Consider the following 115343-nt stretch of genomic DNA (forward strand, 5'->3'; position numbering starts at 1 on the left):
TTCCACATCATTAGCACCTGTTAAGAGAAAGTCTCGGTATACCTGTAAAACAAAATCGCTACCTAAATCCTTCCACAAGTTGCAATCTTGATAACTCGTGTAATTGGTCTTTTCCCAAACGTGCTCGTTTGGTGCGCCCAAATCGTGAGGTGTTGCACCTTGAACTTTCCGGACTGCCATTGGACTTTCTGCACCAATAGTGTAATAGTATCCAATGACACGGGGAGTACTGTCACTTTTGGGAATTGCTCGTGCAAAAGCCCGCATCACTGCCTTTTCTAATTCTGGAAACAGTATCAGTAGGGCAAAAGAACCGTACAGCCGTACATCTAAACTTTCATACCACCGATAGTCCAAACATTCGAGTACGGCAAACTGTCCGATCGGGTCGTTTTTTGAGGCGGAACTCCAGAGAGTTCCACCACTTGTGAGATCGTAAAGCTCGTTGAAAAGAGCCATTTTGAACCAATCGGGCAAGTCTTGACGCTCAATAATAGGCGTTTGCCATGCGTGAATTTGTGCTTGCCAAGTTTCATATTCTACTAAGGCAGTCGATGCGATCGCCCAAGCATTATCACCGTTAAGACCAAAATAATCCGTATATCTGCGGTAAGATATAATTCCCTCTGCAAATTCTGTTACAGGAAAATCCCAAGCTAGGACGAAAGGAAGTTTTAGAATTTCCCCTGGTTGAAGAGTGAACCGAAGAGCAAGGGCAACCCCAAGCTGTTCGCCCTCAGCGATCGGAGTTTCATCTGTGGAATTAGACAAAGAACCATTTTGAGCAAAGCTTTGCCATATTTCCTCACCCGTCCCCGTTGGATTCCAGCGAGTGTTGTAATACGCTTCTACCTTTGGATGTTTTTGAGTGGCGATACACCACTGTCCATCACCTTCCTGTAAAGATTTACCACTATTCACCCGACTCATCAAACAACCGATATATTCACCCTGTTCTACAAGTTGGTTAAAGTTACCTTGACTTTCATACAAACGCGAGCGATACTCGTAAACTGGACTGCCATCATCCCTCACCCTGACTTCTGGAGATTTTAGGGCGTTGGTAAACCAACCCACCATATTTTGCCAACTCAACATTATGCTGAGCGTAATCGATGCATTTGTGGGATTTTGTGCAGTCCAGACGAACACTGCTACCGGATAACTTGTTTCCTTGTAGTTATGAGCCCAAATAGGAGAGAATTGCTCGCAAGTTAGTTGTGCTTGAAACACTCCTTCATAAACAAACCAACTGCGGGGATATAACGCGTGATAGCTTCCTGTTGAGTGAATTTGGGATTTGGGATTTGGGATTTGGGATTTGGGATTTTCTCCACCTTCTCCACTTGCTGGGTACCACTGCCAAGCTGAAAGACTGCCATCCTCTGGTGCTTGCGTACACAAGGCATAAGCTTTTGAGGAAGAATTATCTGACTCGAACAAGCTAAATTGACAGGCGGGAATATATTTGAATACGTGTTCGCCACCATCAATGTGCCACAGATTGAAATCTCCTCGTGAGGAGCGACCAATACACCCTGCACCAAAGCCACCAAGAGGCATTCCGTGCCATGGACCATCGTCAATATTGCTTGCGTAGCGGACTCTGTATGGAGTATCCCAGCCTAAACCAATGGGACGGCTCCAAACGCAGGAAGGAATGACGGAAAAAGGCTTGTTACTCATTGGTCAATTATACGGCGTTTGGTGCATGGGAGTGAAACAAAAGTTTTTGCGCTGCACATAGCCCGACAGAGGGACAAAGAAGACTTGGAGAACAAGGGAGACAAGGAAGCAGTCTTAATAACTCATCACTAATCTAAAATCCACACATCCAAAATCCACGCATTCAATTAATCTCGTTCCATATCAAAAATCACTTGTAATTCAGCATCTGGCATGAGCCGACGCAAGACTGCCAAGTGACCGTCAGCATCACTGCGGCTGCGGAATCGACCTACAATAGTTTGTTGTGTGGGAGAAACCAAACGAATAACGATCCAAGGTGCTAGCGCTGTGCGGTAACCTTTAGTTTGTCGATTCAACACTTTAAACCTCCTTAATTGATTGCGTTAAATAAAAACGGTAATTGTTACACCAGTTTGAAAAAAGAATGAAATCGTATAGTTGGATGAGATCTCGCCTTAGTGAAGTTTTCTCATGTCTGTTGGTTTGTTTTGAAGAAAGACCTTCCTACAGGACTGGACTCACCACTCGCCTGCGATGGGAAACCCGTTTGCTGTACTGGCTTCTCCTAGCAGCTTTCGGTAAAATCTAAAATCCAAAATGGTATGTTTTTGCGGACAAGCAAGCTTTAGCTCATCATGTACGAAACACAAAATTATTCCCTATGCCTTGCCTGCTGGAGTGTTGACCCACTACAAGCACGTCTGTGTTAACGCATCTATACACACCTTCGCTAACAGTAAGACGAAAGCATTTCGTGTCGCTACATTGTCAAAAAGCGATAAGCCGTAGGCTTAACGGCTGAAGCCGAATCGCCTGACACGCAGAGATTCCAGTTTACGTTATTGGAATAACTAGTTCGAGTTGCAGAACCTGAGTTCACGGTGAGATGCAATTCGCTGAAATAAAACCTGAAAAAAAGGCAGATATCAACATACAGGTGTGACCTTTCGGTGACTACCTTTTTGTTATTTTGCTTACACTTTACGTGGAAGTCATTAAGTTAACGTAAAACACTATAGTTGAATTGCTAAAGTGTTAATAAAAATGAACTAACTGAAGAACTGAAACAAAAGACAACTTTGAAGTCAAAGCTTGCAATAGCTTTTATAAAAGCTCTGCTGGAAATAAACTTCGATTTCGTCTCTAGGCTTTAAATTCTTCTACGGTCAAGTCCAAAATTCAAATTTCAAAATTACAAAATAGAATCTTTGAATGGATTGTCTTGAATTTTGAGCTTTTCCAAGGCGGTGACGAGTCACTATCTATGACTCGAAAGGTTCAATCAACCAAAAGTTAAGTATTGATTGACGAAATGCAAACATGATATATGTATGGCAATCTGCAAATCCAGTCGCTCCAGCTAACTTATTAACACCATTCTAAACCGAGATGTTTGCGAAAGGCAGAGGGGTCTCAACCCACATTTGCAAAATATCTATCGATGATGTCAAACAAGTCAATTGATTCAAAAAGCCAGTAAATCTAGCACTTAGAGCCTGTTGAACAGTCTCAGTTGCAGATATTACAGCCTCAATTTTATTTGTGAAATTTTGTGTTGCTGATTCCAAAATTTTGCAGTGGAGTCTGCCACTACCGCGTTCATCACTCATATTCATACGATGCTACCCGAGTATCTAAATTTCTCACTTACATTTACATTCGTTAAAAACGAGAACAGGAAAGAAGGAACATTTATAACAAAAAATTGTCATTGGTGCTAGTTAATTTCCACAAAGTTATTGATGTAGAAAGAAAAAACCCAGGTTCATCACCTGGGTTACGAACAACACAAAGGCGTAGCGGTTGGCACTGGAGTAGTATTAAAACCGATCGCAAACCAAAAAGAGGAGCTTCTAGCCTTGTGTGATGCGTTTGTTGGTGCAAGAACGTATTAACACTCACAATACTAACCTAAAAATTCGTCTGGTTGCCAAAATGCCAAAAGAAATTTGTTGAAAAAAAGAAAGAGTTACCAATAAAAGAAAGGGGTTTCTCCCCACACCCCCATATCTGATGGAAGGCTTATAAAATAAGAGAAAGGGTCACGAGATTTAAACAGGGAGTGAGGGGAGAAACCCCACACTTTTACAATTAAATTACACCCATTTAATAATAAAAATAAAGAGTTTTAGATAGGGTATGGGGGGAGAAACCCCACACTTTTATATGTAAAACAAACTTATTTTAAATCCAGCAAACCATCTTCTTTTAACTTTGGATTAAAACGAATTTGTGCTTGCAAACCACGTGCTTCTAGAAGGGTTGAGATTTCAGCCTCTACTCGCCGTGCCACATTTTTGATAATTTTAGTTTGCGTCAACTCATCATTTAGAGGATTTTCATAATGAGTTTTCTCTTCAGGCGTCATAACCGCTCTTACATCAATTGGATTCGTCCATTTCTCCTTGTTGTCTGTATTACCCGAGGGGATACAGCCATTTTCCGCGATCCAAGCCTTCTCGATATTTTCCAGCAGAGTTCGACTTGGACGTTCGATGGTTTGGGCTTTTACCCAATAGCAGTTCTGGGGTTGCCTGACTAAATGCTGTCTCAGACTGAGATAAACATCACGGGAATATCCTACAAATTGCAGCACGTGTTCTCGGTCGTAAATTGCATACACTCCGATTTTGCCTTGCAACTGTTCGGGTAGTTGACCGCAATCGTCTATATAGGGAATATATTCCAAACTCTTTAAAGAAGGAATATTTGTTTCATCTGCCATAAGTCAATCTCAACAAGGTTGATTCCTAAGACTATTATCTGATACCCCGTTTACCTCCTGAGAGAAATCGCTCAGAAGGCACCGCCTTACTTATGAGATAGACGGTAAGGCAGAGGAATATGTCGATTTTAGCGATCGCTGCACGATCCGTCGTTACATAGGAATTTAGCTACCATGAGAAATATATGTTTGCATTATGTCGCTCATGAACTTTTGTAGTGATAATGTTGTCGGGGTATCCCCAGAAATTATGGCAGCGCTCGTGGAATGCAATCATGGAGTTGCTATGCCTTATGGTAACGACGATCGCACTCTATACTTAAATAATCTATTTTCCGAATTATTTGAGACAGAGGTACTGGTATTTCCTGTAGCCACAGGTACGGCTGCCAATGCACTTGCTCTATCAGTTATGTCAGAACCTTATGGAGCAATTTACTGCCACCATCAATCTCATATTCATTGTGATGAGTGCGGTGCTCCTGAATTTTTTACGAGTGGAGCAAAATTACTAACCCTGCAAGGAGAAAATGGCAAAATAAACCCCAAAGATTTAGCAAGTGCGATCGCTCGTGCTGGTATCGGTGTAGTACATCACGTTCAACCTGCCGCTGTCAGCTTGTCTCAAGCAAGTGAAGCCGGTACGGTATACAGTATTCAAGAAGTCGAGCAAATTGCTCAAGTGGCGCACTCTCGCGGGTTGACACTTCACATGGACGGTGCGCGTTTTGCTAACGCCGTTGTCACCTTAGGATGTACTCCCGCAGATATAACTTGGCGTGCTGGAGTTGATGTGTTGTCCTTCGGTGCAACCAAAAATGGAGCCATGGCAGCAGAAGCCGTTGTCTTTTTCAATCGCGATTTAGCTCATAGCTTTAGCTACCGTCGCAAGCGTAGCGGACATCTATTTTCTAAAATGCAGTTTTTGTCCGTGCAGTTAGAAGCTTACATCAGAAATGATTTGTGGTTGAGGAATGCTGCACGTGCCAATCAGATGGCAAAGGATTTAGCCGCAAAGTTAACAGCACTGTCAAAAATTATGACTCTTTGTCATCCTGTGGAAGCCAATGAGATATTTGTTCAAATGCCAGAGCAAGTTATTGTCAATCTTTTAGCGGATGGCTTTAAATTTTATCGTTGGGATGGTGAAGATTCCAAAACAGTAAGATTGGTAACTGCTTTTAGTACAACAGAAGAGGATATTGCAGCGCTGGTTGATGCGGCTCGGAAGTACTTACAAAAATGCCAGCCCGAAAACGTTGCTGGTTGATGCGGCTCGAAAGTACTGTGTTCATTGACAAAAATGCCAGCCCGAAAACCTTGTTCCCTGTTTGTGTCTGGGAATACATCGCTTGAGGCTCAGCCTCGACTGAATTGTAGGGAGGCTCCGGCTCCTGTAGTGCATTCCCAGGTAGAGTTTGGGAACGAGGAAGCAGTAAGTATCAGCACCTTCTCCCAAATCGCGATTTTCATAACAACGTTAAATCTATCTAACCCGAAACAAAACGTAGTAGCCCATCTAGGTTAATTTGTTGGGTAGAAATTAATCGGTCAATGAGTCTGTGATTCTTTCCCCCCTGCTCATAAATTCCGCTTAGACGTGCGCGTGCAGCAGAATCATCTCCTTCAGTTATATACACAGTAATTTTAAAGAGGGCTGTCTCAAAGCTGTGCTGTTCATGGGGGAACGAGGTTGCACCAGCGCAGGTCAAGTGACGGGTGGTATGGTTGTTGCGATCCAAACTCTTATGTAATGATGAAGCTTTTGTCTCAAATACTTAATGGTATGGTTATTTCCGCTGTGGTGTACTAGATTTTTAGTTTCTCTACAGGGTGTTGTAATTTTTAATACAAAATAATTGCACCAAGTTCATGATTGCCAATCCCTATAAAATTTTGCAAGAATCTATAATATATTGTCTCCCTAACCAGAAAGCTGCACACTGCTCAGGTTAAACTCTCACCCCAGATAGGATTATTTGTCGTACCTTGCAACGAACACCTTCGACTGCCAGTCTAAAGCCCTCAATCTCTCAACAGCTATAAAGCTTACGGTTTTCCGACCAATTTGTAGTAGTACTAAAGCACTGCTTATTTATATGTTGTTATAATATAGATGTCCGCTCAGTAGCGGGGCACTACCGTTCCTACTTCCAAATGTGTTTGCCAAAGTTAGAGTCAGTATTTTGCTCTAGCGCGACTCTTTGCCATAATGTTGATGGCTTACAAAATTTAGCTCTCCGATTGGAATTTCTAGTAGAGCCACAACTCTCCCAAAAATGGCAGGGATTGAGAGCCTACAAGAACCGAGGAGGTTAAATGAAAAGTTTTTTTAAAAAATTTTTCATTTAGTTCTCAATATTGGCAATGGAGATGCTATATTAGTAAGCCTAGTAGTGTGTGTAAATATTTAGATATTCTTTCTGGAACTGACTGTGGCGAATACAAAGTCTGCTCTCAAGCGTGCCAAAATCGCAGAACGCAACCGACTGCGTAATAAATCTTATAAATCAGCAGTGAAGACGCTGATGAAAAAATATTTTGCTGCTGTTGACACCTATGCAGCTAATCCGACGGCGGAACAGAAGCAAGAAGTTCTCAAGCATATGTCGGAAGCCTACAGCAAAATAGACAAAGCTGTAAAGCGTGGTGTTCTCCATCCTAACAATGGAGCGAGAAAAAAATCCAAACTAGCGCAAAGGCTGAAAGCTAACTCACAACCCGCAGCAGCTGTACAGTAGTCAAGAGGTCATAAGTCAAGAAGTCATGAGTCATTGGTCAAAAGGTCATTAGTCTTTACAAATGACACTCGTACAAATGACGCTCGTACATCGAACAAATGACAAAGGACAAACAATGCAGCTGATTGACACCCACGTTCACATTAACTTTGACGTTTTTCAGTCCGATATAGAAGCAGTGCGCGAACGATGGCAAGCAGCTGGTGTAGTACATCTGATACATTCGTGTGTAGAGCCATCGGAGTTCTCCGGTATCCAAGCCATAGCTCATCGCTTTCCCGAGGTCAGTTATGCTGTGGGATTGCATCCTCTAGATGCAGAACAGTGGAATGAGAAAACATCCGTTGAGATTTTCTCATGGGCTCGTTCTGATTCCAAAGTGGTAGCGATTGGGGAAACCGGGCTGGATTTTTACAAGGCAACGAACTACGAGCAACAGTTGATAGCTTTTGAGACTCAGTTGGAAATTGCAACGGAACTCAAATTGCCGGTGATTGTCCACTGTCGGGATGCAGCGTCCGAACTCAAACAGGTGCTGCAAAAATGGAAAAACATTAAAGGAGATAGTGTTCGGGGAGTCATGCACTGTTGGGGTGGAAACCCAGAAGAAACGCAATGGTTTCTTGATTTGGGTTTCTACATTAGCTTTAGTGGAACGGTTACCTTCAAAAACGCGAAACAGATACAGGAATCTGCCGCAATGGTGAGGAGCGATCGCCTGCTAGTGGAAACAGATTGTCCCTTCCTTGCTCCCGTTCCCAAACGGGGCGAAAGGCGCAACGAGCCTGCTTACGTCCGGTATGTAGCGGAGCAAGTCGCCAAATTACGAGGGGAAACACTTTCAGAGATCGCCTCTCTAACCACCCGCAATGCCTGTGAATTGTTTGGCTTAACACTATAAAGGTTACCTTGGCTTTGAACAACGCAACGAAGAATGGCAACGCCAAAAGTAGCGGAGGGCAAAAAATGTGTTAATATTAATTCCTCCAAAATCACTTTGCGTGCGTCATAATGATTAAAGAAGCAACAAATCAATTACAATTACACAAGTTGCTTCATTATTCACACTTACCATCCTTCATATCTCTACAAGCGGATGCTCCGATTCAATGACAAACCCTTTCTGATAAGGCTAACCTATCTTTTTTCTGAATAAGCGGCTATAGAAATACCTATTGTTAAATGAAAATTGCCCAGGGCTCGACACCCGCCAAAACAACGCTATACCAATAGCAATCGGGCTCAGTAGATTCTTATCTACTGAGCACTAAATGCCATTGTCCCATTGTTGTTGAAGATATTCTGTTTCGGAAAAACCCGGAGCGTAAAAACTTGGCTTTAGTAAAAAGACGCGCTTTTTGGAGGGGGAAGTGAGAAAAGCCAAACAGCTTAAAAAAATTTACACTATTCATCTTGTCGAAATGAAGATAAGCACAGGCGTTGATTTGGCAGCTTTTCCCCAAAAGGGGCAAATACGCTCCTGCCAAACTGTGACTTTCCGGCTCTAATTGCTCCATTTGCCCGCATCTACAAGAGTTGCAGGTGGTATGAGGAGAAGTTCCCACACACGTAATTGAAGTAAAAATTAGTTGACAAAGGTAGAGGCATGACTAACGAATCAATGATGGAACCCGCCTTTATGCTACCCGACTTGATAGAAATTCAGCGAGCTAGTTTTCGCTGGTTTCTAGAAGAAGGGTTGATAGAAGAACTCAACTCTTTTAGTCCTATTACAGACTATACAGGCAAACTAGAGCTGCACTTTTTAGGTCATAACTACAAGCTCAAAGAGCCCAAGTACAGTGTTGAAGAAGCAAAACGGCGGGATAGTACCTACGCAGTACAAATGTATGTACCAACCCGTTTGATTAACAAAGAAACCGGAGAAATCAAAGAGCAAGAAGTCTTTATCGGAGATTTGCCTTTGATGACAGACAGAGGTACCTTCATTATTAACGGTGCCGAACGAGTCATTGTAAACCAGATAGTCAGAAGCCCTGGGGTTTACTACAAATCAGAAATTGATAAAAACGGTCGCCGTACCTACTCAGCTAGCTTAATCCCCAATAGAGGCGCATGGCTGAAATTTGAAACAGACCGTAATGACTTGGTGTGGGTAAGAATCGATAAAACCCGCAAACTGTCAGCGCAGGTCCTTCTCAAAGCTTTGGGATTATCAGACAACGAAATTTTTGACGCCTTGCGTCACCCAGAGTACTTCCAAAAAACCATTGAAAAAGAAGGGCAATTCTCAGAAGAAGAAGCCTTGATGGAGTTGTATCGCAAACTCCGACCCGGAGAACCACCCACAGTATTGGGGGGACAACAGTTATTAGATTCGCGCTTTTTTGATGCCAAACGCTATGACCTGGGTCGAGTAGGACGCTACAAGCTCAATAAGAAATTGGGTTTGCAAGTCCCAGAACCCATACGCGTTCTGACACCCCAAGATATTTTGGCGGCGGTTGATTACTTAATTAACTTGGAGTTTGACATTGGTAGTACCGATGATATCGACCATTTAGGTAACCGTCGGGTAAGAAGCGTGGGCGAATTGCTGCAAAACCAAGTGCGGGTGGGTTTAAACCGCTTGGAGAGGATTATTCGGGAAAGAATGACCGTATCGGATGCAGAATCACTGACACCCGCTTCTTTGGTGAACCCCAAACCCTTAGTAGCAGCCATTAAAGAATTCTTTGGCTCCTCGCAATTGTCTCAGTTCATGGATCAAACCAACCCTCTGGCGGAACTGACCCACAAGCGGCGTTTGTCAGCCTTGGGTCCTGGCGGTTTGACTCGCGAACGTGCGGGCTTTGCGGTGCGAGACATTCACCCATCACACTACGGACGCATTTGTCCGGTGGAAACGCCAGAAGGTCCAAACGCTGGTTTGATTGGTTCTTTGGCAACCCATGCTCGCGTTAACTTGTACGGTTTCTTAGAAACTCCTTTCCGAAGAGTAGAGAACGGTAAGGTACGGTTCGATCTGCCGGCGGTATACATGACAGCCGATGAAGAAGACGATCTCAGGGTGGCTGCAGGTGACCTCCCCCTTGATGAAAATGGCAACATTCTAGGACCCACCGTCACGGTACGCTACCGTCAGGAATTTTCTTCCACCACACCAGAGCAAGTAGACTACGTAGCCGTTTCCCCCGTACAGATTGTGTCGGTTGCTACGAGTATGATTCCGTTCCTAGAGCACGATGACGCAAACCGCGCTCTGATGGGATCGAACATGCAACGCCAAGCAGTACCATTGCTCAAACCAGAACGACCGCTGGTAGGAACGGGTTTGGAAGCTCAGGGCGCGAGAGACTCAGGTATGGTGATCGTCTCCCGCACTGATGGTGAAGTGGTTTATGTTGATGCCAATAAAATTCGGGTGCGGGTCAGCGATCCCTCTCAACTGGCAGCGATCGGTCACCGCCAGAGCAACAACAGTTCCAAAGGATTGGAAATAGAGTACACAATTTCCAAGTACCAGCGTTCCAACCAAGATACTTGTCTCAACCAGAAACCTCTGGTTTATATGGGGGAAAGAGTTGTCGCGGGTCAGGTTTTGGCTGACGGTTCTTCCACCGAAGGTGGTGAATTGGCGCTCGGACAAAATATTGTCGTTGCATATATGCCTTGGGAAGGATACAACTACGAAGACGCCATTTTGATTTCCGAGCGACTGGTGCAGGATGATATTTATACCTCAATTCACATTGAAAAATATGAAATTGAGGCAAGACAAACCAAACTCGGTCCGGAAGAAATCACTCGCGAAATTCCCAACGTTGGTGAAGATGCGTTGCGTCAGTTAGACGAACAGGGGATCATTCGCATTGGGGCGTGGGTGGAATCTGGAGACATCTTAGTTGGGAAAGTGACTCCGAAAGGGGAATCAGACCAGCCTCCGGAAGAAAAACTCCTGCGGGCAATCTTCGGGGAAAAAGCACGGGATGTGAGAGATAACTCCCTGCGAGTTCCCAACGGGGAAAAGGGACGTGTTGTAGACGTGCGCTTGTTCACTCGCGAACAAGGGGATGAGTTACCACCAGGGGCAAATATGGTGGTGCGAGTGTACGTCGCTCAAAAGCGGAAAATCCAAGTGGGCGACAAAATGGCGGGACGCCACGGAAATAAAGGAATTATTTCCAAAATTCTGCCCGTAGAAGATATGCCTTACTTGCCAGATGGTTCTCCTGTAGATATTGTTCTCAACCCTCTTGGCGTACCCAGCCGGATGAACGTCGGACAAGTGTTTGAGTGTCTGTTGGGTTGGGCGGGTCACAATTTGGGTGTGAGGTTTAAGCTGACTCCTTTTGATGAAATGTACGGAGAAGAATCATCCCGCAGCATCGTTCATGGCAAGTTACAAGAAGCACGGGACGAAACAGGGAAAACTTGGGTTTACAACCCAGACAATCCGGGCAAAATCACCGTGTACGACGGTCGGACTGGCGAACCTTTTGACAGACCGATCACCATAGGCGTGGCTTACATGCTCAAGCTGGTTCACTTAGTAGACGACAAGATTCACGCCCGCTCCACTGGACCTTACTCCTTGGTGACACAACAGCCTCTGGGTGGTAAAGCACAGCAAGGCGGTCAGCGATTTGGAGAAATGGAGGTGTGGGCATTGGAAGCGTTTGGTGCGGCTTACACCTTGCAAGAATTGCTGACTGTGAAGTCAGATGACATGCAGGGACGAAATGAAGCATTGAACGCGATCGTTAAAGGAAAAGCAATTCCGCGACCCGGTACACCAGAATCCTTCAAAGTTTTGATGCGAGAGCTGCAATCGCTGGGATTGGACATTGCCGTTCACAAAGTGGAAACACAAACAGATGGCAGTTCCTTGGATGTGGAAGTTGACTTAATGGCAGACCAAGGAAACCGTCGCACACCCCCACGTCCAACCTACGAATCTCTCTCCCGCGATTCAATGGACGACGAAGAGTAAAAATTATGAACGATGAATGATGAATGATGAAATATTCAATTCATAATTCATCATTCATCATTCATAACTCTCAATTCATAATTCATAATTTATAATTCATCATTCAAATGAGAGCAGCACAAAACAATCAGTTTGACTATGTTAAAATTGGGTTGGCTTCCCCCGAACGGATTCGAGCTTGGGGTGAAAGAACTCTACCTAACGGTCAAGTCGTAGGTGAAGTGACCAAGCCAGAGACAATAAATTACCGGACTTTAAAGCCAGAGATGGATGGCTTGTTCTGCGAGCGAATTTTTGGTCCGGCGAAAGATTGGGAATGTCACTGCGGAAAATATAAGAGAGTCCGTCACCGTGGAATCGTGTGCGAACGTTGCGGTGTAGAAGTTACTGAATCTCGCGTGCGCCGCCACCGCATGGGCTATATTAAGCTCGCTGCTCCAGTCGCTCACGTTTGGTATCTTAAAGGGATTCCCAGCTATATCGCTATCCTGCTAGATATGCCTTTGCGGGATGTAGAACAAATTGTTTATTTCAACTCCTACGTTGTTCTCAATCAAGGGAATGCAGAAACTTTAAGTTACAAACAACTTCTAAGTGAAGACCAGTGGTTGGAAATAGAAGACCAAATTTATGCTGAAGATTCTACCCTCTCTGGGGTAGAGGTAGGTATTGGTGCGGAAGCGCTTTTGCGGTTGCTTGCGGATATTAACTTAGAGCAAGAAGCGGAATCTTTGCGAGAAGAAATTACTACAGCTAAAGGACAAAAGCGAGCAAAGTTAATTAAGCGCTTAAGGGTTATTGACAACTTTATTGCAACTGGTTCTAAACCAGAATGGATGGTCATGACGGTGATCCCCGTGATCCCTCCAGACTTGCGCCCAATGGTACAGCTTGATGGTGGACGATTTGCAACCAGCGACTTGAACGACCTTTATCGTCGAGTTATCAACCGCAACAACCGTCTCGCTCGTTTGCAGGAAATTTTAGCTCCAGAAATTATTGTTCGGAACGAAAAGCGAATGCTGCAAGAAGCAGTGGATGCTTTGATTGATAACGGTCGTCGGGGACGCACCGTTGTTGGAGCAAATAACAGACCGCTAAAATCTCTATCCGACATTATTGAAGGTAAGCAAGGTCGTTTCCGTCAAAACTTGTTGGGTAAACGGGTTGACTACTCCGGACGTTCGGTCATTGTGGTAGGACCAAAACTCCACATTCACCAGTGCGGTTTGCCTAGAGAAATGGCAATTGAGTTATTCCAACCGTTTGTTATCCATCGACTGATTAAGAGCGGTATGGTGAATAACATCAAAGCTGCGAAAAAGCTAATTTCTCGTTCCGATCCCAGCGTTTGGGATGTTTTGGAAGAAGTGATTGAAGGACACCCCGTCTTGCTTAACCGTGCGCCAACACTACACCGTTTGGGTATCCAAGCGTTTGAACCAATTTTGGTGGAAGGAAGGGCGATTCAATTGCACCCACTTGTGTGTCCGGCGTTTAATGCTGACTTTGATGGTGACCAAATGGCGGTACACGTACCATTGTCTTTGGAATCTCAAGCAGAAGCGCGGCTACTGATGTTGGCATCTAATAACGTTTTGTCACCAGCGACTGGTAAGCCAATTATTACACCCAGCCAAGACATGGTTTTGGGAGCGTATTACTTAACAGCAGAAAATCCCAACGCCAAAAAAGGCGCAGGACGCTACTTTGCTTCTTTAGATGATGTCATTATGGCTTACGACCAGAAGCAAGTGGAACTGCACGCTTATATCTATGTAAGGTTTGATGGCGAAGTAGAGTCTGGTGAAGCAGATACAGAACCAGTAGAAGTGACAACGAACGAAGATGGAACTCGCACGTTAATGTATAAGTTCCGCCGCGTCCGAGAAGATGCTCAAGGTGAGATGATTTCTCAGTATATTCGGACAACTCCAGGTCGCGTTATTTACAATAAAGCGATTCAAGAAGCACTGGCAAGCTAAGAAAATGATGAATTATGAATGCTGAATGATGAAAAAATTATGAATGATAAAACCTGAATTCATAATTCAAACTTCATAAATTCAAACTTCATAATTCATAATTCATAATTCATAATTCATAATTCATTGACTATGACAGAAAAAATGATTTTCCGGAACCGCGTAGTTGACAAGGGTCAACTGAGAAACCTGATTTCTTGGGCTTTCATTAACTACGGTACGGCGCGGACGGCAATGATGGCGGACAAATTAAAGGATTTGGGTTTCCGCTATGCAACAAAAGCAGGGGTTTCCATTAGTGTTGATGATTTGATGGTTCCACCTTCTAAAAAAGAACTTTTGGAAGCTGCAGAAGCAGAAATTCGAGCCACTGAAGAACGCTATCAACGGGGTGAAATTACGGAAGTAGAACGGTTCCAAAAAGTAATTGATACTTGGAACGGTACGAGTGAAGCGCTTAAAGATGAAGTCGTCAACTACTTTAAGAAAACAAACCCCCTCAACTCTGTATACATGATGGCATTCTCTGGAGCACGGGGTAATATTTCCCAGGTGCGCCAATTGGTGGGAATGCGGGGATTGATGGCTGATCCTCAAGGGGAAATTATTGACCAGCCTATTAAAACAAATTTCCGTGAAGGGCTGACCGTAACAGAATACATTATTTCTTCTTACGGTGCGAGAAAAGGACTGGTAGATACAGCACTGCGGACGGCGGACTCTGGTTATCTTACCCGCCGTCTGGTGGACGTATCTCAGGATGTGATTATTCGGGAAATTGATTGCGGTACTACTAGAGGAATTCCTCTGGTGGCGATGAAAGAAGGTGGTAAAACCTTAATTTCCCTGTCAACACGCTTGTTTGGACGGGTTCTAAACGAGGATGTTATCCATCCCACCACAGGTGAAGTCATTGCGACCCGGAATACTTCTATTTCTGAAGAATTGGCGAAGAAGATAGAAAAATCTGGCATTACCGAAGTTATGGTGCGATCGCCACTCACCTGTGAAGCAGCAAGATCTGTTTGCCAACACTGCTATGGCTGGAGTTTGGCTCATGGAGAATGGGTCGATTTGGGTGAAGCTGTAGGTATTATTGCAGCACAGAGTATCGGTGAACCGGGTACTCAGCTGACAATGCGTACATTCCACACAGGTGGTGTATTCTCAGGTGAAGTTGCAAAACAAGTCCGTGCTGAAAGCGAAGGTACTGTTCGCTACTCCAAGAAATTGCGTCTCAGACCCTACCGCACCCGCCACGGAGAAGACGCCCAGTATGTAGAAATGAATGGCAACATTTCTTTGGAAATAGCAACTGGGGACCAGAAGGAAAACGCCTCCTCTACAGACATCGCTGTTACCCAAGGTTCAACTCTGTACGTAGTTGATGGACAGAAAGTTAAGAAAGGTCAATTGCTAGCAGAAGTCGCTCTTGGTGGACGCACAACTCGTGCAAACACAGAAAAAGCGGTGAAAGATGTGGCTTCTGACTTGGCTGGAGAAGTGAAGTTCGCTGACGTTGTTCCAGAACAAAAAACCGACCGTCAAGGTAATACCACTACAACAGCCGCAAGAGGTGGTTTGGTTTGGATTCTGTCAGGCGAAGTTTATAACTTACCTCCTGGTGCGGAGCTGGTTGTCAACAACGGCGACACTATAGAAAGCAATGGGGTTTTAGGAGAAACCAAGTTAACCACATTGCACGGTGGTGTGGTGCGGTTACCCGAAGCAACCCCTGGTAAGGGAACGCGGGAAATTGAGATTATCACTGCTTCGGTGGTGTTAGATAACGCAACAGTCACCGCTCAAACCAGCCAAGGTCGTAACAACTATTTAGTGAAAACTGGCAATAACCAGGAATTTCACCTGCGAGCCACCCCAGGAACTAAAGTTCAAAACGGTCAAGTAGTAGCGGAGTTAATTGACGATCGCTATCACACCAGGACTGGTGGCTTGCTGAAGTACGCGGGTGTCGAAGTTCAGAAAAAGGGTAAGGCGAAGCAAGGTTACGAAGTCGTACAGGGCGGTACTTTGCTGTGGATTCCTGAAGAAACCCACGAGGTGAACAAAGATATCTCCTTGCTAATGGTGGAAGACGGTCAGTTTGTAGAAGCTGGTACGGAAGTTGTGAAAGACATCTTCTGCCAAAACAGCGGTGTGATAGAAGTGACCCAGAAAAATGACATCTTGAGGGAAGTTGTCATCAAACCAGGAGAATTTCTCATGGTAGACGACCCAGAAGCAGTCATGGGTAAAGACGGTACTTTCGTTCAACCTGGTGAGGAATTACTAGGACAGGTGAAGAACGAGTTGCGGTATATCGAGTACGTAGAATCACCAGAAGGACCAGCACTTTTAAGCCGTCCGGTTGTTGAGTTCCCCGTACCAGACAACCCAGATGTGCCAGCGACTACATCAGTGAGCCAGCAAACAGGGCGTTCCATTCAACTGCGAGCCGTACAGCGTTTGCCTTACAAAGACTCCGAGCGCGTCAAGACCGTGGAAGGTGTAGAATTACTCCGCACTCAACTCGTGTTGGAAATCGAGACCGAAGGAGAACAAGACCATAACGCCTCCCCCCTTGCAGCAGATATTGAATTACTGAACGATCCCGACAATCCAGAGATTCAGCGCTTGCAATTGGTCATTCTGGAATCCTTAGTTATCCGTCGCGACATCACGGCTGATGCTACCCAAGGTAGTACCACGACAGCGCTGGAGGTAGAAGATGGACAAACCATCGCCCAGGGAGCTGTCGTTGCACGTACCCAAATCTTATGTAAAGAAGGTGGTATGGTGCGGGGCGTACAAAAAGGAACGGAAACCGTTCGCCGTTGTTTGATCCTGCGTCACAGCGATTTGGTGAAAATTAATAACATCACCACTGTGCCAAAAGTAAAACCCGGTGATTTAATCGTCGAAGGTGCAGAAATTGCTCCTGGAGTCTTTGCTGAAGAATCCGGACAAGTTATACAGGTGAAGAAAGTAGCGGCAGATGAAGCAGCAGCAACAGCAGGCGAAGCCTCCCTTGCAGCTCCTACTTCCTATACTGTGACTATCCGTGTTGGTCGTCCTTACCGAGTCAGTGCTGGTGCGGTGTTGCAGGTGGATGACGGTGGATTGGTACAGCGCGGTGATAACTTGGTGCTGTTGGTGTTTGAACGAGCTAAAACTGGAGACATCATCCAAGGTTTGCCGAGGATTGAGGAACTTCTGGAAGCTCGCAAACCAAAAGAAGCGTGTGTTTTAGCACGTCGTTCTGGAGAACTCAAGGTAGTTTACGGTGATGGCGATGAAGCGATCGCTGTTAAAATCATTGAGTCCAATGGTGTTGTCACAGATTATCCAATTGGACCCGGACAAAACTTGATTCTCTCAGATGGACAAACAGTCGCTGCGGGACAAGCAATTACTGACGGTCCATCAAATCCTCACGAAATTCTAGAAATTTTCTTTAATCTCGGTTCTGAGGATGGAATTTATGCTTGTGCAAGTCTCGCCTTGCAAAAAGTGCAGACGTTCTTAGTGAACGAAGTGCAGTCGGTTTATCAATCCCAAGGTATTGATATTGCTGACAAACACATTGAAGTGATTGTCCGCCAGATGACATCCAAAGTACGGGTAGATGATGGTGGAGATACGACAATGCTTCCTGGAGAATTGGTGGAATTGCGCCAAATCGAGCAGGTCAACGAAGCTATGGCAATTACTGGCGGTGCAAGAGCACAGTATACGCCCGTGTTGCTAGGTATCACCAAAGCATCTTTGAACACCGACAGCTTTATTTCAGCTGCATCCTTCCAAGAAACAACAAGGGTCTTGACCGAAGCAGCCATTGAAGGTAAATCTGACTGGCTGCGAGGTTTGAAAGAAAACGTGATTATCGGACGTCTGATTCCTGCCGGTACTGGGTTCAATGCTTATGAGGAAACAGGTACAATTGAGGACTACTCTACTGATATGAGTAGTGGAGTCTTGGATGAAGTTGACGATCCACTCGATATGGTTTTGGACGATCGCACAGCCCGTGCGTATCAACTCGAACCTCCATCCACGTTAGGAGGAGATGGATTCAGACGGACTCCCGATAAGGACATTTTGGATGACGATGATTTGTTGCTGACAAATGCAACTGCGATCGATCCTGAAGATGACCTCGTGGAAGAAGACGACGATTACGGCAATGATGACGAAGATGAGGATGAAGATTTGTACTAGATAAATTGCCATTGGAATAAAATTCTAAGGTTCCAAAAGAAAGCCCGCGCCTGCGGGCTTTCTTTTCTCCCGAACCGCTACAAGAGCGTAGCTTAACCCTCTTTTATCACTTTCGCGAGAGAATAATCTAGAATACTCACAGCGTAAGAGTTTGTCCCAAAAATCTTGATTTCAGACATTTTGTTAGAAAATAAACGCTCAAATGCTCGCCCTGTCTAGAGTAAAAAATTTGGCTCTTATTTTTCTTTTCCTAGAGTGACAGAAGCTGTTAGGTAGCGTTCGCAAAGCGTGCCGGAGGCAATCGTCCCTCATGGATGTAAGAAACCTTGTGATTTCTTAGGAGAGGGTTAATAAGGGGAGATGAGAGGAGCGTATGTAGTAGACATTTAAGTAATCTATATACACCTATTGTTAGTTATATTGATTGAAATTACCAACCTTGTTCTTGGATAACTTGTGCAATCTCAGCTTCCAATATTTGAAAAGCGGGTAAAGCTCTTAAGGGAGAAAAATCATTTATAAGTTCTGCTAGTCGGTAAACGCGTTCGTGAACTGAAAATTGCTTTAGTCTCCGACCTGTCAATCCACTAGCTTCGTACAAAAGTTTATGAAGAATGTCTTTTGGATTAGGTAGTTGTTCAAGTGTTGCAATAAGTGGTAATTGTAATGGCTGATTCCCACGAGGATTTCCTGCGGCATTTCGTATTGCGATTTCATCAAATTGCTAACAATACTGTTGGGCTTTCAGCAGCATTGGCAACAGAAAGTACAGTTCGAGGCAAGTTCATTGCTAATCGATGTAACGGTTTCCCTTTAATACCATCTTGATGTAACTTAATGACAGTTTTACCTTTGTCATCTTCAGTTGAAATAAAGGATGAAGTTCGTCTGCCCTTAATAGCAGATTTACGCCATTCAATATTATGAGGAAACAGTAAATTTTTTTTGGCATCACTAAGGTTAATATGAACTAACTCTTCTCTCAAGATTTCTAACGATCCAAAAGAACGAAGACTATCATCTGTTCGATAGGCAAGTATAATAGTGTAGCGAAGAAACGTAATACTAGCTTCTGCCCTTTGTCCTAAATCGTCGATCCCTTCATAAGGCACAATCATTTCTGCCTCAAAGGACATTTCATTCACATATTCATCACCAACGCGATGAAATAAGCTACGTACATCGGCTGTTTTACCTCCTTCATCGCGTACTGATAAAGCAGCTTCAATCAAAGGACAATCAGCTATTGCACTCAAAAACCGAATAGCATCAAATAAATTAGATTTACCAACGCCATTAGCACCTGCTACACAAGTAAATGGTCCGAAACGAACATCGACATCTACTAAATTCTTAAATCCAGAAACTTTTAATCGAGTTAACATAATCTCCCTCTCTTGAAACTGAAACTGGTTGCAAGAGTTGACCTAAATATTTTTCCGCCAGCTACTTTAACACTAGCAATTTGTTGGTTGGTCTTGGTGCTACGGCATATCCTCCCAGCACTATTTCTTTTTAGGAGGGAGAGAATTGCGTTGATTTGATTTATTATCTGGATAAAGTTGTTGGCGTCCGTTGCGAATAATTCGTAACATTTCTTGAAGTTGCTGCTCGATATTTTCTAAAACGTTATCAGCGTACTCGTCAGCACCTTGTTCGATCGCTTCAGCTTCTGCAACTGCAGCCCGTCGCATTTCCTCAATTTCTTGCTGACAAGCGCGTCGTTTGCGATCGATTTCCGCAAGCGTCTCTTGCATCATCGCCTCACACTCTTGTTGTACTTGTTGCCGCAGTTGTTGGGCTTCTCGTTCTGCTTGTCGCAAAATGTCGCTTTCATCCAAAATTTGCGCTCTTTTGGCTTGGGCAGCGTCAACAATTTGTTGTCCGTATTCTTCTGCCTGTAGGAGGATTTCTTCCTTTTCTTGAAGGACATTAGCTGCTTCCTGAAAAGCTTCAGGCAAAGAAAGCCTAATGAAATCGAGCCTGTCGAGCAACTTGTCCTCATCCACCAACGTGCATCGCGTTAGCGGAATATTAAAACCTGAAAGAATCATTTCTTCGAGGCGGTTAAGTTCCTGCTGAAGATCTACGCTTCCTGTTGGCGTAGTATCTCCGTCGTAGGAGATTCCATTGGGGTACTCTTCCGAGAGGGGATTGCCTCCGTTGTGATTTGGGTCGATATTTGGTTGTTTTGGGCGTAGCATTGGTAAATATCAAGGGCAACGTGCGGGGGAACAAGATGATTTATAGAGCCGCCAAACCTAGCAATCTCTTTTACAACACTACTACTTAAAAAACTATACTCATTAGATGTTGCTAGAAAAACTGTTTCTATTTGGTGAGAAAGGGTTTTATTAGTATGAGCCATCTGAAGCTCTACCTCAAAGTCGGAAATGGCTCTCAAACCCCGAAGAAGGACTTGCGCTTCCCGCATTTGGGCATATTTGACGGTCAGACCATCAAAAGCATCGACTTCGACGTTAGTTAAATGTTGTGTTGCAAGACGAATCTGTTCCAAGCGTTTTTGGACGGTAAACAAAGGGGTTTTGTTAGGATTCCGCAATACAGCGACAACAACCCGTTCAAACAACCGACAACCGCGTTGGATAATGTCAAGATGTCCTAGAGTAACAGGGTCGAAGCTTCCGGGATAGATGGCAATCACGATGGCAGCTGCCTCAACGTTGATGAGGTGATTATATCTGACATATTTTGAATTTTGAATTTTTAATTGCTTGTGTACCTTCATGAACCCACGGCAACTTAAAATCTACGCTGTGGGTTGCCCAGAAGTTTTCTATGCCTGCATTTTAAATTAAATATAAAATCAAAAAGCATTTCTATGCCTGCAGGTTTCAACAACAACTCTTTTCAAACCACACTTTTATTCTCTTGCCTTTTATGTACTTTTGTATGATACCGGACTTTTTCACTTTACCCTTGGCATTTCAATTTACTTCACCAGGCCCCATTCTAGTAAAGATAGGACCACTGGTTATCCGTTGGTATGGCTTTTTGATTGCTTCAGCCGTTTTGATTGGCGTTAGCCTTTCTCAGTACTTGGCAAAGCGTCGCGATGTCAATCCCGATTTGCTTAGCGATTTATCAATCTGGTTGGTACTTGGGGCAATTCCTGCCGCAAGATTATACTACGTTTTGTTCGAGTGGTCGGAGTACGCTCAGCATCCAGAACGCATCATTGCCATTTGGCAAGGGGGTATTGCCATTCATGGAGCCATTATTGGTGGTGTCATAGCAGCGTTAATCTTTGCCAAACTCAAGCGAGTACCTTTTTGGCAATTAGCAGATTTAGTTGCTCCTTCATTGATTCTCGGTCAGGCCATTGGACGTTGGGGAAATTTCTTTAACTCAGAAGCTTTTGGCAGCCCTACCAATCTGCCTTGGAAACTCTACATTCCAGCAGAACGCCGTCCTCCAGAATTAGCCGAATTTAAATACTTCCATCCTACCTTCTTATATGAATCTTTATGGGATTTAGCAGTATTCGCTTTACTGATAACATTGTTTTTTCGGAGTTTATCAGGCAAACCTTCTCTAAAAATCGGTACGCTATCTTTGGTTTATTTAGCAGGATATAGTTTGGGGCGTTTTTGGATAGAAGGTCTTCGGACGGATAGTTTGATGTTCGGTCCATTGCGAATCGCACAAATCGTCAGTCTGCTTGGAATTATTTTTGGGTTAGCTGGGTTAGCTTGGCTTTACATAGCTAAACGGCGTCTACCAGATGTCGTTACGCCTGACCTGTGACCAAAAATAAAAAATGCCCCAGAGTATTCTCTAGGGCTTAACCAGGGTGCATCTACCAATACATTCTTCTAAGCTAGGGGGGTACATCCGGAAAGCTACGGAAAAATGCCAAGATTTTTTTTAGAAACTCGATCGCGTGCTTGTTTATGCGTGAATCTACTATCCTTTTTAAGGAAGAAAAAAAACTTATGCCCGTAGAACCAGCAGTGTATATTGTAGGCGCGGGTCCTGGAGATCCTGAATTGCTCACGGTTAAAGCACAAAAATTGCTTTCATCCGCTGATGCCATCTTATTTGCAGATTCTTTAGTACCGCAACAAATGCTACAACTTTGTCGAGATGATGCCGAGATTATTCGCACTGCAAATAAAACTTTAGAAGAAATTTTACCAATTATGGTAGAACGGGTGCGATCGCAAAAATCTGTCGTGCGACTTCATTCCGGCGATCCCAGTCTCTACAGCGCAATTCACGAACAAATGAATCTTTTGGCAGAAGCAAACATTCCTTTTGAAGTCATACCGGGTATCAGCGCTTTTCAAGCAGCCGCCGCCAAACTCAAATTAGAACTGACGGTTCCCGGTTTAGTCCAAACAATTATACTGACGCGTATCAGCGGACGTACAGAAGTGCCTGCGACAGAAGAACTTGCAACTCTCGCCGCCCATCAAGCGAGCCTTTGCCTGTACCTAAGTGCGCGTCATGTTGAACAAGCCCAAGCCAAGTTACTAGAACACTATTCAGTAGAAACACCCGTGGCCATTTGCTATCGTTTGGGATGGTCTGATGAGAGAATTGTGGTTGTACCCCTCAATCAAATGGCAGAGTGTACTCATAAAGAAAAACTTATCCGTACTACCCTTTACGTCATCAGCCCTGCCTTATCGCAAACAACAGGACGTTCTCGTTTATATCATCCCGAACACAGCCATTTATTTCGACATTCATAGAATTAAGCAATTCCCAATCCAAAATCCACGCATCCAAAATTTACCTATGCCGCTTATCAAAGTTCAAACTTCTGTATCAACTCCCCCAAAAGCTGAAATTGAAACTCTGCTCAAAAATTTATCAGCTAAGTTAGCGAAACATACAGGTAAACCAGAATCCTATGTCATGACAGCTTTTGAAACCGAAATTCCTATGACTTTTGGTGGAACAACCGATCCCGTTTGTTACGTAGAAATAAAGAGTATCGGAACAATGCTGCCACAACAAACTAAGGAAATGAGTCAAGATTTTTGCCAGGAAATCGATCGAGCATTGGGTGTGCCTCAAAATCGAATATACATAGAGTTTGCTGATTCTAGGGCTGCAATGTGGGGCTGGAATGGTACGACCTTTGGCTAGGGAATTGAATGTTCCTAGTTCTTTGAAACTTCTGCCATGAACTCTGACATCTGTACGGCAATCTCTCGCACTCCTTCAAGAATCCAACGCTTGACTTGTTGCTTGTCTTCCGAACCCGTATAGTACTGAAGAGCTTGGTTAGCAGATTGTATTCCGGCATCAAAATGCTCTGCTTCTGCAACAATGTGGCGGCTGAACCAGTAGTAAGCCGGAATTACTTTGCCATCAATCTCCACTTTTGTTTCTTGTAAATATCTCGTTAGCTCGGGACGCTTTGTGCGAAAAAACTCTTCTAAAACACGGTTTTCATCTTCTCCCAAGACTTCAGTTCCCAAATGAAAGCCAATCGCACGAAACAGATGTGCTTCATCCACAACCATGTTAATACCGCCACTACGATGAACCTTACCGATCGCATCATTGGTAGGTTCGTGTTGATATATAAGTCTGCTAAGAGCTAACATATCATAGTCGAAAAATTGTGCCATACCTTTGAGTGTTGCTAGAGCTAAAGCTCGATGGGTATGCGGTTCAGGTGCTTCGCGATCGCCAAACTCATCAATTGCACCAAAAAACATACCTGCTCCTATTTCAACACTTCGATCGGCAAACACTCCGACTTCATTAGAGGTGTTGAATAAATCTTTGCGAACAGCAATATATCCAGCCAAACAAGTTTGACACGGTGCAAAAGCAGCGGAGTATTGAAAAAATCGACCCATAAGCCGTAGAAGAGCTTCGCCACTTGTGGCTTCTTCAAGGAGTTTTTTAAAAGTCAGCGATGTATATTCTTCAGCAATAGTTTTACAAACTTCATCCCTTTCAATAGTGATAGTTGTTGCGGGTTGATTCAGCGTGTTAATCATGATGCTTAAACTCCTTGAATTGATAAAAAACACGGATGACTTGTGCGGTTGTCTTAAGCTTTTGTAACAGAGAGAGACAAGGTATCTGTTTCAACCTTCAAACTATTTCTTGTTTCAACAAAGACATCATTCTTAAACACTTTTGCTTCCAAGCAACTCAAAGCTTTGTGGCGAATGTGGTGATTGATAAATTGCAAACTTAGAATATTTAACGAAAGATACTTGGCTCCTGCTACAATTCCCATACACTGTGGCGAACCGCACATACAGATAAAAGGTTGATCCATCTCCCACTCCGTACTGGGATAGAAAAAGTTGACTTCTTCATAAGGTTCAATATCTCTTGCTGCGACACATTCCAAAGTTTTAGTGTTTACAATCAGATTGGGATTGCAAGAGTGATTGAGCTTGCCCAGGATTGGCTCTTCAATGTGTGCCTCTACATCAATTTGGACGCTTGTATAGGTAGGTTTTTTCACGATTTTATAGTTTGTTATTCTATGGAAGACTTCACCTTTCCTCACTTTTGAGGTTGTAATTATTCCAGTCCCTTTAGCTGTAGTATTAACTTCAAATTTTTCCATGATGTATCTGTTCTCTTGACTTTTGTTCATGAGGATTTGGTGCTTTAACCCAATCAATTAAGCCGAGCAGTATTTATTGAAATTGGAGTACAACTTGACAGTGTCAAGTCAATTTCTGCTAACTGTTTTGAATCAACAATTGCATAATTATTTCCAAAAAACTCTATTGGGTTGAATCAAAGATCTTGATGACTCAGTGTTATCCGAACACAGTGAAATTACAGTTACATAGTGAATATAAAAAAAATCTAAAATACAAACTCTGTAATGTCAATAGTAATTCAACGTATTTTGTTTTTGAATAGAAATAGTGACAAACACTGTATAAAATAGATAAAATCATAAATTTAAAATAAAGATGCGTAATTTTACAGAGTAACTCAAACCCAAACTTCTTCACAAGTATTGTTAGGTAAGACTTTTATTAAAGTCACGTAAAAACACTGATTCAATTCTTAAAATTAGTTAGAAATTTTGATTTCCCGGATTTTTACTGAGGAAAATTATTGAACAATAAGAAAAAGTCATATTTTCAGCATTTGTACGGTTATTTAAAAATGAAAAAATAGGTTATTTCAATGATTTAACTATTACAATCAAGTTATGTACAATGCATACTCAGCCAATTGTGGGTGCAAACAACAATAAATTGTCATACCAACTTCCCCGAAGTCTGAGTGTCTTTGAAACTTGGAGCTTTGGTCTGACTTCTCACATTGGATGGATTAGTGTAGCACCCGGTTTGTGTACAGCACTTGGAGCAAATGCAATAATCCTCTGTCTGCCTGGTGTGATTGTAGGCATTCTACTGAACTTGCAAGTGCAGCGTTTGGGTAAGTATTGGAAAGATATGTCAGGAGGAACACCTAACTACGCAGCACGGTTACTTAAGAACTATTCAGGGTTAGGTCGGTATGTAGCACTGGGATACTTTGTAGGATGGGTATCAGTTCCAGTGGTGTACGCGATTATGCTGACTGACTTGATAAAGGTAAATCTCGAACCATTTGGAATCGCGTGTCCGGAAATGGCGCTGAAAATTGGTTTCACCTGCGTTGTTTTTGTGGTTGCCTTCAGTGGTACTCGTGCTTTAGCAATATTGCATTTGTTTTTAGTTGTGCCTTCAATCGTGTCTCTACTTGCTTTTTGCTTGCAAGGTTTGTGGTGGTTGTCTCTCTCAGATGGCAGTTCCAGTTTTCTTCACGTTATAGAGACGAAAGGGAGTACGTCTGTACAATTTGTTGACTGGGCAAAGTGGTATTTCATTGCAACTTGGAATATCTACAGCTGTGAAACGACAGCTTCGTTTGTTGCTGACAGCGAATCCCCCAAAGACACTTTACGGTTTTTGACGTTTGCTTCTTGGCTCATGCCACTCATCTTTTTAGGATGCAATTGGATACTAGCTCAGCCAACAACAGTCACAGAACAAGACAACGCCTATTTGAGCCTTTTAGCAGTATCCCAGCCATTTTGGGGTCAGTTTGCTTCTATTTTAGTCACGCTGCTCATAACTTTTTCAAGCCTTCTCGCTTCCGCTAGCGCTGTTTGCATCTTACCCCGAATTTTGTACCAACTCTCTCTTGACGGACACATATCACCTGTATTTGCTGTTGTTTCAAAAAGAGGTGTTTTGGCTCCTGCATTGGTATTTACTTTTTTATGCAGTGTCTTGAATTTAGTTTGGGGAGATTTCACCAGAATTGTCGTGATTACAAATACGGGTTACCTAGCATCCATTACGGCATTTCATCTGGGGTTGTGGCTGTGTCGGGATAGACCAGAAGTACGATGGGCTTGGTTATCGCTATTGTTTTTTATTTTAGAAGCGATCGTCCTAACGGTTGGGGGCTTGGCTTGGAGTTGGCAAGATTTTCTCATCGGATTGTTATTACCCATCATTATTTTAGTTTTTGATACTGCAATCCGTCGCATTAGACTTGCGCCTTTCCACCCGCGCTGGTGGGCTTTGCGTAACAACAGTCAACCTACTGCTTTTTTCAAGGATTTTGTTGCCGTTCAAGTCATTATCTTACTGTTACTAACCTGTAGTGGTACCACAATTGGTTGGTTCATCAGTACTCATCTCGATAAAACTTTTTACACAGAGAGTACTAATTTATTAATTGTTTTACTGGCAACAGTTGCTTTTATTGCAGTTGCTATTGCTTGCTGGACGACATTACCACAAATTGCATCCATTGCTGAAGCCCGTGAAGTAGCAGAAAGACGATTTATCACGGCTCTCGATACTGTTCCCGATACGGTTCTTGTCTTAGATCGAAATGGTGTTATTACTCAAGCTAATCCTGCGGCTGAAACTTTATTAGGAACGATCGTCAATCAACTAATAGGGCGTTATCTAGATGAATTTCTCTCTGATTTGGATAATCTCCCTGCTTCTTGGCAAAGTACTAGCGAACATAGCCTAAAAAATTCTCCCCATCGAATCGTGGAAGCCACTGTTTCGCAACGCACCAATCACCAAAATCAAGAATATATTGTCTTTTTACGAGATATTAGCGATCGCAAACTTGCTGAAGACACGTTACGGCATTCGGAAGCCACCTTAAGACAGCAAGCCACTGAATTAGAACAAACCCTCAAAGAATTACAAAATACACAATCGCAATTAATTCAATCTGAAAAAATGTCCAGTCTCGGTCAACTTGTTGCCGGTGTTGCCCATGAAATCAATAACCCTGTAAATTTTATTTATGGAAATTTAGTTCATCTTGAAAATTATACTCAAGATTTATTAAAATTAGTCCAACTTTACCAACAGGAATATCCCAATTCAACTCTAGATATTCTTAAGTTTATTGCTGATATTGATTTAGATTTTTTGCAAGAAGATGTACCGAAAACTCTCAATTCAATGAAAGTAGGAGCACAACGCATTCGTGAAATTGTTCTGACTTTACGCAATTTCTCTCGTTTGGATGAAGCCGAGATGAAACCTGTTGATATTCATGAAGGAATTGAAAGTACTTTACTGATTTTACAAAATTCTTTAAAAGAAAAATCAGCACAATCAGAAATTGAAGTTCTCAAAGAATATGATAAATTACCGCCAATAGAATGCTATGCAGGACAATTAAATCAAGTTTTTATGAATATTTTGGCAAATGCCGTTGATGCTTTGCGCCAGCAGGAAGCGGAATGGTTACAACTGAAGAATGAAAAATACTTCAGTCTCATTACTATCCAGACACGTCTCGAACAGAATTCTCATGTCACGATCCGCATTAAAGACAACGGACCGGGAATGTCCCCAGATGTGAAAAACCGATTGTTCGATCCTTTCTTTACAACCAAACCAGTTGGCAAAGGAACTGGTTTGGGGTTATCAATTTGTTATCAAATTGTTGTGGAAAAGCATGGCGGTAAGTTAGAGTGCATCTCTCAACCGGGACAAGGGACAGAATTTTTGATTGAAATTCCTATTAAACAACGAGTGGCGATCGGTAAATAGTGTGTTTTTTCTTGACCGCTAGATAGAAGAGATTACCGCTTTTCCTCTACTATTGTTTAATATCCAGGCTCCTAACTTGGATATACTACGTGGTACTAGGTCATTATGGCAAAATCTAAGAAGACCGCTCATCAAATCAATCTCAGAGATTCACAATACTACCTTAACCGGGAGTTAAGCTGGCTGGAGTTTAATAAAAGGGTGTTACATGAAGCCTGTGACCCACGCACGCCTCTTATAGAACGTCTAAAGTTTCTGGCAATCTTTAGCTCTAATTTGGATGAGTTCTTTATGGTGCGCGTTGCTGCACTTAAGGAACAAGTAGAGGCAAAAATTAGCTTGGTGACTTTTGATGGTCGTACACCTCAACAGCAGCTTGAGGAGATTAGTATGGCTTTACGTCCATTAATTGCTCAGCAACACGAACATTTTGAAAAAAGCTTGCGACCCCAGTTGGTCGAACACGGAATCCATATTTTAGATTACATAAATCTCTCGGAAAGGCAAAAAAATTATTTAGACAAGTACTACGAAGAACAAATTTTTCCCGTTGTCACTCCTTTGGCTGTCGATCCGAGTCATCCTTTCCCTTATATCTCCAATCTCAGCCTCAATCTGGCTGTTGTGCTTAAAAATCCGGAAACAGAAGAGGAGTTGTTTGCTAGAGTTAAAGTCCCTACTGTTTTACCGAGATTTTTGCCTTTGCCACTTGAATTGGGAGTTCAAGATTCAGAAAAACCTGCTATTTGGACTGGTGTACCCCTAGAACAAGCAATTGCTCACAATTTAGAGTCTTTATTTCCTGGAATGAACATTCAGGAATATCATATGTTTCGCATCACTCGTGATGCAGATTTGGAATTGGAAGAAGATGAAGCTGATGATTTATTACTTGCCATTGAACACGAGCTGAGAAAGCGACGTGTTGGGGGTTCTCCTTTAAGGTTAGAAATACACTCTCAGACTCCTGAATCAGTCAGAAAAAGATTGCTAGAGGATTTGGAATTAACGGAAAACGATGTCTATCAAGTTGACGGTTTGATGGGGCTAAAAGATTTAATGTTCTTTATGTCAATCCCAGTCCCAGAACTGAAAGATTTACCGTGGAAGTCTGTAGTTCCTCTCCGCTTGCAACGGATTAAGGAGCCAATTATAAACTCCAACCTGCGAGAACTAGAGGAAGGAAAAGATTTTTTTTCAGTTATTCAAGAAAAGGATTTGCTCGTACATCATCCATATCAATCCTTTTCATCAACCGTTGTGCGGTTTATTACTAGTGCGGCATATGACCCCAATGTGTTGGCAATTAAGATGACTCTCTATCGGACATCTTTTGACTCGCCTATCCTCAATGCCTTAATTGCTGCTGCTGAAAATGGCAAGCAAGTTTCTGTACTGGTAGAACTTAAGGCGCGATTTGATGAAGAGAACAATATTAAGTGGGCAAAGCGTCTGGAAAGTGTTGGAGTTCACGTTGTTTATGGTTTGGTAGGTTTGAAGACTCACTGCAAAACTGTTATGGTCGTGCGGCGCGAACAAGATCGCATTCGTCGCTACGTACATATTGGAACTGGTAACTATAATCCAAAAACAGCACGACTGTATACAGACTTGGGATTATTTAGCTGTAATGAGGATTTAGGCGCTGATGTTACAGATGTTTTTAATTTTTTGACAGGATACTCTCGGCAAAAGTCTTACCGACTGCTGTTGGTGGCTCCCGTGAATATGCGCGATCGCTTTATTTCTTTGGTTCATCGAGAAATTGAAAACGTTCAGAACGGTCTGAGCGGGCGCATTGTTGCTAAGATGAACTCTCTTGTCGATCCTGAAATCATTTCGGTATTATACCAAGCATCTCGTGCAGGCGTACAAATTGACTTAATTGTCAGAGGTATGTGCTGTTTGCGTCCTGGTTTGAAAGATATTAGTGAAAATATTCGCGTAATCAGTATTGTAGGCCGTTTTCTCGAACACTCTCGCGTATATTATTTCTACAATAATGGACAGGAAGAGATTTATATTGGTAGTGCCGACTGGATGCCTCGTAACTTAGACCGCAGAGTAGAAGTCATTACTCCTATCTTAGATCCAGATATTGCTAAAGATTTGCAGGAAATTTTGGGAATTATGCTTGCAGATAATCGTCAAGCTTGGGAATTACAACAAGATGGTAGCTATATCCAAAGACACCCTGCTGAAGATTGTCCGGATGCTAGTTCGCAAAAAATTCTTATGAATATGGCTTCAAGCATCAACGCAAGTACTCCAAATACTGTAAGTACGAATACGAAGAAAATTTCATCCCAACTTGACAATTAGCTCACAATATTTTGATAGTTAACTGCTTATTGTTCCCGGTAGAACTCTCTTTTTTGAGATATTACTATACATATCATTGGAACTGAGAAATTATTCAACCATTGGATAGAGTGAGTTCAGCCGCCTGTTCTCATAAACTATAAAAGTTATCCTAATATTATCTCTAGTTCCGTAGGATGTTAATGTTGTCCTGTGAGTCTTCTACCTTAAGAGTTATCGTGGTCGATGACCACGAATTAACTCGCTTAACCTTGAAATTAGCGTTTTCTTGCCAAGAAAATATCCAAGTAGTGGGTTTAGCTAGCAATGGTCAAGAAGCCATAGAATTGGTTGAACGTACTCACCCGGATGTGATCGTTCTAGATTTACAAATGCCAATTATGGATGGTTGGGATGCATCTCGTCAGATTAAAGCTATTGCCCCAAATACCCAAATCATTGCTTACTCCTCTGTTGAGGATGTCAAGCTTCAAGATACCAAAGAAATTGGTAGCCTGGATGCTTTCTGTAAAAAAGACGTACCTACAACAGAATTGATTGCTTTAGTAAGACAATTAGGTATGAAATCTGAAAACCACTCAGTAGCCGGTTAAATGATGCCGTATGCGTAACTTGGGAGATCGGCAACTCAATTGGACTTGGGTTAGAACAAAATGTTATTACTTGAGTGCGTCAGTAGAATTGCAGCTTGACAATTCCTATTGACGCCGAATTTGCTTTTGGCGACCTACAGTCCTCAAATTATTTCTGTATCGGGAAACGTGCGTCTAAACTCATCAATTAGATCATCCATTTCTTCTAGCGCTTGATTGACATCTACTCTTAAAGTTCCCAGATTGGGTTTTTCCAAAAGATTTAGCAGATACTCGCGTTTAGCGCTGACTAGGGCTACCCTTTCTTTAAGTGTTTGTGCATCCATCGTTGTATTTTTATCTTAAAACAATATTCTTACTTTTAAACTTAGCGTAAAAACGCAAACTTTTAAACCATCTCATGAAGGTTTCCCAGACTCAGGCAAAACATCTTGGGTCATTGCGTGAGATTTTATAGTTATTTTGCTTGTGAATAGCGACTAAATAGTAGTACAAAAGAAATACTAGGAATTTGTACTATACGGAAATCATGTTACGCCAATTTTCTTTGGGAACGCTTGGGTTAACTGTCGGTGGGGTTTTAACAATAATCGGCTTTGTGGCTTATGCCGCAGACAATGCCACACTCAATCTAGTCGGCTTTTTTTATGGGATTCCTCTTCTTTTAGGAGGACTAGCTCTCAAAGCTAACGAAATTTCACCTGTGCCTTTTAGTCAACCGACAACACCAGAAGTATTGGCATTACGAGAGCAACAAGCCACTTCTACTCAAACTAAAATTCGCAAAGACTTGACTCGATATTGCTACGGTCAAGATGCTCATTTCGATAAATCTTTAGAATTTTTGGGTCTTGGTTCTTCAGATGAAGATAGACCGGAAATATCAGGACTGAGAGAAACAGAAATTAATGGAGCTTATGCCCTCATTTTGGAATTTAATTCACCTTCGGTGCCAATTGATATCTGGCAAAAAAAGCAGGAAAAAATGACCAATTATTTTGGCCCTGGTGTGGAAGTTACAGTCACACAACCAGATTCAAATCAAATTGAGTTGTCTTTAGTTGTCAATTCAAAGGGTTAGTGGTTAGTTGATAGTAGTTAGTTGTTAACAACTAACTACTATCAACTCTCAAAAATCATTTTTCCAATCTAACAGCATACCATTGTAAGTATTGACCTTGCCCAACATCTAGTTCACAGCTTGTATCTATTAAATATTTTGCCCGCTCTTCAGATGAATTTAAGGCTCGCAGATCGGGCGTTAAATCTTCAATTTTAATATTGTGTAAAACATTTTTTAGCTTTTCAAGTAATTCTAGCGCAGTCAAAAATTGCTCTGGTTGATTTGTTTCTAAAACCACAAAATAATCTTGACTATACATTAATGAGTCTGGCATATAAGCTAATGTTGTAAGGTTTACTGTAATTTTACATTCTGCAGGCATCCTCTCGCGAATATCCTGACTAGTCCATTACGGGAAAATAAAAGCTTGAGAGCTTAGTAATTGGACATCAGAGTATGGGAATTATAAAAGAAGCATCTTCAGTTTGCCAGTCAAAGCACGGTGGAGCGGTAGAGTGTAATGACCATCCTGCCACAACCGTGTTGTCTATTTTATAAAATGCTTTATGGAATGCAACTCATGTCGGGCATAAGCCAATTTTCTATCTCCAACGACCCCCCTTTGATTCTTGTTGCTGACGATGATAAGACCATTCGGATGCTGTTACGTGAAGTGATGGAAACAGAAGGCTATCGTGTGGTCGATGTTTCTAACGGCAAACAGTGTCTGGAGACATTCACAGCCGTCAAACCAGACCTCATTTTGTTAGATGCTGTTATGCCAGTGATGGATGGCTTTAGTTGTTGCAAGCAATTAACTCAGTTGTCCAGAACTCTTTTTGCTTCGAGTCTTGTTCATTCTATGCCAGGATTCTCTTTTGGGAATAGTACGATTTCAAGATTGTGCGATCGCATTCCTATTTTAATGATTACAGGTTTAGAAGATTCGGAATCAGTAGACCGGGCTTTTGAGGCAGGAGCAAGCGATTATGTAACCAAACCAATTAATTGGGCAGTGCTGCGCCAACGAGTTAAAAGGCTGTTACAACAAGCACAACTTTACAAACAGTTAGAGGCAGTGACCCAAGCTTTACAAGAACTTGCTAATGTTGATGGGTTAACTGGAGTTGCAAATCGCCGTCGTTTTGACCAATATTTAAACGCTCAGTGGTTGAACTCGGTAGAGGAACAATTGCCGTTATCTTTGATATTGTGTGATATAGATTATTTTAAACTTTACAACGATAAGTACGGTCACATTGCTGGAGACATTTGTTTGCAAAAAGTTGCAAATGTCCTAAGTCGTACAGTTGAGAAAAATCAGGATTTGGTAGCGCGTTACGGTGGTGAAGAATTTGCCGTGATTATGCCTAACACCCATGTAACTCGTGCAGTTCACGTTGCTGCTGCCATGCAAGCAGGTGTTAGAGAACTTGAAATTGAGCACCTTGAATCCACAGTCAGCCACTTCATTACCCTAAGTGTAGGAGTAGCCATGACTGTTCCCAAGTTTGAAGTGTCTCCAACAACCTTAATTATGGTAGCAGATAAGGCTCTTTACCAAGCAAAAGCAGAGGGGCGCAATCGCATAATTCTCAAGCAGTTAAATCATTGAGCGGTTGGGTGGGCAATGCCCACCAGCTCCAAATGAAGACTTTAAGCACGTTCAGCCCCTAATTGCCCGTTCTGAACAACAAAAGTTGTTAAGGTACTAATTGTTGTATTTTGTTCTCGAATTGTAGAAACAACCCGGTAGTCTGCTTGCCAAGTATTTTGTGTGAGGGAACAACGAACGTAGCCTCGGTTTTTACCATCAAAGAATTTAGTGTGAGGGTTGTCTGATAAAGCGGCTGCAACTGAGGGAATAAAGACTTCGGGAAAATCAGAGGAAATAGATACAGCCAGTCAACGATATCCACACTCGTTGACTGGCTGTATCCTTAAATAAGTTGGGAATTTAGCGGCCCCTAAAGCCGATGACGGGATTTGAACCCGTGACCTGCTGATTACGAATCAGCTGCTCTACCGCTGAGCCACATCGGCGTACATAATACAAGATTATAACAGTATTTACATCATGGTAGACCCCAATAGTAAAAATCGCATGAAAGCCGAGCAATACGCCCGCCTAAAAGCAGAAGCTGCAGCGCCCTACCGAGGGTTGCGAATGTTTATTTACACTGCTTGTGCTGCTTCTGGTTTTATTGGTATGTTCGTCTTTCTAGCACAGTTATTAGCTGGACGGGATGTTGAAAGCGCTTTGCCTAATTTAGCACTTCAAATAGGAATAGTTACCTTGATGTTTTTTCTTTGGCGCTGGGAACAACGCCGTCAAAAGTAGGGGTACACTTTATAACCATTATGAGTATTAAGTTTTGACCTTTTTTCCTCTTTTTGGGTCTTGACGTATATAAACTATTTCACATAGGGCTTAACAATTATATACATTAGACAATAAAAAGACAGAAATAATTAAAAAAATATTAGGAAATCTGGAAATCGAAAAAATTCTGAGACACTAGTATTTAATTAAACGGGGTCAGCCTATATAAAGACCCTGAATATAAACAGACAGTCACAAAGGGGTCAATCAAAGTTTTAAAGACCCTGTTTTTAAGAAAACATAACAAACACCAAGTGCCAGAACTGACAAACTGCTAGTTCTGGCACTTTTTAAGTTGGTAGGTAGTTAGTAGTTCGCTACCGCTCGTTAACCTTTCCTAAGGAGTTCTAACCAGATATGGAGAAGGTATTGCTTGGAGGCTACCTCTACTAACGAGTGCTTGGTAAACAAAAGCTGCTACCTCTGCTCTAGTTGCTTGACGGTTGGGGTTGAGTTGCTTTACGGAAGGGTAATTAACCACAAGTTGTTTTGTAGTTGCTGCTGCTACGGAGCTTGTAGCATAGTTGGGAATCTGGGATGCATCACTGTAGACAGATAACACATTTTGGCTATCTGCAGATAGCCCCAACCCACTTGCTAAGGACACGAGTGCTTGCACTCGCGGAATTTGTTGTTCTGGTTTAAAACTCTTGTCAGGATAGCCAGATACAAAACCACCTTGGTACGCAGATTGAATCACTTGGTAAGCCCAAAAATTGCGGCTTACATCATTGAAACTAGAGGTTTCACGTTTGGGGCTTGGTGCAAATGCTTTACTAATAATGGCAGCAAATTGGGCGCGAGTAACTGGTTCATTGGGTTTAAACGAACCATCGGGGAACCCAGCAATAATATTCTTAGCGGCTAGTGCTTCAATATATGTTTTTGCCCAATAACCTGCAGGCACATCTCTGAAAGTTGTTGCGATACCACCACTCGATGGTGCTTCAACTGTGGCTGCGACAAACTCAACTTTACCAGAAATTCGCTTGACGTCAATATCATTACCAACGGCAACGATCGTGTTGCTTGTGGTGGCATTAAGTACGTCAAAGAACTTTTTAATATCCTTTTGACCGTTGTTACGGATTATATTCTTACCGGGATTTTCTGCTGTTCCTAAATCTGGTTGTGCATTTTGAATGACAACTAGACCGTGATCTCGGTTATCTTGAATAACGTTACTGCGAAGTACTGGTTTAGAAGATCCGTTAACTACGACACCACCATTATTTTGAATAATCTGGTTATCAGTAATTAAAGGTGATGCTAAATCGCTCACTGCAACACCAAAACCGGTATTCTGAAATAAGTTATTGCGAACCTCTCCTTGGGCAGATTTAGCTACAGAAACTCCATTGCCTTTATTTTGAATAAAAACGTTATTTTCAATTTTTGGATTGGCTTTACCTGTAACAAAAACGCCCTCACGCACGCTGTTGGTAAAAGTAGAGTTACTGACTACTGCATTGGATGTTTCAATCCAAACTCCAGTACCACGGTTTTCTGGATTGGTCACTGTAACTCCACCGATCGCACTCTCGTTTTGGGCAAGGATTGCTATATTCTGACGTGCAAACGTGGGACTGATAAAATTACCACTACCTACAATTAATATTCCTTGACCTTTAGTAGATTCGTCTCCGCGTAGGGTTACACCCTGTCCGATGGCGAGTGGAAAGACTTCTCCACTTTCTTGACTGTAGGTACCGGGAGCGAGTTGAATAACTGTACCTGGTTTGGCTTGCTTGAGAGCATAGGTGATGGTTTTGTAAGCCTTTGCTTCTGAACTCCCAGCATCAGAACTATCTTGACCTGTTTCTGGATTAACGTAAAGAGTGTTTGCGCCAACAGGGACTTGTGCTGTCGTCATGGTCGCATTCACTTTTTGAGGAACTTCTCCTGCATTTACCTCTTTTTCTAGAAGCATAAGTCCACCAGTAACTGCTAACAAAGCACTGAATCCTACTGGTAAAGCGCGAATGTGAAAGTTTTTTGATTGCGGAATTTTAAATCCCTGGTGTGTCATCTTGATTTGTGGTTTTAAATGTACAAAATTAGGTTTAACTGAAGGCTTAAGTGTCATGGATAAAAAATGAAAAAGTTGTTCGCACTTCATACTTCATCCTTCATACTTCGTCCTTTCAACTCAATCCGGTTATTTACAAGCTTTTTAGCTGTGAAACTTATGGAAAACTATAGCCGAAGACATATGCCTTGGCAGCTGGGTTCCCTGGAAAAAGAAAGGATTTTTATCGTTAAGTTTTGTACAATTCAAGTCCCATATAACTACTGATGACAGTTTTTTTAGTCATCTCGGGCAAACTGCGTATGCAAGGTTAAATGAGAACCATTACTGAGACTTGGTGTTTGAGATCCCTCAAGCTTCCCAACTTCCTAAAGCAGTCTGAGATCTTGAGGGCTTCCAAATAACAAAATATTCAACGTTTTCTTGTAAGATGTTGCTTATAGCTTCGCCCTATAGCAAGCCTAATGATTTACAAACACCTCTTCCTTTTCTTCCTTGTCTCCCTTGTTTAGCTCTCAAATAGGATTGCTATATAAACCGAATGGGGATGACACCCTAAAAAAAGGATAATTGATTTCTGGGTAAATCCTTAGTTAAAAAAGCTGCAACTAATTTTACTAAAATTGCGTCAAAAAAAGCAGGGTGTATTATGTATTTGGGCTAACGATGTACCAATTATTTTCACTACACTACACGTCAATTTGTTTTGTCAGCTTCTGTGTGTTACTCTCATCTACTCTGGCTTCTTCAGGGCAAGATCCCCAAAAAGTTCGCAAGTATTTGACGGAACCTGTAAAAGTTAACTTATTAATTCTCGATAAAATACTTAACAGTCGAGTCGGTAATGCAGTCCTCGACCAGATCTCTCAAGTGATTTACACACCTTCTAGTAAGGCTAACAGACAAGCTTTGCGTTCTGCTTTGATTCTTTCTGCAAGTAACGATAAAAAAATTACGTTAATAGAAATTATTCAAAATTATCCAACATCGGAGGTTGAAGTTGATGGCGATAAGCTGGGTACAGCTTGTGCTTCGCGATCGCCTTGCACTTGCCCATCCTCAACTTCAAATTTTACAGGGAAATCTCCCAGATTTTCTCAAGTTTTAACTGGCAAACCTTCAGTATTAACCAGTTATCAGATCGCTATGAATAAAAAATTAATATATGAATGTTACTGATAACTGATAATTGATTCACTGTGTTCAATACGCTAGTGTTTCTAGCGTCTCGCGTAAATAACGCTGTACCTGTTCTTCGAGGCGAAGTTTTTGTACTTGAGTACCGCGCTCTAACAACCAGCGTTGAAAACCAGAACTAGCGGCGATCGCGCTTTTGAGACTGTTCCATATATTTGCGTCGCCGGAAAATTGGCGATCGCTCGTTGCGTGAATCCGAACCATAGTTGTTCATCCTCATGATTAATTGCACAATTGCAGGTTCTCTCCACAAGAGATAAGCCTGAAACCTGATAATTCTACTGTCTAGTTTCCAACATAATCTTTTCCAACAGTTAATTCTGTTTCATTGGTTACTAAAACTTACACCCAACTCACGGAAATTTTACCGTATGGTTTAACAATATTTATTCTTTTTCAAAGATTAAAACATCAACTTGTAGAAACTTCCTTCTGCTGTCTGCCTTCTACACAATTGCCTGACAAACAAATATAGAGTTAAGAGTTTTTAACAAACAACTCCTAACTCTAAATTTTGTACCCACTATCTTGTTTTAGAAAGGGTACGACGTTTAGTCACCATCTGGTAGGCTTCGATGATATCACTTTCTGCCCAATCAGTATATTTATCTATACCGACACCGCATTCGTAACCAGAATTGACTTCGCGTGCATCTTCTTTCATCCGCTTGAGGGAGTCAAGAGTATCTTCATGGATTACCTTTCCATTCCGACGTACACGCACTTTGCAGTTCCGTATAAGTTTGCCAGACTGTACGTAACAACCAGCAACAGAACCGCGACCGACAGGGAAGACAGCACGCACTTCGGCTTGACCGAGGTGTTCTTCTACCAACTCTGGTTCCAAGAGACCTTCTAGAGCACCTTGAATGTCTTCCAGAAGTTTGTAGATAATGTCATATTCCCGTACATCGACACCCGCTTCATCAGCAGCGTGTCTTGCTCCACTTGCGTAGGTTGTGTTGAAACCTACAATAACGGCTCCGCTGGCTGCAGCCAAGTCGATATCCGTTTGAGTGATTTCACCCGCAGATGCTAACAACAAACGAATTTGCACTTCGTTTTGTGGAATTTGTCTGAGCGATCCCACAATAGCTTCTACCGAACCCTGTACGTCTCCTTTCAAGATCAAGTTGAGTTCTTTTAACTCGCCCTCTTGAGCTTGAGCCGACAGACTTGTAAGGGTAACGCGACCCTGCATGAGGCGGGATTGACGTTGTTTTTCAGCACGGTCAGCAGCAATAGATCGTGCTTGTTTCTCGTTATCAAAGACCTCAAACTCATCACCCGCCGCAGGTACTTCACTTAAGCCAAGTACCTCAACAGCAAAAGATGGATTGGCTGCTTCGACTCTTGCGCCTCTGTCATCCACCATGGCTCGGACTTTACCGAACACAGAACCTGCGACTAACAGGTCACCCACGTGCAATGTACCATTTTGAATCAGTAGAGTAGCAACGGGTCCTTTGGCTTTGTCTAGATGTGCTTCAATGACAGTTCCTCTCGCCATCCGCTCTGGGTTAGCAGATAGTTCTTCGATTTCTGCTACTAGCAGAATCATCTCAAGTAGCGTATCGAGGTTTTCACCTTTGATAGCGCTGACTGGAACCATAATCGTATCACCGCCCCATTCTTCTGGAACTAGAGCGTATTCTGTTAATTCTTGCTTCACCCGGTCAGCTTGAGCTTCCGGTTTGTCAATTTTGTTGATAGCAACCACAATGGGCACTTCAGCTGCCTTAGCATGGCTGATAGCTTCCACAGTTTGCGGACGGACGCCATCATCTGCAGCCACCACCAAGATGGCAATATCAGTGACACGCGCTCCTCTTGCCCGCATTGCTGTAAATGCTTCGTGACCGGGAGTGTCAAGAAAGACGATTTGCTGCTCTTTGCCATCGTGTTCCACATCTACGTGGTAAGCGCCAATGTGCTGAGTAATACCACCCGCTTCGCCGGCAGCCACCTTTGTTTTGCGAATCGAGTCGAGCAGGGTTGTTTTGCCGTGGTCTACGTGACCCATGATTGTCACCACTGGCGGACGTCGCTGGAGTTTTTCCAGGTCTTCGACATCAATCATTTCAGTGACTTTACGGGCTTCCGCTTCTGGTTCGGCTGTTGTAATTTCCGTGCCCAACTCGTTGGCAACCTGTGTAATTGTGGGAATATCAAGGCTTTGGGTAATGCTAACTGCTATACCCTTCATAAACAGGATTTTTACAATCTCTGTATCAGCAACTGCTAAACCTTCTGCCAGTTCTTGTACGGTCATCGGACCGGTAACTGTGAATATTTCGGGGCGCTCCCGCTTTTGCTCTGTCTGGCGGCGATTTTGCTGCTGCTCTGCGCGATTGCTAGCGGGCTTTTTCCCTCTAGAGACTGGAGTTACAACAGCAAGTGCCGGTTGTGCCGCTTTAGCTGCCTTGGGTTTGGGTGGACGGGCAATAGAAAGACTAACTTGAATGGCGGCGGGTATTTCCAGTCCTTCTTCATCAAGTAGATCGTCTTCTAACAAATCCTCATCATCGACAATCGGCTTGAGGCGTTTTCCTTTGGTAACGCCCTTACCCGGTTTAGCCGCTTCTTTGAGTTCGTCGATATCTTCTTCCTGCCACTTCTTACCCTTGGCTTGGCGTGGCGGTGTTGGTCGCTTGAGTTCGATCACTTCAGCGACAACTACATCATCATCGTCCTCTTCAGCAGTAACTGCTGTTTTGGTTGAGCCAGGGATTTGTTTTGGTGGAGTCGCAAGTGTTGCTGCGGCAGGATGGTCGGCAGACGGGCGCATTGGTCTGCTAGGTCTTGGAGTATCTGCGCCTGCGGGTACTGGTCCTGATGGTTTACCCGCACCGCGTTCCGATCTCACAGGTGGGGCAGGACGCGAGGGTTTCTGTGGCGGTGCCGCTGTTGAGTCCCCTGTGGGTGGTTTGTTGGCTCTCTCTCTTTGAGGTTTTGCCTGGTCGTGTTTGGCAGCTTGTTCTTGCTTTCCAGGTCGATTGCGATCGCGTTCGGGATCGCGTTCTGGTTTAGCTTGGTCGCGATCGCGCTTCAGAATCGGCTTTTCACTTACATTTGCTTGGGGAGAAGTGCCAGTGTTTGGTTTTTCTCCTGCCGGTCTTGTAGGTGGTGCCGTCAGTTGCGGTTTTTGAGGTCTTTCTGGTTTTACCTTAGACCCTTGAGTAGGTGCAACCGATTTTTCTGGTTTTGCTGCCGTTGTTTTTTCCGCCGGTTTTTCTGTATCTTGTGTCTTATCAGCCGCATCTGTCACAACAAGTTCTTGAGCGGTCTCAGACTGATTCCGGGGTACAGGTTTGCTTGGTGCCGTCGGCTTCATGGGTGAGACTGGGGTAGCGAAGGGCTTAGGGGGGGAAGGAGGATTGACTTCAGAAGAAGCAAGTTTTATGTTGGTAGCAACTGACGCCTCGGAGGCGTTTGACGTCTGGTTTATCAAGTCTTTAGGTTTACGTATCTCCAAGATTTGTTGATTATTAGGTGCAGCAGGTCTGTTTCGGGAGCCAGCTTGTAGTGAATTTATTCTATTATGGCTATTTCCACCATTATCCTTTCTTTGCGGCACAGTTGTTGCCGCTAATTTTTCTGCTTGAGTCCGAATGCGCTCTGCTTCTGACTCTGTAATTGTACTGCTATGGCTTTTGACCGCGATGTTGAGCTGGTCGCAAATTGCTAATAGCTCTTTATTATCCAAATTCAATTCCTTTGATAACTCGTAAATTCTAACTTTGCCGTTGTTCATCCACTCTTCCCCTTTAATTTACAGTTTTAGCGGATGGTTGCCTGGTTTGTGACATCTCCATCCTTTTGATTACTGTTTTTTGGTTGCAGTTGCTATTTTTGCCGATGCCTCCAATCAGGAAAGAGAGATGTTCCCTTGTTAATGCTGGCATCCCCACCAGAATTGATGGTTGACGCCAAACCGCGCTTGGGCGCTACCAGGTTGCCATTCTGTTTTTTGTTTTTTTGCTTTTTCTGAGTCTTCCACAACACAACTAAGTAAAACTTGTTGGGAGTGCAGCTTCGCCCCTTTTTGTAAAATCTAGAGCAATGCTAACGACACCCTTTTACTATTCTGGCACTACATGAGCGATTCTAGAGGATGTATTGACAGCACAAATTATTCGGCTGCCTGCACTTTTCCTCTGAAATCACTGCTACGAGTTAGTTTCAAGCTATTATGCATTTTCTTACAGATTTTTCAAGCGGGGTTAGTGGTTGGTGGTTGTTGGTGATTGGTTAATACTTCAATCGCCACTAACAACTAACCATCTTTACTAAAAAATCTGTAACTTCTTCAAGCATAAGCTCAATTCTCAGGTTGATTTTGCTGATTTCCTTGGGATAGACGCTGCCATAATAGTTGATACAGTGGTTCTGGCACTGATGCGTGTAGAGCACGCCCTAATTTATTTTTTTTTTGTGCTGTTGCGACACAGCTTTGGCTGGGACAAATATAGGCAGAACGGCCCATGCCCTCATCCAATTGTACCTGTCCGGAAGGAAACACGCGGACAATCCGCCAGAACTCTTGCTTTAAACCTACTTGACGGCAACTAATACAACGTCGGTAGTTTGGTTTCATCGTAACAAAAGATATCAGATATTACCTGAAGTGCAATTGGCATACACTTGATAACTCGTTGCTTTACTTAGCATCTCTTTTGTCAAAATTGTCATCATCATCATCAAAATCTTCATCCTCCTCTAGTTCAGATTCTTCCAAATCTTCGTCGAGTTCGTCTTCGTCGAGTTCATCTTCGTCAAGTTCGTCTTCATCGAGTTCGTCTTCGTCGAGTTCGTTTAAGAGTTTGTTATTGTCAAGTTCTTCCTCGAGCTCATCCTCATATTCATCTTCCTCGGCTGCTTCTAGAGCAGCTAATTCCGCAGCGTATTTTGCCCTAGCAGCTGCAAACTTAGCATCCTCTCCTGCATGGTCGTACTTAGCTTTGTCTTTGATATCAATTTTCCAACCCGTTAGTTTTGCAGCCAAACGAACATTTTGTCCTTCTTTCCCAATCGCCAAACTTAATTGATCCTCAGCGACTAATACATGAGTTTGCCTAGTTTCTGGATCCATCAGGCGAACTTCATCAACTCTTGCTGGACTCAAGGCGTTAGCGATGTAAGTTGCGGGATCGGGCGACCAACGAATTACGTCTATCTTTTCCCCACGCAATTCGTTTACAACAACTTGAATGCGCGATCCCCGTGCTCCAATACACGCTCCTACTGGGTCTACATCGCGATCTAGTGTATCAACAGCAATCTTTGTGCGAGGTCCTACGTGACGGGAAGGAGGATTTGCTTCCCTGGCTACAGCAACAATTCTGACCACTTCATCTTCAATTTCTGGAACTTCATTGGCAAAAAGTTCAACGACCAAACCAGCATCAGCTCGAGAAACTAGTAACTGAGGACCGCGTTGCTGTCCTTGAGACACTTTTTTCAAATGAACTTTAAAGGTAGCATTTGCTCGGTAATTATCGTTTGGCAATTGTTCCCGCTTGGGTAGTTCCGCTTCTACCTCTGGCTGACCCAGGCTACTTCTAACTGCCATAATGACTGATTGTCTTTCAAAACGCAGGACTCTGGCTTGCAGTACCTCTCCTTCTAATTCTTGAAATTCTTCCTGCACCATCTGTCGCTGTTGATCCCGCAGTTTTTGCGCCAAAACTTGTTTGGTTTGCATTGCTGCCATGCGACCAAATTCTCCTTGGTCGGGTGTTACATCTAGCACCACTTCTTGACCGAGTTGTGCTTCATCACCTCCCATTTCTTGAACTTGCTGTAAGGCAATTTCGTGGTCAGAATTGGAGACGGCTTCTACAATAGTTTTTGTAGCAACAACGCGAAATCCTTCATCTTCCACGTCGAGTTGCACGTCAAAATTGTCAAAATAATCATCATCAAACTGTTTGCGTTCTAAATTTTGAGCGCGACGATAACGCTCGTACCCTTTTAATAGTGCTTCTCTAATAGCTGATTGAACGGCGATACGAGGTAAATTCCGCTCGCGACTTATATTTTCTATTAAATCTTTTAATCCAGGTAATGTAACCATTGACATAAGCAAATCTCCTATATTCTTATGGCAGCACGCACGGAATGCGTGGATTCTAGATTTTGGATTTTTGGATGCTTTCCAAAACCCTAAACCTAAAATTTAAAATCTAAACTCTAAACTCTGTTAGTGGCGTTCATCCAGTTGCACCCTAACAACTAGGGCGCGAGGAATTTCAACTACACGACCTTTTTGGTTGATGTAAACTGCTGTTTCATCCCGGCGAACTAACTGACCATTCCACTCTTGCTGTCCTTCATGAGGTGGAGAAGTTCGGACAATGACAGGAAATCCTTTAAAAGAAATAAATTCCCGGTCGGTCTCAAGTTGTCGTGAAATTCCCGGACTGGAAACTTCCAATACGTAGGCGTCAGGAATGATTTTTGCCGCATCCAGAGTGGCTTCTAAAGCACGGCTCATCCGTTCACAATCATCTAACCCCGTGTCTTGGGTAGGATTGCGGATGTCTACCCGCAAAACGGGTGGGCGTTGATTGGTGTGAAACACAGCTCCAACAACTTCTAAACCAATTTGTTCTGCTACTGGTGTCGCCAATTCTATAACTTGTGGGACTAGAGGGTGAGTCATGCGGCTATTCCAACAAAAAAAGTGGGTCAAAACCCACTTCCTGCGATAGGGATATCTTCCAAGAAGTCTTAGGGCGAACTTACAACTTAAGTTCGCCCTTAACCTTAGTCTAGCGCATTTTTTTTTAGGTAAGATGCAAAAACTTTTTTCAAACCCATCTTTCCTCTCAAAGCTAGGCTAGGTGATACTAGCTTTTTGAGTTCCAATCGGTTCGACTGTTCTGAGGCTCATCAACAAGCAGCAACTTTATGTGCCTCAAGGCTACTATTATACACTTTTCCGGTTTATTTTGTTTTAAGAAAACTGTTATAAGAATTTATGTAAAGAAATTAACGTTTTTCTTTGGGTGAGAGCATGGCAGCTGGTTGAGAGCTAACCTGTTGAGCTGATGGTTTTGTTCTCAGTTGTCTGGTTTGCTGCAAAATTTGCATCATCTCCTCTTCTGACATTTGCTGGACGTAATTCAGTTTGACTTCTTCTAGAAAATCGAGCACGAGGGACTGAAGTTCTGAGAGGATATGTTTGTTTTGCAATTCAGTCCCAAGAGCTTTGGTAAAGCTCTGTACCAATTGACCAGAAAGTTTTGCCCCTACTGGATCTTCGGTGGCGCTGACTACTGCACTGTAAAGATTAGTCGCGATCTGGGTCGCTAATTGTTCGCTCAATTGAAGCTGTATCTGTCCTATTCCAGGAAATTTTTGCAAATCCCTATAGATGGGTGCTTGTCTGAAAGCACTATCTATGGTGTGCCGTAAGATGGCGATCGTTTCCGGTTGTATCTTTGGTAAGACTTGGTAAATAATGGTTTGAACAAAAATGGTTCCAATGGCTTCAATTTCATTAACATTGTTAATATCGATGTAAGGACGCAAACTCTCATTTTGCTGCAACCACCTTTTGAGTTCGCCTCTGTGAATAGACCCTTGAATTTGGTTGATAACTCGCACAACAACAATTTCTGTAATTTCTTCAGCAAAATTGGCTATGATTCCTTGATGTATTTGCTGGCGAAGAGGTTGAAGATTTAATAATTTGGCTTGGTCTAGACGAATAAGTACGGGGATAATTCTTAAAGAACGCAACAACGGTAATAGTAAGAATAAGTCGTACCAGCGCCAAAGAATTGCATTGAACCAACTAAAACCAGGGTGACTTCGCTTGATGTAGTAGCTACGTGCTAGCAATTCAACAGCAAATATCACGATGAAAGGTAAGTCAAGCAGCCAAAAATTATCGATAAATTCGCTATCTTCTCCTATCCGGCGGTAGTAATTGGTAGCAATTAACGGTCTAATGGCTTTATTGAAAAACCTAATTTCTTGAGTCCAATTGCGTTTTGATAAGTATGCTTGACTCCAAAAAGTCGCAAAAGCCTTTTTTGACGATTCTAAGTTGACGCGATCGCGCATTCGATTTTTGATTTTTTCTAACGTCCCACTCTTACCTGCTCCAGCAAAAGGATTGCTATCCACCATCTCATTGCTTAAATTGCGAAGTTTGGCTAGTGTTGTTTCGACTTGTGACGAGCTCAATCCTGTTTGACTCACTTGTTCTATAAGTGCGTCTACTGTTTTTAAGTACTCAACTGTTTCGCGATGGGGTTCAATCCCTTTAATGGGATCGTATATGTGGGTTATTTCAGGAAGCTTTTGTATATACAAATTTCGCCAAGGAACATAGCTTAAATCAAATAAGACTAAGAGTAAATTTGCTGAGGCTAGAAGTGCCATCAACCTTTCAAACCATAAATTACGTGCTGATATAGCCATTTGCAGAATAAAAGATTAAGTATGAAGTTTAGGGATTATCCAACCTTAGATAGATGACAAAATATCTGAGTTCAGTATTTATACAATGCACCCATTATAAATTAAACTAATCAAAAATCATCAATAACTCGGATATTAAAGACGTTAAAGAAACATTAATTCATTAATTAACGTCATAGCCAAGCTGATTTGATTGTGAGGAGTTTTGTCTATGTGGTGTATGTTGGGAAAATCAGGTGTTACCATTGCTACAGCGTGTTTGATAACAACTAGCATAGTCGTAACAGATACGGCGTTTGCCGCCCTAAGGTATACACCTCAGCAATTCCGTTCGGTCCTGAGGGGTTTGGGCTACAACATCAAGGTATCAAACGCGCCTTTGACTGATGCGGATACCAAAAAAGTCATTCTTGAATTTCAAAAAGGGTATAAGTTAAAACCTGCTGACGGCGTAGCAGGAGAGAAAACTCAAGATTTTGCAGCAACGACCGTTGAAATTTTGCAGAAAAACTTGAATTTAGTAGTTAAGCCCAACCCTCTGTTACCAAAAAATCAATATTACGGTCCGAGGACGGAAGCAGTCGTAAAGCTGTATCAAAAAAAAGCTGGTTTGCAAGAAACTGGAATCGCTAATTTAGCACTCAGGCAAAGACTTGACCAAGAAGCAAAGGACATCTTAAACAAAACAGCACCGACGCCAACAGCCGAACCAACACCAACAACTGAACCGACACCGACAACTTCACCCACATCCAAACCAAAACCGACAAGAAAACCTACTTCCACTCCAAGAACTTCACCAAAGCCAAAGCCAACTTCTACACCTGAGGCATCACCTACAGAAACACCAATACCAGAAGCTACACAAACACCAACACCAACACCGACTTCTACACCCACTCCGTAGGTAAAAAATGAAAAGTCAAAAGTCAAAATTCTTTGCTCTTTTGACTTTTGCCTTTTAACTGTTCAACTGAGTTGGATTGGGTTCCTCTAAAGGTCTACCTTTAGGAGTAGGAAGAATTGGGCGACCGTTATCATATGGCATGGGGATGTATTGAACGCTTGGGCGTCCGCCTTGGGGTTGGGGATACAGATCCATGAGATCGTAGATAACAAGAGGTAGCCCAACTGTAATGGGTAGTCCCATTTGTGTTGCTTCCTCCGCAGTAATGGGATAGTCGTGAGTCACCCGCCCGGTTGTCAGTGCGTCGATAATATTTTCAATGTTTTCTGGCTGGATTTTCTGTGTAGGAACAGTGTCCTTTAATAAAGTCCGGACAAAGCGCTGCACCTGCTCGATCGCTTTGCGTGACAGGTCTGCCATAATCACTGTCTGGTCGTCAACTTCTCCTATAGGTTTTTGCTCAACAACTTTAAGAATGCTAGCTGCTGGAAAGTTACCCAGTTGGGGATCGACAGGACCGAGGACTGCGTTGGCATCCATAACAATTTCATCAGCTGCTAGAGCAAGCATTGTACCGCCACTCATAGCGTAATGAGGCACAAAGACAGTGACTTTCGCAGGATGGCGAATTAATGCTCGAGCAATTTGTTCTGTTGCTAAGACCAAGCCACCAGGAGTATGCAAAATTAAGTCAATGGGAACTTCTGGTGGGGTTAGGCGAATTGCTCGCAAAATTTGTTCTGAGTCTTCAATGGTAATGTAGCGCGATACGGGAATCCCTAAAAAGCTGATAGATTCTTGGCGATGAATGAGTAATATGACTCGGCTTTTTCGTTGCTGTTGAAATTGCTGAATGGCACGAATACGACGAAACTCTATCTGACGTCTCTGCCATAAGGGTTGCAGAGAAGAAAGAAGGAGAAAAATCCAGAATAAATCACCTATCCCGAAGCCCATAGGATTGATTATCAAAAACTAAGAGTTACCGTCCTTATTGTGACAATTTTTAGCAATTTACTAGTCTATCTGGAGAATTATACAATTTTGGATTTTGCTTTGGGGAGACGAGGGAAACAGTGAACACGGTAGAAGAAACTTTCTTGTCTCCCTTGTCTCCCTTGTCCCCTGTCGTATCAAGGTATTTGAATTTCAGTAACAAAAGCTTCTAGTACGGGTAAATCTTCTAGTGACAGTGTTTCATCCACAATAACTTCAGTACCAAATGTTTTGATATGGGAATGGACAGCAGATTTAACATCAGCTAGGGCTTCCTCATAAGTATCGCCTTGACCAACTACGATCCCTTTGATGCCAAGGGGATAAGCAATATAACCATCAGAATGTTTTTCTACAATAATTTTTATGTGTTTCATCTTTTTTAATAACAACTTGCTGTAAATACAGAATACGTTAAGCTTGTCGCCAAATTTTAATAGTGTCGTCATCGCTGCCGGTGACGATGGTTTTTCCGTTAGGGCTGAAAGCAATGGATCTCACATAGCTGGTATGCCCTGCAAGTGTCATAACCTCTGCACCCGTACTAACTTGCCAGATTTTGATAGTGCGATCCCAACTTCCACTTGCTAAAAGTTGACCGTTTGGACTAAAAGCAACTGACCACACTGAGTCAGAATGACCAGCTAAGGTTAGAATCTCTTGTTTTGTGTTAACGTTCCAAAGTTTGATTGTATTATCAGCACTGCCACTTGCTATAATTTGCCCATTGGGGCTGAAGGCAACGGAGTTTACAAAGAAAGAATGACCTGTGAAGGTGTGGAGCTCTGTACCCGTACTGACGTGCCATACCTTGAGCGAACAGTCAGCACTACCACTTGCTAAAAGCTGACCATCTTGGCTAAAGGCGATTGACAACACTGAATCGGTATGTCCTATGAAACTGCGGATTTCTACAGTTGTGCCAGCCAGCCACAACTTGATTGTGCCGTCCGCCCCACAACTAGCAAACATTCGCCCAGGTCCCGGTTGATACAAAGAATCTGGAGGGATGGGACTAAAGGTCACTGAATTGACCCAGTTGGAATGACCGGTGAACGTGCGAATTTCTTTGCCCGTGTTTATTTGCCATAACTTAATTGTTTCATCAGAACTGGCACTGGCAAGCAACTGCCCATCAGGGCTAAAAGCAACTGCATTCACCATATTGGAATGACCCGAAAACCAACGACCAAAAGTACGTATGAGTTTTCCGTTGCTCAACTGCCACAATTTCACTGTGTGATCGTTACTTCCACTGGCGATCGCTTGACCATCAGGACTAATAGCAACAGCGTGAACCATACTGGTATGTCCGTTAATAGTACAGACGCACTGCCATTGCAAAGAAGTTTCTGAAGAAGGGGGAGCAGGAGTAGGGGCAAATAAGTGCCTGCCAGTAAAGACTTGAGGTGTAGGGCGTTGAGAGTGAAGGTTGGAGGAAAGCAAAGGTGTCGGGGGAAGTTCGTCATCTCCAAAAAGCAAGTCCAGCCATTGTTGCACGGATTGGGGGCGAGAATTGGGTTGTAAATCCATTCCCCGCAAAATTGCTTCATTAACTCTATTGCTGATATTGGGATTATACTGTCGTGGTGATTCTAGAGGAGTTTCATTGCTGATATCAACCGAATTCCTCGGTAAAACGCCTGTTAATGTGTTATACAATGTGGCAGCCAGAGCATATACGTCAATATATTCTCCTCTTGGTGCTTCCAATTCATATTGTTCCGGAGGAGCAAAACCAGGAGTACGGTAGACTGTATGCCTTTGGACTGCATTGGGAATAAATTCTCTGGCAATGCCAAAGTCAATCAGTACGGCTTCATTTTTGTCAGCACGAATCATAATATTGCGTGGTTTGATATCTCTATGTAGCAAACCTTTACTATGAATAACTTTTAATGCATTACCAACTTGTTGGATATATAACAATGCCTCTGTTTCTGATAAAACTCCCAAACGACGGACTCGGTTGCTCAAGTCTTCGCCCTCAATATACTCCATAACTATGCAAGGAAGATTATCTTCATCAAAAATATTTTCTATCTGCACGATATGAGGATGGCGACAAACAGCAAGCCGAACGGCTTCATCACGAAAATCTTGCTTCAATTTCACTTGGTGTGGCTTCCAGGCAGCCTTATTCAAGAGTTCTTCTCTAAGTGTTTTAATAACCCGCAGTTCTTTCTGTTCATTTCTGACGAGGTAGGTTATACCAATTCCTCCTTCGCCTAGTTTCCCTACAATAATATACCGTCCCCCAAACAACTGTTTTCCTGGATTCCAGACCATTCGTAGTAATCGCCAAATTCTGTATTTATTGTGGCACAGTTATAAGATTGAGATTGACTGGGGAACCCCGTTCTTTTTGAGCCAAAACTAATATACAGTGAGGATTTAAAGGTCATATTGTGGCAAACTTTTTTTACATTATCTTTAAAATATCAATCAATTGAAAACTAAGAAAATTTTAAGATTTGATTAATGATAACTTTTGGGGCTGTAGGGCTCCTATTTGTTGGAGCAAAATTATTAGCTGCTCGGATTCTAGGGGAATCTAAAAAAGAGAACTTTTTTAAAATGATTTAAGATAGCTTTACAATGACAGTATCTTATTATACAATATCGTGAGTTTAAAAAATTAAGGAATATTGCCTGTTCTTTCATTTAAGAAAAAACTAACTATAATCCGGAATATTGGAACATTTTTTTGTAGTTATACAGCAGATTTCAACTTGGTGAAGTACAGAAATACCCCACCCCTGCTATGGCACATCCAAGCATCGGGGAAGGAGGGTTGGAAAGGGGTGTACCTTATTTAGATGCAAAGCGCTGGATATGTTTTTTCTTTAATTCTGTTTGTACAAAAATAACATCTGTTCTACATAAAGAAAGACAGAACGCAGCAGGCTGAAAGTAGACGGAGAAAGATATATACTTTTTATTTCACATGTCTGTACTTATGCTTGAACATCTAAATTTGAGACAAAAATTAACAATTTTGCTGCTGATTGTAGTTGTAGTAGGTTTAAGCTTGGGTGGTTTGGGTTTGTCTGCCGTTCTCAAGCACAATGCAAGACAAGAAATAACAGCGACAGCCTTGTTGATTATGGAAACCATGAGTTCTGTCCGTGATTATACAAATCAACAGGTCAATTTAAAGTTAGCTGATAAATTAGAAGTTGATTTTGTACCCCAAAGTGTACCCGCTTACTCAGCAAGAGAAGTTTTTGAAGTTTTGCGAACAAAAGCAGAATATAAAGATTTTTATTACAAGGAAGCAACGCTGAATCCAACAAATTTGCGGGATAAGGCGGATAGTTTTGAAACCAAAGTGGTTGAGCAATTCCGAAAAAACACAAAGTTAAAAGAATTGAATGGATTCCGTGAAATACCAGGAGGAGAGATTTTTTATATTGCTCGCCCGCTAGCAGTTACTGAATCAAAATGTTTGGAGTGTCACAGCACTTCTAATGTTGCACCCAAAACTATGCTTGACCGATATGGTACAGCTAACGGATTTGGGTGGAAGTTGCACGAAATCGTCGGTGCTCAGATGATATCAGTACCGTCAACGAAAGTAATCCAAAAGACACAGCAATCCTCTGTCTGGATTCTCGGAATTGTTTCTACGATGTTTATTGCTGTTATTATCTTGGTGAATATTTTCTTAAATCATCAAATTCTGCGTCCTCTCAAACATATAACTCGCATAGCCGAGGAAGTGAGTACAGGACATATGGATGTTGATTTTAAGGAGGTATCTAATGATGAAATTGGTAAGTTAGCTAAAGCTTTTCATAGAATGAAACTTAGTTTAGAAATGGCAATGAGAAAGCTAAAACAGTTTTACAGTTCTCCAGAAAACTAATTCAAAAATAGGGACTGGAGATAATAGACAATGGGGATTGGGAAATTAATGAGAGATTCCTAGTTTTTTCACCCTAAGGTAACATATTTCACAGAAATGACTAAACTTGAGCGATCGCTATGCTAAAAAATTTAAAATTAAAACAAAAATTTACAATTTTGTTACTTGTGATTCTTGTAGTGGGTGTAAGCTTCAGTGGAATTGCACTTTCTACGGTATTACAACAAAATGCGAAGGAAGAGATTACTGCAAAAGCTTTATCTCTCATTGATACAATGTCTTCAGTGCGCGAGTATACAATTACTCAAATTACTCCAGAACTTACTGATGACTTAACAACTAAGTTTTTGCCACAAACTGTAGCCGCCTATTCAGCAAGAGAAGTTTTTGAAATTTTGCGAAAAAGACCGGAGTACCGTGACTTCTTTTACAAAGAAGCAACACTTAACCCAACAAATCTCCGAGATAAAGCAGATAGTTTTGAAACTCAACTTGTAGAGCGTTTTAGAAAAAATAAAGGTTTAAAAGAGGTAAGCGGATACAGACAGCTACCAGGTGGTGATATTTTTTACATTGCTCGTCCGTTAGCCATTACAAAAGAAAGCTGTCTCGTCTGTCATAGCGCCCCTGAGGCTGCACCCAAAACCATGATTGAACGCTATGGTACTGCAGGTGGATTCAATTGGCATTTAAACGAAATCGTAGCTGCTCAAATAATTTCATTGCCTGCAAGTAGAGTCATTGATAAAGCCAACCAATCTCTTTTCATTATGATAATGCTTGTCTCTACTTTGTTTGTAGCTGTTATCTTTCTAGTCAATTTCTTTTTAAATCGAGAAGTTGTTGTACCTCTCAAGCGTATAACTCGTGTAGCTGAAGAAGTAAGTACCGGGCATATGGATGTTGAGTTTGAACAGCTGACAAATGATGAAATTGGCAATCTTGCTAAAGCTTTCAAACGAATGAAACTCAGTTTAGATATGGCAATGAAAAGAATCAAACGTACCTATGGCAATACGGGGAGTACGTAATTTGGTTGGTGGTTAGTTGAACCACTAACCACGTTCCTTAGCTAAATCAGGCAGAAGCCCCACGTCTGACACGAAGTGCAGCGTGGGATGAATGACTTAAGACAACAAACGCTGTCTAAAAGCAAAAGCTTCTTGTGTGTCGGGAATTTCTTTTGCTAAAAGTTCAACAAATTGATATGGCGAGGTGTTTGGATATTCGGATAGTGTCTCTTCCACTATAAGACTTGCCATGGGTCCAATACGATAAGCAAGTTCTTGCTGACAGCGTTCTAAAAACGCTGGATTGAGAGAAGATTGTGGTTGATATGCACGGGCTTGGGATTGAGGTGTTGGGTACTGTGATGGATAGGAGTTGGATTGCGGTTGAACCTGTGGAAATTGCCGTGAATTTTCCAATGGTTGTTGACTCGGAGGTGAACTGAAATTGGCTTCCGGATGTTGGTTTGGAAACGGCCGATTGGTTGCACCGGGCAAAAATTCATGATTTACCAAAGTAGGAGGCAAATTTCCATGTTGTACTTGCTGTTGTGGTGGTATTTGCGGTGATACTTGGGCTATTCCAAGATGTAATAAGTCTGTAAGAACTTCTCTTGAGTTTTGATAGCGGTATCTTGGGGTATCCGCTACTAGTTTATTAAGAATTTGAGCAAAGGAATTGCTTACACGGACAAATTGATCCCATCTCCACTCCAAAGAGTACTGATCCATTAAAAAAGAAGGATCTTTTCCTGTTAGCAGAACGACTGCGGTGACACCTAAAGCATAAAGATCGCTGCTAGGAGAACACAATCCCAAGCTAATTTGTTCGCGAGGAGCATATCCGACTTTACCCACCAGTGACATTTTGCCAACGAAAGTGTTCTGGCTTGTTCTAGTCGCTTCATTTAAATCGGCTATCTGCTTTCCTACACCAAAATCTATCAGCACTGGTAATTCTTTTCCTTGAGGCAACATAATGTTGTCGGGGGAAATATCTCTATGAATAATGTTATGCGTATGAATATATTCAAGAATGGGCAATAAGTTCCTGAGCCACAGTAGGACTTCACTTTCCGAAAAAACTTGTCCTAGTTGTTGGCGTTCTCGTAACAGTGCTGAATAGGTTTTACCATCAACAAACTCTTGTACCAAGAACAGCCGACCATCACCTTCAAAACAAGCTAAGAATCGAGGGATTTGGGGATGTTCCAATTGATGAAGAATTTTAGCTTCTCTTTTAAATAAATTGCGGCATTTTTCTAGCGCACTTTCTCCCGAACCGGTGGGAGCAAATTCTTTTAATACGCATGGTTCATTGAAACGACGCGTATCAAATGCCAAATAAGTTCTTCCCAATCCACCCTGTCCCAAAAGTTTTTGGATGATGTAGCGATTATCTATAAATGTTCCTGAAGGTATTTCTGGTTTAATGACGGGGGCTTGAGACATGATCCACGCACTCCTACCTAGCTTAAGAATTTTTAATACAATTAGTTTTATTTTTTACATAATTAAGATTCACATGTAAAAACAAGTTTTACTACAAAACCGTAATTTGACGAGACATTTACATAAAAATAGCTTTATTCACTCCAGTTACGGGTATAATATACTACTATTTTTAATGAAACAGACTCATTGCGCTTGGGAACCTCATAAAGAACCTAATTAATTAATCAGTAGAATTTTGAGATAATACGCAAATTCACGATCGAATTTTATCAAGATACAAGGATTGTCAGTAGCGATCGCAATATCTCTTATTTTGTTGCTTCGGGATTGACTAAAACACTGGGTGTTTGTTTGACATGCGCTTCTAGAGGTCTGACTTTTTCCACCAGTTTAATAAACTGATCGTAGCTGGGTACTTTAGCAGCAGGAACATAACCGGCGTCTGATATGATATAGCCTGGTGCTTGCTCCATAGCTTTTTGGATCTGTTGCTGTCGATTGCGCTCTACTGTAGGTGCTAGGAGTACAACTGCAGGAGGAATCCATCGACTCGTATGTAGAATTCTAAACTTAGTTCCACTAAATTGCTGCTTGTAAAGCTCAAAATCTCTCTCAGCGATCGCACCAGCATCTACACTCCCTTCATTAAGCCATTCCAGTACTGTTTTAGGAGTGGGTGCAAAACGGATTTGAGCCAAAGTTAATCCATACAGATCGTAGAGAGGAACATAATATCCTGCAGCCGAACCTACCGATTCTAAGGCAACAGTTTTATTTGCTAAATCTGCTATTGTGTTAATCGGTTTATCATCGCGCACTACCAATAAAGAACGCTGTCTGCTGCTAATTCCCTCCATGGAAAATAAAGGAATGTAAAGATCTTTGCCCATAGCAATTGCTGCTAAACCAGGAGGAGCAAATACAATTTCCCATCTTTGCCGTTGAATTTGCTCGAGAGCTTGCAATTCGTTATAAGCTGGTTCAAGTTCTACAATTGACTGAGTTTGTGCGGCGAGATAGTTTTTGAATTGCTCGTACTTTTCTAATGAAACTGTTTGTTCACCATAACTGACTACTCCGACAGTCAGCCTTTCCGAACTTATGGGTTCCTTCTTTGGACTGCATCCCACTTCAACTAGACCTACAAGCACGGTTAACGAGATTAGTAGAAAGCGCCGCCAGATAGTAGTTTTCATATAAATCACCTGATTTCAGCAGATTCACCCAAAGCTTCAGGAACAACAACCAGCCATTCCCGTTCAAGAGAATCGAGTTGTTGGTTGACGTTTAAAAGCTTACCACCATACATTTTTCCATCGAGCCCGACACCTACACTCATCTCCTGGGTGACTTGGATTGTGTTCACCTGCATAGTTTTTTCTTGAAAGTAAATATAATTTGACTTTGTATCTAGGATCGTAAGTTATATTCATCTAAAATTTTTTAAGAAAAGCGATCGCAGCGAAGCGATTGGTTAATATTATCTACAAAGTCATCTGGTAATTTTTCCCAAGTCATTTTGCAGTCTTGATTAGCTATAGCGATCGTGGCAAGTTATTTTCTCTATTTTGAGAGTTGCTGACGATCGTTAAGTGCTTCTTGTATGATGTTGAAATGGTGGGCGATACCCACCTTACATTCTTATTGAGCTAAACCCTTACAAACTGGAGTCATCATCATCGTCATCATCGTCTGGTGCTAGGTCGGCTTCTGTTAGCCCCTGCTGCGGGATTGCTGCAATAATGGCATCTATGACTTTGGAAACCGGGACAATTTCAATGTCATAGTTGGGATATTTTTGCCCTTTGGGTACGATCGCCCGTTTAAATCCCAGTTTTGCTGCTTCTTTTAACCGCAGTTCCATCTGCGATACAGATCTGACTTGTCCCCCCAAGCCAACTTCTCCAATCAGTACGGTACGGGGGTCTACAATCCGATCTCGGAAACTAGCAACGATTGCTATGGCTATTCCCAAATCAACTGCTGGTTCTTCTACATTCAACCCCCCTGCGGAAGCAACGTAAGAATCTAGTTTCGACATGGGAATCCCTACCCGCTTTTCTAACACTGCTAAGATTTGTACCAAGCGGTTGTAATCTATACCTGTCCCTGCACGACGGGGGGACGGGTAACTCGTAGGGCTGACTAAAGCCTGCAATTCAACGACAATTGGACGCGTTCCTTCGCAAGCCACAACCAAAGCAGTACCGGGGGCGGGGTCGTCACGATTTCCTAAAAATAACTCTGAAGGATTGGGGACTTCTCGCAAACCTGTATCTATCATTTCAAAGATACCGATTTCATGGGTTGCCCCAAAGCGATTTTTTACTGTTCTTAATAATCGATGGGATGCAAATCGATCGCCTTCAAAATACAAAACTGTATCGACTAAGTGTTCCAATACTTTTGGTCCTGCGATCGCACCTTCTTTAGTGACGTGTCCCACAATTAACATTGTAATATCTTCGTGCTTTGCTACTTTCATCAAAGCAGCAGTACACTCTCTTACCTGAGCCACAGAACCGGGTGCAGAAGTCAATGCGGGAAAGAATACTGTTTGAATACTATCAATAATTGCCACATTGGGTCTGAGGGAATCCATTTCCTTCAAAATTTCTTCCAAATCCGTTTCAGGCAATACGTACAGATCGGCGTCTCTAGTTTCTTCAGACGGCTGCGTTACCTGAATCGCCGTTTCTTTAGCTGTTTCGCTATTACCATTTTCGTTGTCATTCTCAGCGCTAACTAAACTAAGGGATTTTGAGACACCCAATCGAGAGGCTCTGAGTTTGACTTGCTGTCCTGACTCTTCTCCAGAGACATAGAGGATGCGGTATCTCTGCGCCAATTCGCTTGATACTTGCAACAGTAGAGTTGATTTTCCAATTCCCGGATCGCCACCTATAAGAACCATCGAACCGGGAACAACACCGCCGCCAAGGACTCTATCGAGTTCTTCATAGCCAGAAGCCCAACGAGTCACTTGGCGATCGCTAATTTGGTCAAATGTTAGAGAAGCACGCGGTTTTGCGGGCTTAGCTGTAGGTTTTGCATTTCCTGCCTGTTGGTGCCATCCACTTATCCCCCGACTTGGTATATCTGTCGATGACTGAATAGCAAGTTGCTCTTCTAAAGAGTTGTAAGTGCCGCAAGCCGGACACTTACCAAACCATTGAGGGGATTCCGAGCCACATTCGCTACAAACGTAATATGTCTTTTGCTTTGGCATTTATTATATCTTATCTTAATTTTTGCTTAAGTTTTTGAGGAAAGTGAAATTGAATAATGGTAGTAGATGCAGGTTTTTTCCATTCAAATTGTGAAATGATATCTTAATACTATGGTACTAAAAATTAAGCATCAAAAATTTTAGTTAAGGAGAGTTGAGAAACTTGGAAAGTCATAAAGAAAAAATTCTGGTAGTAGATGACGAAGCCAGCATTCGTCGGATTTTGGAAACACGCCTTTCCATGATTGGCTATGACGTAGTGACAGCAGGTGATGGAGAAGAAGCGTTGGACACGTTTCGCAAAGCAGATCCAGACCTAGTCGTCCTTGACGTAATGATGCCAAAGCTAGATGGCTACGGGGTATGCCAAGAATTACGCAAGGAATCGGACGTGCCCATTATTATGCTAACCGCCTTGGGAGATGTGGCAGATCGAATCACGGGTTTGGAGTTAGGTGCTGATGATTACGTAGTTAAGCCCTTTTCCCCCAAAGAGTTGGAAGCCCGCATTCGGTCAGTTCTGAGGCGAGTAGACAAAACGGGCGCTTCCGGGATTCCCAGTTCCGGTGTCATTCATGTAGGCAATATTAAAATTGATACGAACAAGCGGCAAGTTTATAAAGGTGACGAACGCATTCGCCTAACAGGTATGGAGTTTAGCTTGCTAGAACTGCTAGTGAGCCGTTCGGGCGAAGCTTTTTCCCGTTCGGAAATTTTGCAAGAAGTATGGGGATACACGCCAGAACGCCATGTGGACACCCGCGTTGTTGACGTGCATATCTCTCGCCTGCGAGCAAAACTAGAAGATGACCCCAGTAACCCAGAATTAATACTGACAGCACGAGGAACTGGTTATTTGTTTCAACGGATAATTGAACCAGGAGAAGAGTAGAGGGACAAGGGAGACAAGGTAGACAAGGTAGAATAACTCACACAACCAATCCCCAATCCTCAATCCCCAATCCCCAATGACAAATGACGTTTTGCGGCGTCTACCTATCGTAGTGGGTGGGTTAGGCGCTGTGCTTCTGTTGATTAATCGGTTACTGACACCAGACATAACTGATTCTCAAGCACGTGCGGATGTACTTGGTGTCATATTAAGTGCTGTATTAATTTTGATCGGTTTACTATGGCAACAAGTTCAACCGCGAACTCCCGATGCGGTTCAACTTGTAGGTGAAGAAGGTTTTGTTTTAGCCCCAGATTTACCGGAAACTGTAAAAACAGAACTAGCTTGGGCATCGCATTTGTTGTTAACTAATACGGTGACGCGATCGCTCGTTATTTATTATGAACGTAAAGTTTTGTTACGCAGGGGAATTTTAGCTGAGAAATCAGACGTAGTACCCGGAGCAATACTCAACAGAGTGCTAGAAAAACAAAAGCCGGTGTATTTGGTAGATTTAAAAGTCTACCCAGGACGAGTTGAATTTGATTATTTACCAGAGAATACTCAAGGTGTCATTTGTCAACCTATTGGTAAAGAAGGAGTCCTTATCTTAGGTGCAAATGCTCCTCGAAGCTACACCAAACAAGATGAAAACTGGATTGCTGGAATAGCAGATAAATTAGCTGTTACGCTTGAAAGTGCTAATGGCTAATAGCTAATAGCTAATTGCTAATTGCTAATGGCAAGGATCGCAATTAGCCATAGCCCTCCCTTGTTCGCCAGTCCCGGTGGTCGTGGGAAACTCCTCCCTTGTTCGCCAGTCCCGGTGGGCGCGGGAAACCCGCCTGCAGCACTGGACTTACCGCCTAGTTTCTCTAGACTCACCATTAGCCATTAACCATTAGCCATTAGCCATTAGCAATTATGACAATTCTTTACGTTTTAATCATTGCCCTAATGCTTGTAGGTATTGCGGGTGCAGTTATTCCTGCTCTTCCTGGAGCAAGCTTAATTTTAATTGGGATTATCATTTGGGGCTTTGTCAGTGGTTCCTTCGCAGCTATAAAAATACCGCTTATTGTTACTGTTATTGTTTTACTTCTAAGTATAGGAGTTGATTTTTTAGCAGGTTACATAGGAGCACAACAAGCAGGTGCTAGCAAATGGGGACAAATTGGAGCAATGGTAGGATTGCTGCTGGGCTTTTTCGGATTATTGCCTGCTTTACCTGTTGGCGGTCCATTATTGGGGATGTTGTTGGGACCTCTTTTAGGAGCAATTATCGGTGAGTACCTTTACAGACATGATGTAGCGATCGCTATTAAAGCCGGGATTGGAATAGTGGTCGGTACAATACTTGGAAATTTGATTCAAGGATTGTTGGCAATTGGAGCTGTTGTGACTTTTCTTGTCACCACTTGGTCGCAGGTTTTTGGTTCTTAAAAAGCTATAAAAAGAAATAAAACCCGCTTCGGCGGGTTTTAATCAATGCCCGAATACCAGGTTTTTAAAAAGCAACCTGTGAAGACAGGCTTCTGATTATCTCATCCAAGACTTGTGGTTGATAAGAGGTTAACAATTGGTTTATGCAGAACCTTAATTAACCAACTTGAGACACTTTTTTACGACGCAAGCCCAACAAACCAGCTACTGCCATTGCACCCAAGCCTAAGGTAGTTGTTGGTTCGGGTACTGCTTTTGTTACTCCTAGCCCAGACAACCGGACACCGTCACCAGTTGAGAATGAAGTCTTTGCCAATGCACTACCAGCTGCACCATAGTTCCTACCGGGGTTGCCTAATTGAATGACAAAGGAGGAGACATTTGTCAATTTTAAGCTCTTGGTAGAAGCATCATCTTTCTTGCCTGCACCTGCAAGCAGGTTATTTACGCTTTGTCCGTTGACTTCTACAATACCAGAAAACAAGTTATCTTCTACATCAAAGAAGTCCAATGATACTTCTTGATAAGCCTTATCCAAAGTAAATAAGAACTTACCAACTTCCAATCGACCATTTTCAATCACTTTACCTGTAGCATCGTAAGCGACGGGACGGAACCAGTACTGATCGGAGATAGGATTTGTTCCCTCATCTTTCAATGTAAACTTGATTTGGTTACCAGGTCCCCAGTTATTCTCGGTAGCGTTTTTATCAACAAATAGACGGCTAAGTCCAAATTCTTTGTTCAATCCATCATCTTTAAAGTCTTGGTTAAAATCTAAGCTTTTTACTGTGTAACCTTGTGTTTGAATGCAGTTCTGATTCGCAACAATACAATTCATGTTTGTTAAGTCAATTTCACCCTCTTGCTGAGGAATTAAAGAAACAGCATGAGCGGCTGGCATTGCAGCAGCTAGACCCATACTCAAACTTGTTCCCAGAATTGTTGCCGCTACTAACTTTAACTTTTGCATAACTTGCTCCCGATTAGATTAGCCCTATTAGTTACGGGCAGCAGTTTTAATTTTTTGCCCGCCTCTTTACATTCACTAATTTAGCTATCTTTTTTTCAATCGGGAAGTCTAAAAATCAGAATTGATAAAATCTTGATTTTGATATTTACGTTCGTCTTTTTATCAGTAAAAATCCCTAATAATTAAAAATGAGTTGAATTTTTAAATTTCCGTTTGAAGTTGATAGTATTACTGAATTTCGTTTCGCATTACGTAAGTAATTTTTTAATAGGTACTTTATGCTTTACCTCAAAAACATAATTTGGTTGAAATCTTGTCTGGTAATAGGATAAAAGAAGTTGAAGCCCAAATAAATTTTGCGATCGCGCCTCTCAATCTCTCAAAATCTTCTTATTTCCTCAAAAAATCGAGCCCAAATTGCTGTGGTTTTCCGATAAAGTGCTAGAAAAATTTGTACTAATCTTTGGTATATTTTTATAAAAGTACTAGTATAAAAATATACTCAGTAAACATGGAAAATTTGAGACCGATCGATCTCGATGGGCGATCTTGCTCTGATAAAACAAATAGTGTTAGTCACAATTTATGTCGAGACGTGCTGTTTGAAGCGTTTTTCTCCAGAGCGCCCCTCCACTCCTACGAGCCTCAACCACCCAATATTTTAAGGCGAACTCGGTAGTCGTAGTAAGGTGGGTACCACCCATCAACACCAATCTACGATGTGGTGGACAGGTAGCATGCTGCTATCAACAAGTGAAGGATTGACTATACCAAATAGATGATTGCTGAATCCAATATTGAATGGAATTGTTGGGTTTCGTTGCGAATGGCACGCTTGTTAAGACACAACCCTTGTCCTGACTGGTTCCCAGTCTGGAGGCTGGGAACGAGACAGAATAAGACTTTAGGTTGGTTTCGTTGCTTAACCCAACCTACCTCTGCTGAATCCAATATTGAAAGGTATTAAGACTCGTTCAAAGACTTTTTCGCTTCTGTTGCGACAGCTTCGATTTCATCCTTTGCCAAAGTTTCTAACACAGATTTGGCATCTGCACTACCCAAACGCCTTAAAGCTTGCGCGAGTCTGTAGCGAACTTGCCAATCTGGATTTGTAACAAACGGAACCAAAAGGGGAACTGCTTGTGGATCGCCTAACTCTCCTAAAGAACCAATTGCAGCCGTAATGACTAGCTCATTATTGGAAGCAAGTGCTTCTTTGAGCAACTCAAAGGCTCTTGGATCGCCTAACTCTCCTAGTGCAGCAATAATGCTCAATTGAACAATCCATTCTTTGGTTGTGCGGTAAACCTGTTGTAAATCTTGAAAAGCTTCCTGTAGCTTAAGCGCACCCAAACAATCTGCTGCAGCTGCTTGTACGTCAGCTTCTGGATCGTTGAAAAGGCGATCGCGCAACACGTTTAAGGTTAAATCTAAATTTTGGTCGCCTAAAGTATCTAATTGACTCACGGCTGAGTAACGCACGCGAGAATTGCTGTCGTTGATAGCAGTTTGAATTAACTCATAACCTACAGTTGGTTCCAATTGACGAACAAGATTTACTGCACGCAAGCGATCGCCCAAATCTTGCGAGCTAAGCATTTGCTTAACAGATTCTGGAGTAGTGCTCATTTTTAGTTATTGGTTATTGGTTACTGGTTATTGGTTAGTGGTTGATGATTAGTGGTTAGTGGTTGACAACTAACAATTAACCACTAACTTTCTTGACTTGCTGCCATTGCTCGGATAATGTCGCCACGAGTAAGAATACCAACGACTTGACCCTCGCTATCAAGTACTGGAAGACGGTGAATGTTGCGATCGTGCATGAGTCTGGCTGCTTCCGTGACAGTTTTGTCAGGAGAAATTGTGATGGGGTTGTGACTCATAACTTCGCCAACTGTTTGCCCTAGTGCTTTATGTAAGTCACGTTCGTAATTTGCGGGATTCTGTAAATAGATAACGCTGTCCAGAAACATTATGTAAGCCGGAGGTGTTACCCCTGTTTCTTGCCACATTAAATCCGTTTCTGAAATAATGCCTACTAATTTCCCGCTATCATCCGTGACGGGTAGTCCGCTGATTCGTCGCTCTGCCAAAATTTGAATAGCTTCCTTTAAAGGAGTTTCAGGTCGCACAACAATTGGGTTATGGCTCATTACATCGGCAACGGTTTTAGGCATTTGCTTGCTGTCACTCTCTATTCATGTCATTGCCATCATTGTATGTAATTGCCGTAGCACTAACCCTCTTCCTATTCACACATTTTAACCAAAAACTCAGGCGAACTCGGCTTCACAAAACGCTTGCAATATATCAATACAGTTTGCGATCGCTCCCAAATGAGCAATTTCATATCCATGGGTATTTTGAGTGGGAAACGCCAAACACGCACCACGGGACACATGACCAAACTTCATTGCAATGGACGCATCGCTGCCAAAACCGGTGATGACTGCTAACTGCACGGGTAGACCGAGTTTTTTGGCGCAGTGGCGTAGTTGTCCGTTGAGTGTTTCATCATAAATTCCATACCCATCTTGGGAAAGGATGACAGGATGTTTCCCATCATCAATTGGGTATTCTGAGGAGAGAGGGCAAATTTCTAAAGCTATCAGAGCATCCAAGCGCTGGTTTTGAGTGAAGAAAAGCGCCCCAATTGCCCCGACTTCTTCCTTTGCTGATGCTACTAGATACACATCAACTGTTGGTTGTTTAATCTTTTCAGCTAGAGCTAGCAAGATGGCAATTGAAGCTTTGTTATCCAAAGTGTAGCTGGCAATGTAGTTGTTTAACCTAATGGGTCGCTTGCGATGCTTGCCAACCACCATTCTAGTTCCCGGTCTAATACCTGCCGTTTCTAGTTCCGCAGTTGTACATTTTGTTTCAATCCAAGCATTTTCCCACTTGAGCGGAGTATCTTCCTGCTGTACCTTCTGTGGCGATTCATGAGAGACGTGGCGGGAACCAAAACTGAGAATACCGCTAATGGTGGCATTGTCGCCGAGGAGATCGACAACTCCTTCACCATAAACCCAAGGAAAGGCTCCGCCCAATTTGCGAACCTCGACTCGACCGTTATCACCAACACTTTTGACAATGGCACCGATTTCATCTTTATGAGCGGTGATAGCGATCGCTCTTGTTGAATCTCGTCCTTGAATTTTAGCGATGATATTGTCAGCACGGTCTTGCCATACTTCAACACCCAACGCTGTAAATTGCTGCATCAAGAACTGATTGATTTCTTCTTCCGCACCACTAGGAGAATGGTGCATGACCAATTCTTCTACGATTGCAAACAGTTTATTGTCATCCCACATACAGTGACCCGCAACTAACGATCGACGATTTGTCAACCCCTACACTAACCTTGCGGAGGTAGGTAAACGGTGAGTGATGTTAATTAGGTGGACGCTTAACCTTTAAGGCTTCAGCTGCTGATATTCCCTCACTTTGAGTTCCAAAGTACCACAAAGTTGCTGCCGCCTCCGCACGAGTGACTGGCTTCTTTGGCTGAAATAGAGTGGTGTACCCAAAGACACGATGGATATTTGATTGTTCGGCACTCTGACGATCTGCCAGAATTGCTCCCAATGCTTTGGGGTCTATTTTCCCTGCATCCTGAAAACCCCAAGTTTGCTTGATAGTTTCTAAATTGGCATTTGGTAAGGATTGGCGTGTATCCAAAGGAACTTTCCACCAAATCAATTGTTCTCGTGTCAGGGGTGCGCCGGGACGAAACAAGACTGCTGTAGTCTCTCCTGATAAAGAACTGGGAATTAATCCAGCTTCGGCTAATCCCTGAATTACTGGGAAATCTGGGTCAGTTCTGGGAACATCACTAAAAGCGGGTTGGGAACCTCCCGAGGCTAAGCGAATTTGTTTGGCTGGATCGCTGGCATACATATTATTGTTAGCAGTGACTAGCCAACGAGCATAATCCCGTCGCGCAATAATTTTATTTGGTTCAAATTGGTTGGTTGCAATACCTTCATTGCTCTTAGCAGCATTTGAGCTTACAGATAAAACGCCCAACTCTGCTAAATCTCGAATATATCTTTGGAATTCTTGAGGTGCTTTGGTTAAATCGCTAAACTCTTGAGGATTAGACGCTGCTGTGGTGTTGGGGGTACTGTTGGTTGGTTCGTCTGTGGTATTTGGTGTGGCTGTTGGTTGTTGCGAGCGCACCGGACCGACAAACTGGGATTCACCTGGTTGTGGAACTTCCGTTGCAGTTGTTTCGGGGGTAGAGGTAGGAGTTGGGGTAGCTTGCGTTATTTCTGTAGAATTTGGTTGGTAGTCAATCAGTATCTCTGTAGAGGTTTGTGGTTGATTGGGTGAGGCATTAGTGATTGTTTTTGGTTGAATGGAAATTTTGAGTGACAGGCGATCGCGCCGCGCCTCAATCAAATTAAATTGCTCGTTTGACTGTTGTACGATTTGCCAGTTGTTTGCTGGAAGTTTTTGAATATAGTAGCTAGCAATGATATTGCTGGGGTCAATGCTTACCCAACGAGTTGATGATGCACCCGGTTTTTCGTTACTAGGTGGTATCACTTCTTGCAAATTGGCATTGGGATATAAAGGGATATCCTTGGGAAAATCAGCAGGTAAGTTAACTGTTGCGCGATCGGTTTGCTGTTGTTGGTTACTGCTTGCTTGTGGAGAACCAAGACTCACCGGGTTACTGCTGAGCTTTGGATCTGCTGCCAAAGACTGCTCAATTTCTTTGGCAGTTGGACTATTAGCACAGGCTGTTAACGCAGCTAGTAGAACAGCCACACCTATCAAAACAACCGGACGTTTACTTTGCAACACGGACAACCATATATGAGCAGATCAATTTCTACAGTAGCGTAGAGTCAACTCAGTTTTCCCAATCCCCAACCCTCAATCTCTTAACGTTATCAGCAACTATCTTAGGTGGTAAACTGAGATCAAACCCGCTCTTTGCCTCTAAAGATGGACAAGGGTAAAGTTCGCTGATAATTCCGTGTAACCAATTTGGGAATGTTGTAGCGAACTACCATGTGCTATATAATACTTAAAAATATCAGTGTGAGTTCTTGTATCAATCAACCAGCGAACGTACATTGAGTATACCTTTGAGCTTGGCAAAACAGATGGTTCAGAGCAATTATTGCCCTCAAAGGAGTGGTATGGATAATTTTTAGGAGAAGATCTGGTCAAAATAAAACTAGGAAGCTAAAAAGAATGTATCTCTTCTTAAAAACCAGTGTGGGATAGGACTATGAAGAATCTAAAATAGATATTAAGTTAGAAAAAACAGAGCAACTATTCCATCGACAACCGCCAGTCAATTTTACGAATACAATTACGCGTCGTCGGTTTGTTACCAGTGCTGAAACACGATTACATGCAACTTTCCCAGGATCGGCCTATTTATTCTGAGGCTCCACTACAGCTGCTACTTTTTGTCGATGGACGCCCAAAGTCCAAACAGCAAGTACAGCGAATCCTTTCATACTTAGAAGAATTACAGGCTGACTATAAGTTTGAACTACAGATCGTAGATGTAGGACAAAAGCCTTACTTGGCGGAACACTTTAAACTGGTAGCAACGCCAGCTCTCATCAAAATCCATCCGGAACCAAGACAAATTTTGGCTGGTAGTAACATTACGGCTCAATTGAAAACTTGGTGGCCTAGGTGGCAAGCTGGTGTAGATGCGTATTTAGAATTACAAAACGATTTCAAGGAAAATACGGAAGACAATAATCTTGTTAAGGATGGTCAGTGTACGATCGGCTCGTTGGCTGTTTCCGAAGAACTTTTACACCTCTCTGATGAAATCTTTCGCTTAAAACAAGAAAAAGAAAAACTAATTGAGCAGTTACAGTTCAAAGACCGAGTGATTGCTATGTTAGCTCACGACCTTCGCAACCCCCTCACTGCAGCTTCCATAGCTATAGATACCTTACAATCTAACTTCAACTTAGAACACGGTACTTTTGACCGCATCACACCAAAAATGACGGTACACTTATTTAAACAAGCTCGCAGCCAAACCAAGATCATAGATAGGATGATTACCGATCTTTTACAAGTTGGTCGCGGTAGTGAAAAGGAATTTTACATTCAACCTCAAAAGATAGATTTGGGCAAACTTTGTTTAGAGGTCCTTGAAGAAGTACGCGATCGCTACACAGCCAAATCTCATGTGCTTACAAAAGACATTCCAAAAGACTTACCCAACGTTTATGCCGATCCAGAACGCATACGGCAAGTGTTGATGAATTTATTAGACAATGCTATTAAGTATACTCCAGAAGGAGGTACTATTGCGGTTTCCGGCTTGCACCGTACCACTCAGAAAGTTCAATTTAGTGTTGGCGATACAGGTCCGGGTATTCCCGAAGAAAATCGAGAACGCATTTTTGAAAATCACTTCCGGTTAGAAAGAGATGAAACCACCGAAGGTTACGGCATTGGTTTGTGTTTGTGTCAGCGCATTATCAGAGCCCATTACGGTCAAATTTGGGTAGATGCTGCTCCTGAAGGTGGAGCATGGTTTCACTTTACATTACCAGTATATCCAAATTAGCTAATAGCTAATAGCTAATAGCTAATTGCTAATTGCTAATAGTGAGACAAGAGAAAGTAGGCGGTGAGTTCAGTGCTGTGGGCGGGTTTCCCGCACCCTGACAACTTCACCATCAGCCATTAGCCATTAGCCATTAGCCCTCCCTTGTTCGCCAGTCCCGGTGGTCGCGGGAAACCCTCCTATGGCGCATTCGCGCCACGCTTTGCTATCAGGGCTGGACTCACCATTAGCCATCAGCTATTAGCCATTAGCTATTAGCCATTAGCCATTAGCCATTAGCCCTTCCTCAAAACCTCAATAATTTGAAGATTGGCTTCGGGAAAGGTAAATGTTTCTAACTCACCTACATTTACCCAACGAACTTCATCACATTCAATAGGTTGCGGAATCCCTGAAAGATGACGACATTCATGAACTGTTAGAGTCACTCGTATGTGAGTGTAGGTGTGGTCAATTGTCAGTAAATGTTTGCCAACTTCAATTTCAATCCCCAGTTCTTCTTGTATTTCGCGCTTGATGCACTCAGAGACTGTCTCGTTTGGCTCGACTTTACCTCCGGGAAATTCCCACAAACCCCCCATAGCTCCCTCTAGACGTCGGCGATCGATTAAAATCTGCCCTAGGTCGTTTTTGATTATGGCAACACCTATAATTTTATGAGGTACGGAAGACTTTGTTTCACTCATCTGTTTTTTAGAGTACACAAAAATACAACAAAACTCGGCAATTATACACGTTTTTGCCGAGTTTGTAATTTACGGAGTTTGCACGGGACAACTCTAGATTTTTGCCATTGTTCCCCAAGCAACTTATAAAATTAACGATTCTCACTGTTCAATTTCTTTTTGGGATTGGTTGTCACTTCATTCCTCGTTACTTTCAGTATTTTGCAGAACCATTTCAAAATTCATTCTTTGTTCTACGTTACGTAAAAAATAACCACTAATCATGGCAGAGGCAAGCAGGCGACCTAAATGTTCGCGGTTAGTCGTGATGGTAACCCCAAAGTGTTCGGAAGGTAAGTTCCCTAATATTCCCATAATGTTACGCTCCATTGCTTGGAAAACTTCTGGAGAAGTAGGTTTGGATAGCTGGGTAACTATATCTGGGCTTAGAGATTTAACATACTGCAATAACAAATTGCCTGTTTCTGACTCACCGTTAAAGAATTCTGAGACTCGGTTAGATGGGTTACTCACTTTTACCTCCTTTAAATACCACAGTTGTGGTCAAAATTACTTAGGTCAAAATTGCCTGTTTGGATATGGACAATGCTTTCGCGTTGTGTACCCCTATCATCTAATGTAACAAAGTAAGTTTTGTTTTGGGAGTCGTTGTAACCGTACTGCGAGTAACGGATTTTTCACCTCAGCCTCGCTAACCAATCACCAGTGACTAATAACGAGAACGAGTCATTAACTTGCTAAGTATTCATTCATACCAACTTTGGATTTACGGAGTTTATTGAGGGCTTCTCTCTCAATTTGCCGCACTCGTTCGCGGCTGATGTTAAGAAGTTCGCCAATTCTGGAGAGTGTTAGCGCTTGTCCGTCATTTAAACCAAACCTTAGGGATAAAACTTCTCTTTGTTGTGGTGTCAGTTCCGCCATAAGACGATCCAAATCGTTAGATAAGGATGACTGGGTAACAAAGTCTTCCGGAGAAGTGCCTGGATCTTCCAACATTTCCCCTAGTTCTGTATCGTAGTTATCACCCAATCGCAAATCTAAGGATAATGGTAACCTTGCTTTTTCGAGATACTCTCGCACTTGTCTTGGAGTTAGTTCTAATTCTTTGGCGAGTTCCGAAGCTGTAGGAGCACGTCCCAATCTTTGGGATAATTGACGCTGTGCTTTCTTGATTTTATTGAGTTTTTCTGTTATGTGAATCGGCAATCTGATGGTACGCCCTTTTTCTGCGATCGCACGAGTAATCGCTTGACGTATCCACCAATAAGCGTAGGTAGAGAACCGATATCCTTTTGTGGGGTCAAATTTTTCTACACCCCGTTGCATTCCTATGCTACCTTCTTGTATTAGGTCAAGTAAATCTACGTTGCGCTTGATATATTTTTTAGCTACGGACACAACCAGTCGCAAATTTGCTTCTACCATCTTGCGTTTCGCTACTTCGCCATCTGCTATGGCTTCGTTCAACTCTGCAGGTTCTAGTTGTGTTGCGCTTGCCCACTCTTCTAGAGATGGTTGACGATTTAATTGAGTCGTTAACGATTCCCTGATTTCATGTAATGCTGTTGAACGCTGTACTTGCTTTCCATAAAATATTTCTTCCTCGTGCGACAGGAGGGGCACTTTGCCAATCTCACGTAAATAAGTCCGCACTAGGTCTGTAGCTGTCTGAGCGGTCTTCATGGCGCTACTCTTGTTTTGATAATTGGGTTTAATAGTGGGGGTTAGATCTGATAGATGCCTTCTAGAAGTCTAATTCCAGTGTTCTTCACCGGATACTAATGCTGTGATTCGCAACTGACGCACAAGGAATGCTTTGCGGCTATTGGTCATCGTATTTTTGTTCTTAACTGCAAAAAGTTACAGTGATTTCACATTTTTTACAAGTATCTACAGTTAGATAAATAGTCCCCTAGCAAACACTTTTTATTTTTTATTATTAATTACTGTAACATTTATGATAACTGCTTGGCTAGCTGTAAGTTTAAATTTCTTTTACCTACAGGTCATTTAAGCCAAATATCCTCCTTCACAGGATTTATAGCCTTATTTAATAAATGTATCTTGAAAAAGAAAAATTTCTAAGATTTTTAAAAAAAATTCAATATTAACTATAAGTATTTCTCTATTAACTTTATTTAATTTTTACTTAAGATCGCGGTTAATGCGGATTAGGGGTTGGGGGTTGGGGATGAGTGGATTGGGTAGGCGTTCTCCCTTGTCCCCCTTGTCCCCTAATCTCTCTTATTCTCCCGCGTCTAGTTCCCAGCTGCGATATTGTAATCTTGAATAACTTTCACGTCCAAAGTTGTACTTTGAAGCGAACGGATTGCAGCGACAGTCGCTTTTGCCCCAGCAATCGTAGTCACGATGGGGATTTTATAAGCTAACGCTGTTCGGCGAATGAGTTTAGCATCACTGTAAGCATCTTCTCCAGATGGCGTGTTAATAATGAGTTGAATTCTGTGGTTTTTGATTGCGTCTAAAACATGAGGGCGTCCTTCGTGTAGTTTTAGCACTAACTCAACGTCTAAACCATTTTCCTCCAAGTAGCTGCGAGTTCCTTGGGTCGCCATAACAGAAAAACCTAAATTAATAAACTCTTGGACAACAGCAACTGCAGCTGCTTTATCGCGATCGTTCATCGAGACAAACACTGTTCCACTTAAGGGTAAACGTTCTCCAGCACCCAGTTCTGCTTTGGCAAACGCACGTCCAAAATCCTTATCGATACCCATGACCTCACCTGTAGAACGCATTTCGGGGCCTAAGATGACATCAGTACCGGGGAATTTATTAAATGGCAAAACAGCTTCTTTAACTGCTATATGATCTGGAATGACTTCTTTAGTAAAACCTAGCTCCTTCAAAGTTTTACCGGACATAATTAAAGATGCTAGCTTTGCCAACGGGACACCTGTTGCTTTGGAAACGAATGGAACAGTACGGGATGCGCGGGGATTGGCTTCAAGGATATAAACCTGAGGCGAATATGTTTGAGAACCAACAATGGCAAACTGGATATTCATTAATCCCACAACATTTAGCGCCTGTGCTAATTGCGTTGTCCAAGCACGAATTTTTTCTAAAACTAATGGTGGTAACGAAATGGAAGGTAAGGTACAAGCAGAATCTCCAGAGTGAATGCCCGCTTGTTCAATGTGTTCCATTACACCGCCTATGACGACTTGCCCCGTATGGTCGGCGATCGCGTCTACATCGACTTCAATGGCATTTTCCAGAAACTTATCAATAAGAATTGGATGTTCTGGCTCTACTTGTACGGCAAAGGTCATGTAACGTTCTAACTCAGTATCGGAATAGACAATTTCCATTGCCCGTCCACCCAACACGTAGCTAGGACGCACAACAACTGGGTAACCAATGCGTTTGGCGACAATCAGCGCATCTTCATAGCTCCGAGCAGTTCCATTTGGAGGTTGGGCAATATCCAAGTCTTTGAGAATCTTTTCAAACTTCTCCCGGTCTTCAGCCATATCAATAGAATCAGGTGAAGTTCCCCAGATTTTTGTGATTGGGGACAAGGGAGAGGGGGTAGATAAGGAAGAGGGGGTAGATAAGGAAGAAGATTCTCCTTTGTCTCCAGTCCCCAGTCCCTGTAGATATTTTTGCAAGGGTACTGATAACTTTAACGGTGTCTGACCGCCAAACTGTACGATCACCCCAACGGGGTTTTCTGCCTCAATAATATTAAGCACATCTTCTCTTGTAAGTGGCTCAAAGTACAGGCGATCGCTTGTATCGTAATCAGTAGAAACGGTTTCTGGATTGGAGTTGACCATGATTGTTTCGTAACCCGCATCTTTTAAGGCAAAGGCTGCGTGACAGCAACAGTAGTCAAACTCAATACCCTGTCCGATGCGGTTGGGACCTCCTCCCAAAATCATCACTTTGGGTTTGGTGGTTGCTTCAACTTCGGTTTCTTCTTCGTAGGTAGAGTAGTGGTATGGAGTAAACGCTTCAAATTCAGCCGCACAAGTGTCTACTGTTTTGTAAACTGGAATAACTCCTAGCTGTTTGCGGTATGTACGCACTTCATCTTCTGTTGTTTTAGTCGCGTAGGCAATTTGGCGATCGCTAAAACCCTGGCGTTTCACCTCAAACATCTGCTCTTTTGTCAATTGCTGTAAAGGAGTCCGTTTGAGGAATTTTTCCACCTCTAGCAATTCCTGCATTTTATCGAGGAACCAGGGGTCAATTCCCGTTAACTCGTAGATTTCCTCAAGAGCCATACCCAACAGCATGGCATGACGGACGGCAAAAATGCGTTCGGGGTTTGGTGTTCGCAGATGGGCGCGAATTTGTTCGCCACTGGGCAATTTTTCTTTCATGTCACAACCCCATCCCCCACGTCCGGTTTCTAGGGAACGCAACGCTTTTTGAAATGATTCATTGAAAGTTCGCCCAATTGCCATTGCTTCCCCTACTGACTTCATTTGTGTTGTCAGTACTGCTTCAGAACCGGGAAACTTTTCAAAGGCGAAACGCGGAATTTTCGTGACTACATAATCAATCGTTGGTTCAAAAGAAGCTGGGGTTTTCTTAGTGATATCGTTGTTGATTTCATCTAAGGTGTAACCGACAGCCAATTTTGCTGCCATTTTAGCGATGGGGAAACCAGTTGCTTTAGAAGCCAGCGCCGAACTTCGGGAAACACGGGGATTCATCTCAATAATAACGACATCCCCATTGATGGGATTGATGGCAAATTGAATGTTGGAACCACCCGTTTCGACTCCAATTTCGCGGATGATTTTAATTGCCATATCCCGCAGGCGCTGGTATTCCTTATCAGTGAGGGTTTGGGCTGGAGCAACGGTGATGGAATCGCCTGTATGGATACCCATTGGATCGAGGTTTTCAATGGAACAGATAATCACAACGTTATCTGCCAAGTCGCGCATGACTTCCAATTCATATTCTTTCCAGCCGAGTAGGGACTGGTCGATCAGAATTTGTGAAACTGGGCTGGCATCAATACCGGCTTGTGCCATTTCTGCAAATTCTTCCTCATTGTAAGCAATACCACCCCCCGTACCACCTAAAGTAAAAGCAGGACGAATAATCAAGGGATACGTACCAATTTTTTTGGCAACCGTTTTGGCTTCTTCTAAAGATGAAGCTGTACCGCTAGGGCATACGTTTACCCCTATCTTGAACATTGCTTCGTTGAACAGTTTTCTGTCTTCAGCTTTCTCAATAGCTGGTAGTTTGGCACCAATTAACTCAACACCGTATCGTTCCAACACGCCATTTTTTGCCAAAGTTACAGCAATATTGAGGGCAGTTTGTCCTCCCATTGTTGGGAGAAGGGCATCGGGACGTTCTTGGATGATGACTTTTTCCACCAACTCTGGTGTTAGCGGTTCGATGTATGTGCGATCGGCTGTTTCTGGATCGGTCATAATCGTGGCAGGATTGGAATTGACCAACACCACTTCATAACCTTCATCGCGTAATGCTTTACAGGCTTGGGTACCAGAGTAGTCAAACTCGCTAGCTTGTCCAATTACGATGGGACCGGACCCTAGCAGCAGAATCTTCCTGATGTCGTCACGGCGGGGCATAGTTGTTGCCTTCAAGTACAGAGAATATAAGACTTGATTATTGTAAGGGTCTTACAGATTTTTATTTTGCCGCTTTTTGTAGGTTTTATGACAGATGGTGGGTAATGGGCATGGGACATTGGGGAAGATGGGCGTCCCCTCTGGGGATGAGGGCTTAGGGTGGACGATGCCCATTTACATTAAATGTGTGCCACCTTACCCACAAGAAGCGGTAATTTTAGAGCGACTAGAGGGCAATTTCCAATTTCCAATCCCAAACTTTTTGCAATTATTTTGCATTTACACTGAAGATTTTTCTCAAAAAAAGAGTGTTTTTTTTTAAAGAGTATCTTCAACCAGAATTTAGACTTTTCTTAACATTGGGAAAAAATCTAAATAAGAATAATTGCTAACTAGCTTAATGAATCTTTTTTGAGATTAAATATTATGTTTTTTTGTAGATTTTCATGAAAAATGGCAGAGAGGTAAATTTTCATCCTCTCTGCCATTTCTTATACTTGTTTAAGAACGAGTATTCGTAGCTTTTTTAAGTCTTGTGTTAGATAGCTCTATATTATGAGTGCTTTAGTTTTGAGCGGGTTGAACAAAACCTAAGGTTAAGCTATCCTTAGCCAGGAAGTGAGCTAGGTGGTAAGCTCTTTCTTCAGTTTTTAACAAGATTTTTTCGTACAAATACCGTGTAGCACGATCGCCCAAACTCTCAGCCTGTGCTGCTTGACGGCGAAGAACACCGATAATTGCTTGCTCTGCCTTCAGGTCATTTTCTACCATTTGACGGCTAGAGAAGACGCCATCAGCTTCAGGCTCAAAGCAGCACAATTCCGCTAATTTGCTAAAGGTTGCAACTGGCACTCCACCCAGTCCATCCAAACGTTCTCCAATATCATGGACGTGTTCTTGCGCTTGACCGTAGCTTTCGTTGAAGAACTCATGCAGCGAGTAAAATTCTGCGCCTTCAACTACGAAATGATGCTTTTGGTACTGCAAGTACAGTGCTTGGAAACTGGCTAACAGGACATTAAACCCTTCACAAACTGGCTCAGTTACACTTTTGTCCAGGAGGACAGGATTGTCATAAACATGACCAAAATTACGTAACACAGTTTGCGTTTCAGACATGGTTTTCCTCGCTTTATGGCAGTCGCAGTTTTTAACTGCTTTGGTCTTTACATATTAACATTTTAAAAATAATAGCAAGCCCTATCAACATCAAAGAATTTTGACCTTTTTATTTAAAGAATCCCAGATGTATCTTATATATTTTTATTTTAGTAGAAAAATGTAATATAAAGCACTGACACTATCAAGAAAAAATGTTATGGAAACACCGACCGAGGAGACAAGGGGATAAGGGACACACGAAAGATAAGGAAGAATAACTCTACCTCAATCCCCAATTTCCAAGACTTATCTCATTTTTTTTCAAAAATTACTGAGAAAAGTTTGCACTTAGGTTATCCTAATGAATAAAGCTTAGCTTCCACAATCAGAAAATAATGGAAGCAAAAGCGTAGTAGTTACTGCAAAACTATTGCACATTTAGGGGGATTGTCTTGAAACCGTTAACTTCGCAACCACATGAGGAAAAGTACAATATAGAGGTCAATAGAGCAGACCGATGGCAGATATATCATCGTTTGCGGGAGTTAGACATTCCCTGTTGGTGTGAGACGAATCAGCCGTTAACAGTTGACATTAACAATGTCACGGCTGCCATTCAAATTTGGAGTGTTGTGCGGCAATCTACAGCCTCACGTCGAGAGTTAGTATCAACTCTAAAAAAGTGCTGGCAAATTCGCTATCGGCAGTCATAGGCGCGGAAACTACTGCTAATAAGTACCATGCTGAAATTAAAGTCTTTGTTGAACAGAGGTAAAAAGATGGGGAAAAGTCACATGACAGAAGTTTCAGAATTCCGTCTGGAGGGGCGGTTTCTAGATTTTGTTATCAAAGATGGCTATAAGCTAAAAGGCTTGCTGTTAGACACTTCTGAAGGTGAATGCTACGTTAAACTAGCCAAACACCTACGCATTGCTTTTGACTTGCGCTTACAAAAGGGGACTTGGCTGCAAATTGTGGGTGAGAAAAAGCACGATTTAAAAACGGGTGAAGTCAAGCTCAAAGCTTACCAAGTGATGGCAGCCCACGTTGAGACAAGGGAACAAGGAAACCAGGGGACAAGGGAAGAATCTATTTCCTTGTCTTCTTCTTTTTCTAAGTCTCCACGTGCTGATATCCCTGCTTCCCCGTCTCATGAAGTTAAAACAAAAAAAGCCACTATACTGGTGTGCCAAAAATCAGACTGCATGAAACGTGGTGGTAAGCAGCTTTGCCAAGCACTAGAAGCCTCTGTAAGTGCGCGTGGTTTGGAATCAGAAGTGACAATTAGAGGCACGGGTTGCATGAAAAATTGCAAAGCAGGACCAAACTTAGTGATGCCAGACAAAACCCGCTACAGTCGGATTCAAGCTGCACAAGTCCCCGCGCTTATGGATAAGCATTTTTCTCCTCAAAATGCAGACAGCGACAACGAAGTTATTTTGCCTGTCGCTAAGTTAGCGGATGCTGATGGTTGTCTACCTACTTCTTAATGCGAATATATACTAATGAATTTTTCGGTATTAATTTTCAACTACTCATCCGTAGTTGTTGCAAAATCTTTGCAGGGTGGGAACATTGTTTGAGACAAACGGGCAAGGTGCAATACCCCTATCATCAAGGCTCATTCTTGTTAGCGATAAGCCTTGATGATAGGGGTATTTAAAATTTTGTATAAAAAAATACTATTATAGCGGTTATCGGCTGAGTGCAGTACACTCACGAAGTCTAAAACCACAAATCAACGTACCGTCAACGCATATAGTACGTTGATATCCTGATGGACCCATAATGATGATATTTCCCTTGACTAATTCCATGCGATAGTCAGGATGTTGTTGCTGCATTTTTTCCAAGTCTTCAACTGTTAGAGAGAAGTAGGCAAAACGAAGGAATTCGTAGTGAAACTGAGTAATTCGGTTAACTGACTTCACCAGACTCAGCATAGAACTGTTGATTCTATGTTACCTGCAAAGGTTTAAGTCCGCTTTTAAATGATGACTTAATGGGATTTGCCAGTCCCAAGCGTCGGGGGAGGAACATGGCTACTTTGTTATAGCGCAACACCGAACCTTTTTAAGAAGTTTAAAAGCAGTGTCGAGGCAAACTACACCCCAAGAGGGAGATTCATCAAACGATGATTACCAATTCTGTATTCGTTCTGAGTAAAAATGGCTTAATACTAAAACCAACAACACCAGCAAGAGCGAGAATTCTTCAAGCACAGGGTAAAACTAAAAAGATGAAATTATTTCCATTTACTCTAATTTTAGAAAAAGAGGTGAATGAAAATGTAGAACCCTATTTAGAACTTCGCTGTGACCCAGGTAGTAAATTTACTGGCATTTCTCTAGTAGATTTAAATAAGAATGAAGTCATCTGGGCAATGGAACTAGAACATCGCGGATTAGCCATTAAAATGGAATTAATTAAACGTGCTGGTGTTCGACGTTCTAGAAGAACCAGAAGACTTCGCTATCGTCAAAAGAGATTTGATCGCAAAAAGCCAGATGGATGGCTAGCACCTAGTTTACGCCATCGGTTGTTAAGCACTCAGACATGGATTAAACGGTTGCTGAAAATAGCACCAATTAAATCAATAGCAATTGAATCGGTTAAATTCGATCTGCAAAAATTGGAAACGCCTGATATCGAAGGGCTCGAATATCAGCAGGGGACATTATGGGGCTACACCTTACGTGAAGCATTGCTTGAGCATTGGGATAGAGAATGCGTTTATTGTGGCAAGACAGATGTCCCCTTACAAATAGAACATATCAACGCACGAAGTAAGGGAGGTAGCGAACGCTTCTCAAACCTGACATTATCATGTGAAAAATGCAATCAGAAAAAGGGGAATAAGCCTGTGGAGCAATTTCTCAAGGATCAACCAGAAATCCTTAAAAAAATTAAATCACATCAGAAAAAATCACTATCAGATGCTGCTGCTGTCAACTCTACTCGAAAAGCTATATTTGAGATGGCACATAAATTCGGATTAAGAGTAATTAGTGGAGACGGTGCATCTACTAAAATGATTCGTATTCAAAGTGGATTACCCAAACTTCATTGGATCGATAGTGCTTGTGTGGGAACATCAGAAATAGTTAAATTGCGAATATGTCAACCATTGCGGGTTACCTGTAAAGGTCACGGCACTAAACAAGTACAAAGAATGAATGCTAAAGGCTTTCCTGCTATAGCCAGCATTAAAAAGAATCCCATTACTGGCAAAAAAGAAGTTAAGTTAGTTAGCACAAATCAGAAATATACTCATGCGACAGCTAGTGATTATGTGATTTGCAATCTGCTAAAAGAGCGCAAACATATTAAAGCAGGAATTTATCGTGCCAGAGTTAAAACTCCAACTCCTAAAGGAGTAGAGGTACTAATTAGCGGTCATCGAATTGCAATTGACCAACAATACGCTAAACTTATTCATCGCTCCGATGGCTATGAATACAGTTTTGCTACGATTGACCAGGATTTACTTCGTTTTAGAGCTATCTAATGGCTTGACATAAAATCCCTCAAAGCCCGATCTTTATTTTATAAGTTCCTCCCATCTTGCTAAAATCATGTCGGTGTAGTTTTGCCGATCGATTGTGTATGCTCCGAGCGCAAAACCATCATTCATTTCCACCAAAGCAGTTTTTCCGGAAGCTAAAACTCCAAAATCAATTGCGTACCCTGCATGGGATTCTCCCGCACTGTCAAGCGCTTGGATCGCGCAGAGCACTTTTTCTGTATCTAATGGAACATCCGCATTACCACGGTAACAATCGCAACTTCTAATTTGCGATCGCACAACGTACACTCGATACTCGCTCACCCAAGACACAACTTCCGAGCACAGTAACTTTTCTTGACGCGACACTCCATAAACTTGCCAAAAATCGTATTCCGATTCCAAGATAAAACCTGTAAAACGTTTGCGACGTGTAGCAGGTTTAACAAATGTCGGAGGATACACACCGTTGCGAAATCCCACTTCTAACTGTTCGAGAGTAGAGATCCATGTACGACGGTGCATGAAGTTGATAAGCGAGGTTGGATAATCGTTGGGTTGTGGTTCTGGGATACCAACCTGTTTTAACGCTCCCAAAACACACGGTATATCGCCAACAACTAAAGATTCGCGATCGAGCGGAAGTTGTCTCCTACGGATACGCTTTTCAGTATAAAACGTAATTGGGATACCTCTTTCCCTCAGTTCCTCAGTGACAAGTTGCTCTTCGTGTCGGAGTCGTCCGTTACCTTGTTCTTGAATGAAAGCTTTGGAAATCAATATTTTTTAACTAAAGATGTTATACAAACCCGATTTTTCCATGATAGCGATCGCACCCAGTTTAAGGAACTTGCCAAATCTTAATGGTCTTATCTTTGCTACCACTCACTATCTTTTTACCATCTTGACTAAAAACCACAGCAAAAACTTCTTGCGAATGACCTTTAAAAGTTTTTATTTCTTGTCCCGTGCTCAAGTTCCAGAGTTTGACAGTTGTGTCATCACTTCCCGTTGCAATTTTTTCGCTATCAGGACTAAACGCAACAGCATTCACATCAGCCGAATGACCTGTGAGAGGAGGACGTAATTCTCTTCCTGTATTCAAATTCCAGACTCTAATGGTTCTGTCATCGCTAACACTTGCTACAATCCTCCGCTCCGGACTAATAGCAACGGCATTTACATCCCCTAAATGTCCGTTTAAAGTTCGTAATAATTGCCCGGTCTTGACATTCCAAATTTTGACTGTTCTATCTGTACTACCACTAGCAATAGTTTGACCATCTGGGCTAATAGCAACAGACAAAACTTCTCCTTCATGTCCTTTTAGAGTGTGAATTTCTTGACCTGTCTTTAAATTCCAAACTTTAATTGTTTTGTCATAGCTACCACTGATAAGAGTTTGGCTGTCTGCACTCATAGCGACAGAATTAACATAACTAGAATGTCCTATAAGTGTGCGAATTTCTTCCCCCTTATTTACATTCCAGATTTTGATTGTATTGTCTTTGCTTCCACTTGCAAGAGTTTGACCGTCAGCACTCAAAGCAACAGAATAAACAAATTCTTTATGCCCTTTTAAAGTACGAATTTCTTTTATCTTGTTTAAATCCCAAATCTTTATAGTCTTGTCATCACTACCACTTGCTAATAATTCTGTCGAATTTTGTTTGTCAAACGGGGCAATATTTATTTTAACAGCCAGAGAATTAATGTCACCTAAATGACCAATTAAAGTTGGTGTATTTCTCTGATTTTGCCAATATAAAAATCCTCCCAAGCCCATTATAAATACGGCAAAACTTCCCAGTAAAGTATGTTTTTTAATCTGTATTTTGGGTTGAATAACTGTACTGGGATAGATAGATAAATTTTTAGGATTTGTTGATATTAAAGTGTCTGCAATCTCTTGTGGAATCGTTTCTAATTTTGGTTTACCGCAGCAATCTTGTAAGACTTCATCTGCCGATTGATAGCGGTTTTCTAGATTTTTTTGTAACAGTTTATCTAGCACGCGCTCCAATTGCGTGGATATAGAAAATCTGAGGTGTTGTTGCCACTGAGCTACCCAACTATATCCATCTTCTATATACAATTGTGATGGGTGAACTCCAGTGAGTAAATAAAAGCACGTGACACCCAAACTAAACAGATCGCTAGCAGGATGTGCAGAGCCATATTTCATTTGTTCCATTGGTGCATAACCATAGGAACCAATAGTTGTTCCTGTTTTTTCTAAAGAATTTTCTGTTAACTGTTTGGCAACACCAAAATCAATCAGTACTAAATTCCCTTTTCTTTTAGGAGAGAGACGGCGGATAATATTTTCTGGTTTAATATCTCGGTGAATGACTTGATGTTCGTGAATGAATTTGAGAATGGGTAGTAATTCACCCAAGACTTCCCAAATCTTCTCTTCACAGAAAAGCCCGTGCTGATTCAATTCTTGCCGTAAAGTTTGCCCTTCAATAAACTGCTGTACCAGGTATAGATAGTTTTCCTGTCTGAAGTAAGCATACAAAGTTGGAATTTGTGGATGTTCTCCTAACTGTTGCAAGCGTCGCGCTTCTTCTTGAAACAGTTCGGTGGCTTTTTGTAAAGCACTGGTTCCTTGAACTTGGGGTGCTAGTTGTTTGACAACACAGTGCTCTTTGAGTTTATCTTCATCTTCAGCCAGAAAAGTTCTGCCAAATCCTCCACCCCCCAACGGCTGAATAACGTGATAACGGTTTCGCAGCAGCGAGATCAGTTTTGTCCCACAATTTTGGCAAAATTCCGCACTATCTGGATTCAAAGGCTTTTCACAACAGAGATTAAAGCAGTAGATCGCCATCGGGTATTAAAGAGCCATTGTTCTTTAATATTATGTTCTTCCGTTCATCGTTATCGCATTTGCGATGCTAATTTATTTTGCGAGTTGCTGTCGGGCTTGGCAACCTTTTTTAAAGTAATTTATAATACATAAAAAATCTAAATTACTTATGACTGTTTATTTTTACAGCACTCGTGAAGAATATGGCTGTTTTTCTAATTTTTCACCTCATGGTTTTGAATTAGATGGTCTCTACTGGTATACGAGCGAACATTATTTTCAAGCACAAAAGTTTGTAGGTACGCCTCATGTGGAACAGATCCGCCTAGTAAAAACACCTAAAGAGGCTGCTAGAATGGGACGAGAGCGGAAGCGCCCTTTGCGTTCGGATTGGGAAACAGTGAAAGATGGCATCATGAAGAAGGCTGTGCTGTGTAAGTTTCAAACACATACTGATATCAGAGAAATTTTGCTTTCTACGGGGGAAGCAGAACTTGTTGAGAACTCACCTATCGATTACTACTGGGGTTGCGGTGCTGATGGTAGCGGTAAAAATATGTTAGGAAAAATCTTAATGGAAGTTCGAGAAATATTGCGTCATAGCGATCGCTAATGGGCTGTTGGTTAATTTCTGTACTGTCGTTCTATAGTCCAATGACAGTCACTGGACTGATAAACCTTAACTCCTTCTAAACCTGCTTGTAGAACGAGCTGATTCACCTCTTCTACAGTTAGTGCTGCATAGAGAGAATCGCGGAATAGTTTTTTCTGGTGTATATCGTATTCTGGACCAACAGTCTCAACCAAAGTGTTTATTGTTATCTCATCATCAGGTCGAACTAAGTCGCGAATAAAGATACCACCGTTAGGTTTTAGAACACGTTGAAGTTCTTTGAAGAAAGGTAACGGGTCGCTTAAATGATGAACGAGACTATTTGATATAACCATATCAAACTGCCCTTCAGCGTAAGGTAAGTTTTTCACGTCCACCAATTCCAAAGAAATTTGCTGTTGCAAAAGTGCCTGCTGAACGTGTTGTGAAGCAATTTGTAACATAGTTTGTGCCAGATCGACAGCGATAATTCTCCATTGCGGACGAATTTGACACATGAGGACGGGAATTCGACCCGGACCGGTACCAGCATCTAGTACTACAGCTTGTTCTGAGGGTCCAAGAGCGATCGCCTCTCGAGCAAACGCAGTGTTGACCTCCAAGAAATTCATGGCATCATACTCCATGGATTCTTCGAGATCGTCCATCACTTCCGGTTCTAGTACTCTATTGATAGTCATTGGTTTGGTGGTTGGTGGTGGCGAACGGGTGATTTTTACCTTCTCTTGATGAAAGATGCAACTTAATTTTGGGAAGACTAAATACATTACCACTATTAACAGAGAGCGGTCGATGTGGAAAGGCGGATGGAATCTTAGCTCAAAAAACACGGTTCCCTTGCAACCACCTGCGGCGTACCTAAAAGCAAGGAAACCTGAGGCAATGACTCAGGATGTTAGCCAAAATTTACAAGAGGAAGTACTGGTTCCACAGGCGCAAGACGACCACTCTTTGGAAGCCTACAGACTTTTGCGTCAAGGAATTCAACAGCAACAAAGTGGTGATTTGCCTGTAGCTATGAAATCCTTACAAGAATCTTTAGCACTTTTTCAAGCAGTTGGAGATTGTGAAAGACAAGCACAGGTACTTTCTTGTTTGGGATTGATAGCTTATACCTTGGGAGACTACAAAAGTGCGATTTCCTACTCCCAACAGTGTTTGGGTGTGGCAAAAGATGTCACGGATTTGCGGATTCACATGCAGGCGTACTCCCATTTGGGCAATGCTTATCGGCATTTGGGGGACAATTATAAAGCAATGGAGAGTCTCCAAGAGTGTTTGAAAATAGCCCAACAACTACAAGACAAGCGCAGTGAGGTTGCAGGGCTGAATAATTTGGGATTGGTTCATAAAGCATTGGGTAACCTTTCACAAGCAATCGAACTCAAGCAGCAAAGTCTGGAAATTGTACGGGAACTCCAGGATCACTGGGGAGAAGAGCAAGTCTTGAAAAATCTTGGCAATGCTTGGTATGCGTTGGGGGATTATGGCAAAGCGATCGCTTACTACGAACAGTGTGTCAGAATCGCCTATTCTCTCAATAACCGCCGCAGTGCAGCGCAAGTGTTAAAAAATTTGGGTAATGCTTGTTATGCAATAGGGGACTATGCCAGAGCTATTGTTTATTATGAAGAACGTTTGCAACTTGCAAGAGACATCAAAGACAAACGCAGTGAAGAACAGTCTCTGGGTAGTTTGGGAGTCGCTTGTGAAGCTTTGGGTGATTATGCTAAAGCCATTACATACTACGAACAACGTTTGGAGATAGCAAGAATTCTTGGCGATCGCCGTAGCGAAGAACAAACCCTTAACAGTCTAAAGACGGCTTGTTATGCTTTGGGTGACTATGCTAAGGCAATGAAATATCAAAATAACTATGAATGATAACTTATAAAGTTTTATTATTGATAATTTTTAATAATTCTAGGGCTTCTTGTGTTTCTACTTGCGGAAATTTTGAGTAAAAATGGCTGACGCTCAAGAAATTTTTTGGTGTTGCTAAGACAATTAAGCGATCGCCCCACAGACGCAGCCAAGGTAGCAATTTTAGGGGTGCTACTGGGGAACAAAACCAAATCTCTGCAGGATTGAGTGCTCTTAAAGACTTTGCGGCTACCGCTATTGTCATACCCGTAGCAATACCATCATCAACCAAAATGAGCCTAGCACCCTTAGGATCGACTTGGGGACAAGCGGATTCTAATCGCACTTGAAGAAAGTGCGCTTGTTCTATGGCAGAATTTAACGCAGCTTCTTTCAACTGCGGAGATGGTATTTTACGAAAGATCCCTTGCTCTTGCCAAAGAACATTGCCTGAAGCGGTCACCGCACCAATTGCTAACTCAGGATTTTCTGGATGGCTAATTTTTTTTGCCACTTCTACCGTTAGCGGACAACCCAATAGACTTGCGATCGGAGATGCAACTGGTATTCCTCCTCTTGGTAAAGCATAAACTATTGTTCTTTGCTTCACCCCAGAGTCAATAGTTTGCTGGGTCACAATGTTGTGAATTTCCCGCGCTAGTTTTTCACCAGCTTGAGTGCGATCGGCAAAAAGTAAATTTTTTTGTGGCATGATTCTTGCCAGCAGATGAAAACGCCAATTGCTTTTATGATGACTGATTTTTGCTCAAGTGTATGGATGCGATAGGATGTTAGTAAGTAACAAAATTCGGATATTGAAAAGCAAAGTTTGTTTGTTTACAGCAGCTTGCATCCGAACAAATCAGATATTTCTATTTTCATGAGTAGCGAACAACAACTTAGCCTCTTTGGCGAATCAGACTTTGAGCAGTCTCAGTTTGACCAAAAAGAGTTAATTCCCACGAGTGTTAAGATTCCAATTCCGCGTGGAATCTACGCCAATGTAACTGAAATAGCACAACATTGCAACCAGTGCCATCGTTGTGATTTAGGTGACACGCGTACCCACGCCGTTGTGGGACGAGGCAATTTGAAAGCACCAATTATGATTGTGGGAGAAGCACCAGGTCAAAACGAAGACGAAACAGGATTGCCATTTGTTGGTAAGGCAGGACAATTACTAGAGAAAATTCTTGCCTCAGTCAAGCTAGATTCTGAAAAAGATGTATACATTTGTAATGTTAATAAATGCCGACCGCCAGGTAATCGCGTTCCAACAACAGAAGAGATGGAAGCTTGTAAACCCTATCTCATGGAGCAAATTCGCCTAGTCGATCCAAAAATCATTCTTTTGACAGGTGCAACTGCTGTCAAAGGAGTCATTGGTGACAAGCGGGGTATTACTCAACTTCGTGGCAAATGGATGGAATGGGATGGGCGTTTGTGTATGCCAATTTTTCACCCCTCCTACTTGTTGCGTAACCAAAGTCGTGAAGTCGGTAGCCCCAAGTGGTTAATGTGGCAAGATATACAAGCAGTCCGCGCCAAGTTTGATGAAATTCAGAATAACAGCTAACGAAAAATCTCCGACATTTTACCTTTCAGGGGCAGGGTTCCGGAATGCTCTCTGCCTCAGAGAACTTGAAATGTGGTACATATCACTGACTAATCGGTTAGAAGTCGGCTAATCTAGAGTAGAGAGATTGTTCTAATTGGTTATCGATAATTTTAAAACATGAAGCTCCCAAACTATGAAAGAGTAATTTACGAGTACAACCCTCTTATTGAGGTTATTGCTCAACTTAGATTTCCGACTATTTTAAGAATTACAAGTCAACAACCTGTAGATTTTCAAGATAGTGTTAGGTTTGATTATCCCATCTTTGAAGCCTCTAGAAACTTACCAATACCAAATGAACTTTCTAATCTTCTTACTCAGTTTAGTTCAAACATTACCAATGACTTGACGTATCATTTCAAATCAGAAGATCTAAGCTGGCAATTATCTATAGATAAAGATTCTATAACTCTTGTTACTACAAAATATGAAAGATATGAAAATTTTATTAAAAAATTCAAAATAGCTGTAGAAATTTTTGAAAAAATATATAATCCATCATTTTATTCAAGAGTAGGATTGAGATATCGTGATTTAATCATTCGCTCAAAACTAAATATTCAAAAAGAATGGGCTGAATTAATACCCAAACATATCGCTTCGGAGCTATACACTCCAGAAATAGCTGACTCTCTTCAAAATTTCATCAAAAATTTACAGATCAAAACTGAATTTGGTCAGGTCAATTTTAATCACGGGCTTGTTATGGTTAGAGATACGGAGAAGGCAGTAGATGAAACAGCTTATTTACTAGATGCAGACTTTTTTACAGAAGGTAAGATAGAGAGAGGTGAGTATCTTTGGAACATACTCAATCAATCTAATCGCACAGCTAGGAATCTCTTTCGCTGGAGTATTACTGATGATTTGTATAGAGCAATGCGACCTCAATCAATATAAACCTACCATGAAAACCTTCAATAGTGGCACTAAGAGCAAGAATATTATTGGGCAAAGGTACGAAGTTATATCAACTCCTACTCAAACTTCTCCAAAGTCAAATTTAGTACTTGATACCCCTACCCTGAAAATTCAAATTTCCATTGAATCCTCTTTTAGTGAGGATTGGTATAGTCAATTAAATCAGAACTCTATTCTTCTAATTAAGTGTTTAACAATACTTCAAACCCTTTTTGCGACTTGTCCCGAAGGATTACAAGAAGCATCCGAAGCACTTGAAACTATGTTGGAATACTATCAGCAAAACCAGGCTTATTTACAACAAACCACTTTGCCTAAAGAATTAGGAGTAGTGACGGGTAGTGTACTGCCAAGTGTTCTTAGACCGCCTTTAGTAATAGATTTTGAATAATTCTTACCATGCCTAAAAGTATGATTTACAGAGCCTCTAATGAAAAAGAGGCTTTTAGGCAAGGGGAGATTTTGACTGGAGTTATACAATTTAAACCAGTTCCAAATGAATTGTCCCCAACCCTTGAAAACACTAAGTTTAAACCTATAGTTCATCCTTACGGGATTATTGTTACTCAAGATTGTGACTTAGATTGGGATTACACTGCTAGGCAAAATCAGGATAAAACTTACAAGTTACTAAATTCTATACTTTTTTGTGAAGTATACACTGCTCAAGAAATTCGCTTTAACAAAACTCTTCAAATAAATTCATCTGAATGGAATTTTGTTAAATCTAATCGGAATCAACAGTATCATTTTTTTGAAAAAGTGCCTTCAGAATTTGAGTATATTCAAGAAGGTTTGCCAGAATTAACAGTTGATTTCAAAAAAGTTTTTGCTATAGACGCTGAATTTTTATATTACCAGATAAATAATAAGATAGCTAAACGGCGTACAGTACTTGAAAGCCCTTATTTAGAACACTTCTCCCATCGTTACCACGACTTTCATGGGCGCATAGCACTGCCTGCACAACATGAAAGTGAGAAAGGAGGATAGAGAGAGCTTTTAGGGTTTAGGTGGAGTTTGTAGCTGAGGTTTAGTTTCTAAATTTCTAGGACGCCCGCGCACGCTACCTGCTGTACAATCGCGCAACCAATTGCTAATCCCTTGAGCAATAACACCGTTACTGCTATCCCTTGGTGGTGTGGGTGGCTGATTTTTTGGATAAGAACCAATTTGAGAAAACATCATCACAAACAGCCAGCTGTTTTCTGCTTTTGTTAAAAACAGCCAGTGGAATTCCTGCAATTGAATTTCTTTTCCATTTACGTACTGTCGCTCTAAAGTTGTAAAAAAAACTTGCTCTACTCCCTCTGACTTAGTTTTCAGTGAATCTCTCGTATATTCATTGGGGTTAAGAGGTAGCGGTTCAAACTCAGGTCTTCCTGCAAGAACGATATAACTGAAAACCTCATTTTTCCTACTAAGACGGCGCGAACGTTGAGAAACGCGATTGGCATAACTAGGTAAATCGCGCAACATTTCTGTAGTTAATATTTCCAAATTTTGATTTGAGCAAAAGTCCTTTTTTGCTTCTACAACTCTTTTCCTCGTTCCGATCTCGCTCTGAGTCATCTGTTTCGCCCTCGTTCCCAGGCTCTGCATGGGAATGCCTGTGGTTGGGCTCTGCCTCATATTCCCCAATATTATTTCTTTATGTTTCACGCGATCGCTAGGGGCTTGACCTCTGGGAATGCGTTCCGAAGCTGAGCATGGAAACGAGAGCGATACCAGCCAGAAGCTACAGCAAAGAAGCCAAAAGCCATAATTTTTCAATTTGACTTCTAACTTCATGAGATTGCTGCCAACTCCTCACAAATTTTTTTCCAAGCCAATTCCGGATTGTCAGATTCAGTAATGGGACGCCCAATCACGAGATAATCGGCTCCTGCTGCGATCGCTTGTGCTGGAGTCAGCGATCGCGCTTGATCTTTTGCAGCTGCCCAAGTTGGACGGACTCCCGGACAAACGAGCAAAAAATCTTTTTCACAAGTTTGTCGCAGCTGTGCAACTTCTTGAGGCGAACAGACAACTCCATCTAAGCCTGTCTCTTGAGCCATCAGCAACATCTCAAGAACATACTCTGGTAATTCTAAGGGAATTTTTAAATCAAATGCTAACTGTCTGGAAGAAATACTTGTTAGTAGTGTAATGGCAATTAACTTCGGTGGTTTTACACCTGCTGACGATGCTCCCACCTGTACTGCTTCAGTTGCAGCTTTCAGAGCTTCCTTACCAGATGTTGCATGAATTGTCAGTAAATCCACCCCATAACGAGAAGCTGCACGGCATGCACCTGCAACAGTGTTCGGAATGTCATGAAATTTTAAATCTAAGAAAATACGCTTTTGCCGAGATTTGAGTAGTTCCAGAATTTTTGGTCCGGTGCTCGTAAACAACTCAAGACCGACTTTCCAAAAACTGACTTGCTCAAGTCTTTCAACAAGCTCTATTGCTGAGCGTTCATCTGGTACATCTAAAGCCACAATGACTCGATCTTCGGCATTCATGTTTCACGGGTAGTGGTTGGTGGGCGGTGGTTAGCGGTTAGTAGAAAAACAACTAACAACTAACCACTAACAATTAAGGTATCAATCGAACAAACTTATTTTTTCCAAGTTGTAAAACACGACCCTGTAATTCACTTTGGTTGGCGATAGTAGCATCGCCATCGGTTATGCGATCGCCATCCAACCGCACTCCGCCTTCCAAAATTTTCCGCTTACCTTCTCCAGTACTTTTGCACAAGCCACTAGCATTCAAGATAAAAGCCAGTTTTGCAGGAAACTGAACTTGTGCCAGGGAAAATTCTGGCATATCTCCAGCTTCAATATCCTTGAGGGCTTGCTCGCCGTGATATTGTTTTACAACTTCTCGTGCCAATAACTTTTGGCGATCGCGCGGACTTTCTGGCAGCTTGTCTACTGGTAAACTAGTCAGCAGTGTAAAATATTCTTCTAGTAGATGGTCGGGAACTTGTTGTAGTTTTTGATACTTTTGAGTTGGGTGTTCTAACAAACCCACATAATTCCCCAAAGACTTAGACATTTTCTGTACGCCATCTGTACCAATTAAAATAGGTAATAGTACCCCATATTGAGGTTTTTGACCAAAATGGCGTTGTAAATCTCGTCCTACAGCAATATTAAACTTTTGATCTGTCCCTCCCAATTCTACATCTGCCTCAAGAGCAACAGAATCATAGCCCTGCATTAGCGGGTAGAGGAACTCATGAAGAAAAATTGGATTCTCTTTTTTATAACGTTCGGCAAATCCTTCTTTTGCCAGCATCTGCCCCACGGTCATAGTAGAGAGTAACTCTAGAATCTTACCTAAATCCAGCTTTGAGAGCCATTCCGAGTTGTAACGTATTTCCAGTCTGCCTGGAGTATCAAAATCTAAAATGGGTCGTACTTGATCCAGGTAAGTCTGGGCATTGTTCTTCACATCTTCTTCTGTAAGCTGGCGGCGCATTTCAGATTTCCCCGTAGGATCGCCAATGCGAGCTGTAAAATCGCCTATAAGAAGGACAGCAGTATGACCCGCATCTTGAAACGCTCGCAGTTTTCGCATTGGTATGCTATGACCGAGATGAATCTCAGCACCGGTAGGATCGATTCCGTATTTGACCCTTAAAGGTCGCTCGGTTGTTGCCAATCGTTTTTCTAAACTTTCGATTTCAGTGGCAGAATCAGTAGGTTGAGGAAAAATTTCCGCAACACCACGATGTAGCCAAGAGAAATCTTGCATCATACTGGGGGATTGACTGTTAACTACGCTTTGCACTATCAAAGTAAGGTTGGTTGTGGTCACTAGCAATTTATATCTATCTTATTTTCTTGTGCCAAACTAACAAACTAATATAATTGCAAAAAATTAACTGCTTTGCTTAATCAAAGAAATTACACTTATATATAAAGTGAGGAAGTGAAATCGCCGTGTCGTCCAGAACTTTTGATAATAAACGCGCTCAACAACAAGGTTCTTCAGGCTTTGAGTTTCTTAAAGGAGTCGGTCAGGTAGCTGGCGGTACTCTACTATCCATCACTATGCTGACCAGTTCTATTGTGGCTGGAGGACTGGTTGGTTTAGCCGTTAGTTTCCGTAATTTGCCTGATGTCAGACAGTTACGTAACTTTTTCCCCTCGGAGACTACTTACATTTATGATATTAAAGGCAAACTTTTGGCCAGCATCCACGGGGAAGCCAACCGCGAAGTTGTGCCTTTAGATAGAATTTCTCCAGAACTCAAGAGAGCCGTTTTAGCGAGTGAAGATAGCGACTTCTACTATCACCACGGTATCAATCCTAAAGGCGTTGGGCGTGCTGTAGTAACCAACTGGAGTGCAGGTGGGGTACGTGAAGGTGGTTCGACCATTACCATGCAATTGGTCAAAAATCTGTTTTTGTCCCGCAAGCGAGCCTTTACCCGAAAAATAGCAGAAGGAGTTCTGGCAATTCGCTTGGAACAAATTCTTCCCAAAGACCAAATTTTGGAGATGTACCTCAATCAAGTCTACTGGGGACACAACAACTATGGGATACAAACAGCAGCCCGCAGTTATTTTAACAAGTCAGCCGAAAGTTTAAACTTGGCTGAGTCAGCCATGATCGCGGGGTTGATTCAAGCCCCAGAAGAGTACAGCCCCTTTGTAAGCATGAACAAAGCTAAATACCAGCAGAAGGAAGTTCTGGGGCGGATGCTTACTTTGGGCTGGATTACGCAGAAAGAGTACGACGATGCCCTAAAACAACCAATAAAACTGGGCAAAATCAGATCGTTCCAGGGTAGTGCTTTGCCATACGTCACCAACGCTGTGGCACAGGAAATAGCGAAGAAATTTGGTCGTGAAGCGCTTCTCAAAGGCGGTATGCGGATTCAAACCACCATTGATGCCGATTTTCAACGCATGGCAGAAGCAACCGTAAGACGCTGGCATGAAAGGTTATCGGGGCAAGGGTTATACAGAAACCAAATTGCTCTCGCTGCAGTTGACCCCCGGACTCATTTTGTGAAAGCTCTCGTAGGTGGTGTCGATTCAAAAACAAGCGAATTCAACCGAGCAACTCAAGCACTGAGGCAACCAGGCTCCTCTTTTAAGCCGTTTGTTTACTATACCGCTTTTGCAACTGGTAGGTACGGTCCAGACTCAACAGTCGTCGATTCTCCAGTCAGTTATCGAGATGGTAGCGGTTGGTATCATCCACGGAACTACGATGGTGGCTATGCTGGGGCAATGTCAATCCGTACCGCCCTCGCTATGTCTCGCAACATTCCTGTTATTAAGGTTGGTAAATCAATAGGGATGAATAGAGTTGTTGAAACTTGCCGCACCTTGGGCATTATGAGTCCGATGGAACCCGTGACTTCTTTACCTTTGGGTGCCATTGGGGTAACACCATTGGAAATGGCAAGCGCCTATGCGACTTTTGCTAATTACGGCTGGCAATCTCCCACAACAGTTATTGCCCGTGTTACAGATAGTAGTGGCAATGTAATACTAGATAACACACCCAAACCACAGCTTGTTTTAGACCCTTGGGCATCTGCAGCCATCGTTGATGTGATGCGAGGAGTAATCACTAACGGTACTGGTAAAAACGCTGCAATAGATCGTCCTGCTGCAGGAAAGACAGGAACAACATCCTCTGAAAAAGATATTTGGTTTGTCGGTACTGTACCTCAGTTAACAACTGCCGTTTGGGTAGGTAGAGACGACAACAGAACCCTAGCTCATGGCGCTACGGGTGGCGTTATGGTTGCTCCCATCTGGCGTGATTTTATGACAAAAGCCCTTAAAGGCGTACCTGTTGAGAACTTTAAGTCACCGTCTCAGTTCCGTCGCCCGAAAGTAAATTAGGGAAAGTATTAGTAGGAACGTGGTTAGTAGTTCGTAGAGTTGAACCACTAACCACGTTCCTAAGATTGCTTTTCCAATTCGGCTTTCATGCGTTGTAGCGTGAAGTTCATTTGATCGAACATTTGTTGCGGCGTAATGCCAAACTGACCTAATTGTGTCTTGAGTTGCTCTACAGTCATTTGTGCCATAAAATCTTCTGATAGCTCAAAGCGTTTCATAAAAACACAGTAGCGATCCATCATGGCTTCCATCTGTTCGATAAACAGTTTTTTGCCTTCACGGTCAAATTTGCCGTAGCTGCTACCCAATTTAATCAGTGCTTGATAATCTTCAAACAACTGCTTTGCTTCTTGCTGAACTATTTCCGAGTCAAAGAATCCCATCTTGCCCACACTCCACTGAGTAATGTCGCTCAGTAGCTTTTGTACTTGCGATCTTTAGTTTTATTCTAATCTAGAGATATCATCTGGAAAACAGCCTTCGGTTTGAGTACGGTTTTCTACCGCAATTTCAACACTTGACCCAAAAGTATGAAGAATAAGGGATAAAGGATAAAAAAATTTTCGTGTACTTCATATTTCATGCTTCATTCTTAAAGCATATTTAAAGGCAAGTTTTTGTTGTGGGTTAAGTTTTAATGCTTGATGTAAATAAACTTTTGCCCTTCATATTAGGTTTTGTTTCAAATGGACAAATCCCAGTAAAGCAAGATAATCGCTATTATTCGGCTTTAACTTGATGGCATCTCGCAATTATTGTACGGCTGATTTCCAGTTAGCTTGTCTAACATAGCTTATTCTACGTTGATAGTGCCGTTTGGCATAATTATTTACATCTGTTTTATCTTCATAGAAAGTCAATTCTGACTCAATATTCTGTTCTCTAACCAACTAAAGGATTTTCTTGAAACAGTAGATTGGATGAGGACGAGCAAAAATATACTAAATCAAGTTCTCTTAGCTGCTGAGTGATTTCATAAGAGACCACTAATGATTTATATTGAGTCTCTGCTAGAGAAGCGATCGCAGGCTCGTAAAAAATGTCTATTTCACTTGCAGGAATTTCTCTGAGTTCTAGCCTTTCAATCCAAAAAATCACCCTAACATAACCAATTTTTCTATCACGTAATGACTTAGACTCAGTCATCAACCCGTTATGACTAACACAATCTTTAAAGTCAGTGCAAGAAGTCTTAAAATTCAGTAGATTCAAGGGAATAATGGATGATAGGATATACAGAAATAAATTCACATTTTTGGAAGACGAGCAATGTTTACAGATTGTGTTTGTAGCAGCACAAACAGTCAGGCGAAAAATATGTAGCTAAGTAAGAATCAACAGAAGTATGTTAAAAAATATAAATATCTCAACACTCCTACCAAGAACCAACGACAAATAAAAAATAACCAAACGTAAAGTGGTACGAGCCCCAAATTCATTGATGCGTGAGGTTTTACTGGTCACTCATCACCAATCACTGTTAAGATAAAAACTATGTTTAATCAGCGCAAGAACAGAAGTATCGCCGCAATACTAGCTTTGTCTGGTACGTTGACAATATCAGGACTACACAAGTTTTATTTAGGTCAACCACTTTGGGGTGTGTTGTATGTACTGCTTTCTTGGACACCTATTCCCAAAGTTGCTTGTGCTATAGAAGGAGTTTGGTACTTAGCTCAAGATGAAGAAACTTTTGACCGCCATTTTAATATGGGTAAAACAGCTATCAAAAGTTCACAGTACGTCCCGGATCGCGTAGGAGCTATTGCAGACGCTTTGAGAGAGTTAGAAAGTTTGCGTCAGGAGGGACTAGTTTCTGAGTATGAATTTGAGCAAAAGCGCCGTCAGTTGCTCGACCAAATGTAAAACGAGAAAAAGCTATGAAAAATTGGCTATCTTGGAATCCGAGGCTGCAAAAACTCCGCACTCAATTGATTAACAACCCCTACCACCGACTGCAATCAGGAGAAGAAATTGCGATCGCAGTGGAATTGGGTATCCGTATAGACGTCAATCAAGCAACTGTCGATGATTGGCTGCGTTTACCGGGATTTTCCATTCATCAAGCAAGATCGCTTGTAGAACTCTCCCGTGGTGGAGTGAAATTTTATTGTGTTGAAGATATTGCAGCGGCTCTCAGTATATCCGTACAGAGACTTGAACCCCTCAGACCCCTTCTTAATTTTATTTATTATGACGAGGAAGCCTTAGCCCTTCCGAGCCACATTGTCAACCCAAATGTAGCAACGGTTGAAACACTGATACAAGTACCTTTTATTGATGTATCTCTCGCGCAAGCCATTGTAGAAAATCGCCTGTCAGCAGGTCTTTTCCGTAATTTAGCTGATTTTCAACAAAGGCTCAATCTACCGGGCTCGGCGATCGCCCAGTTGATGTATTATTTAAGGTTTAGTTAGTTGTGAGTCGTTTGTGGTTTAACAATCAACTAACCACAAATGACTCACGAATTTAAATAAACCCTATGCGGTCAAGAGGCCAAAAGCGAAACACGGCTCTACCTATAATATTCTTTCTAGGCAAAAAACCCCAATAACGGGAATCGTTACTATCATTACGATTATCTCCCATAACAAAAAATTCATCGGCTGGAACTTGTCGCTTTTCCATTGGTAAATTTGGCGGTTCTGCAATATAGTCCTCCTGTAGGGGTTTACCATCAAGATAAACTTTACCACTGGCGATGCTAACGCTCCGTCCTGGGGTACCAATTACGCGCTTAATGAAAGCTTGGTCTTTAGGATAACCCCGACGCTGTAATTCTTCTGGTGGCTGAAAAACTATGATATTGCCCAATTCAGGAGGGTGAAAAAGGTAGGAAATCTTTTCCACAACCAAGCGATCGCCTCTGTACAAGGTTGGTAACATGGAATCTGAAGGAATGTAGCGAGGTTCTGCAACAAAGGTGCGGATGAGAATTGCCAAACACAAAGCGATCGCAATGAGAGTTAGGTTTTCCTGTAAACCCCGCCATACTCGCGATGACGTTGGAGTTTCTTTTGCATTACTTTCCTGATGGGTCATAGAGTTGTATGAAAAATCTAAACAAATACCTTGACTATTGTGACTCTAAAAGCAGCCTTAGAAGCAAGTGGAGTTTTGCCTATAGACGTTGTTCTGGCGGAAAGTTACCCATAGAGTGTTCGGGAAGGTCTTAAAATGCGATTGCTAGGAAGTCTTTAAGGTATCAATCATAACAAAAATTTTTTCTTTAAAAATTTTAAAAAAAGTTATTGCGCTCGCATCAAATATAAAACAAAGATCTAAACTATTTATATTATTTTGCTTCCTCCTCCTAAACAAGAAAGCTAGTTACCGACTGCTATTGCCATGCAATCAGTCGGTTTTTTTTATAAATTTCGATTAATTAAATTTTAAGAAGTGTATATAGCTGCTAGCTGCGGAAAGTCAAATTGTTAGAAGGTATGACAGACGGGGTAGGAGAAGGATTGTGCTGGATTGGAATTAATCTTAACGTATAAAAAAAGACAAAAAATAAAATTATGACTATGATGCTAGTAAACATACCAAAACTGATCCCAAGTAGCAAAAGAAAATTGCGATCGGGTAGCAAAGCACGAGCATTAGTCGTTTTGTCTTTAGCAAGCCATTCTTCATGTGGAATTGGCAACAACAGTTCTAGTTCCCGGTCTGTTTCTGGAACTGGAAGAACATGTGGTAAAGTACTATCTTCAGTCGTTCGATCTTCCACAACCAAATCCTCAAGGAGGACTGGCTGTAACAGTTCAGTTTCCTTTTCAATTTCTTGAAATAGGATGAATAAATCCGTTAATTGTCCTTGCTTAAAGTTTCTATAAATTTGCTGGCGAACTTCCCAAGGAATCGCGACTCCTGGCTTTACTTCTTGGTAACTACTTAAGTCTTCTAAAATTAGAGGTTCTAAAGAAGTTGAAAAAGTGTGCCGTTCTACAAGTGATACAGGTCCCTTTTGCAAGCAAGCGCAAATTTTTTCGATGCTCAGAGCATGCAGTGATTCTGCTAGATAGTAGCAAATGAAATATGGTATGTAGTGCTCGCTTGTACTATCCCACTCGTTGTAGTACAGCCAACCAAACAGCCAATGTTCTGGAGCAACTTGAAGAAGATAAGCCGCCCTATAACCAACAGTTTTTAGCTCGCGGGCATTCCAATATTGATAAACTATCCTTCTGAGGAAAGTTTGTTGAATTTGTAGGGGAACACGATCGCTCGCAAGGAGCTCGTAACCCACATCCATAAAGCTAGTGTATACTAGCAGGTCGAGAGACAAATTCATGCTAGGTAGCATTTGTTCTGCGTGCATACTGCTCGCATCCTAAGTGTATTATTGTAGCTTCATTGATATACAAACCTAGGGCATTCTGATAAACCCCGCCTGCTCAATTGCGTTTTGTCCTTGGTCGGTTAATAAGAGTTTGGTATAAGCTTCTGCAACTTGCTGTTGTTGACTGTTGTTTTGCTTGACAATAACAAATAAACCAGCCGTCAGAGGATAGCTACCATTCTTGAATGCTTCGGTGTTGATTTGGTTGCGTTGGCGCGGACACTGTTCGGGTAGCACTCTTGGTTCGCGGTATGGTGAAATGAGTTTTGTAGGAGTCTGCCCCCCCAGTGGCAAAGGCTTGACACTGCATTGAGGTACAACTGCACGAGCAGAAGCATAATACACGCCGCCAGGAGTTTTGTTGACTTGACGCAGTGCGTCAGTTGTGGAGGAAACATATCTCACGCCAGAGGCAAGTCCTTGCTTGTTGGATTTGCTGTTAGCAGAAAATATGACTGTATCCGTGTCTGATTCCGGTTGGGCAAAAGGTGTGATGGTTAAGTCAGGTCCCCCTACCTGTTTCCAATTATTAAGTTGACCCAGATAAATTTGGCGTAATTGATTAACTGTTAAACCTCGCACTTGAAGTGAAGGATTGACAACCACTGCTATCCCATCCATACCTACTTGATGTTGTTTAAGCATGAAACCACGCTGTTTAGCGGTGTTTTTTTCTTCTGTTGTTAGGGGACGGGAGGACTGAGCGAAGTCTAATTGCCCGTCAAGTAACATCCGAATGCCCGTACTCGAACTGGGTTTACCATCAGTAGGATCTGTGTAGTGCAATTGTAGTTCCAAGCGAGTGTTTTGGATCTGAGAATCTACTAATTGTCGGATAGAAGCCCAAGTTGTACTGCCACCGTATTTAAAAGAACCAATGGGAACATCAGAAACTGTCTGAAAGGTTAATTGACTCGCAGAGTTAGTTTTTATGCTTTGATTGGTAAAAGAACTCGAACTGCTGCCAACCCATAACAAGCGCGGCCAAAGCAGCCACCAGAACAGTCCGCCAATAACGACTATTGTCATAATTTTCCCAACAATCAACCCTTTTAAAAGAAGTGCAACTTCTGGGGTAACTGTAAACTTTCTGCGATTTGTATTGTCCATATTGTGTTGAAGGATTAAGTCAAAGTATCAAATAGATTCAAAGACAAAAATTAATAGGAACCCTATTTTTTTCTACAAAAATCCATTCAGGTAATGTCAGTGTCCTGAACGAAGGAATGAAAAGTTCTCTTTCATTCTTTATTCTGCATAGTTTTGCATTTCAGATGAAAAAGGTTAAGGAATAAGTTTTTTCAAGAAACATTTTTACTTTCCTTATACTCTAAAATGAACGATTTTTATGAGGTGATTAATGCTTGCTTTACAGATATAGATAGTCTGACAAAAATGGAAGAAAACCATTCACAATTTACTCCAAGCAATAAAGGAAATTGTTGGTTAAAAAGAAAATCATTCTTGCAATTGTCTGGATTTTAGGGCTGATACGAGATATTTCATGAACCATTGCTAAGAGAAAAACCTAAATTTAAAAAGTAGTTTTAGTAGGAAAAGCAATTTTTGGTCACTTGATTCATGAGATGTTAATCTTTATGCAGCACAACTTTGTTGGTGCAGCTTTTAAAGTTGCATCGATCGTCTAGAGTAAACGCACTCTTATTGAAGACATGGATTGGGTAGATGCTTTTAGGAAGTGTTTTGTTATCCAGACACTTTTGGGTCCTATAAGTCTATAAGAATATCACATTTTACTTATAAGAAAATATGAATATAAAATTTTTTCTGGTAACTTAACAACTCGATCTATACAGTTAATACCACTTTTTTAAATTGACAATGACTACACACTATGAGGAATGGATCGCGTAAGCATTTTTCTTAATAATTATAGCCGCCTGACTATCGAACTCGTTGGTGAAAAAGGCACTGCTATTATTCAACAGTTTTGCTATACTCTCGGATGTTCTGCACCAGATCCATATGGCATAAAACAGCCTTTAGTTAGGGTTTATTTACCTTCTGGTATAAAAAATCTTGAATATTTTGAGATTTGTTCTTTAAAAAACGACAAAAAATAAATTCTTTCTTCTGATGAGGGCTTGTTTCTGACAGCCCCTCATTATACCTATAATGAGGAAGGGTTGTGACAGGAGAAGCATATGTTTGGATTGGGATGGCCAGAAATCGCAATTATTGGTCTGGTTGCTATTGTCATTTTCGGACCGAAAAAAATTCCAGAGCTGGGTAGCGCACTGGGAAAAACTCTTCGAGGTTTTAAGGAAGAACTGAACAAGCCGAGTGAAGATAGCGATCGCGAACAAGAAAAACAGTAGTTAATTGTCATTGGTCATTTGTCATTTGCGAGCAAGAACAACAACAAATGACAAAGGACAAATGACTACAAACGCGTGTTGACCACTGAAGATGGTACACCCACTTGGGAGTCTACAGTGGAGGAACTGGTATTTTGTTGGGCTAACTCCTCTTTGACAACTCCACGTGCTCTAATTAACCGGATAGCACGACTGACGCTTTCCGGTAAGATAACGACTAAACTGTTGTCGGGAGCTGTTTCCAAAGCTTTGTTAATCGCTTCAGTTTCGCTCAGAATCACTTCGTATTTACAATCGGGGTTAAATTCTTTAATGCCTCGAACGATCAACTCAGCCGCCGAACCCCGTTGGCGTCCCCTCGTATCATCGTCTTCTTTGACAATCATGTAGTCGAAGATTTCTGCAGCGAGTTTGCCCAAGGTTACAAAGTCTTCATCGCGTCGATCTCCCGGTCCCCCAACAACTCCAATGCGATCGCCTGAAGTCCAGTTACGAACAAAAGCACCTAACGCTTGGTAAGAAGCAGGGTTGTGGGCATAATCAACCAAAGCATGGAAATTGCCCAAATTGAATAAATTCATCCGTCCCGGTGTCTGACTAACCGAAGCACGGAAAGAATTCAAGCCCGCACGAATTTGTTCTATAGAAACATTTTGCACAAATGCTGCTAGAGTAGCTGCCAGAGCATTGGCTATCATAAACGGAGCACGTCCGCCCATAGTGAGGGGTATATTTTCGGCCCGTTCAATTCGGTGCGTCCAATCACCTTTCAAAATAGAGATATAACCATTTTCGTAAACGGCAGCAACGCCTCCCTTCTGAATGTGCTTCTTAACCAACTCCGAATCCGGGTTCATGGTAAAGAAGGCAACATTGGCTTTTGTTCTCTCTGCCATTTCAGCGACTCGTGGGTCGTCAGCATTGAGTACGCTGTAACCGTCGGGGTATACTGCTTCGGCAACTATACTCTTAAGATGTGCTAGCTGGTCTAGTGTATCTATGTCACCGATTCCCAAGTGATCCGCAGCAACGTTTAATACAATTCCCACATTAGCAGCTTCAAAAGCGATCCCAGATCTCAGAATACCGCCACGTGCTGTTTCTAGCACTGCCACTTCCACAGTGGGATCGCTAAGAATCAGTTGGGCGCTTTGAGGTCCGGTGTTGTCACCTGCTTCTACTAAGTAATCCCCGATATAAGTTCCATCTGTAGTTGTATAACCAATGACTTTACCAGTTTGTTTAAAAATATGTGCTAACAAACGGGTGGTTGTGGTTTTGCCATTGGTACCCGTTACTGACAGAATAGGGATGCGGCTTGATTTGTCGTTCGGGAACAGCATATCCATGACTGCTCCTGCGACATTGCGGGGTATACCTTGACTCGGAGCAACGTGCATCCGGAAACCGGGTGCGGCGTTAACTTCCACAATCACGCCATCGACTTCTCGCAAGGGACGGCTAATATCTTGTGTAACAATATCAATTCCCGCAACATCTAAACCGATGATTTTCACGACCCTCTGTGCCAGCCAGACGTTTTCTGGATGGATTTCGTCGGTACGGTCTACAGCGATTCCCCCTGTACTTAAGTTTGCTGTCGCTTTTAAGTAGCACATTGTACTTTTAGGCAGGACAGTATTTAGGTTATAACCTTGTTTTTCCAGTAACTGGTAGCTAGTGCGGTCGAGTTCAATTTTGGTGAGGACATTATCATGCCCGTCACCCCGATTTGGGTCTTTGTTGGTTTCCTCAATCAATTCAAAAATAGTGGCTCTGCCATCACCAACTACGTGAGCGGGAACGCGCTCTGCAACTGCGACGACTTTGCCATTGACCACCAAAACGCGATGATCCCGTCCAACGTAATATCGTTCGACGATGATCGAGCGGGAAATTTGTCTGGCAGAATCATATGCTGCTTCTGCTTCTTCCCAGGAAGTAATGTTAATGCTGATACCGCGTCCGTGATTGCCATCTAAAGGTTTGATGACAATGGGATAGCCGCCAACGTATTGTATGGCTTCTTCGAGATCGTCTAAGAAGTTAATGACAGTACCGCGAGGAACGGGAATTCCTGAATTCCCGAGAATGCGTTTGGTTGCTTCTTTGTCGCAAGCAAGTTCTACGCCCAGTATGCCAGTGTTATCTGTCATTGTTGCCTGCATCCGCTTTTGATTGACGCCGTAGCCCAGCTGGATCAAAAAGCGTGCGCCGAGTTGCATCCAAGGAATACCCCTTTTTTCGGCTTCTGCAATCAGTGCTTCTGTAGAGGGTCCTAGTGCTGCATCACGCCACAAGTCTTTCAGGTCTTGTATGTCTTGCTCTAGTTCAGCTTTTGGATAACGTCCCCTATCGACAATGCTTTGGCACAACCGTACAGCTGCCCTGCCAGCATAGCGTCCTGCTTCCTCATTTAGATACTCGAACACCACCTGGTAAACTCCGGGTGCGGACGTCGTTTCACGAGTGCGCCCAAAGCCCGTGTTCATTCCAGCCAAATCTTGCAGTTCTAGGGCTACGTGTTCCACAACATGACCCATCATGGTGCCTTCTCGCACGCGCATTAAGAAACCACCACGACAGCCCGGAGAACAAAAGTGACCTTCCAGACTTGGCAAAGCCTCAACTAATCCTTCATAAAAGCCAGGAATTTCGTTTGTAGGCGTCTCGGCAAGGTTTTCTAAATCGAGGCGCATGACAATTAACTTGTGGCGTCGAATGCTCCAATAGTTGGGGCCGCGTAAGGTCTGGATCTTGAGGATTCTCATGGGAAATAGGTAGATGGAGATTCGGAACCAAAATTCTAGTTTCTTACTGGAATTGACCGCTTAACTGTTCATGGTAAACAGTTTTTTCTACTTACATCGTATTATCTTCGATTTTTTAGTCAAAATTTGGCAAGGAGCGGTCAACCCAGTGTAACCCCAGCTACTGTTTTCCGTCAGCTGGAGATGCGGTAAACCGCAGGTAAAACGGTACGCTGGTAAAGGTGATAGCGATCGCCATGACTGAGAAGGTGCAGCCGAAGGTTATGTAAGTTCAGGGGATCGGTTGCCCCAACATGGGGTTCGTTTGTGTGAGTCACTTCTGTTGGGTCAACAACTGTCACACTTCCTTTACCCAGAACCTGCAGCCAACCATCTCGCTCAAACATGGCACAAGTGTCTTCATCGATACCAATGCCCAGGCGATCGGGATGGGAAGCGATAGCGCTCATTAGGCGTACCATACGATTTCGATTGTGGAAGTGCTGATCCACAATCACTTCTGGGATAAAACCCAAGCCAGTGGCCATGTCAACAAGAGAACGATTTGGGGATTCGCCGCTACCACCTCCTGCTATCATATGATGACCCATTACAGCTGCCCCTGCACTAGTTCCTGCTAAGGTAAGCTGTCCGGATCTGACCCGTTGCCGGATAATATCCATCGCTGGAGTATCAGCCAACACACCACAGAGACGCAATTGGTCTCCTCCTGTCAGAAATACCCCGGAACAGGCTTCTAAGGATGCTTGGATGTAAGGGTCTTCACACTGTTCCCTTTCCCGAATGTCTAAAATTTCGACCTTCTGAGCACCCATTTCTTCAAAAATACGGATATACCTGCCACCAATAATGCTCGGCTCGCGAGAAGCCGAGGGAATAATTGTAATATAGGCGTTACTGGCACCAGAACGACTGACAAAAGTCCGCAAAATTTCACGTCCATGAACTTTGTCTTCTGCGCCTCCGATGACCAGAACGGCGGTTTTTGTTGCTTGGGGTGTCCTCATTTCCAGCGATTTAGCTTTAAGTTGCGGCATTGTGTTTCTCCTGTCAACAACTTCAGGTGAATTAAACAAGGTCGTTCGCCTTTATGATTTTGCGCCTCGCCTCCTAAAGAGGACAGTGCTTTATGCACAACATGACTCAGTTTTATAGTGTCTTTGCCGTTCCGAAGAACTCAGCACCTGATTTTTCACCTGATGAGTGTTGGCGTATGAAAGTGAGAGAGTGTAGGGGATAATAAGTGATTTAAGAACCACCTGTACCCTAGAAGCTTGGATTTGAAGCCATTGAATTTGTTCATGGAGAAAAACCGCTTGCCTTACCCTCACATTCCTATTCCAACACCCTTCCGCACCCCGAATAAAGGGGGAAAAGTAGGTCATGAGACACTTTTTTCTGAGACTGGCTTGATGCATCCTGGAAGTTGTCAACTCGGTTAGTTAAATAATTTCAATGTAGATGTGACAATATTTAAACATAAATTAAGTAGTTAGAAAAACTTGTATTGCCACGGAAACTGTTAGTTTTCCAGTACTTTTAGATACTCTTGATGTTGCTTGTGTGTGTAATACAAAACATCAACTTCTATGTAGTACATATATCCCAACTTTAGAATAGTGTCCTCCAATACGAAATACTGTGCGCTTTGATATAGTTACGCTATTTCCTGACTGTTTCACTTCTGTTCTCACTTCCGGGTTAATAGGTAAAGCCCTCGCAAAACAGATTGCCCAAGTCAATCTCGTTAATCCAAGAGACTTTACTAACGATAAACACCGGAAAGTAGATGATGAACCCTACGGGGGCGGTGTAGGAATGCTGATGAAGCCAGAACCTATCTTTACCGCTGTAGAATCTCTACCGACTTTACCCAGAAGAGAAGTTATCTTGATGAGTCCTCAAGGTCAAACCATAGATCAACCCCTGTTGCGAGAACTCGCAACAAACTACAACCAGCTGGTCATCATCTGCGGGCATTATGAAGGAGTTGATGAGCGAGTACTGCATCTGGTTGACCGTGAAGTGTCCTTAGGCGATTTTATTCTCACAGGGGGTGAATTGCCAGCAATGGTTTTAATTAACGGTGTCATACGTCTAATACCCGGAACCGTTGGCAAAGTAGAATCTTTGAAAGTAGAAAGTTTTGAAGAGGGTTTGTTGGACTATCCCCAGTATACTCGCCCCGCCTCTTTTCGCGGATGGAAAGTCCCTGAAGTCCTTCTTTCAGGCAATCACGCTGCCATTGCCAAGTGGCGCTACGAACAACAAATTTCTAGAACCCGTCAGCGCCGTCCCGATTTGCTCAAAAATTGGGAACAGATGAGAGCAAGGGACAAGGGAGACAAGGGAGACAAGGGAGAATAACTCTTGCTCAATCCTCATGGGCTTATCTCAACTTCGTGGGGAACCTACCTTCCCCAATTCCTAATTGACAAACAACAAATAATAAATTATGAATATTCGCGTTGGTAATGGATACGACATTCACCGCTTAGTGAGCGATCGCCCTTTGATTTTGGGCGGAGTTAATATTCCCCATTCCCTAGGTTTGTTAGGACACAGTGATGCGGATGTTCTCACACACGCGATTATGGACGCCATGCTAGGGGCGCTTTCTTTGGGGGATATCGGACATTATTTTCCACCCACCGATCCCCAATGGGCGGGTGCAGATAGTTTGGTGCTGTTGAGTCAAGTGCATCAACTGATTTGCGATCGCGGTTGGGAAGTCAGCAATATTGATTCAGTCGTCGTAGCAGAACGCCCGAAATTAAAACCACACATTGAAACAATGCGCTCAAAAATAGCCAGTGTTTTGCAAATCGAACCGGATCGAGTCGGCGTAAAAGCAACAACTAATGAAAAATTAGGTCCGGTAGGCAGAGAAGAAGGGATTTGTGCTTACGCTGTCGTTTTACTTACACGGGGTTAGAGATCGGGGTTTCCTTGTTCCCAGGCTCCGCCTGGGAATAAATTATTAGAGGCTCTGCCTCCCGTCTTAATAAATTGTAATAAAAGAGTACGTTACACTGGAAAGACCCATAATACTATTTTAAAATACCAATTGATTGGGATACAAATTAACGAGTAGTAGCAGGAAAAAAGCTATAAGAATTATAAATAATTTATGTATTGGTTGGCAAATCAGTCTAGTTAGAAAAGATATTTTAAAATGACATCTAATATTTTGAGAAAATTATTTCGACGCAGTTGGCTGTTAGCAGTTTTAGGAATTTGGATTATTCTATCTCTAAACGGATGCAATCCCAGCCAGTATAAAACGCAAGCTGCTCAAGTCGAACAACTAGTAATTGCAGCCGCCAGCGATCCTAAAACTTTTAACTATGCTCTTATTCAAGAATCACCCAATATTTCTGCTTTTACTTATGAATCATTAGCGACAGAAAATGGAGTGACAAAAGAAGTAGAGCCAGCCCTGGCAAAATCTTGGAATATTTCGGAAGATAAATTGCGGATTACCTTTACTTTAAGGGATGGATTGAAATGGTCCGATGGGGAACCATTAACAGTGGATGATGTTATTTTCTCCTTTAATCAAATTTATCTCAACCCACGCATTCCCTCCTATTATCAAGACGGTCTTCGCATAGGAAAAAGCAGGAAATTTCTGAAAGTCCGCAAACTTGACAGCAACCAGGTAGAATTTACTTTGCCAGAACCTTTTTCCCCTTTTTTACGAACTGTTGCAGCAGGAACGGCAATTTTACCAGAACACGTTTTGCGTAAAGCTGTGGAAACACAACGAGGTGACGGACAACCAGAGTTTCTTTCTACCTGGGGAACAGACACAGACCCTAAAAAAATTATTGTTAACGGTCCTTACACAATAGAAAGCTACTCACCCAGCCAGCGTGTGGTATTCCGACGCAATCCTTACTACTGGCGTAAGGACGCACAAGGAAAGCAGCAACCTTATATTGAACGTATTGTCTGGCAAATTGTGGAAAATGCTGACACAGCTTTAATGCAATTTCGCTCTGGAGGGTTGGATTTACTCGAAATTGGTCCCGGTAGTTTTCAACTGTTAAAGCGTGAAGAAAAACGCGGGAAATTTAATATTGATAATGCGGGACCTGATTCTGGTACGAGTTTTATGGTTTTTAACCTTAATAAAGGTCGTCGTAATGGAAAACCTTTAGTAGATCCCATCAAGTCGCGCTGGTTTAACAATGTTGCTTTCAGACAAGCAGTTGCGTATGCTATCGATCGCCAAACCATGATCAACAACATCCTGCGTGGATTGGGCGAAACGCAAAACTCCCCAATTTCAGTCCCCAGCCCCTACTTCTTTTCTACCAAGGAAGGCTTAAAATCTTACGATTATAATCCAGAAAAAGCCAAGCAACTTTTACTAGGAGCAGGATTTAAATACGATAGCAAAGGTCAATTACTAGATTCTGATGGCAATCGAGTCCGCTTTTCCATGCTGGTATCATCTGGTGGTAGACCGACAGTTACACCGAGAATTCAACAGGATTTAAAAAAGATTGGAATTACGATGGATTTACAGTTCCTAGATTTTGGTGTTATTGGAGAAAAAATTTCCAATACTTTAGATTGGGACAGTTGGTATGGAGCAATCACCGGTGGTGTTGAACCAGCCAACGGTTACAATATCTGGGCTGTAGATGGAAACTTTCACGTTTTTAATCAGAAACCGCAAAGTAAAAAAGATCGTATAGAAGGATGGGAAACTTCTGATTGGGAGAAAAAAATTGACGATCTTTACATCGAAGCTGCTAGAGAGTTTGACGAAGCAAAACGCAAAGCAATTTATGTAGAAACGCAACGTCTTGCTCAAGAATATTTACCTTTTATTTACTTGTTTAATCCCCTGGCTTTAGCAGCAGTGCGTGATAACTTAGAAAATGTGAAATACACTTCTATTTTTCCTGCACCTGGTAACTATGTTTGGAATATATACGAAATGAAAGTTAGGGATTAGGGGTTGTTAATTGTGATTTTCCTATGGGACGGGTGAAGACGCCCGTCGTCCTATACAAAAACCCATTCCTATTTTTCACTAGACACTTTAGCAAGATGAATTCTAGAATAAAGCCCATCGCAAAGTTCTAGAAAAATGAAAGCACATTTTTTTCCAAAAAAATTACCACAAATTTTCCCAAGAGGTTGGATTGTAGCTTTACTAGGTTTTTGGATAGCTCTATCTTTGAACGGCTGCAATCCCGGTCAATTTAAAACCTCAGCAGCTCAAGTATCCCAACTAGTTATTAGCGCCGGGGGTAATCCGCAAACTTTTAACGCAGCTTTGAGCCAATCAACTCCCAATATCTTTCGTTTTACTTATGAACCATTAGCAGCTCTCAATGGCATTACTAAGAAAATTGAACCTGCGATCGCGGAGTCATGGGAAATTTCTCAGGATAAGCTGCGATATACCTTTACCTTGCGTGAGGGATTAAAGTGGTCAGATGGAGAACCCCTCACAGCGGACGATGTTGTTTTTTCCTTTAACAACATCTATCTAAATAAAGAAATTCCTACCTACGCTCAAGATAACCTCCGCATTGGTGTTAGCAAAGCTTTTCCTAAAGTCCGCAAAATTGACAGTCGGCGAGTGGAATTTATTATGCCAGAACCCTATGCACCCTTTTTGGCATTAATTGCAGCAGAAATGGAGATTTTACCAGAACACGCCTTACGCAAAGCAGTGGAAACCAAGCGCTCCGATGGCAGACCGGAATTTTTCTCTACTTGGGGAATAGATACAGACCCCAAGAAAATTATTGTGAATGGACCTTATACTCTAGAAACTTATTTACCCAGTCAAAGAATGATATTTCGGCGCAACCCTTACTACTGGCGAAAGGATGCACAAGGGAAGCCGCAGCCATATATCGAGCGTATTGTTTGGCAAATTGTAGAAAATGCTGATACGGCTTTGATGCAGTTTCGCTCTGGAGGATTGGATGTACTGGAAATTGGTCCGGGAACTTTCCAATTGCTGAAGCGAGAAGAAAAACGAGGTGATTTTAGCATTCAAAATGCAGGACCCGACACCGGTACAAGTTTACTTGCTTTTAACCTTAACAAAGGTCGTCGCAACGGAAAACCTCTTGTCGATCCGGTTAAGTCCCGTTGGTTTAATACTGTTGCTTTCAGACAAGCTGTTGCTTACGCTCTCGATCGCCAAACAATAATCAACAACAACTTGCGGGGATTGGGCGAACCCCAAGACTCGCCATTTTTTGCCCCGAGCCCCTACTACTTGTCTGCCAAACAAGGTCTTAAAGCCTATAACTATAATGTAGACAAAGCCAAAGAAGTTTTACTAGGTGCGGGATTTAAATACGATAACAAAGGTCAGTTACTCGATTCGGATGGAAATCGAGTGCGCTTTACAATGTTAGCGCCTGCTAGTAACCGACCCTCAGTTCCTCCCAAAATCAAGCAAGATTTGAGCAAGATAGGAATGACAGTAGATCTACAATACGTTGATTTCAGCGTTTTGGGAGACAAAATCACCAACACTCTTGATTGGGAAACTTATTTGGGAGGTATGAGTGGAAACATTGAGCCACATGATGGTTATAACGTATGGACTGTAGAGGGTAGTTTCCACGTTTTCAATCAAAAACCTGCAAAAGGACAGCCCCCTCTAGAGGGTTGGGAAGCCTCTGATTGGGAGAAAAAAATTGAAGCACTCTTCATTGCAGGAGCAAGAGAGTTTGATGAAACAAAGCGCAAAGCGATTTATGACGAGGTACAGCGTCTCGCGCAAGAATATGTACCGATCGTTCACTTATGGAATTCCTTGGCTTTAGTGGCTGTACGCAATACCGTTCAAGGTGTTAAGTACTCTGCTGCTTTTCCTTCCCCTAGAGGTTACATCTGGAATCTTTACGAGATGAAAGTCGCTGAAGGGAATAGGGGTTAGGGAGTGGGGACAAGAGGGACAAGGGAGACAAGGGGGACAAGGGAGAATCATCAATTCCCATTCCCTATTCTCCATTCCCCATTCCCTTAGGCTGTATCATGCGAAAAGATTAAAATTTTCCTCCCATGATGTTTTTTCTCTTCCCCCGTCATCGCCGTTGGCTTTCTGTTGTTCCAATATTAATTTTAGGGTTGGTTTGTCAGTTAATTTTTACAAGTTGCAATCCCACCAACCTAAAAACTGCAGCAGTACGAAATGTATCTCAATGGGTGACTAGTACTATTGGCGATCCTCAAACTTTTAATTACTCCTTTAATAATTCCTATCCTCATGTCTTTTTGTTTACGACTTTAGGGCTAACAACTCTTAATGGCGAGACTGGGGAAATAGAACCAGATTTAGCAGAATCTTGGGAAATTTCTGATGATAAAAAGCAAATAGTTTTTACCCTGCGTGAGGGTCTGAAATGGTCAGATGGCGAGCCCCTAACTGCAGATGATGTTCTCTTTACTTATCAAGATATAATTTTTAATCCTAAAATTCCTACAGATTGGAAAGATAGTTTGAAAATAGGTTCAAGCGGTATTTTTCCTAAAATAAGGAAAATGAGCGATCGCAAAGTTGAATTTACTCTTCCCGAGTCTTTCGCTCCTTTTCTGTATACTACCACGGGCGGCTCTACAAACTCAATTGGTATTATGCCAAAACATGCTTTAGCTGAATCCTTAAAAACTCTAGATGTTAATGGAAATCCACAATTTCTATCAATTTGGGGAACGGGTACAGACCCGAGTCAAATAATTGTGAGCGGTCCTTACAAAATAAAAAGCTATGTACCAAGCCAACGAGTTATCTTCGAGCGCAATCCTTATTACTGGCGTAAAGATACTCAAGGTAACCAACTACCTTATGTTGACCGGATTGTTTGGCAGATTATTGAATCTACAGATTCAATAATCCTTCAATTTCGTTCTGGAGGCTTAGATATAGTAGAAGTGTCCCCAGAAAATTTTTCTTTACTCAAGCGGGAAGAGAAACGAGGACAATTCACAATCTACAATGGGGGATCGAAATTATCTCAAAATTTTATATCCTTTAACCTCAATCGCGGTCAACGTAAAAACGGACAACCTGTCGTCGATCCGATTAAATCTCGTTGGTTTAATACTTTAGCGTTTAGACAAGCCATTGCCCGTGCTATCAACAGAGAAGCATTGCTCAATAATATTTTTCGAGGAATTGGTGTCGTACAAAATTCGCCGATAGAGGTACAAAGCCCTTACTATCTTCCTCCAGAAAAAGGCTTAAAAGTTTATGATTACAATCCCAAAAAAGCTCAAGACTTGCTATTAAAAGCGGGTTTTCGATATAACGCTAAAAACCAGTTATTAGATGCAGAAGGAAATCGGGTGCGTTTCTCATTAATAACAAATGCTGAAAATAAAACTCGCGTAGCAATGGGAGCGCAAATTAAATACGATTTGAGTCAAATTGGAATTCAAGTAGATTTTAACGCAATTTCTTTCAACACGCTTGTAGCGAAACTGTCCGATTCACTCGATTGGGAATGCTATCTACTGGGTTTTGTGAGTGGAGGATTTGAACCTAATGATGCGTCTAACGTTTGGTTAACTGACGGGGGGTTGCATACCTTCAATCAAAAACCACAAGCAGGAAAGGAACCTCTCATTGGTTGGAAAGTAGAAGATTGGGAAGCAGAAATCGGTCGATTGTATAAACAAGGAGCCCAAGAGTTAGATGAAGAAAAACGCAAAGAAATTTACTTTCAAACCCAACGTCTAACCCAAGAATATTTACCATTTATTTATCTAATCAATCCTTTGTCTTTGTCAGCAGTGCGAAACCGCATTCAAAACATTAAATACTCTGCAGTTGGTTCCCAAGCAGGAACAATGTGGAATAAATATGAACTTAAGGTAGAAAAATAGATATAGCAATATTACTTGAGAGCTAAACGAGGGAGACGAGAGAGAGGGGGGAGATGAGGGAGACAAGGAAGACAAGACAGAAGTGTTTGTAACTCCCATACGAATTGCTATAGAGGTTATTGTTTAGTGGTTAGTAGAATAATTAACCACTCACAACTAATAACTAACAACTAACAATTAATACCAATTCTATATGAAATTGTGCTTAAAATTTCCTCACATTACAAATGTGGGACTATACAAACAAAGAGGGCGCTTCGCAGGCTAATTGCAGGCATCTTCATAGAAAATTGGTATAACAACTAACAACCAACAATTAACTAATGACAAACAATAAATCATTACGATCGCTCTTAGAATCTGTCGCTCAAGGTAACGTTACCCCAGATGCTGCTCTAGAAACGCTCAAAAACTTATCTTATGAACCTGTAGGCGAGTTTGCCAAAATAGACCATCACCGCGCCTTAAGAACGGGTTTTCCTGAAGTTATCTGGGGACCGGGGAAAACTCCCGAACAGATTGCTCAAATTATGAATATCATGCGCCAGCGCAATCCAGTGGTGATGGCTACCCGTATAGATCCAGCCCTTTATGCTGTATTGCAATCTAAAGTTAGGGGTTTGCGCTACTACGAATTAGCCCGAATTTGTGCTATCGCTCCGGACAGCATTGAACCGCAAGATCCTGGTATCATTGGCATTCTTTCTGCTGGTACTGCGGATTTACCAGTCGCTGAAGAAGCAGCTGTCACCGCCGAACTGTCCGGTTTTCAAGTGCAGCGTCTTTGGGATGTGGGAGTTGCTGGAATTCACCGCTTGCTAAACAACCGTCATGTTATTGAATCAGCATCAGTTTTGGTGGTTGTGGCGGGAATGGAAGGGGCTTTACCCAGCGTAGTTGCAGGTTTAGCAGATTGTCCCGTAATTGCTGTCCCTACTAGCATCGGCTATGGAGCCAGTTTTGGAGGATTAGCACCGCTATTGACAATGTTAAACTCTTGTGCTGCGGGTGTAGGGGTTGTCAATATTGACAATGGATTTGGTGCAGCAGTGTTGGCGGGACAAATTCTGCGGACAGCCGCAAAATTGCGGTTGGCATCAACCGAGTCATGAGGTTATGACGGTAGGCAAACCAATTCTGAGGTTCAACATGAAACGTTGGATTGTACTGGCTGCATTTGCCTTAAGCTTTCTATTAACAATTTTTATATCAACTAACGACACCGTCACTGCTGAAAGTAAAATTGATGCAAGCTGTACTTATAAAGGTATTAAGCTTTACGGCAAAGTACAAATTGTCAAGGATTTCCCGGATATTACCGTACAAAAAGTTAAGGACTTTCCAGACTTACACGTTCAAAACGTGACGGTATTTCCTCAAGATTGTGGCAAGTGGCAAGTTGTTGAAATCTTTCCCGACTTTAAGGTGAAGTTTGTGAAGGAATCTGCGGACATCAAAATTAAGATGGTGGATGTCTTTCCCGGCGTGCCTTAAAAAGAAGGAGTGGAAGCGATTTTCATGTTGAAGGTGAAAATTTTCATTAGGACTGCGTTGGGGAGCCATCACTTCAGATACAGAGCATTATTTTACCACTAGACAATTTCTACTTATTGCGGTATCACCGGGAAGTATCGAGGATAAAATTTTATCCTTCATCTTTTTCTTTATCCTTTATCTTTTATATGGACATATTTACTGATTCAATATCTCATTTCGTCTGGTGGTCGTCTTTAGACTGGACGGTACTGGCGCAAACTGTAACTGACCCCAACATTCTCGGTCAGATGCAAAAAGCGTTTACACACTTTGTGCAGACAGGTCAAGCTTGGGCACTCTTGATTGGATTGGCTCTTGGTTATATGATTCGGAATTTAACGAGTTACGGTTAAAACTAGTTTGTTAGTGGTTAGTGGTTAGTCGTGAGTGGTGCAAAAATACAACTAACACCGAACGGCTAACAACCAACCATTCCCAACAGAGCATATGGCTGCACAAAACACTTGGAGTCAACGGTTTGAATCGGCGTTGCATCCTGCAATCGCTCGATTTAATGCCAGTATTAATTTTGATATTCAGCTTTTAGAGTATGACTTGATGGGCTCTAAAGCTCATGCACAAATGCTTGCTCATACTGGCATTCTTTCTCGAGACGAAGGCGAGCAACTTGTCAAAGCTCTAGACAAGATTCACGAGGAATATCAACAAGGTAACTTTAACCCTGGGATTGAAGCAGAAGATGTCCATTTTGCCGTTGAGCGTCGTCTTGTGGAAATGGTGGGCGATTTGGGTAAAAAATTACACACTGCCCGTTCCCGAAACGATCAGGTGGGGACTGACACTAGGCTTTATCTTCGCGATCGAATTCAGCAAATCAGCGACCAATTGTGCGAATTTCAAAATGTGCTGTTAGATATTGCCGAACAACATATTGAAACACTGATTCCAGGTTATACTCACCTACAACGCGCTCAGCCCCTGAGTCTAGCCCATCACTTACTGGCGTACTTTCATATGGCGCAGCGCGATCGCGAACGTCTTAAAGATGTGTCTCGTCGAGTGAATGTTTCACCGTTGGGTTGCGGTGCTCTAGCGGGAACGACTTTTCCTATAGACCGCCAGTACACTGCTAATTTGTTGAAGTTTGATGGCATTTATGCTAACAGTCTTGATGGAGTTAGCGATCGCGATTTTGCCATTGAATTTCTCAGCGCAGCTAGTATAATTATGGTTCACCTCAGCCGTCTTTCAGAAGAAGTCATTTTATGGGCGTCTGAGGAATTTAGCTTTGTCACCCTCAAAGATAGTTGTGCTACTGGTTCGAGCATTATGCCTCAAAAGAAAAACCCCGACGTACCAGAGTTGGTTCGGGGTAAAACTGGGAGAGTCTTTGGTCATCTACAAGCAATGTTGGTCATAATGAAGGGATTACCCCTGGCATACAACAAAGACTTGCAAGAAGATAAAGAAGCTTTATTTGATAGTGTTAATACAGTCACAGCCTGTCTTGAGGCAATGACAATTTTACTTCGGGAAGGGTTGGAATTCCGTACCCAGCGCTTGGCAGAAGCAGTAACAGAAGACTTTTCCAATGCTACTGATGTAGCAGATTATTTAGCAGCCCGAGGTGTACCTTTCCGGGAAGCCTATAACCTTGTAGGCAAAGTTGTGAAAACCAGTATTGCTGCTGGTAAACTTCTTAAAGATTTACGTTTAGAGGAGTGGAAAGAACTTCACCCAGCTTTTGACGCAGATATTTACGATGCAATATCACCGCGTCAAGTCGTTGCTGCTCGTAACAGCTATGGTGGTACGGGATTTGAACAAGTGAGACAAGCGCTAAAAGCCGCCCGCAGTCAAACTCCCAATAGCGATCGCTAGGGAAAAAGGGAGTGGGAAATTATTTTAATCCCCCATTCCCAAATTGCTAGCAATAATTATGGGCGTACATTTGTACGCCCGCCGTAACTTAGAGAGCAAACATAGAGCAAATATTTTGAGCAGCGTTTCTACTCAGCGTCAATAGCTGCTGCGCCCTCATCCTCTTCACTCTTCGGCGGTCTTTGCTGGAATCTTCTATTGCCCATCCGTCCTGTTGTAGTCCGTTTACGAAACTTTCGGGCATACGCCTGGTTCCGTAGCGCCTTTTCTTTTTTCGGATTGCGGCGCTTAGCCATGTTCACCTCATTAAATAAACAACAAAAATTCGCTTCTAGGGTTGATGTAGGCAGTATCTGCTGTTGAGCTTACTTGTTTTTCTCACCTAGATTGGCGACTTCTATATTTTAAACAGCAATCTATACTAACTTAGTATAGAGTTTCTGTCAACTCAAGGATGAACTATGAAATTTGTAAAGCAGTCATTTTCAGTGTGGTGCAGTGGTCGAATCAGTATTTTCTGAGATAATCTTTAAGATATGGCTCCAAACCACAACTATGATTGTATAAGGTGCAACTCAACATTTTTGTTGAGAAAATGTTGTGTGGTAAGGTTCTCTACACTGCAAGACAAAATTTGAAAATTGAACAATTTTGCTTTTATGGATGCGGCTGTTCAGTCCACACGTAGTTTATGGCGATTTGGACAAACTGTTCTTGGCATCATCTTCCGCCATCCAGTTCCAGGGACAAGTATAATTCCAATCTTACCCGATGGTCGAATTGTTTTAATTCGGCGACGAGACAATGGTCTGTGGGCATTGCCTGGAGGTATGGTGGATTGGGGCGAAGATGTTCCGAGTGCAGTAGAACGGGAATTGATGGAAGAAACCGGATTGGAATTAGTGAAAATTCGGCGTTTGGTTGGTGTATACTCCGCACCAGACCGTGACCCCAGAATCCATTCGATTTGTATTGTTGTGGAAGCCGATGTTCGGGGAGACATGGCGATCCAAGATACATTGGAAGTTATGGAAATCCAAGCTTTTCCAACCGATTCCCTACCGCCTGGAAAAATGTCTCACGATCACAGTCGCCAATTGCAAGACTATTTAAATGGTTTGACGACACTGGCTTGAGAATGATGAATTATAAATTATGAATTATGAATTATTTTTTCATCATTCATCATTCATCATTCATAATTTCCACTAGTGTGAATGACTATATGAAATAGCTAATATGGATTCTCTATTCCGTAACTCCCGAAGAAAGCTCTCTCAAGGGCTTTTGTTTTGGCGCGAAATTGGTACAGGAATTCCTGTTGTTTTCTTACACGGTTCGTGGAACGATAGCAGCCAATGGGT

100 protein-coding genes, 1 tRNA gene and 1 pseudogene (2 of these 102 running past the window's edge) are annotated in these 115343 nt (G+C 42.2%); 48 read left to right on the forward strand and 54 right to left on the reverse strand.

Annotation, left to right across the window (positions count from 1 at the left end; all coding sequences use genetic code 11):
- The 4 genes from AB0756_RS30755 to AB0756_RS30770 form a co-directional block, all read right to left on the reverse strand.
- Nucleotides 1–1686, reverse strand: partial view of a GH116 family glycosyl hydrolase gene (locus tag AB0756_RS30755; protein WP_038090422.1) — the 5' portion only. The gene continues 762 nt to the left of window position 1, outside the view; the window shows 1686 of its 2448 coding nt (coding positions 1–1686); its start codon is at nt 1684–1686; its stop codon lies off the left edge, out of view.
- 167 nt (nt 1687–1853) lie between these two features.
- Nucleotides 1854–2048 (reverse strand): hypothetical protein, encoded by a 195-nt coding sequence (locus tag AB0756_RS30760; protein WP_050046785.1) that lies wholly within the window; start codon nt 2046–2048, stop codon nt 1854–1856.
- A 1333-nt stretch (nt 2049–3381) separates the two neighbouring features.
- On the reverse strand, nt 3382–3591 hold the full coding sequence (locus AB0756_RS30765; RefSeq protein ID WP_167844763.1) for a hypothetical protein: 210 nt from the start codon (nt 3589–3591) through the stop codon (nt 3382–3384).
- A 277-nt stretch (nt 3592–3868) separates the two neighbouring features.
- A complete protein-coding gene (locus AB0756_RS30770; RefSeq protein WP_038090424.1) occupies nt 3869–4414 on the reverse strand; it encodes a GIY-YIG nuclease family protein in 546 nt (181 codons plus the stop codon).
- A gap of 205 nt (nt 4415–4619) precedes the next feature.
- Between AB0756_RS30770 and AB0756_RS30775 the strand changes: the two genes are divergently transcribed.
- From AB0756_RS30775 to AB0756_RS30800, 6 genes are all read left to right on the forward strand, one after another.
- Nucleotides 4620–5684 (forward strand): threonine aldolase family protein, encoded by a 1065-nt coding sequence (locus AB0756_RS30775; RefSeq protein WP_038090504.1) that lies wholly within the window; start codon nt 4620–4622, stop codon nt 5682–5684.
- A gap of 1165 nt (nt 5685–6849) precedes the next feature.
- Nucleotides 6850–7155 carry a 30S ribosomal protein S20 gene (gene rpsT / locus AB0756_RS30780; RefSeq protein ID WP_038090427.1) on the forward strand — a complete coding sequence of 102 codons (306 nt, stop codon included), beginning with the start codon at nt 6850–6852 and terminating at the stop codon, nt 7153–7155.
- 115 nt (nt 7156–7270) lie between these two features.
- Nucleotides 7271–8056 carry a TatD family hydrolase gene (locus tag AB0756_RS30785; protein ID WP_038090508.1) on the forward strand — a complete coding sequence of 262 codons (786 nt, stop codon included), beginning with the start codon at nt 7271–7273 and terminating at the stop codon, nt 8054–8056.
- A gap of 705 nt (nt 8057–8761) precedes the next feature.
- Nucleotides 8762–12109 (forward strand): DNA-directed RNA polymerase subunit beta, encoded by a 3348-nt coding sequence (rpoB, locus tag AB0756_RS30790; protein WP_050046788.1) that lies wholly within the window; start codon nt 8762–8764, stop codon nt 12107–12109.
- Nucleotides 12110–12216: 107 nt separating this feature from the next.
- A complete protein-coding gene (locus AB0756_RS30795; RefSeq protein WP_038087750.1) occupies nt 12217–14094 on the forward strand; it encodes a DNA-directed RNA polymerase subunit gamma in 1878 nt (625 codons plus the stop codon).
- 132 nt (nt 14095–14226) lie between these two features.
- A complete protein-coding gene (locus tag AB0756_RS30800; RefSeq protein WP_038087754.1) occupies nt 14227–18312 on the forward strand; it encodes a DNA-directed RNA polymerase subunit beta'' in 4086 nt (1361 codons plus the stop codon).
- Nucleotides 18313–18742: 430 nt separating this feature from the next.
- On the opposite strand, the gene AB0756_RS30805 is transcribed toward AB0756_RS30800, so the two are convergent.
- From AB0756_RS30805 to coaD, 4 genes are all read right to left on the reverse strand, one after another.
- Nucleotides 18743–18913 carry a hypothetical protein gene (locus AB0756_RS30805; RefSeq protein ID WP_202048665.1) on the reverse strand — a complete coding sequence of 57 codons (171 nt, stop codon included), beginning with the start codon at nt 18911–18913 and terminating at the stop codon, nt 18743–18745.
- Nucleotides 18914–19028: 115 nt separating this feature from the next.
- A complete protein-coding gene (locus AB0756_RS30810) occupies nt 19029–19697 on the reverse strand; it encodes an AAA family ATPase (RefSeq protein ID WP_237265956.1) in 669 nt (222 codons plus the stop codon).
- 120 nt (nt 19698–19817) lie between these two features.
- Entirely contained in the window at nt 19818–20516 is a 699-nt protein-coding gene (locus tag AB0756_RS30815; RefSeq protein ID WP_137986591.1) for an ATP synthase subunit B family protein, read from the reverse strand.
- Nucleotides 20399–20977: a pantetheine-phosphate adenylyltransferase gene (gene coaD / locus AB0756_RS30820; protein WP_038087854.1), complete on the reverse strand. Its 579-nt coding sequence runs from the start codon at nt 20975–20977 to the stop codon at nt 20399–20401. The genes AB0756_RS30815 and coaD overlap by 118 nt, the downstream gene beginning before the upstream one ends.
- A 248-nt stretch (nt 20978–21225) precedes the next feature.
- On the opposite strand from coaD, the gene lgt reads away from it, so the two are divergent.
- From lgt to AB0756_RS30835, 3 genes are all read left to right on the forward strand, one after another.
- Entirely contained in the window at nt 21226–22080 is an 855-nt protein-coding gene (gene lgt, locus AB0756_RS30825; RefSeq protein ID WP_038087857.1) for a prolipoprotein diacylglyceryl transferase, read from the forward strand.
- A gap of 146 nt (nt 22081–22226) precedes the next feature.
- Nucleotides 22227–23030, forward strand: a complete 804-nt coding sequence (gene cobM, locus AB0756_RS30830) for a precorrin-4 C(11)-methyltransferase (protein WP_038087760.1) — start codon at nt 22227–22229, stop codon at nt 23028–23030.
- A gap of 46 nt (nt 23031–23076) precedes the next feature.
- The gene (locus AB0756_RS30835; RefSeq protein WP_038087765.1) at nt 23077–23430 is read left to right on the forward strand and encodes a phenylpyruvate tautomerase MIF-related protein; all 354 of its coding nucleotides are present in this window, start codon (nt 23077–23079) and stop codon (nt 23428–23430) included.
- A 14-nt stretch (nt 23431–23444) separates the two neighbouring features.
- Here AB0756_RS30835 and AB0756_RS30840 read toward each other — a convergent pair whose 3' ends face one another.
- Both AB0756_RS30840 and AB0756_RS30845 read right to left on the reverse strand, forming a co-directional pair.
- On the reverse strand, nt 23445–24296 hold the full coding sequence (locus AB0756_RS30840) for a hypothetical protein (RefSeq protein WP_038087767.1): 852 nt from the start codon (nt 24294–24296) through the stop codon (nt 23445–23447).
- Nucleotides 24297–24349: 53 nt separating this feature from the next.
- Complete coding sequence (locus tag AB0756_RS30845) at nt 24350–24910, reverse strand: SET domain-containing protein-lysine N-methyltransferase (RefSeq protein ID WP_137986592.1); 561 nt, start codon at nt 24908–24910, stop codon at nt 24350–24352.
- Between the two features lie 580 nt (nt 24911–25490).
- Here AB0756_RS30845 and AB0756_RS30850 point away from each other — a divergent pair.
- From AB0756_RS30850 to AB0756_RS30860, 3 genes are all read left to right on the forward strand, one after another.
- The gene (locus tag AB0756_RS30850; RefSeq protein ID WP_038087771.1) at nt 25491–28355 is read left to right on the forward strand and encodes an ATP-binding protein; all 2865 of its coding nucleotides are present in this window, start codon (nt 25491–25493) and stop codon (nt 28353–28355) included.
- Between the two features lie 105 nt (nt 28356–28460).
- Nucleotides 28461–30677, forward strand: coding sequence for a polyphosphate kinase 1 (gene ppk1, locus AB0756_RS30855; RefSeq protein WP_038087775.1), 2217 nt, complete (start codon nt 28461–28463; stop codon nt 30675–30677).
- A gap of 176 nt (nt 30678–30853) precedes the next feature.
- Nucleotides 30854–31270 carry a response regulator gene (locus AB0756_RS30860; protein ID WP_038087778.1) on the forward strand — a complete coding sequence of 139 codons (417 nt, stop codon included), beginning with the start codon at nt 30854–30856 and terminating at the stop codon, nt 31268–31270.
- Between the two features lie 143 nt (nt 31271–31413).
- Here the strand turns inward: AB0756_RS30860 and AB0756_RS30865 are convergent, their stop codons facing one another.
- Entirely contained in the window at nt 31414–31596 is a 183-nt protein-coding gene (locus AB0756_RS30865; RefSeq protein ID WP_038087781.1) for an SGNH/GDSL hydrolase family protein, read from the reverse strand.
- 203 nt (nt 31597–31799) lie between these two features.
- Here AB0756_RS30865 and AB0756_RS30870 point away from each other — a divergent pair, with 203 nt between their 5' ends.
- On the forward strand, nt 31800–32351 hold the full coding sequence (locus AB0756_RS30870) for a DUF2854 domain-containing protein (RefSeq protein WP_038087784.1): 552 nt from the start codon (nt 31800–31802) through the stop codon (nt 32349–32351).
- A gap of 55 nt (nt 32352–32406) precedes the next feature.
- Here AB0756_RS30870 and AB0756_RS30875 read toward each other — a convergent pair whose 3' ends face one another.
- A complete protein-coding gene (locus AB0756_RS30875; RefSeq protein ID WP_038087786.1) occupies nt 32407–32667 on the reverse strand; it encodes a chlororespiratory reduction protein 7 in 261 nt (86 codons plus the stop codon).
- A 246-nt stretch (nt 32668–32913) separates the two neighbouring features.
- Here AB0756_RS30875 and AB0756_RS30880 point away from each other — a divergent pair, with 246 nt between their 5' ends.
- Entirely contained in the window at nt 32914–33948 is a 1035-nt protein-coding gene (locus tag AB0756_RS30880) for a GGDEF domain-containing response regulator (RefSeq protein WP_038087861.1), read from the forward strand.
- A 41-nt stretch (nt 33949–33989) separates the two neighbouring features.
- Here AB0756_RS30880 and AB0756_RS30885 read toward each other — a convergent pair.
- Together AB0756_RS30885 and AB0756_RS30890 are read right to left on the reverse strand one after the other, a co-directional pair.
- Nucleotides 33990–34238, reverse strand: a pseudogene (locus AB0756_RS30885) (alkaline phosphatase); the annotation flags it as partial.
- 66 nt (nt 34239–34304) lie between these two features.
- A tRNA-Thr gene (locus AB0756_RS30890) sits at nt 34305–34376 on the reverse strand.
- A 34-nt stretch (nt 34377–34410) separates the two neighbouring features.
- On the opposite strand from AB0756_RS30890, the gene AB0756_RS30895 reads away from it, so the two are divergent.
- Nucleotides 34411–34674: a DUF3493 domain-containing protein gene (locus tag AB0756_RS30895; protein WP_038087864.1), complete on the forward strand. Its 264-nt coding sequence runs from the start codon at nt 34411–34413 to the stop codon at nt 34672–34674.
- Nucleotides 34675–35053: 379 nt separating this feature from the next.
- Here the strand turns inward: AB0756_RS30895 and AB0756_RS30900 are convergent, their stop codons facing one another.
- Nucleotides 35054–36745, reverse strand: coding sequence for a DUF1565 domain-containing protein (locus AB0756_RS30900; protein WP_038087788.1), 1692 nt, complete (start codon nt 36743–36745; stop codon nt 35054–35056).
- A 720-nt stretch (nt 36746–37465) separates the two neighbouring features.
- Here AB0756_RS30900 and AB0756_RS30905 point away from each other — a divergent pair.
- Nucleotides 37466–37924, forward strand: coding sequence for an alpha/beta hydrolase (locus tag AB0756_RS30905; RefSeq protein ID WP_237265955.1), 459 nt, complete (start codon nt 37466–37468; stop codon nt 37922–37924).
- Nucleotides 37925–37948: 24 nt separating this feature from the next.
- Here AB0756_RS30905 and AB0756_RS30910 read toward each other — a convergent pair whose 3' ends face one another.
- From AB0756_RS30910 to AB0756_RS30935, 6 genes are all read right to left on the reverse strand, one after another.
- Nucleotides 37949–38146, reverse strand: coding sequence for a hypothetical protein (locus AB0756_RS30910; protein WP_038087791.1), 198 nt, complete (start codon nt 38144–38146; stop codon nt 37949–37951).
- A gap of 319 nt (nt 38147–38465) precedes the next feature.
- Nucleotides 38466–41696, reverse strand: a complete 3231-nt coding sequence (gene infB, locus AB0756_RS30915) for a translation initiation factor IF-2 (RefSeq protein ID WP_038087794.1) — start codon at nt 41694–41696, stop codon at nt 38466–38468.
- A 567-nt stretch (nt 41697–42263) separates the two neighbouring features.
- Complete coding sequence (locus tag AB0756_RS30920; RefSeq protein WP_038087798.1) at nt 42264–42539, reverse strand: YlxR family protein; 276 nt, start codon at nt 42537–42539, stop codon at nt 42264–42266.
- Between the two features lie 63 nt (nt 42540–42602).
- Nucleotides 42603–44018, reverse strand: a complete 1416-nt coding sequence (gene nusA, locus AB0756_RS30925; RefSeq protein WP_237266086.1) for a transcription termination factor NusA — start codon at nt 44016–44018, stop codon at nt 42603–42605.
- A 126-nt stretch (nt 44019–44144) separates the two neighbouring features.
- Nucleotides 44145–44606 (reverse strand): ribosome maturation factor RimP, encoded by a 462-nt coding sequence (gene rimP / locus AB0756_RS30930; RefSeq protein ID WP_038087801.1) that lies wholly within the window; start codon nt 44604–44606, stop codon nt 44145–44147.
- Nucleotides 44607–44935: 329 nt separating this feature from the next.
- Nucleotides 44936–46336, reverse strand: a complete 1401-nt coding sequence (locus AB0756_RS30935) for a hypothetical protein (RefSeq protein WP_038087875.1) — start codon at nt 46334–46336, stop codon at nt 44936–44938.
- A 250-nt stretch (nt 46337–46586) separates the two neighbouring features.
- On the opposite strand from AB0756_RS30935, the gene AB0756_RS30940 reads away from it, so the two are divergent.
- Nucleotides 46587–47282, forward strand: coding sequence for a peptidoglycan-binding domain-containing protein (locus AB0756_RS30940; RefSeq protein WP_038087803.1), 696 nt, complete (start codon nt 46587–46589; stop codon nt 47280–47282).
- Nucleotides 47283–47336: 54 nt separating this feature from the next.
- On the opposite strand, the gene AB0756_RS30945 is transcribed toward AB0756_RS30940, so the two are convergent.
- The 3 genes from AB0756_RS30945 to AB0756_RS30955 form a co-directional block, all read right to left on the reverse strand.
- Entirely contained in the window at nt 47337–48239 is a 903-nt protein-coding gene (locus AB0756_RS30945; RefSeq protein ID WP_038087806.1) for an SDH family Clp fold serine proteinase, read from the reverse strand.
- Nucleotides 48240–48415: 176 nt separating this feature from the next.
- A complete protein-coding gene (locus AB0756_RS30950) occupies nt 48416–48655 on the reverse strand; it encodes a type II toxin-antitoxin system HicB family antitoxin (RefSeq protein ID WP_038087878.1) in 240 nt (79 codons plus the stop codon).
- A gap of 37 nt (nt 48656–48692) precedes the next feature.
- Nucleotides 48693–50567: a serine/threonine-protein kinase gene (locus AB0756_RS30955; protein WP_038087809.1), complete on the reverse strand. Its 1875-nt coding sequence runs from the start codon at nt 50565–50567 to the stop codon at nt 48693–48695.
- Nucleotides 50568–51237: 670 nt separating this feature from the next.
- On the opposite strand from AB0756_RS30955, the gene AB0756_RS30960 reads away from it, so the two are divergent.
- Together AB0756_RS30960 and AB0756_RS30965 are read left to right on the forward strand one after the other, a co-directional pair.
- Nucleotides 51238–52146, forward strand: a complete 909-nt coding sequence (locus AB0756_RS30960) for a c-type heme family protein (RefSeq protein ID WP_038087811.1) — start codon at nt 51238–51240, stop codon at nt 52144–52146.
- A gap of 119 nt (nt 52147–52265) precedes the next feature.
- Entirely contained in the window at nt 52266–53177 is a 912-nt protein-coding gene (locus tag AB0756_RS30965) for a c-type heme family protein (protein ID WP_038087813.1), read from the forward strand.
- 96 nt (nt 53178–53273) lie between these two features.
- Here AB0756_RS30965 and AB0756_RS30970 read toward each other — a convergent pair whose 3' ends face one another.
- The 4 genes from AB0756_RS30970 to radA form a co-directional block, all read right to left on the reverse strand.
- Nucleotides 53274–54605: a serine/threonine-protein kinase gene (locus AB0756_RS30970; protein ID WP_038087815.1), complete on the reverse strand. Its 1332-nt coding sequence runs from the start codon at nt 54603–54605 to the stop codon at nt 53274–53276.
- Nucleotides 54606–54916: 311 nt separating this feature from the next.
- Nucleotides 54917–55804 (reverse strand): phosphate/phosphite/phosphonate ABC transporter substrate-binding protein, encoded by an 888-nt coding sequence (locus AB0756_RS30975; RefSeq protein WP_038087817.1) that lies wholly within the window; start codon nt 55802–55804, stop codon nt 54917–54919.
- 5 nt (nt 55805–55809) lie between these two features.
- On the reverse strand, nt 55810–55980 hold the full coding sequence (locus tag AB0756_RS30980; RefSeq protein WP_202048664.1) for a hypothetical protein: 171 nt from the start codon (nt 55978–55980) through the stop codon (nt 55810–55812).
- Nucleotides 55981–56265: 285 nt separating this feature from the next.
- Nucleotides 56266–57837 carry a DNA repair protein RadA gene (radA, locus tag AB0756_RS30985; protein ID WP_038087819.1) on the reverse strand — a complete coding sequence of 524 codons (1572 nt, stop codon included), beginning with the start codon at nt 57835–57837 and terminating at the stop codon, nt 56266–56268.
- A gap of 163 nt (nt 57838–58000) precedes the next feature.
- Between radA and rpaB the strand changes: the two genes are divergently transcribed.
- Together rpaB and AB0756_RS30995 are read left to right on the forward strand one after the other, a co-directional pair.
- Nucleotides 58001–58729 (forward strand): response regulator transcription factor RpaB, encoded by a 729-nt coding sequence (gene rpaB, locus AB0756_RS30990; RefSeq protein ID WP_038087821.1) that lies wholly within the window; start codon nt 58001–58003, stop codon nt 58727–58729.
- Nucleotides 58730–58805: 76 nt separating this feature from the next.
- Entirely contained in the window at nt 58806–59441 is a 636-nt protein-coding gene (locus AB0756_RS30995; RefSeq protein ID WP_038087823.1) for a cofactor assembly of complex C subunit B, read from the forward strand.
- A 17-nt stretch (nt 59442–59458) separates the two neighbouring features.
- Here the strand turns inward: AB0756_RS30995 and AB0756_RS31000 are convergent, their stop codons facing one another.
- Entirely contained in the window at nt 59459–59617 is a 159-nt protein-coding gene (locus tag AB0756_RS31000) for a hypothetical protein (RefSeq protein WP_153021447.1), read from the reverse strand.
- A gap of 36 nt (nt 59618–59653) precedes the next feature.
- Between AB0756_RS31000 and AB0756_RS31005 the strand changes: the two genes are divergently transcribed.
- Nucleotides 59654–60172 (forward strand): DUF456 domain-containing protein, encoded by a 519-nt coding sequence (locus AB0756_RS31005; protein ID WP_038087824.1) that lies wholly within the window; start codon nt 59654–59656, stop codon nt 60170–60172.
- A gap of 157 nt (nt 60173–60329) precedes the next feature.
- Here AB0756_RS31005 and AB0756_RS31010 read toward each other — a convergent pair whose 3' ends face one another.
- From AB0756_RS31010 to AB0756_RS31030, 5 genes are all read right to left on the reverse strand, one after another.
- On the reverse strand, nt 60330–61145 hold the full coding sequence (locus tag AB0756_RS31010) for an LEVG family PEP-CTERM protein (RefSeq protein WP_038087827.1): 816 nt from the start codon (nt 61143–61145) through the stop codon (nt 60330–60332).
- A gap of 963 nt (nt 61146–62108) precedes the next feature.
- On the reverse strand, nt 62109–62774 hold the full coding sequence (gene nblB / locus AB0756_RS31015) for a phycobilisome degradation protein NblB (RefSeq protein WP_038087831.1): 666 nt from the start codon (nt 62772–62774) through the stop codon (nt 62109–62111).
- A gap of 83 nt (nt 62775–62857) precedes the next feature.
- A complete protein-coding gene (locus AB0756_RS31020) occupies nt 62858–63325 on the reverse strand; it encodes a CBS domain-containing protein (protein WP_038087833.1) in 468 nt (155 codons plus the stop codon).
- 96 nt (nt 63326–63421) lie between these two features.
- Nucleotides 63422–64465 carry a M42 family metallopeptidase gene (locus AB0756_RS31025; protein ID WP_038087836.1) on the reverse strand — a complete coding sequence of 348 codons (1044 nt, stop codon included), beginning with the start codon at nt 64463–64465 and terminating at the stop codon, nt 63422–63424.
- Nucleotides 64466–64544: 79 nt separating this feature from the next.
- A complete protein-coding gene (locus tag AB0756_RS31030) occupies nt 64545–65963 on the reverse strand; it encodes an S-layer homology domain-containing protein (protein WP_038087839.1) in 1419 nt (472 codons plus the stop codon).
- 559 nt (nt 65964–66522) lie between these two features.
- Between AB0756_RS31030 and AB0756_RS31035 the strand changes: the two genes are divergently transcribed.
- Complete coding sequence (locus tag AB0756_RS31035) at nt 66523–67710, forward strand: histidine kinase (protein ID WP_038087842.1); 1188 nt, start codon at nt 66523–66525, stop codon at nt 67708–67710.
- A gap of 275 nt (nt 67711–67985) precedes the next feature.
- Here the strand turns inward: AB0756_RS31035 and mutT are convergent, their stop codons facing one another.
- The 5 genes from mutT to dpsA form a co-directional block, all read right to left on the reverse strand.
- Nucleotides 67986–68396 carry an 8-oxo-dGTP diphosphatase MutT gene (mutT, locus tag AB0756_RS31040; RefSeq protein ID WP_038077697.1) on the reverse strand — a complete coding sequence of 137 codons (411 nt, stop codon included), beginning with the start codon at nt 68394–68396 and terminating at the stop codon, nt 67986–67988.
- A gap of 177 nt (nt 68397–68573) precedes the next feature.
- Entirely contained in the window at nt 68574–68909 is a 336-nt protein-coding gene (locus AB0756_RS31045; protein WP_038077694.1) for a DUF760 domain-containing protein, read from the reverse strand.
- Between the two features lie 216 nt (nt 68910–69125).
- The gene (locus AB0756_RS31050; RefSeq protein ID WP_038077692.1) at nt 69126–70082 is read right to left on the reverse strand and encodes an RNA polymerase sigma factor, RpoD/SigA family; all 957 of its coding nucleotides are present in this window, start codon (nt 70080–70082) and stop codon (nt 69126–69128) included.
- A 575-nt stretch (nt 70083–70657) separates the two neighbouring features.
- Nucleotides 70658–73987 carry a carbamoyl-phosphate synthase large subunit gene (gene carB, locus AB0756_RS31055; protein WP_038077690.1) on the reverse strand — a complete coding sequence of 1110 codons (3330 nt, stop codon included), beginning with the start codon at nt 73985–73987 and terminating at the stop codon, nt 70658–70660.
- A gap of 564 nt (nt 73988–74551) precedes the next feature.
- Nucleotides 74552–75106, reverse strand: a complete 555-nt coding sequence (gene dpsA / locus AB0756_RS31060; RefSeq protein WP_038077686.1) for a DNA starvation/stress protection protein DpsA — start codon at nt 75104–75106, stop codon at nt 74552–74554.
- Between the two features lie 434 nt (nt 75107–75540).
- Here dpsA and AB0756_RS31065 point away from each other — a divergent pair, with 434 nt between their 5' ends.
- Together AB0756_RS31065 and AB0756_RS31070 are read left to right on the forward strand one after the other, a co-directional pair.
- Nucleotides 75541–75801, forward strand: a complete 261-nt coding sequence (locus AB0756_RS31065; protein WP_072040833.1) for an Asr1405/Asl0597 family protein — start codon at nt 75541–75543, stop codon at nt 75799–75801.
- A gap of 66 nt (nt 75802–75867) precedes the next feature.
- Complete coding sequence (locus AB0756_RS31070; RefSeq protein ID WP_038077695.1) at nt 75868–76578, forward strand: (2Fe-2S) ferredoxin domain-containing protein; 711 nt, start codon at nt 75868–75870, stop codon at nt 76576–76578.
- A 204-nt stretch (nt 76579–76782) separates the two neighbouring features.
- On the opposite strand, the gene AB0756_RS31075 is transcribed toward AB0756_RS31070, so the two are convergent.
- Complete coding sequence (locus tag AB0756_RS31075; RefSeq protein WP_050046795.1) at nt 76783–77031, reverse strand: hypothetical protein; 249 nt, start codon at nt 77029–77031, stop codon at nt 76783–76785.
- Between the two features lie 191 nt (nt 77032–77222).
- On the opposite strand from AB0756_RS31075, the gene iscB reads away from it, so the two are divergent.
- Nucleotides 77223–78596 (forward strand): RNA-guided endonuclease IscB, encoded by a 1374-nt coding sequence (gene iscB / locus AB0756_RS31080; RefSeq protein WP_050046796.1) that lies wholly within the window; start codon nt 77223–77225, stop codon nt 78594–78596.
- A gap of 33 nt (nt 78597–78629) precedes the next feature.
- Here the strand turns inward: iscB and AB0756_RS31085 are convergent, their stop codons facing one another.
- Nucleotides 78630–79373 carry an ATP-grasp domain-containing protein gene (locus tag AB0756_RS31085; protein ID WP_038083003.1) on the reverse strand — a complete coding sequence of 248 codons (744 nt, stop codon included), beginning with the start codon at nt 79371–79373 and terminating at the stop codon, nt 78630–78632.
- A 61-nt stretch (nt 79374–79434) separates the two neighbouring features.
- On the reverse strand, nt 79435–81426 hold the full coding sequence (locus tag AB0756_RS31090) for a serine/threonine-protein kinase (protein ID WP_038083002.1): 1992 nt from the start codon (nt 81424–81426) through the stop codon (nt 79435–79437).
- A 148-nt stretch (nt 81427–81574) separates the two neighbouring features.
- Here AB0756_RS31090 and AB0756_RS31095 point away from each other — a divergent pair, with 148 nt between their 5' ends.
- On the forward strand, nt 81575–82018 hold the full coding sequence (locus AB0756_RS31095) for an NADAR family protein (RefSeq protein WP_038083001.1): 444 nt from the start codon (nt 81575–81577) through the stop codon (nt 82016–82018).
- Nucleotides 82019–82029: 11 nt separating this feature from the next.
- On the opposite strand, the gene AB0756_RS31100 is transcribed toward AB0756_RS31095, so the two are convergent.
- Complete coding sequence (locus tag AB0756_RS31100; protein WP_038083009.1) at nt 82030–82692, reverse strand: class I SAM-dependent methyltransferase; 663 nt, start codon at nt 82690–82692, stop codon at nt 82030–82032.
- A 118-nt stretch (nt 82693–82810) separates the two neighbouring features.
- Between AB0756_RS31100 and AB0756_RS31105 the strand changes: the two genes are divergently transcribed.
- Nucleotides 82811–83902, forward strand: coding sequence for a tetratricopeptide repeat protein (locus AB0756_RS31105; RefSeq protein ID WP_038083000.1), 1092 nt, complete (start codon nt 82811–82813; stop codon nt 83900–83902).
- 4 nt (nt 83903–83906) lie between these two features.
- Here the strand turns inward: AB0756_RS31105 and AB0756_RS31110 are convergent, their stop codons facing one another.
- Nucleotides 83907–84593 carry a phosphoribosyltransferase gene (locus AB0756_RS31110; protein WP_050046797.1) on the reverse strand — a complete coding sequence of 229 codons (687 nt, stop codon included), beginning with the start codon at nt 84591–84593 and terminating at the stop codon, nt 83907–83909.
- Nucleotides 84594–84761: 168 nt separating this feature from the next.
- Here AB0756_RS31110 and AB0756_RS31115 point away from each other — a divergent pair, with 168 nt between their 5' ends.
- The 4 genes from AB0756_RS31115 (at nt 84762) to AB0756_RS31130 (ending at nt 87413) form a co-directional block, all read left to right on the forward strand.
- Complete coding sequence (locus tag AB0756_RS31115; RefSeq protein WP_038082998.1) at nt 84762–85457, forward strand: uracil-DNA glycosylase; 696 nt, start codon at nt 84762–84764, stop codon at nt 85455–85457.
- A 159-nt stretch (nt 85458–85616) separates the two neighbouring features.
- Nucleotides 85617–86399, forward strand: a complete 783-nt coding sequence (locus AB0756_RS31120; RefSeq protein ID WP_038082997.1) for a TIGR04255 family protein — start codon at nt 85617–85619, stop codon at nt 86397–86399.
- Nucleotides 86400–86406: 7 nt separating this feature from the next.
- Nucleotides 86407–86811 (forward strand): hypothetical protein, encoded by a 405-nt coding sequence (locus AB0756_RS31125; RefSeq protein WP_237265954.1) that lies wholly within the window; start codon nt 86407–86409, stop codon nt 86809–86811.
- A gap of 8 nt (nt 86812–86819) precedes the next feature.
- Nucleotides 86820–87413 carry a hypothetical protein gene (locus AB0756_RS31130; RefSeq protein WP_038082995.1) on the forward strand — a complete coding sequence of 198 codons (594 nt, stop codon included), beginning with the start codon at nt 86820–86822 and terminating at the stop codon, nt 87411–87413.
- Nucleotides 87414–87422: 9 nt separating this feature from the next.
- On the opposite strand, the gene AB0756_RS31135 is transcribed toward AB0756_RS31130, so the two are convergent.
- From AB0756_RS31135 to tyrS, 3 genes are all read right to left on the reverse strand, one after another.
- Nucleotides 87423–87992 carry a hypothetical protein gene (locus AB0756_RS31135; protein ID WP_050046914.1) on the reverse strand — a complete coding sequence of 190 codons (570 nt, stop codon included), beginning with the start codon at nt 87990–87992 and terminating at the stop codon, nt 87423–87425.
- 215 nt (nt 87993–88207) lie between these two features.
- Complete coding sequence (pyrF, locus tag AB0756_RS31140) at nt 88208–88927, reverse strand: orotidine-5'-phosphate decarboxylase (protein ID WP_038082994.1); 720 nt, start codon at nt 88925–88927, stop codon at nt 88208–88210.
- Nucleotides 88928–89000: 73 nt separating this feature from the next.
- Entirely contained in the window at nt 89001–90170 is a 1170-nt protein-coding gene (gene tyrS / locus AB0756_RS31145) for a tyrosine--tRNA ligase (protein ID WP_038082993.1), read from the reverse strand.
- A 185-nt stretch (nt 90171–90355) separates the two neighbouring features.
- Between tyrS and AB0756_RS31150 the strand changes: the two genes are divergently transcribed.
- Nucleotides 90356–92278, forward strand: a complete 1923-nt coding sequence (locus AB0756_RS31150; protein WP_038082992.1) for a transglycosylase domain-containing protein — start codon at nt 90356–90358, stop codon at nt 92276–92278.
- Between the two features lie 59 nt (nt 92279–92337).
- Here the strand turns inward: AB0756_RS31150 and AB0756_RS31155 are convergent, their stop codons facing one another.
- Entirely contained in the window at nt 92338–92661 is a 324-nt protein-coding gene (locus tag AB0756_RS31155; protein ID WP_038083007.1) for a DUF1825 family protein, read from the reverse strand.
- Between the two features lie 499 nt (nt 92662–93160).
- On the reverse strand, nt 93161–93424 hold the full coding sequence (locus AB0756_RS31160; RefSeq protein WP_137986594.1) for a hypothetical protein: 264 nt from the start codon (nt 93422–93424) through the stop codon (nt 93161–93163).
- A gap of 348 nt (nt 93425–93772) precedes the next feature.
- Here AB0756_RS31160 and AB0756_RS31165 point away from each other — a divergent pair, with 348 nt between their 5' ends.
- Together AB0756_RS31165 and AB0756_RS31170 are read left to right on the forward strand one after the other, a co-directional pair.
- Nucleotides 93773–94144 carry an NINE protein gene (locus AB0756_RS31165; protein WP_038082991.1) on the forward strand — a complete coding sequence of 124 codons (372 nt, stop codon included), beginning with the start codon at nt 93773–93775 and terminating at the stop codon, nt 94142–94144.
- Between the two features lie 14 nt (nt 94145–94158).
- Nucleotides 94159–94695 carry a helix-hairpin-helix domain-containing protein gene (locus AB0756_RS31170; RefSeq protein WP_038082990.1) on the forward strand — a complete coding sequence of 179 codons (537 nt, stop codon included), beginning with the start codon at nt 94159–94161 and terminating at the stop codon, nt 94693–94695.
- Nucleotides 94696–94747: 52 nt separating this feature from the next.
- Here AB0756_RS31170 and lepB read toward each other — a convergent pair whose 3' ends face one another.
- The 3 genes from lepB to AB0756_RS31185 all read right to left on the reverse strand — a co-directional run bounded on the left by lepB (nt 94748) and on the right by AB0756_RS31185 (nt 97730).
- Entirely contained in the window at nt 94748–95320 is a 573-nt protein-coding gene (lepB, locus tag AB0756_RS31175) for a signal peptidase I (RefSeq protein WP_038082989.1), read from the reverse strand.
- A 370-nt stretch (nt 95321–95690) separates the two neighbouring features.
- Entirely contained in the window at nt 95691–96599 is a 909-nt protein-coding gene (locus AB0756_RS31180) for a hypothetical protein (RefSeq protein ID WP_050046799.1), read from the reverse strand.
- A gap of 48 nt (nt 96600–96647) precedes the next feature.
- A complete protein-coding gene (locus tag AB0756_RS31185) occupies nt 96648–97730 on the reverse strand; it encodes a PstS family phosphate ABC transporter substrate-binding protein (RefSeq protein WP_038082988.1) in 1083 nt (360 codons plus the stop codon).
- A 752-nt stretch (nt 97731–98482) separates the two neighbouring features.
- Here AB0756_RS31185 and AB0756_RS31190 point away from each other — a divergent pair.
- Together AB0756_RS31190 and AB0756_RS31195 are read left to right on the forward strand one after the other, a co-directional pair.
- The gene (locus tag AB0756_RS31190; RefSeq protein ID WP_038082987.1) at nt 98483–98704 is read left to right on the forward strand and encodes a hypothetical protein; all 222 of its coding nucleotides are present in this window, start codon (nt 98483–98485) and stop codon (nt 98702–98704) included.
- An 81-nt stretch (nt 98705–98785) separates the two neighbouring features.
- A complete protein-coding gene (locus tag AB0756_RS31195) occupies nt 98786–98959 on the forward strand; it encodes a Sec-independent protein translocase subunit TatA/TatB (protein WP_038082986.1) in 174 nt (57 codons plus the stop codon).
- A 65-nt stretch (nt 98960–99024) separates the two neighbouring features.
- On the opposite strand, the gene cphA is transcribed toward AB0756_RS31195, so the two are convergent.
- A complete protein-coding gene (cphA, locus tag AB0756_RS31200) occupies nt 99025–101730 on the reverse strand; it encodes a cyanophycin synthetase (protein WP_038082985.1) in 2706 nt (901 codons plus the stop codon).
- A 173-nt stretch (nt 101731–101903) separates the two neighbouring features.
- Nucleotides 101904–102767 carry a cyanophycinase gene (locus AB0756_RS31205; protein WP_038082984.1) on the reverse strand — a complete coding sequence of 288 codons (864 nt, stop codon included), beginning with the start codon at nt 102765–102767 and terminating at the stop codon, nt 101904–101906.
- 604 nt (nt 102768–103371) lie between these two features.
- Here AB0756_RS31205 and trmD point away from each other — a divergent pair.
- The 11 genes from trmD to AB0756_RS31260 all read left to right on the forward strand — a co-directional run.
- Nucleotides 103372–104097 carry a tRNA (guanosine(37)-N1)-methyltransferase TrmD gene (gene trmD, locus AB0756_RS31210; RefSeq protein WP_038082983.1) on the forward strand — a complete coding sequence of 242 codons (726 nt, stop codon included), beginning with the start codon at nt 103372–103374 and terminating at the stop codon, nt 104095–104097.
- An 88-nt stretch (nt 104098–104185) separates the two neighbouring features.
- Complete coding sequence (gene ispF / locus AB0756_RS31215; protein ID WP_038082982.1) at nt 104186–104665, forward strand: 2-C-methyl-D-erythritol 2,4-cyclodiphosphate synthase; 480 nt, start codon at nt 104186–104188, stop codon at nt 104663–104665.
- A gap of 240 nt (nt 104666–104905) precedes the next feature.
- On the forward strand, nt 104906–106699 hold the full coding sequence (locus tag AB0756_RS31220; protein ID WP_038082981.1) for an ABC transporter substrate-binding protein: 1794 nt from the start codon (nt 104906–104908) through the stop codon (nt 106697–106699).
- A gap of 135 nt (nt 106700–106834) precedes the next feature.
- The gene (locus AB0756_RS31225; RefSeq protein ID WP_050046800.1) at nt 106835–108652 is read left to right on the forward strand and encodes an ABC transporter substrate-binding protein; all 1818 of its coding nucleotides are present in this window, start codon (nt 106835–106837) and stop codon (nt 108650–108652) included.
- A 125-nt stretch (nt 108653–108777) separates the two neighbouring features.
- A complete protein-coding gene (locus tag AB0756_RS31230) occupies nt 108778–110601 on the forward strand; it encodes an ABC transporter substrate-binding protein (RefSeq protein WP_038082980.1) in 1824 nt (607 codons plus the stop codon).
- Nucleotides 110602–110924: 323 nt separating this feature from the next.
- The gene (gene larB, locus AB0756_RS31235) at nt 110925–111713 is read left to right on the forward strand and encodes a nickel pincer cofactor biosynthesis protein LarB (protein WP_038082979.1); all 789 of its coding nucleotides are present in this window, start codon (nt 110925–110927) and stop codon (nt 111711–111713) included.
- 37 nt (nt 111714–111750) lie between these two features.
- The gene (locus AB0756_RS31240) at nt 111751–112095 is read left to right on the forward strand and encodes a hypothetical protein (protein WP_050046801.1); all 345 of its coding nucleotides are present in this window, start codon (nt 111751–111753) and stop codon (nt 112093–112095) included.
- A 188-nt stretch (nt 112096–112283) separates the two neighbouring features.
- Complete coding sequence (locus tag AB0756_RS31245; protein ID WP_050046802.1) at nt 112284–112490, forward strand: hypothetical protein; 207 nt, start codon at nt 112284–112286, stop codon at nt 112488–112490.
- Between the two features lie 94 nt (nt 112491–112584).
- Nucleotides 112585–113979: an argininosuccinate lyase gene (gene argH / locus AB0756_RS31250; RefSeq protein WP_038082978.1), complete on the forward strand. Its 1395-nt coding sequence runs from the start codon at nt 112585–112587 to the stop codon at nt 113977–113979.
- A 659-nt stretch (nt 113980–114638) separates the two neighbouring features.
- Nucleotides 114639–115115 carry an NUDIX hydrolase gene (locus AB0756_RS31255; protein ID WP_137986653.1) on the forward strand — a complete coding sequence of 159 codons (477 nt, stop codon included), beginning with the start codon at nt 114639–114641 and terminating at the stop codon, nt 115113–115115.
- Between the two features lie 103 nt (nt 115116–115218).
- Nucleotides 115219–115343, forward strand: partial view of an alpha/beta fold hydrolase gene (locus AB0756_RS31260; protein WP_038082976.1) — the 5' end (the start) only. The gene runs 703 nt beyond the window's last position; 125 of the gene's 828 nt are visible here — the first part of the coding sequence; it begins with the start codon at nt 115219–115221; the stop codon falls past the right edge of the window.

The sequence above is a fragment of the Tolypothrix campylonemoides VB511288_2 genome (assembly GCF_045999855.1).
In the GTDB taxonomy this organism is placed as follows: Bacteria; Cyanobacteriota; Cyanobacteriia; order Cyanobacteriales; family Nostocaceae; genus Scytonema; species Scytonema bouteillei_A.

Coding starts and splice junctions, on each gene's coding strand:
- AB0756_RS30770 (WP_038090424.1), bottom strand. CDS start 4,414: ATGGCAGATGAAACAAATATTCCTTCTTTAAAGAGTTTGGAATATATT.
- AB0756_RS30775 (WP_038090504.1), top strand. CDS start 4,620: ATGAACTTTTGTAGTGATAATGTTGTCGGGGTATCCCCAGAAATTATG.
- AB0756_RS30785 (WP_038090508.1), top strand. CDS start 7,271: ATGCAGCTGATTGACACCCACGTTCACATTAACTTTGACGTTTTTCAG.
- rpoB (WP_050046788.1), top strand. CDS start 8,762: ATGACTAACGAATCAATGATGGAACCCGCCTTTATGCTACCCGACTTG.
- AB0756_RS30795 (WP_038087750.1), top strand. CDS start 12,217: ATGAGAGCAGCACAAAACAATCAGTTTGACTATGTTAAAATTGGGTTG.
- AB0756_RS30800 (WP_038087754.1), top strand. CDS start 14,227: ATGACAGAAAAAATGATTTTCCGGAACCGCGTAGTTGACAAGGGTCAA.
- AB0756_RS30810 (WP_237265956.1), bottom strand. CDS start 19,697: ATGTTAACTCGATTAAAAGTTTCTGGATTTAAGAATTTAGTAGATGTC.
- AB0756_RS30815 (WP_137986591.1), bottom strand. CDS start 20,516: ATGCTACGCCCAAAACAACCAAATATCGACCCAAATCACAACGGAGGC.
- lgt (WP_038087857.1), top strand. CDS start 21,226: ATGATACCGGACTTTTTCACTTTACCCTTGGCATTTCAATTTACTTCA.
- cobM (WP_038087760.1), top strand. CDS start 22,227: ATGCGTGAATCTACTATCCTTTTTAAGGAAGAAAAAAAACTTATGCCC.
- AB0756_RS30835 (WP_038087765.1), top strand. CDS start 23,077: ATGCCGCTTATCAAAGTTCAAACTTCTGTATCAACTCCCCCAAAAGCT.
- AB0756_RS30840 (WP_038087767.1), bottom strand. CDS start 24,296: ATGATTAACACGCTGAATCAACCCGCAACAACTATCACTATTGAAAGG.
- AB0756_RS30845 (WP_137986592.1), bottom strand. CDS start 24,910: ATGAACAAAAGTCAAGAGAACAGATACATCATGGAAAAATTTGAAGTT.
- AB0756_RS30850 (WP_038087771.1), top strand. CDS start 25,491: ATGCATACTCAGCCAATTGTGGGTGCAAACAACAATAAATTGTCATAC.
- ppk1 (WP_038087775.1), top strand. CDS start 28,461: ATGGCAAAATCTAAGAAGACCGCTCATCAAATCAATCTCAGAGATTCA.
- AB0756_RS30860 (WP_038087778.1), top strand. CDS start 30,854: ATGTTAATGTTGTCCTGTGAGTCTTCTACCTTAAGAGTTATCGTGGTC.
- AB0756_RS30865 (WP_038087781.1), bottom strand. CDS start 31,596: ATGGATGCACAAACACTTAAAGAAAGGGTAGCCCTAGTCAGCGCTAAA.
- AB0756_RS30870 (WP_038087784.1), top strand. CDS start 31,800: ATGTTACGCCAATTTTCTTTGGGAACGCTTGGGTTAACTGTCGGTGGG.
- AB0756_RS30875 (WP_038087786.1), bottom strand. CDS start 32,667: ATGCCAGACTCATTAATGTATAGTCAAGATTATTTTGTGGTTTTAGAA.
- AB0756_RS30880 (WP_038087861.1), top strand. CDS start 32,914: ATGTCGGGCATAAGCCAATTTTCTATCTCCAACGACCCCCCTTTGATT.
- AB0756_RS30895 (WP_038087864.1), top strand. CDS start 34,411: ATGGTAGACCCCAATAGTAAAAATCGCATGAAAGCCGAGCAATACGCC.
- AB0756_RS30900 (WP_038087788.1), bottom strand. CDS start 36,745: ATGACACACCAGGGATTTAAAATTCCGCAATCAAAAAACTTTCACATT.
- AB0756_RS30910 (WP_038087791.1), bottom strand. CDS start 38,146: ATGGTTCGGATTCACGCAACGAGCGATCGCCAATTTTCCGGCGACGCA.
- infB (WP_038087794.1), bottom strand. CDS start 41,696: ATGAACAACGGCAAAGTTAGAATTTACGAGTTATCAAAGGAATTGAAT.
- AB0756_RS30920 (WP_038087798.1), bottom strand. CDS start 42,539: ATGAAACCAAACTACCGACGTTGTATTAGTTGCCGTCAAGTAGGTTTA.
- nusA (WP_237266086.1), bottom strand. CDS start 44,018: ATGGTTACATTACCTGGATTAAAAGATTTAATAGAAAATATAAGTCGC.
- rimP (WP_038087801.1), bottom strand. CDS start 44,606: ATGACTCACCCTCTAGTCCCACAAGTTATAGAATTGGCGACACCAGTA.
- AB0756_RS30935 (WP_038087875.1), bottom strand. CDS start 46,336: ATGGCACTTCTAGCCTCAGCAAATTTACTCTTAGTCTTATTTGATTTA.
- AB0756_RS30940 (WP_038087803.1), top strand. CDS start 46,587: ATGTGGTGTATGTTGGGAAAATCAGGTGTTACCATTGCTACAGCGTGT.
- AB0756_RS30945 (WP_038087806.1), bottom strand. CDS start 48,239: ATGGGCTTCGGGATAGGTGATTTATTCTGGATTTTTCTCCTTCTTTCT.
- AB0756_RS30950 (WP_038087878.1), bottom strand. CDS start 48,655: ATGAAACACATAAAAATTATTGTAGAAAAACATTCTGATGGTTATATT.
- AB0756_RS30955 (WP_038087809.1), bottom strand. CDS start 50,567: ATGGTCTGGAATCCAGGAAAACAGTTGTTTGGGGGACGGTATATTATT.
- AB0756_RS30960 (WP_038087811.1), top strand. CDS start 51,238: ATGCTTGAACATCTAAATTTGAGACAAAAATTAACAATTTTGCTGCTG.
- AB0756_RS30965 (WP_038087813.1), top strand. CDS start 52,266: ATGCTAAAAAATTTAAAATTAAAACAAAAATTTACAATTTTGTTACTT.
- AB0756_RS30970 (WP_038087815.1), bottom strand. CDS start 54,605: ATGTCTCAAGCCCCCGTCATTAAACCAGAAATACCTTCAGGAACATTT.
- AB0756_RS30975 (WP_038087817.1), bottom strand. CDS start 55,804: ATGAAAACTACTATCTGGCGGCGCTTTCTACTAATCTCGTTAACCGTG.
- AB0756_RS30980 (WP_202048664.1), bottom strand. CDS start 55,980: ATGCAGGTGAACACAATCCAAGTCACCCAGGAGATGAGTGTAGGTGTC.
- radA (WP_038087819.1), bottom strand. CDS start 57,837: ATGCCAAAGCAAAAGACATATTACGTTTGTAGCGAATGTGGCTCGGAA.
- AB0756_RS30995 (WP_038087823.1), top strand. CDS start 58,806: ATGACAAATGACGTTTTGCGGCGTCTACCTATCGTAGTGGGTGGGTTA.
- AB0756_RS31000 (WP_153021447.1), bottom strand. CDS start 59,617: ATGGTGAGTCTAGAGAAACTAGGCGGTAAGTCCAGTGCTGCAGGCGGG.
- AB0756_RS31005 (WP_038087824.1), top strand. CDS start 59,654: ATGACAATTCTTTACGTTTTAATCATTGCCCTAATGCTTGTAGGTATT.
- AB0756_RS31010 (WP_038087827.1), bottom strand. CDS start 61,145: ATGCAAAAGTTAAAGTTAGTAGCGGCAACAATTCTGGGAACAAGTTTG.
- nblB (WP_038087831.1), bottom strand. CDS start 62,774: ATGAGCACTACTCCAGAATCTGTTAAGCAAATGCTTAGCTCGCAAGAT.
- AB0756_RS31020 (WP_038087833.1), bottom strand. CDS start 63,325: ATGCCTAAAACCGTTGCCGATGTAATGAGCCATAACCCAATTGTTGTG.
- AB0756_RS31025 (WP_038087836.1), bottom strand. CDS start 64,465: ATGTGGGATGACAATAAACTGTTTGCAATCGTAGAAGAATTGGTCATG.
- AB0756_RS31035 (WP_038087842.1), top strand. CDS start 66,523: ATGCAACTTTCCCAGGATCGGCCTATTTATTCTGAGGCTCCACTACAG.
- mutT (WP_038077697.1), bottom strand. CDS start 68,396: ATGAGTGAAACAAAGTCTTCCGTACCTCATAAAATTATAGGTGTTGCC.
- AB0756_RS31050 (WP_038077692.1), bottom strand. CDS start 70,082: ATGAAGACCGCTCAGACAGCTACAGACCTAGTGCGGACTTATTTACGT.
- carB (WP_038077690.1), bottom strand. CDS start 73,987: ATGCCCCGCCGTGACGACATCAGGAAGATTCTGCTGCTAGGGTCCGGT.
- dpsA (WP_038077686.1), bottom strand. CDS start 75,106: ATGTCTGAAACGCAAACTGTGTTACGTAATTTTGGTCATGTTTATGAC.
- AB0756_RS31070 (WP_038077695.1), top strand. CDS start 75,868: ATGGGGAAAAGTCACATGACAGAAGTTTCAGAATTCCGTCTGGAGGGG.
- AB0756_RS31075 (WP_050046795.1), bottom strand. CDS start 77,031: ATGCTGAGTCTGGTGAAGTCAGTTAACCGAATTACTCAGTTTCACTAC.
- iscB (WP_050046796.1), top strand. CDS start 77,223: ATGATTACCAATTCTGTATTCGTTCTGAGTAAAAATGGCTTAATACTA.
- AB0756_RS31090 (WP_038083002.1), bottom strand. CDS start 81,426: ATGGCGATCTACTGCTTTAATCTCTGTTGTGAAAAGCCTTTGAATCCA.
- AB0756_RS31095 (WP_038083001.1), top strand. CDS start 81,575: ATGACTGTTTATTTTTACAGCACTCGTGAAGAATATGGCTGTTTTTCT.
- AB0756_RS31105 (WP_038083000.1), top strand. CDS start 82,811: ATGTGGAAAGGCGGATGGAATCTTAGCTCAAAAAACACGGTTCCCTTG.
- AB0756_RS31110 (WP_050046797.1), bottom strand. CDS start 84,593: ATGCCACAAAAAAATTTACTTTTTGCCGATCGCACTCAAGCTGGTGAA.
- AB0756_RS31115 (WP_038082998.1), top strand. CDS start 84,762: ATGAGTAGCGAACAACAACTTAGCCTCTTTGGCGAATCAGACTTTGAG.
- AB0756_RS31120 (WP_038082997.1), top strand. CDS start 85,617: ATGAAGCTCCCAAACTATGAAAGAGTAATTTACGAGTACAACCCTCTT.
- AB0756_RS31125 (WP_237265954.1), top strand. CDS start 86,407: ATGAAAACCTTCAATAGTGGCACTAAGAGCAAGAATATTATTGGGCAA.
- AB0756_RS31130 (WP_038082995.1), top strand. CDS start 86,820: ATGCCTAAAAGTATGATTTACAGAGCCTCTAATGAAAAAGAGGCTTTT.
- AB0756_RS31135 (WP_050046914.1), bottom strand. CDS start 87,992: ATGACTCAGAGCGAGATCGGAACGAGGAAAAGAGTTGTAGAAGCAAAA.
- pyrF (WP_038082994.1), bottom strand. CDS start 88,927: ATGAATGCCGAAGATCGAGTCATTGTGGCTTTAGATGTACCAGATGAA.
- tyrS (WP_038082993.1), bottom strand. CDS start 90,170: ATGATGCAAGATTTCTCTTGGCTACATCGTGGTGTTGCGGAAATTTTT.
- AB0756_RS31155 (WP_038083007.1), bottom strand. CDS start 92,661: ATGGGATTCTTTGACTCGGAAATAGTTCAGCAAGAAGCAAAGCAGTTG.
- AB0756_RS31160 (WP_137986594.1), bottom strand. CDS start 93,424: ATGACTGAGTCTAAGTCATTACGTGATAGAAAAATTGGTTATGTTAGG.
- AB0756_RS31165 (WP_038082991.1), top strand. CDS start 93,773: ATGTTTAATCAGCGCAAGAACAGAAGTATCGCCGCAATACTAGCTTTG.
- AB0756_RS31170 (WP_038082990.1), top strand. CDS start 94,159: ATGAAAAATTGGCTATCTTGGAATCCGAGGCTGCAAAAACTCCGCACT.
- lepB (WP_038082989.1), bottom strand. CDS start 95,320: ATGACCCATCAGGAAAGTAATGCAAAAGAAACTCCAACGTCATCGCGA.
- AB0756_RS31180 (WP_050046799.1), bottom strand. CDS start 96,599: ATGCACGCAGAACAAATGCTACCTAGCATGAATTTGTCTCTCGACCTG.
- AB0756_RS31185 (WP_038082988.1), bottom strand. CDS start 97,730: ATGGACAATACAAATCGCAGAAAGTTTACAGTTACCCCAGAAGTTGCA.
- AB0756_RS31190 (WP_038082987.1), top strand. CDS start 98,483: ATGGATCGCGTAAGCATTTTTCTTAATAATTATAGCCGCCTGACTATC.
- AB0756_RS31195 (WP_038082986.1), top strand. CDS start 98,786: ATGTTTGGATTGGGATGGCCAGAAATCGCAATTATTGGTCTGGTTGCT.
- cphA (WP_038082985.1), bottom strand. CDS start 101,730: ATGAGAATCCTCAAGATCCAGACCTTACGCGGCCCCAACTATTGGAGC.
- AB0756_RS31205 (WP_038082984.1), bottom strand. CDS start 102,767: ATGCCGCAACTTAAAGCTAAATCGCTGGAAATGAGGACACCCCAAGCA.
- ispF (WP_038082982.1), top strand. CDS start 104,186: ATGAATATTCGCGTTGGTAATGGATACGACATTCACCGCTTAGTGAGC.
- AB0756_RS31220 (WP_038082981.1), top strand. CDS start 104,906: ATGACATCTAATATTTTGAGAAAATTATTTCGACGCAGTTGGCTGTTA.
- AB0756_RS31225 (WP_050046800.1), top strand. CDS start 106,835: ATGAAAGCACATTTTTTTCCAAAAAAATTACCACAAATTTTCCCAAGA.
- AB0756_RS31230 (WP_038082980.1), top strand. CDS start 108,778: ATGATGTTTTTTCTCTTCCCCCGTCATCGCCGTTGGCTTTCTGTTGTT.
- larB (WP_038082979.1), top strand. CDS start 110,925: ATGACAAACAATAAATCATTACGATCGCTCTTAGAATCTGTCGCTCAA.
- AB0756_RS31240 (WP_050046801.1), top strand. CDS start 111,751: ATGAAACGTTGGATTGTACTGGCTGCATTTGCCTTAAGCTTTCTATTA.
- AB0756_RS31245 (WP_050046802.1), top strand. CDS start 112,284: ATGGACATATTTACTGATTCAATATCTCATTTCGTCTGGTGGTCGTCT.
- argH (WP_038082978.1), top strand. CDS start 112,585: ATGGCTGCACAAAACACTTGGAGTCAACGGTTTGAATCGGCGTTGCAT.
- AB0756_RS31255 (WP_137986653.1), top strand. CDS start 114,639: ATGGATGCGGCTGTTCAGTCCACACGTAGTTTATGGCGATTTGGACAA.